Annotated in this window: 97 protein-coding genes, 4 tRNA genes and 1 pseudogene (2 of these 102 only partly in view); 44 read left to right on the top strand and 58 right to left on the bottom strand. The window is 49.8% G+C overall.

Annotated elements, in window-relative coordinates:
• The 6 genes from gudD to syd all read right to left on the bottom strand — a co-directional run.
• Positions 1–405 carry the 5' end (the start) of a glucarate dehydratase gene (gene gudD, locus C3D30_RS03740; protein ID WP_105286482.1) on the bottom strand. 936 nt of this gene lie to the left of the window's left edge, so the window shows 405 of its 1,341 coding nt (coding positions 1–405); its start codon is at positions 403–405; its stop codon lies off the left edge, out of view.
• Between the two features lie 95 nt (positions 406–500).
• Positions 501–1,853 carry a galactarate/glucarate/glycerate transporter GudP gene (gene gudP, locus C3D30_RS03735; protein ID WP_000097075.1) on the bottom strand — a complete coding sequence of 451 codons (1,353 nt, stop codon included), beginning with the start codon at positions 1,851–1,853 and terminating at the stop codon, positions 501–503.
• A gap of 419 nt (positions 1,854–2,272) precedes the next feature.
• Entirely contained in the window at positions 2,273–2,722 is a 450-nt protein-coding gene (locus tag C3D30_RS03730) for a flavodoxin (RefSeq protein WP_000807745.1), read from the bottom strand.
• Between the two features lie 17 nt (positions 2,723–2,739).
• A complete protein-coding gene (truC, locus tag C3D30_RS03725) occupies positions 2,740–3,522 on the bottom strand; it encodes a tRNA pseudouridine(65) synthase TruC (protein ID WP_105286481.1) in 783 nt (260 codons plus the stop codon).
• A complete protein-coding gene (locus C3D30_RS03720; protein ID WP_105285704.1) occupies positions 3,522–3,851 on the bottom strand; it encodes a YqcC family protein in 330 nt (109 codons plus the stop codon). The genes truC and C3D30_RS03720 overlap by 1 nt, the downstream gene beginning before the upstream one ends.
• Positions 3,852–4,474: 623 nt before the next feature.
• A complete protein-coding gene (gene syd, locus C3D30_RS03715; RefSeq protein ID WP_000342444.1) occupies positions 4,475–5,020 on the bottom strand; it encodes a SecY-interacting protein in 546 nt (181 codons plus the stop codon).
• A gap of 67 nt (positions 5,021–5,087) precedes the next feature.
• Between syd and queF the strand changes: the two genes are divergently transcribed.
• The 5 genes from queF to xni all read left to right on the top strand — a co-directional run bounded on the left by queF (position 5,088) and on the right by xni (position 11,550).
• Positions 5,088–5,936 (top strand): NADPH-dependent 7-cyano-7-deazaguanine reductase QueF, encoded by an 849-nt coding sequence (gene queF / locus C3D30_RS03710; protein ID WP_021551300.1) that lies wholly within the window; start codon positions 5,088–5,090, stop codon positions 5,934–5,936.
• Positions 5,937–6,047: 111 nt separating this feature from the next.
• Complete coding sequence (gene ppnN, locus C3D30_RS03705; RefSeq protein WP_000627995.1) at positions 6,048–7,412, top strand: nucleotide 5'-monophosphate nucleosidase PpnN; 1,365 nt, start codon at positions 6,048–6,050, stop codon at positions 7,410–7,412.
• Between the two features lie 556 nt (positions 7,413–7,968).
• Positions 7,969–9,258 carry an HAAAP family serine/threonine permease SdaC gene (gene sdaC, locus C3D30_RS03700; protein WP_000450473.1) on the top strand — a complete coding sequence of 430 codons (1,290 nt, stop codon included), beginning with the start codon at positions 7,969–7,971 and terminating at the stop codon, positions 9,256–9,258.
• A 57-nt stretch (positions 9,259–9,315) separates the two neighbouring features.
• On the top strand, positions 9,316–10,683 hold the full coding sequence (sdaB, locus tag C3D30_RS03695) for an L-serine ammonia-lyase II (protein ID WP_021551301.1): 1,368 nt from the start codon (positions 9,316–9,318) through the stop codon (positions 10,681–10,683).
• Between the two features lie 111 nt (positions 10,684–10,794).
• Positions 10,795–11,550 carry a flap endonuclease Xni gene (gene xni, locus C3D30_RS03690; protein ID WP_105286480.1) on the top strand — a complete coding sequence of 252 codons (756 nt, stop codon included), beginning with the start codon at positions 10,795–10,797 and terminating at the stop codon, positions 11,548–11,550.
• A 104-nt stretch (positions 11,551–11,654) separates the two neighbouring features.
• Here the strand turns inward: xni and C3D30_RS20555 are convergent.
• The 5 genes and pseudogenes from C3D30_RS20555 to C3D30_RS03670 all read right to left on the bottom strand — a co-directional run.
• Positions 11,655–11,729, bottom strand: a pseudogene (locus tag C3D30_RS20555) (hypothetical protein); the annotation flags it as partial.
• A gap of 37 nt (positions 11,730–11,766) precedes the next feature.
• Positions 11,767–12,867 carry a 23S rRNA (cytidine(2498)-2'-O)-methyltransferase RlmM gene (gene rlmM / locus C3D30_RS03685; protein WP_016159631.1) on the bottom strand — a complete coding sequence of 367 codons (1,101 nt, stop codon included), beginning with the start codon at positions 12,865–12,867 and terminating at the stop codon, positions 11,767–11,769.
• Entirely contained in the window at positions 12,860–13,255 is a 396-nt protein-coding gene (locus C3D30_RS03680; RefSeq protein WP_000203904.1) for a DUF423 domain-containing protein, read from the bottom strand. The genes rlmM and C3D30_RS03680 overlap by 8 nt, the downstream gene beginning before the upstream one ends.
• A gap of 18 nt (positions 13,256–13,273) precedes the next feature.
• Positions 13,274–14,191 carry a glycine cleavage system transcriptional regulator GcvA gene (gene gcvA / locus C3D30_RS03675; protein WP_000044401.1) on the bottom strand — a complete coding sequence of 306 codons (918 nt, stop codon included), beginning with the start codon at positions 14,189–14,191 and terminating at the stop codon, positions 13,274–13,276.
• 350 nt (positions 14,192–14,541) lie between these two features.
• Positions 14,542–14,769: a YgdI/YgdR family lipoprotein gene (locus tag C3D30_RS03670; RefSeq protein WP_000750399.1), complete on the bottom strand. Its 228-nt coding sequence runs from the start codon at positions 14,767–14,769 to the stop codon at positions 14,542–14,544.
• A 191-nt stretch (positions 14,770–14,960) separates the two neighbouring features.
• Between C3D30_RS03670 and csdA the strand changes: the two genes are divergently transcribed.
• Both csdA and csdE read left to right on the top strand, forming a co-directional pair.
• On the top strand, positions 14,961–16,166 hold the full coding sequence (gene csdA, locus C3D30_RS03665) for a cysteine desulfurase CsdA (RefSeq protein ID WP_105286479.1): 1,206 nt from the start codon (positions 14,961–14,963) through the stop codon (positions 16,164–16,166).
• Positions 16,166–16,609 (top strand): cysteine desulfurase sulfur acceptor subunit CsdE, encoded by a 444-nt coding sequence (csdE, locus tag C3D30_RS03660; protein WP_000184242.1) that lies wholly within the window; start codon positions 16,166–16,168, stop codon positions 16,607–16,609. The genes csdA and csdE overlap by 1 nt, the downstream gene beginning before the upstream one ends.
• Positions 16,610–16,659: 50 nt before the next feature.
• On the opposite strand, the gene tcdA is transcribed toward csdE, so the two are convergent.
• Positions 16,660–17,466 (bottom strand): tRNA cyclic N6-threonylcarbamoyladenosine(37) synthase TcdA, encoded by an 807-nt coding sequence (gene tcdA / locus C3D30_RS03655; protein ID WP_000117716.1) that lies wholly within the window; start codon positions 17,464–17,466, stop codon positions 16,660–16,662.
• Between the two features lie 238 nt (positions 17,467–17,704).
• Positions 17,705–18,802 carry a murein transglycosylase A gene (mltA, locus tag C3D30_RS03650; protein ID WP_000678631.1) on the bottom strand — a complete coding sequence of 366 codons (1,098 nt, stop codon included), beginning with the start codon at positions 18,800–18,802 and terminating at the stop codon, positions 17,705–17,707.
• Positions 18,803–19,011: 209 nt separating this feature from the next.
• On the opposite strand from mltA, the gene C3D30_RS03640 reads away from it, so the two are divergent.
• The 3 genes from C3D30_RS03640 (at position 19,012) to C3D30_RS03630 (ending at position 19,309) form a co-directional block, all read left to right on the top strand.
• Positions 19,012–19,088: transfer RNA gene (locus C3D30_RS03640), tRNA-Met, on the top strand.
• 33 nt (positions 19,089–19,121) lie between these two features.
• A tRNA-Met gene (locus C3D30_RS03635) sits at positions 19,122–19,198 on the top strand.
• Between the two features lie 34 nt (positions 19,199–19,232).
• A tRNA-Met gene (locus C3D30_RS03630) sits at positions 19,233–19,309 on the top strand.
• Between the two features lie 78 nt (positions 19,310–19,387).
• Here the strand turns inward: C3D30_RS03630 and C3D30_RS03625 are convergent.
• The 6 genes from C3D30_RS03625 to amiC all read right to left on the bottom strand — a co-directional run bounded on the left by C3D30_RS03625 (position 19,388) and on the right by amiC (position 26,131).
• Complete coding sequence (locus C3D30_RS03625) at positions 19,388–20,335, bottom strand: phosphoglycerate dehydrogenase (RefSeq protein WP_105286478.1); 948 nt, start codon at positions 20,333–20,335, stop codon at positions 19,388–19,390.
• Positions 20,336–20,406: 71 nt separating this feature from the next.
• Positions 20,407–21,003, bottom strand: a complete 597-nt coding sequence (locus C3D30_RS03620) for a KpsF/GutQ family sugar-phosphate isomerase (protein WP_105286477.1) — start codon at positions 21,001–21,003, stop codon at positions 20,407–20,409.
• Positions 20,990–22,180, bottom strand: a complete 1,191-nt coding sequence (locus C3D30_RS03615) for a MalY/PatB family protein (protein ID WP_000350908.1) — start codon at positions 22,178–22,180, stop codon at positions 20,990–20,992. Before C3D30_RS03615 ends, C3D30_RS03620 begins: the two co-directional genes overlap by 14 nt.
• Entirely contained in the window at positions 22,180–23,760 is a 1,581-nt protein-coding gene (locus C3D30_RS03610; RefSeq protein WP_000810564.1) for a PTS transporter subunit EIIC, read from the bottom strand. Before C3D30_RS03610 ends, C3D30_RS03615 begins: the two co-directional genes overlap by 1 nt.
• 31 nt (positions 23,761–23,791) lie before the next feature.
• Positions 23,792–24,616: a PRD domain-containing protein gene (locus tag C3D30_RS03605; protein ID WP_016159637.1), complete on the bottom strand. Its 825-nt coding sequence runs from the start codon at positions 24,614–24,616 to the stop codon at positions 23,792–23,794.
• Between the two features lie 261 nt (positions 24,617–24,877).
• Positions 24,878–26,131, bottom strand: a complete 1,254-nt coding sequence (gene amiC, locus C3D30_RS03600) for an N-acetylmuramoyl-L-alanine amidase AmiC (RefSeq protein ID WP_000016908.1) — start codon at positions 26,129–26,131, stop codon at positions 24,878–24,880.
• Positions 26,132–26,360: 229 nt separating this feature from the next.
• On the opposite strand from amiC, the gene argA reads away from it, so the two are divergent.
• A complete protein-coding gene (argA, locus tag C3D30_RS03590) occupies positions 26,361–27,692 on the top strand; it encodes an amino-acid N-acetyltransferase (protein ID WP_000237966.1) in 1,332 nt (443 codons plus the stop codon).
• A gap of 81 nt (positions 27,693–27,773) precedes the next feature.
• Here the strand turns inward: argA and recD are convergent, their stop codons facing one another.
• From recD to C3D30_RS20710, 13 genes are all read right to left on the bottom strand, one after another.
• Entirely contained in the window at positions 27,774–29,600 is a 1,827-nt protein-coding gene (recD, locus tag C3D30_RS03585) for an exodeoxyribonuclease V subunit alpha (RefSeq protein ID WP_105286476.1), read from the bottom strand.
• Complete coding sequence (recB, locus tag C3D30_RS03580) at positions 29,600–33,142, bottom strand: exodeoxyribonuclease V subunit beta (RefSeq protein WP_105286475.1); 3,543 nt, start codon at positions 33,140–33,142, stop codon at positions 29,600–29,602. The genes recD and recB overlap by 1 nt, the downstream gene beginning before the upstream one ends.
• Positions 33,135–36,023 (bottom strand): pitrilysin, encoded by a 2,889-nt coding sequence (ptrA, locus tag C3D30_RS03575; RefSeq protein ID WP_105286474.1) that lies wholly within the window; start codon positions 36,021–36,023, stop codon positions 33,135–33,137. Before ptrA ends, recB begins: the two co-directional genes overlap by 8 nt.
• Before the next feature lie 175 nt (positions 36,024–36,198).
• Positions 36,199–39,567, bottom strand: coding sequence for an exodeoxyribonuclease V subunit gamma (recC, locus tag C3D30_RS03570; protein WP_105286473.1), 3,369 nt, complete (start codon positions 39,565–39,567; stop codon positions 36,199–36,201).
• 12 nt (positions 39,568–39,579) lie between these two features.
• Entirely contained in the window at positions 39,580–39,903 is a 324-nt protein-coding gene (locus C3D30_RS03565) for a prepilin-type N-terminal cleavage/methylation domain-containing protein (RefSeq protein WP_001276468.1), read from the bottom strand.
• On the bottom strand, positions 39,888–40,295 hold the full coding sequence (locus C3D30_RS03560) for a DUF2509 family protein (protein ID WP_105286472.1): 408 nt from the start codon (positions 40,293–40,295) through the stop codon (positions 39,888–39,890). Before C3D30_RS03560 ends, C3D30_RS03565 begins: the two co-directional genes overlap by 16 nt.
• Entirely contained in the window at positions 40,292–40,855 is a 564-nt protein-coding gene (locus C3D30_RS03555; RefSeq protein ID WP_105286471.1) for a prepilin peptidase-dependent protein, read from the bottom strand. The genes C3D30_RS03560 and C3D30_RS03555 overlap by 4 nt, the downstream gene beginning before the upstream one ends.
• On the bottom strand, positions 40,846–41,316 hold the full coding sequence (locus tag C3D30_RS03550) for a prepilin peptidase-dependent protein (RefSeq protein WP_000857048.1): 471 nt from the start codon (positions 41,314–41,316) through the stop codon (positions 40,846–40,848). The genes C3D30_RS03555 and C3D30_RS03550 overlap by 10 nt, the downstream gene beginning before the upstream one ends.
• Before the next feature lie 185 nt (positions 41,317–41,501).
• Entirely contained in the window at positions 41,502–42,296 is a 795-nt protein-coding gene (gene thyA / locus C3D30_RS03545; protein WP_000816226.1) for a thymidylate synthase, read from the bottom strand.
• A gap of 6 nt (positions 42,297–42,302) precedes the next feature.
• On the bottom strand, positions 42,303–43,178 hold the full coding sequence (gene lgt / locus C3D30_RS03540) for a prolipoprotein diacylglyceryl transferase (protein WP_000204651.1): 876 nt from the start codon (positions 43,176–43,178) through the stop codon (positions 42,303–42,305).
• Positions 43,179–43,328: 150 nt separating this feature from the next.
• Complete coding sequence (ptsP, locus tag C3D30_RS03535; RefSeq protein WP_105286470.1) at positions 43,329–45,575, bottom strand: phosphoenolpyruvate--protein phosphotransferase; 2,247 nt, start codon at positions 45,573–45,575, stop codon at positions 43,329–43,331.
• 12 nt (positions 45,576–45,587) lie between these two features.
• On the bottom strand, positions 45,588–46,118 hold the full coding sequence (gene rppH / locus C3D30_RS03530) for an RNA pyrophosphohydrolase (protein ID WP_000564488.1): 531 nt from the start codon (positions 46,116–46,118) through the stop codon (positions 45,588–45,590).
• Positions 46,119–46,470: 352 nt separating this feature from the next.
• Complete coding sequence (locus C3D30_RS20710; protein ID WP_016159643.1) at positions 46,471–46,617, bottom strand: hypothetical protein; 147 nt, start codon at positions 46,615–46,617, stop codon at positions 46,471–46,473.
• A 185-nt stretch (positions 46,618–46,802) separates the two neighbouring features.
• Between C3D30_RS20710 and mutH the strand changes: the two genes are divergently transcribed.
• The 4 genes from mutH to C3D30_RS03510 all read left to right on the top strand — a co-directional run bounded on the left by mutH (position 46,803) and on the right by C3D30_RS03510 (position 49,778).
• Complete coding sequence (gene mutH / locus C3D30_RS03525) at positions 46,803–47,492, top strand: DNA mismatch repair endonuclease MutH (RefSeq protein WP_000082202.1); 690 nt, start codon at positions 46,803–46,805, stop codon at positions 47,490–47,492.
• Between the two features lie 68 nt (positions 47,493–47,560).
• Positions 47,561–48,274, top strand: a complete 714-nt coding sequence (locus tag C3D30_RS03520; protein ID WP_000895630.1) for a TerC family protein — start codon at positions 47,561–47,563, stop codon at positions 48,272–48,274.
• Positions 48,275–48,411: 137 nt separating this feature from the next.
• Complete coding sequence (gene ygdR / locus C3D30_RS03515) at positions 48,412–48,630, top strand: lipoprotein YgdR (protein WP_000758660.1); 219 nt, start codon at positions 48,412–48,414, stop codon at positions 48,628–48,630.
• Between the two features lie 107 nt (positions 48,631–48,737).
• Positions 48,738–49,778, top strand: coding sequence for an NADP(H)-dependent aldo-keto reductase (locus C3D30_RS03510; protein WP_001199282.1), 1,041 nt, complete (start codon positions 48,738–48,740; stop codon positions 49,776–49,778).
• Between the two features lie 32 nt (positions 49,779–49,810).
• Here C3D30_RS03510 and lplT read toward each other — a convergent pair whose 3' ends face one another.
• Both lplT and aas read right to left on the bottom strand, forming a co-directional pair.
• On the bottom strand, positions 49,811–51,004 hold the full coding sequence (gene lplT / locus C3D30_RS03505; protein WP_000004643.1) for a lysophospholipid transporter LplT: 1,194 nt from the start codon (positions 51,002–51,004) through the stop codon (positions 49,811–49,813).
• Positions 50,997–53,156, bottom strand: a complete 2,160-nt coding sequence (aas, locus tag C3D30_RS03500; RefSeq protein ID WP_000899033.1) for a bifunctional acyl-ACP--phospholipid O-acyltransferase/long-chain-fatty-acid--ACP ligase — start codon at positions 53,154–53,156, stop codon at positions 50,997–50,999. Before aas ends, lplT begins: the two co-directional genes overlap by 8 nt.
• Before the next feature lie 586 nt (positions 53,157–53,742).
• Here aas and galR point away from each other — a divergent pair.
• A complete protein-coding gene (galR, locus tag C3D30_RS03495) occupies positions 53,743–54,774 on the top strand; it encodes an HTH-type transcriptional regulator GalR (RefSeq protein WP_105286469.1) in 1,032 nt (343 codons plus the stop codon).
• Between the two features lie 6 nt (positions 54,775–54,780).
• Here the strand turns inward: galR and lysA are convergent, their stop codons facing one another.
• Entirely contained in the window at positions 54,781–56,043 is a 1,263-nt protein-coding gene (lysA, locus tag C3D30_RS03490; RefSeq protein WP_105286468.1) for a diaminopimelate decarboxylase, read from the bottom strand.
• Between the two features lie 254 nt (positions 56,044–56,297).
• Between lysA and lysR the strand changes: the two genes are divergently transcribed.
• On the top strand, positions 56,298–57,215 hold the full coding sequence (gene lysR, locus C3D30_RS03485; protein ID WP_000741843.1) for a DNA-binding transcriptional regulator LysR: 918 nt from the start codon (positions 56,298–56,300) through the stop codon (positions 57,213–57,215).
• A gap of 4 nt (positions 57,216–57,219) precedes the next feature.
• Here the strand turns inward: lysR and ygeA are convergent, their stop codons facing one another.
• From ygeA to C3D30_RS03455, 5 genes are all read right to left on the bottom strand, one after another.
• Complete coding sequence (gene ygeA / locus C3D30_RS03480) at positions 57,220–57,912, bottom strand: amino acid racemase (RefSeq protein WP_000848676.1); 693 nt, start codon at positions 57,910–57,912, stop codon at positions 57,220–57,222.
• Positions 57,913–58,040: 128 nt separating this feature from the next.
• A complete protein-coding gene (araE, locus tag C3D30_RS03475) occupies positions 58,041–59,459 on the bottom strand; it encodes an arabinose-proton symporter AraE (protein WP_000256428.1) in 1,419 nt (472 codons plus the stop codon).
• Positions 59,460–59,774: 315 nt separating this feature from the next.
• A complete protein-coding gene (gene kduD / locus C3D30_RS03470; protein ID WP_000602499.1) occupies positions 59,775–60,536 on the bottom strand; it encodes a 2-dehydro-3-deoxy-D-gluconate 5-dehydrogenase KduD in 762 nt (253 codons plus the stop codon).
• A gap of 29 nt (positions 60,537–60,565) precedes the next feature.
• On the bottom strand, positions 60,566–61,402 hold the full coding sequence (gene kduI / locus C3D30_RS03465) for a 5-dehydro-4-deoxy-D-glucuronate isomerase (RefSeq protein ID WP_000383242.1): 837 nt from the start codon (positions 61,400–61,402) through the stop codon (positions 60,566–60,568).
• A 284-nt stretch (positions 61,403–61,686) separates the two neighbouring features.
• A complete protein-coding gene (locus tag C3D30_RS03455) occupies positions 61,687–62,868 on the bottom strand; it encodes an acetyl-CoA C-acetyltransferase (RefSeq protein ID WP_000656049.1) in 1,182 nt (393 codons plus the stop codon).
• A 256-nt stretch (positions 62,869–63,124) separates the two neighbouring features.
• On the opposite strand from C3D30_RS03455, the gene C3D30_RS03450 reads away from it, so the two are divergent.
• The 5 genes from C3D30_RS03450 to C3D30_RS03430 all read left to right on the top strand — a co-directional run bounded on the left by C3D30_RS03450 (position 63,125) and on the right by C3D30_RS03430 (position 69,113).
• Positions 63,125–64,354: an amino acid permease gene (locus tag C3D30_RS03450; protein WP_000036850.1), complete on the top strand. Its 1,230-nt coding sequence runs from the start codon at positions 63,125–63,127 to the stop codon at positions 64,352–64,354.
• 458 nt (positions 64,355–64,812) lie between these two features.
• The gene (locus C3D30_RS03445; RefSeq protein WP_010354900.1) at positions 64,813–65,445 is read left to right on the top strand and encodes a helix-turn-helix transcriptional regulator; all 633 of its coding nucleotides are present in this window, start codon (positions 64,813–64,815) and stop codon (positions 65,443–65,445) included.
• Between the two features lie 334 nt (positions 65,446–65,779).
• A complete protein-coding gene (locus C3D30_RS03440) occupies positions 65,780–66,595 on the top strand; it encodes a winged helix-turn-helix domain-containing protein (protein WP_105286467.1) in 816 nt (271 codons plus the stop codon).
• Positions 66,582–67,064, top strand: a complete 483-nt coding sequence (locus C3D30_RS03435; protein WP_000199214.1) for a YqeJ family protein — start codon at positions 66,582–66,584, stop codon at positions 67,062–67,064. Before C3D30_RS03440 ends, C3D30_RS03435 begins: the two co-directional genes overlap by 14 nt.
• 642 nt (positions 67,065–67,706) lie before the next feature.
• Positions 67,707–69,113, top strand: coding sequence for a winged helix-turn-helix domain-containing protein (locus tag C3D30_RS03430; RefSeq protein WP_105286466.1), 1,407 nt, complete (start codon positions 67,707–67,709; stop codon positions 69,111–69,113).
• 182 nt (positions 69,114–69,295) lie between these two features.
• Here the strand turns inward: C3D30_RS03430 and C3D30_RS03425 are convergent.
• Both C3D30_RS03425 and actS read right to left on the bottom strand, forming a co-directional pair.
• Positions 69,296–69,369: transfer RNA gene (locus tag C3D30_RS03425), tRNA-Gly, on the bottom strand.
• A 78-nt stretch (positions 69,370–69,447) separates the two neighbouring features.
• The gene (gene actS, locus C3D30_RS03420) at positions 69,448–70,203 is read right to left on the bottom strand and encodes an amidase activator ActS (RefSeq protein WP_016159652.1); all 756 of its coding nucleotides are present in this window, start codon (positions 70,201–70,203) and stop codon (positions 69,448–69,450) included.
• Positions 70,204–70,592: 389 nt separating this feature from the next.
• Between actS and xdhA the strand changes: the two genes are divergently transcribed.
• Genes xdhA through xdhC form a run of 3 tightly spaced genes read left to right on the top strand, consistent with a single transcriptional unit; the run spans position 70,593 to position 74,255 of the window.
• Positions 70,593–72,890: a xanthine dehydrogenase molybdenum-binding subunit XdhA gene (xdhA, locus tag C3D30_RS03415; RefSeq protein WP_105286465.1), complete on the top strand. Its 2,298-nt coding sequence runs from the start codon at positions 70,593–70,595 to the stop codon at positions 72,888–72,890.
• 10 nt (positions 72,891–72,900) lie between these two features.
• Positions 72,901–73,779 carry a xanthine dehydrogenase FAD-binding subunit XdhB gene (gene xdhB / locus C3D30_RS03410; protein WP_105286464.1) on the top strand — a complete coding sequence of 293 codons (879 nt, stop codon included), beginning with the start codon at positions 72,901–72,903 and terminating at the stop codon, positions 73,777–73,779.
• The gene (gene xdhC, locus C3D30_RS03405) at positions 73,776–74,255 is read left to right on the top strand and encodes a xanthine dehydrogenase iron sulfur-binding subunit XdhC (RefSeq protein WP_105286463.1); all 480 of its coding nucleotides are present in this window, start codon (positions 73,776–73,778) and stop codon (positions 74,253–74,255) included. The genes xdhB and xdhC overlap by 4 nt, the downstream gene beginning before the upstream one ends.
• Before the next feature lie 39 nt (positions 74,256–74,294).
• Here the strand turns inward: xdhC and C3D30_RS03400 are convergent, their stop codons facing one another.
• Positions 74,295–76,073, bottom strand: a complete 1,779-nt coding sequence (locus C3D30_RS03400) for a sigma-54 interaction domain-containing protein (protein ID WP_000424616.1) — start codon at positions 76,071–76,073, stop codon at positions 74,295–74,297.
• Between the two features lie 479 nt (positions 76,074–76,552).
• Here C3D30_RS03400 and ygeW point away from each other — a divergent pair, with 479 nt between their 5' ends.
• The 5 genes from ygeW to arcC are packed head-to-tail and all read left to right on the top strand — an operon-like array spanning position 76,553 to position 82,681.
• Positions 76,553–77,740: a knotted carbamoyltransferase YgeW gene (gene ygeW, locus C3D30_RS03395; RefSeq protein ID WP_001360948.1), complete on the top strand. Its 1,188-nt coding sequence runs from the start codon at positions 76,553–76,555 to the stop codon at positions 77,738–77,740.
• A gap of 57 nt (positions 77,741–77,797) precedes the next feature.
• A complete protein-coding gene (gene dpaL / locus C3D30_RS03390; protein WP_000110483.1) occupies positions 77,798–78,994 on the top strand; it encodes a diaminopropionate ammonia-lyase in 1,197 nt (398 codons plus the stop codon).
• A gap of 57 nt (positions 78,995–79,051) precedes the next feature.
• Entirely contained in the window at positions 79,052–80,263 is a 1,212-nt protein-coding gene (locus C3D30_RS03385; protein WP_001107125.1) for a YgeY family selenium metabolism-linked hydrolase, read from the top strand.
• Between the two features lie 52 nt (positions 80,264–80,315).
• A complete protein-coding gene (gene hyuA / locus C3D30_RS03380) occupies positions 80,316–81,701 on the top strand; it encodes a D-phenylhydantoinase (RefSeq protein WP_010349350.1) in 1,386 nt (461 codons plus the stop codon).
• Positions 81,702–81,748: 47 nt separating this feature from the next.
• Complete coding sequence (arcC, locus tag C3D30_RS03375) at positions 81,749–82,681, top strand: carbamate kinase (protein WP_000037980.1); 933 nt, start codon at positions 81,749–81,751, stop codon at positions 82,679–82,681.
• 40 nt (positions 82,682–82,721) lie between these two features.
• On the opposite strand, the gene yqeB is transcribed toward arcC, so the two are convergent.
• Positions 82,722–84,347 carry a selenium-dependent molybdenum cofactor biosynthesis protein YqeB gene (yqeB, locus tag C3D30_RS03370; protein ID WP_001020363.1) on the bottom strand — a complete coding sequence of 542 codons (1,626 nt, stop codon included), beginning with the start codon at positions 84,345–84,347 and terminating at the stop codon, positions 82,722–82,724.
• A 47-nt stretch (positions 84,348–84,394) separates the two neighbouring features.
• Positions 84,395–85,165: a selenium cofactor biosynthesis protein YqeC gene (yqeC, locus tag C3D30_RS03365; protein WP_000835700.1), complete on the bottom strand. Its 771-nt coding sequence runs from the start codon at positions 85,163–85,165 to the stop codon at positions 84,395–84,397.
• Between the two features lie 104 nt (positions 85,166–85,269).
• Between yqeC and mocA the strand changes: the two genes are divergently transcribed.
• The 8 genes from mocA (at position 85,270) to ghxQ (ending at position 98,757) form a co-directional block, all read left to right on the top strand.
• Positions 85,270–85,848, top strand: a complete 579-nt coding sequence (gene mocA / locus C3D30_RS03360) for a molybdenum cofactor cytidylyltransferase (protein WP_001272831.1) — start codon at positions 85,270–85,272, stop codon at positions 85,846–85,848.
• A gap of 322 nt (positions 85,849–86,170) precedes the next feature.
• The gene (ygfK, locus tag C3D30_RS03355) at positions 86,171–89,269 is read left to right on the top strand and encodes a putative selenate reductase subunit YgfK (protein WP_105286462.1); all 3,099 of its coding nucleotides are present in this window, start codon (positions 86,171–86,173) and stop codon (positions 89,267–89,269) included.
• Between the two features lie 2 nt (positions 89,270–89,271).
• Positions 89,272–90,600, top strand: coding sequence for a putative aminohydrolase SsnA (gene ssnA, locus C3D30_RS03350; protein WP_000906288.1), 1,329 nt, complete (start codon positions 89,272–89,274; stop codon positions 90,598–90,600).
• A 50-nt stretch (positions 90,601–90,650) separates the two neighbouring features.
• Positions 90,651–91,430, top strand: a complete 780-nt coding sequence (ygfM, locus tag C3D30_RS03345; RefSeq protein WP_105285500.1) for a molybdopterin-dependent oxidoreductase FAD-binding subunit — start codon at positions 90,651–90,653, stop codon at positions 91,428–91,430.
• Positions 91,427–94,297, top strand: a complete 2,871-nt coding sequence (locus C3D30_RS03340) for a molybdopterin-dependent oxidoreductase Mo/Fe-S-binding subunit (RefSeq protein ID WP_000583584.1) — start codon at positions 91,427–91,429, stop codon at positions 94,295–94,297. Before ygfM ends, C3D30_RS03340 begins: the two co-directional genes overlap by 4 nt.
• Before the next feature lie 332 nt (positions 94,298–94,629).
• Positions 94,630–96,030: a xanthine/proton symporter XanQ gene (gene xanQ, locus C3D30_RS03335; protein ID WP_001280174.1), complete on the top strand. Its 1,401-nt coding sequence runs from the start codon at positions 94,630–94,632 to the stop codon at positions 96,028–96,030.
• Between the two features lie 17 nt (positions 96,031–96,047).
• Positions 96,048–97,364 carry a guanine deaminase gene (guaD, locus tag C3D30_RS03330; protein ID WP_010349348.1) on the top strand — a complete coding sequence of 439 codons (1,317 nt, stop codon included), beginning with the start codon at positions 96,048–96,050 and terminating at the stop codon, positions 97,362–97,364.
• Between the two features lie 25 nt (positions 97,365–97,389).
• Complete coding sequence (ghxQ, locus tag C3D30_RS03325) at positions 97,390–98,757, top strand: guanine/hypoxanthine transporter GhxQ (protein ID WP_105286461.1); 1,368 nt, start codon at positions 97,390–97,392, stop codon at positions 98,755–98,757.
• Between the two features lie 35 nt (positions 98,758–98,792).
• On the opposite strand, the gene C3D30_RS03320 is transcribed toward ghxQ, so the two are convergent.
• Together C3D30_RS03320 and ygfT are read right to left on the bottom strand one after the other, a co-directional pair.
• Positions 98,793–99,281, bottom strand: a complete 489-nt coding sequence (locus C3D30_RS03320) for a 4Fe-4S dicluster domain-containing protein (protein WP_105286460.1) — start codon at positions 99,279–99,281, stop codon at positions 98,793–98,795.
• Complete coding sequence (ygfT, locus tag C3D30_RS03315; protein WP_105286459.1) at positions 99,278–101,200, bottom strand: formate-dependent uric acid utilization protein YgfT; 1,923 nt, start codon at positions 101,198–101,200, stop codon at positions 99,278–99,280. Before ygfT ends, C3D30_RS03320 begins: the two co-directional genes overlap by 4 nt.
• 434 nt (positions 101,201–101,634) lie before the next feature.
• Here ygfT and uacT point away from each other — a divergent pair, with 434 nt between their 5' ends.
• Both uacT and yqfG read left to right on the top strand, forming a co-directional pair.
• Positions 101,635–103,083 (top strand): urate/proton symporter UacT, encoded by a 1,449-nt coding sequence (uacT, locus tag C3D30_RS03305; protein ID WP_010347966.1) that lies wholly within the window; start codon positions 101,635–101,637, stop codon positions 103,081–103,083.
• 1 nt (position 103,084) lies between these two features.
• Positions 103,085–103,210 (top strand): protein YqfG, encoded by a 126-nt coding sequence (gene yqfG / locus C3D30_RS03300; RefSeq protein ID WP_016159664.1) that lies wholly within the window; start codon positions 103,085–103,087, stop codon positions 103,208–103,210.
• Here the strand turns inward: yqfG and C3D30_RS20275 are convergent.
• Positions 103,207–103,278, bottom strand: a complete 72-nt coding sequence (locus tag C3D30_RS20275; RefSeq protein WP_123056740.1) for a hypothetical protein — start codon at positions 103,276–103,278, stop codon at positions 103,207–103,209. The two genes, yqfG and C3D30_RS20275, sit on opposite strands and share 4 nt — an antisense overlap.
• A 54-nt stretch (positions 103,279–103,332) precedes the next feature.
• Between C3D30_RS20275 and idi the strand changes: the two genes are divergently transcribed.
• Complete coding sequence (idi, locus tag C3D30_RS03295; protein ID WP_105286458.1) at positions 103,333–103,881, top strand: isopentenyl-diphosphate Delta-isomerase; 549 nt, start codon at positions 103,333–103,335, stop codon at positions 103,879–103,881.
• A gap of 43 nt (positions 103,882–103,924) precedes the next feature.
• Here idi and lysS read toward each other — a convergent pair whose 3' ends face one another.
• From lysS to xerD, 5 genes are all read right to left on the bottom strand, one after another.
• Complete coding sequence (gene lysS, locus C3D30_RS03290) at positions 103,925–105,442, bottom strand: lysine--tRNA ligase (protein ID WP_000003093.1); 1,518 nt, start codon at positions 105,440–105,442, stop codon at positions 103,925–103,927.
• 9 nt (positions 105,443–105,451) lie between these two features.
• A protein-coding gene (gene prfB / locus C3D30_RS03285; RefSeq protein ID WP_001701073.1) for a peptide chain release factor 2 occupies positions 105,452–106,550 on the bottom strand; the annotation gives its coding sequence in 2 pieces (ribosomal slippage) (positions 105,452–106,474 and positions 106,476–106,550; 1,098 coding nt in all).
• Between the two features lie 90 nt (positions 106,551–106,640).
• Positions 106,641–108,374, bottom strand: coding sequence for a single-stranded-DNA-specific exonuclease RecJ (gene recJ / locus C3D30_RS03280; protein ID WP_105286457.1), 1,734 nt, complete (start codon positions 108,372–108,374; stop codon positions 106,641–106,643).
• A gap of 5 nt (positions 108,375–108,379) precedes the next feature.
• Positions 108,380–109,090: a bifunctional protein-disulfide isomerase/oxidoreductase DsbC gene (dsbC, locus tag C3D30_RS03275; RefSeq protein WP_000715234.1), complete on the bottom strand. Its 711-nt coding sequence runs from the start codon at positions 109,088–109,090 to the stop codon at positions 108,380–108,382.
• Positions 109,091–109,114: 24 nt separating this feature from the next.
• Positions 109,115–110,011 (bottom strand): site-specific tyrosine recombinase XerD, encoded by an 897-nt coding sequence (gene xerD / locus C3D30_RS03270; RefSeq protein ID WP_000806649.1) that lies wholly within the window; start codon positions 110,009–110,011, stop codon positions 109,115–109,117.
• A 111-nt stretch (positions 110,012–110,122) separates the two neighbouring features.
• Between xerD and fldB the strand changes: the two genes are divergently transcribed.
• The gene (gene fldB, locus C3D30_RS03265; protein ID WP_001055874.1) at positions 110,123–110,644 is read left to right on the top strand and encodes a flavodoxin FldB; all 522 of its coding nucleotides are present in this window, start codon (positions 110,123–110,125) and stop codon (positions 110,642–110,644) included.
• A gap of 39 nt (positions 110,645–110,683) precedes the next feature.
• Here the strand turns inward: fldB and C3D30_RS03260 are convergent, their stop codons facing one another.
• Genes C3D30_RS03260 through C3D30_RS20270 form a run of 3 tightly spaced genes read right to left on the bottom strand, consistent with a single transcriptional unit; the run spans position 110,684 to position 111,558 of the window.
• Positions 110,684–111,091 (bottom strand): protein YgfX, encoded by a 408-nt coding sequence (locus tag C3D30_RS03260; protein ID WP_000244787.1) that lies wholly within the window; start codon positions 111,089–111,091, stop codon positions 110,684–110,686.
• Entirely contained in the window at positions 111,072–111,338 is a 267-nt protein-coding gene (sdhE, locus tag C3D30_RS03255) for an FAD assembly factor SdhE (protein WP_000354046.1), read from the bottom strand. Before sdhE ends, C3D30_RS03260 begins: the two co-directional genes overlap by 20 nt.
• Positions 111,328–111,558, bottom strand: a complete 231-nt coding sequence (locus C3D30_RS20270; protein ID WP_123058512.1) for a hypothetical protein — start codon at positions 111,556–111,558, stop codon at positions 111,328–111,330. Before C3D30_RS20270 ends, sdhE begins: the two co-directional genes overlap by 11 nt.
• Before the next feature lie 32 nt (positions 111,559–111,590).
• Here C3D30_RS20270 and ygfZ point away from each other — a divergent pair, with 32 nt between their 5' ends.
• Positions 111,591–112,571 (top strand): tRNA-modifying protein YgfZ, encoded by a 981-nt coding sequence (gene ygfZ, locus C3D30_RS03245; protein WP_000886068.1) that lies wholly within the window; start codon positions 111,591–111,593, stop codon positions 112,569–112,571.
• 195 nt (positions 112,572–112,766) lie between these two features.
• Here the strand turns inward: ygfZ and trhA are convergent, their stop codons facing one another.
• Complete coding sequence (gene trhA / locus C3D30_RS03240) at positions 112,767–113,426, bottom strand: PAQR family membrane homeostasis protein TrhA (protein WP_000250265.1); 660 nt, start codon at positions 113,424–113,426, stop codon at positions 112,767–112,769.
• A 163-nt stretch (positions 113,427–113,589) separates the two neighbouring features.
• On the bottom strand, positions 113,590–113,901 hold the full coding sequence (gene yqfB, locus C3D30_RS03235) for a N(4)-acetylcytidine aminohydrolase (protein WP_001183002.1): 312 nt from the start codon (positions 113,899–113,901) through the stop codon (positions 113,590–113,592).
• Positions 113,902–113,945: 44 nt separating this feature from the next.
• On the opposite strand from yqfB, the gene bglA reads away from it, so the two are divergent.
• On the top strand, positions 113,946–115,343 hold the 5' portion of the coding sequence (gene bglA, locus C3D30_RS03230) for a 6-phospho-beta-glucosidase BglA (protein WP_016159668.1). The gene runs 36 nt beyond the window's last position; the window shows 1,398 of its 1,434 coding nt (coding positions 1–1,398); its start codon is at positions 113,946–113,948; its stop codon lies off the right edge, out of view.

The following is a 115,343-nucleotide window of genomic DNA, read 5'->3' as shown; positions in this document are numbered from 1 at the left end:
CAGCGACGCCACGTTAACCCCCAGATGCTGCCCCAGCAGATCCAGCATTGCTGCTTCAATTCCAGTCACCACATGAATCGTGGTACGCAAATCAAATGTCTGTAAGCCCCGCCCGCCAGCATCACGATCGGCAAACGTGTTACGCACCAGCGTCAGAACGTTTTTGTACTCGCCGACGGTTTTACCCACCACCAGCGGAATCGCATCTTCCAGCGTTTTGCGGATTTTCTCACCGCCGGGAATTTCCCCTACGCCGGTGTGACCGGAGTTATCTTTGATGATCACAATATTACGCGTGAAGAACGGCGCGTGTGCGCCACTCAGGTTCATCAGCATACTGTCGTGACCCGCAACCGGAATTACCTGCATTTCAGTAACAACGGGCGTCGTAAATTGAGAACTCATGTTTATGTCCTTATTCAGAATCAATGACGGCCGAAAACGGGACGTTTACGGTCAGAAATTCAGGAGCCGGGATATTTGAAATCGGGGTTATCATCTTATTTACCCGCGACAGGTTTCAGCTCAATACGCTTGATATCACCCACCAGCACCAGATAACTCAGTACCGCGATTAAGGCATGAACCCCAACGTAAATCAGCGCCCCATTAAAGGAGCCCGTCGTGCCAACGATATAACCAATTGCGATAGGTGTGACGATGCCAGAAATGTTACCGAACATGTTGAACAGGCCACCGGAAAGACCGCTGATCTCTTTTGGCGCGGTATCTGCCATTACAGCCCAACCCAGCGCCCCGATGCCCTTACCGAAGAAGGCCAGCGCCATAAAGCCGATGATCATCCACTCAACGTTGACGTAGTTACAGAACACCATCACCATCGACAGCAACATGCCCATCACGATCGGCGTTTTACGCGCAATGTTCAGCGACCCCGTGCGACGCATCAGCCAGTCGGAAATAATCCCACCCAGCACACCGCCGATAAAACCGCAAACCGCCGGAACAGACGCAACAAACCCCGCTTTCAGAATCGACATCCCGCGCGCCTGCACCAGATAAACCGGAAACCAGGTGATAAAGAAGTAAGTCATAGCGTTGATACAATACTGACCAATATAAACGCCGATCATCATCCGCGAACCTAGCAACTGTTTGATTTGCCCCCACTTCACGCTGAACGGCACTTTAATTTTGGTGTTTTGCTGATCCATATTGATAAGCGCACCGCCCGCAGCAATGTAGTCCAGCTCTTTCTGATTTACGCCCGGATGTTGATTTGGCTCGTGTATGACTTTCAACCAGATAAAGCTGATGACAATGCCCAGACCGCCCATAAAGAAGAAAACGTGTGACCAGCCCACTTCATGAGTCAGCCAGCCCATAATCGGCGCGAAGATAACCGTCGCAAAGTATTGTGCAGAGTTAAAAATCGACACCGCCGTTCCTCTTTCCTGCGCCGGAAACCAGGCCGCTACAATGCGACTGTTGCCGGGGAAAGATGGCGCTTCAGCAAGCCCGACCAGGAAGCGCAGCGTAAACAGGGCAACGATAATGCCAAATCCACTAAAGATATCGACAAAGCCTTGCAGCAAGGTAAACATCGACCAGATAAAGATCGACCAGAAGTAGACGCGTTTTGAACCAAAGCGATCCAGCAACCAGCCGCCAGGGATCTGCCCAATGACATAAGCCCATGAGAAAGCAGAGAACACATAGCCCATTCCCACTGGATCAAGGCCGATATCTTTGGCCATTTCCGAACCGGCGATAGAGAGCGTAGCGCGGTCGCCGTAGTTGAAGGATGTGACGATAAACAACATCACCACTATCCAGTAACGAGCATTAGTGCGTTTTTCCACACTGCTCGCAGCCTGACTTAAAGAACTCATTGTTGCACTCCTGAAAATTCGCGTTAGCCACGCTCACTCTGGACTGCAATACCGCCAGGAAATCAGAGGTGACGTAGGGTGTTTTTTGCCGTTTTTATAGGTCGTTCGCCGAATGCGGCGCGTGTTTATATCTGGCATCAGCAGTATAAAAAGCGCGCCATAGCGGCTCACCGTGCAACAACACAACATTAATGCGTTCAATGAGGCTCGATTTTGGCATTAGCCCTGGACGGTGGAATCAACTTCACGGAAATGAAAACAAGAACAAGAAAGGAAGGGTTATAACGGAGAAATAAAGAAGAGTATGAAATGGATCGCTTGACTCCAGGCAAACGCCAGTAAAAAACCGTCACATTTGCGAGTTTTTACTGGCATTTGCCTGAAAGGATTCGATTCAGTTTGCTTAAAACGGCAATTTGTCAGGACAACAGCGTGCCCCACTGTTCGACCCACGGGTTTGATTCCGTTTCAGGTTCCGGGTGCTCACTGGCGTCAATCAGCAGCATTTCCCCTATCCGCTGCGCACTCTGTTCCTGCAACAACGCATCGAACTGTTTGCCGCCATTGCAGAAATTCACATAACTACTGTCGCCGAGCGCAATCACGCCATAACGCAGATTCGGCTGAAAACCGAGACTATCTTTGATTCCCTGAAAGAGCGGCACAATGCTGTCAGGAAGGTCGCCTTGCCCGGTCGTGGACGTAACCACCAGCACGAACTTGTCCTGATAAGGCAGCCAGTCGCTTAATTCTGGATCTTCAAACACCGTTGCTTTGTGACCCTGCGCGGTCAAAATTGCTTCCGCCTCTTCCGCCACTAACAGCGAGTTTCCGTACATGGTGCCCACAAAAATACCAATTTCCGCCATATCGTTTTCTCCCTGGATTAGGAACTTATCTCACCATCCTGACCTGATGGCGCACTGAACTCAACCCTTTCATTTTCAGGAAGCAGACCATGCCAGCCAAATTGTGATAACGCCAGCATCCAGGTGTCGTCCAGCCCCGCGTGAATAGTCAGCGGTTCGCCAGTGAACGGATGCGTCAATGACAACTGACTGGCATGTAGCATTAACCGCTGGAGGCCAAAATGTTCAGCACCGCTGCGATTCTGGCGTAAATCACCATGTTTGCTGTCGCCAATAATTGGATGACGCAAATGGGCAAGATGGCGGCGGAGCTGGTGTTTGCGTCCGGTTTTCGGCTCCAGTTCCACCAGGCCGTAGCGCGTGGTCGGGTAACGTCCGGTTGCGACTGGCATTTCCACCGTCGCCAGACCGCGATAATGCGTTACCGCTGGCTGCGGGCCTTTATCTTCTCGGGCAAATTTATCGGCGATTTTGTCCAGTTCTTCCACCAGTGGATAATCCAGCTCCGCTTCTTCCATTAGCCAGCCACGAACTATCGCATGGTAACGTTTCTGGATTTGATGCTGTTCAAACTGTTGTGCCAGCAGCCGTCCAGCTTCGCTGGACAGTCCCATCAGCAATACGCCGGAAGTTGGTCTGTCCAGGCGATGCGCGGTAAATACGTGCTGACCAATCTGGTCACGCACGGTTTGCATGACCACCACTTTCTCGTCGCGATCCAGCCAGCTACGGTGGACCAGCCAGCCAGACGGTTTATTTACCGCAACCAGCCATTCATCCTGGTAGAGTATTTCCAGCATCAGTTTGCATCATCCGCAAAAAGAGCATCCAGCTTTTCCAGTTCCGCCAGAATAAGCGTGCGTTGCGGGTGGTCAGTCGCCAGCGCCATTTCATAGTACGGCGCCACGGCAAATGCCCCCGGTAATGGCTGGTTGTTATCTAATAAATCGTGCATCCGTGGAATAAGTACCCACTGCAACCACTCCAGTGGCTCCATGGTGTCCATAAAGAACGGTTGGGTACTGTTGAATTGATGCGGCTGGGGCTCATCGTTTCGCCAGTGCTGATGTTCACGCAGTAACGATTCAAGCACCTGCAACTGGAGACGAACGCGGTCATGAGTGGTCATAAAGCAACCTCAATAAGAAAAAACTGCCGCGAAGGATAGCAGGAATAAAAAAAGGGAGCACTGTATTCACAGTGCTCCCGGTTCGTTTCGCAGCAATCCAGCTACTTTTGTTGCTCCCTGCTCATCCTTGACAACTTTTCCTCTGGTCTTGCGACCAATCGTTCATCCTGAACTATCGCTTCCTGCTCACACCACCCCGATGTGATACTTCATCCTGAAGTGTCCCTGGCCTTCCTGACCCACCGAATCATCCTGACCGGTTCTCATTCTCCATCCTGGAGGTGTCCTTTAACGCGTCCTGCGTTATCCTCTTCGCTTCATCCAGAAGCCTTTCCCTGAAACACCGTCCTGGCGTGTCCTTCAGAAGTGTCATCATCCTAATGTTCACTTCTATTGTCTGACTCCCTGTCGACGAAGATAGAATCGTCTTTTTCGCTGAGTCTTACAAGGAGCTTACAGACAATGCCTTAAGGATAATTTCATATGAAAGTTAAGAATTAACAAGTAATAGATTGATTTTAAATGGAAATATCGATTCTTATCTTTTTAAGTATTCGCTTATTTCCTGGCGATCTCCTACAGGGTCTGTAAGAGATCTCTCACAACCAGACGGGGTATTTGGATTACAGAAGGGGCTTAAGTTGGTTAAGGAATTCCGCAAGATTTGAGGCTAAATGCGTCCGTTTACGCGTTCCCAGCGTCTCTTTGCACACTTCACCAGAGAGATTACACACCGAGATAACCTCTAACTCTTCTTCCAGCGTCGCGATAAATAGCGTGGGCGGCAGTTTTAGCCGTTTCTGAGTCACCAGATGACCAATCAGATTTTCCTGCACCCGACGGAAGTCGTCTTCGCTCCAGGTTTGCAGTAATGTCAGTGAGATATCACCAAACCGGGCATACATGTCCCCGGCAAACTGGGTTGTATAGAAAGTATGAATTGTGGGTTGTATCACAATATCAAACGCCCGTTCAACCGCGTTTACATTTTGTTCACCGGTAAACGGCTGGGGTTGCCAGTATACGGCGTCATCGGTGGTTGAAATAATGCATGGTGAAGGCACACCATACAGCTCCTCACTTAACGGCCAGCTTTTATGCTGCTCATGCCACGCATCGCAGTAGCGCGCAGTAAAATCTCTTAAGGCTTGTGCGGTCAAATCGTCCACTAATTTCTCTCTTCACTTAAACCAGATACACTTGTCGTTTAGTTTATCTGGTTTATGACGGTGAAACATGTCTTCTTATGCAAACCATCAGGCACTTGCGGGCCTGACTCTCGGGAAATCAACCGATTACCGGGATACCTATGACGCCAGTCTGCTGCAAGGCGTTCCGCGTAGTCTGAATCGCGATCCGCTGGGTCTGAAAGCGGATAACCTGCCTTTTCACGGTGCGGATATCTGGACGCTGTATGAGCTTTCCTGGCTGAATGCCAAAGGTTTGCCACAGGTCGCGGTCGGTCATGTTGAACTTGATTACACCAGCGTAAATCTGATTGAGTCGAAGAGTTTTAAGCTCTATCTCAACAGTTTTAACCAGACGCGTTTTAATCACTGGGACGAGGTGCGTCAGACGCTGGAACGAGACTTAAGCACCTGCGCCCAGGGTAAAGTTAGCGTGGCCTTATATCGTCTTGATGAACTGGAAGGCCAGCCGATGGGTCATTTCAATGGCACCTGCATTGATGACCAGGATATCGCTATCGATAACTATGAATTTACCACTGACTATCTTGAGAATGCCGCCAGCGGTGAAAAAGTGGTGGAAGAGACGCTGGTTAGCCACCTGCTGAAGTCAAACTGCCTGATCACCCATCAGCCAGATTGGGGTTCGATCCAAATTCAGTACCGTGGACGCAAAATTGATCGGGAAAAACTGCTGCGTTATCTGGTTTCTTTCCGTCATCACAACGAGTTCCATGAGCAGTGCGTAGAGCGTATTTTCAATGACCTGCTGCGCTTCTGCCAGCCAGAGAAATTAAGCGTCTATGCGCGTTATACCCGTCGTGGCGGCCTGGACATTAACCCGTGGCGTAGCAATAGCGACTTTGTCCCATCGACGACCCGACTGGTACGACAATAAATTTTTTCTCATTTTTGCGTACTGGATTCACGCATAGAGTTGTGAAAGGCCATCAGGCAGGGCTATTGTAATCAAAGGGAATGACGATATTCGTCCCATAAGGAGTTTTTCTTGATTACACATATTAGCCCGCTTGGCTCCATGGATATGTTGTCGCAGCTGGAAGTGGATATGCTTAAACGCACCGCCAGCAGCGACCTCTATCAACTGTTTCGCAACTGTTCACTTGCTGTTCTGAACTCCGGTAGTTTGACCGATAACAGCAAAGAATTGCTGTCTCGTTTTGAAAATTTTGACATTAACGTGCTGCGCCGTGAACGTGGCGTTAAGTTAGAACTGATCAACCCCCCGGAAGAAGCTTTTGTCGATGGGCGCATTATTCGCGCCTTGCAGGCCAACTTGTTCGCTGTTCTGCGCGACATTCTCTTCGTCTATGGGCAAATCCATAACACCGTTCGTTTTCCAAACCTGAATCTCGACAACTCTGTCCACATTACTAATCTGGTCTTTTCTATATTGCGTAATGCTCGCGCACTGCATGTCGGCGAAGCGCCAAATATGGTTGTGTGCTGGGGCGGTCACTCAATCAACGAAAACGAGTATTTGTATGCCCGTCGCGTCGGAAATCAGCTGGGTCTGCGTGAGTTAAATATCTGCACCGGTTGCGGCCCGGGTGCGATGGAAGCACCGATGAAAGGCGCGGCAGTGGGTCACGCTCAGCAGCGTTACAAAGACAGCCGTTTTATTGGTATGACAGAGCCGTCAATTATCGCCGCTGAACCGCCTAACCCGCTGGTCAACGAATTGATAATCATGCCGGATATCGAAAAACGTCTGGAAGCGTTTGTGCGTATCGCTCACGGCATCATTATCTTCCCAGGCGGTGTGGGTACGGCAGAAGAGTTGCTCTATTTGCTGGGAATTTTGATGAATCCGGCAAATAAAGATCAGGTTTTACCGCTGATCCTCACCGGTCCGAAAGAGAGCGCCGATTACTTCCGCGTACTGGACGAGTTTGTCGTGCATACGCTGGGAGAAAACGCCCGCCGCCATTACCGCATCATTATTGATGACGCTGCTGAAGTCGCTCGTCAGATGAAAAAATCGATGCCGCTGGTGAAAGAAAATCGCCGCGACACCGGTGATGCTTACAGCTTTAACTGGTCAATGCGCATTGCGCCAGATCTGCAAATGCCGTTTGAGCCGTCTCACGAGAACATGGCTAATCTGAAACTGTACCCGGATCAGCCTGTAGAAGTTTTGGCCGCTGACCTGCGTCGCGCGTTCTCCGGTATTGTGGCGGGTAACGTGAAAGAGGTCGGTATCCGCGCCATTGAAGAGTTTGGTCCTTACAAAATCAACGGCGATAAAGAGATAATGCGTCGTATGGACGACCTGCTTCAGGGTTTTGTCGCCCAGCACCGTATGAAGTTGCCTGGCTCAGCCTACATCCCTTGCTACGAAATCTGCACGTAATCTCCCCTGCCCCGGTAACGTTTGTTGCCGGGTTTTCTCTTTTTTGGTCACTCACTCACCAATCCATTTCATTTGTTATCTGAATGTTTCAACGCATCATAAGACACTTAATATCACCAATATTAATATGTCATACAATTTATATTGCAACGCAAACGTTTACCTGCTTTCATAAACCGCATTTTATTACTGTGAAAAAGAAATTCTTATCATGATTAACTAAAAGTATTGATTTTTTCAGTTCAACCTACATATATTGCGCGCCCCGGAAGAAACCAGATATCGTTTAGTGGGAAAATATTGCCCTTAAATTCTCTTTTACTTTTGATTTACAGAGTAAAGAGTTGGGATTATCTATCTTCTAAGTAGATTATTGTATTTGAGATCAAGATCACTGATAGATGCATAACTTGTGTGTATCTTTCCGCCCTCAAATTATTAGGGCGGAAAATGATTAAGCCATCGCCGATAGACAGATTTCATTTTTACGGCCAGGCACCTTCCCGGGCTGAACTGGCTAAAAGCTGAATTATTTGCATTCCTCCAGGAGAAATAGATGGAAACGACTCAAACCAGCACGATTGCGTCGAAAGACTCTCGCAGTGCCTGGCGTAAGACAGACACCATGTGGATGCTGGGCCTGTACGGCACGGCAATCGGCGCGGGTGTACTGTTCCTGCCAATCAACGCCGGTGTTGGCGGTATGATCCCGCTGATCATCATGGCCATCCTTGCGTTCCCGATGACGTTTTTTGCTCACCGTGGCCTGACTCGCTTCGTACTGTCTGGTAAAAACCCAGGCGAAGATATCACCGAGGTAGTAGAAGAACACTTTGGTATTGGCGCAGGTAAACTGATTACTCTGCTGTACTTCTTCGCTATCTACCCGATCCTGCTGGTTTATAGCGTGGCAATCACCAACACGGTTGAAAGCTTCATGTCTCACCAGCTGGGTATGACGCCGCCGCCGCGTGCGATTCTGTCGCTGATCCTGATCGTAGGTATGATGACCATCGTTCGCTTCGGTGAGCAGATGATCGTTAAGGCGATGAGTATTCTGGTATTCCCGTTTGTTGGCGTACTGATGCTGCTGGCTCTGTACCTGATCCCGCAGTGGAATGGCGCAGCTCTGGAAACGCTGTCTCTGGATACTGCATCAGCAACCGGAAACGGTCTGTGGATGACCCTGTGGCTGGCAATCCCGGTAATGGTGTTCTCGTTCAACCACTCTCCGATCATCTCTTCTTTCGCCGTTGCGAAGCGTGAAGAGTACGGTGATATGGCAGAACAGAAATGCTCGAAGATCCTGGCATTCGCACACATCATGATGGTGCTGACCGTAATGTTCTTCGTATTCAGCTGCGTACTGAGCCTGACTCCGGCAGACCTGGCTGCAGCAAAAGAGCAGAACATCTCGATTCTGTCTTACCTGGCTAACCACTTTAACGCGCCGATCATCGCGTGGATGGCTCCGATTATCGCGATTATCGCTATCACCAAATCCTTCCTCGGTCACTACCTGGGTGCGCGTGAAGGCTTCAACGGTATGGTGATTAAATCTCTGCGTGGTAAAGGTAAGTCTATCGAAATCAACAAGCTGAACCGTATCACTGCGCTGTTCATGCTGGTAACGACCTGGATTGTTGCTACGCTGAACCCGAGCATCCTGGGGATGATTGAAACCCTGGGCGGCCCAATCATCGCGATGATCCTGTTCCTGATGCCGATGTACGCAATCCAGAAAGTACCGGCAATGCGTAAGTACAGCGGTCACATCAGCAACGTATTCGTTGTCGTGATGGGTCTGATTGCTATCTCCGCAATTTTCTACTCTCTGTTCAGCTAAATCCTTTCGCGCCGCTTTCGGGCGGCGCTTCCTCCGTTTTAACCCGATGAATTTCCTATGATTAGCGTATTCGATATTTTCAAAATCGGCATTGGCCCTTCCAGTTCCCATACCGTTGGACCAATGAAAGCGGGTAAACAATTTACCGATGATCTGATTGCCCGTAACTTGCTAAAAGACGTGACCCGTGTGGTGGTTGATGTCTACGGCTCGCTCTCTCTGACCGGTAAAGGCCACCACACGGATATCGCCATTATTATGGGCCTGGCGGGTAACCTGCCGGATACCGTTGATATCGATTCCATCCCTGGTTTTATTCAGGATGTGAACACCCACGGTCGCCTGATGCTGGCAAACGGTCAGCATGAAGTGGAGTTCCCGGTTGATGAATGCATGAACTTCCATGCCGACAACCTTTCTCTGCATGAAAACGGTATGCGCATCACCGCGCTGGTGGGCGATAAAGTCGTTTACAGCCAGACTTACTACTCCATCGGCGGTGGCTTTATCGTTGATGAAGAACATTTTGGTCAGCAGGATAGCGCACCGGTTGAAGTTCCTTATCCGTACAGCTCAGCAGCCGATCTGCAAAAGCATTGTCAGGAAACCGGGCTGTCACTCTCTGGCCTGATGATGAAAAACGAACTGGCGCTGCACAGCAAAGAAGAGCTGGAACAGCACCTGGCGAACGTCTGGGACGTGATGCGCGGCGGTATTGAGCGCGGTATTTCCACCGAAGGCGTGCTGCCAGGCAAACTGCGCGTTCCACGCCGTGCGGCGGCGCTGCGCCGGATGCTGGTCAGCCAGGACAAAAACACCACTGACCCGATGGCGGTTGTTGACTGGATCAACATGTTCGCGCTGGCAGTGAACGAAGAAAACGCTGCGGGTGGTCGCGTGGTGACTGCACCGACTAACGGCGCGTGCGGGATTATCCCGGCAGTGCTGGCGTACTACGACAAGTTTATCCGTGAAGTGAACGCTAACTCACTGGCTCGTTACCTGCTGGTGGCAAGCGCCATTGGTTCTCTTTATAAGATGAACGCCTCGATTTCTGGTGCCGAAGTCGGCTGCCAGGGTGAAGTTGGCGTGGCGTGCTCAATGGCGGCGGCTGGTCTGGCTGAACTGTTAGGCGCAAGCCCGGCACAGGTATGCATCGCGGCAGAAATCGCAATGGAACATAACCTCGGCCTGACGTGTGACCCGGTCGCCGGACAAGTACAGGTGCCGTGCATCGAGCGTAACGCCATTGCGGCAGTGAAAGCGGTGAACGCCGCGCGTATGGCGCTGCGCCGTACCAGCGAGCCGCGCGTCTGCCTCGACAAAGTTATCGAAACCATGTACGAAACAGGTAAAGATATGAATGCCAAGTACCGCGAAACCTCTCGTGGTGGCCTGGCGATGAAGATTGTTGCCTGCGATTAATCTCTCTCCAGAGGCCTCGTTTTGCGAGGCCTCTTCCTGTTTTCTCATCCAGCCGTAGCCTGTTCCGGTATCGAATGTTACCCTTATCGCCTGATCTTTAAGGGGGTTATCGTGGCTGTTCATTTGCTTATTGTCGATGCACTGAATCTTATTCGTCGCATCCATGCTGTTCAGGGCTCGCCCTGTGTCGAAACCTGTCAGCACGCGCTCGATCAGCTCATTATGCACAGCCAGCCAACCCATGCCGTCGCCGTTTTTGATGATGAAAACCGCAATAGCGGCTGGCGTCATCAACGTTTACCGGATTACAAAGCCGGTCGTCCGCCAATGCCCGAAGAGTTGCACGACGAGATGCCTGCATTACGCGCCGCCTTTGAGCAACGCGGCGTCCCGTGCTGGTCAGCCAGCGGCAACGAAGCCGATGACTTAGCCGCCACGCTGGCGGTCAAAGTGACTCAAGCCGGGCATCAGGCAACTATTGTTTCGACAGATAAAGGCTACTGTCAGTTACTTTCACCTACATTACGTATTCGTGATTACTTCCAGAAACGTTGGCTGGATGCGCCGTTTATCGATAAAGAATTTGGCGTTCAACCGCAGCAGTTGCCCGATTACTGGGGGCTTGCGGGGATCAGCAGTTCAAAGGTACCGGGTGTTGCGGGAATCGGACCAAAAAGCGCCACGCAGCTGCTGGTCGAGTTTCAGAGTCTGGAAGGGATATATGAGAATCTGGATACGGTTGCCGAAAAGTGGCGCCAAAAACTAGAAACCCATAAAGAGATGGCGTTTCTGTGCCGCGATATTGCCCGCTTACAAACCGATTTGCATATCGACGGCAATTTACAGCAATTGCGGTTGGTACGGTAACAGCGTGCCGAATACTACCGATTAACAACTCATTGAATTAAATGCACTTGTAGGCCGGATAAGACGCGGCTAGCGTCGCATCCGGCATCAACACATCTGCGTAATTACCACGCTGTATGGTAAAGCTTTACACTATCCTCAAGCGTTGCTTCACGCGGGTTGCCACTGGTACAAACATCGGATGCCAGACCGGAGTCAATGCCCCTGCCAACTCACTTACCGTTCGTCGCGACGACCACCCACCGCAGCCCAGATACGACGGACATGCACCGTCACTTCTTCACGATCGTGATACAACTGACGCGCCTGAATCTGAGCATTTATGCCATGTTCATCAAGCTGTGCCTGAATGTACGCCAGATTGTGTGACACTTCTTCGTAGCGTTTTTTCATCGGCAGCTTAAGGTTGAAGATAGTTTCACGACACCAGCCATTAACCAACCACTGTGCCATCAGTGCTGCGACTTTCGCCGGTTTCTCCACCATGTCACACACCATCCATGAGATGTTGCTACGTGTTGGACGGAATTTGAAACCATCTTCCCGCAGCCACGTCACCTGCCCGGTATCCATCAGACTTTGCGCCATCGGGCCGTTATCGACGGAGTATACCCACATGTTGCGCTTCACCAGTTGGTAGGTCCAGCCGCCTGGACAAGCGCCCAAATCTACCGCCCACATTCCATTTGCCAGGCGTTCATCCCACTCATCCGCAGGAATAAACACATGAAATGCCTCTTCCAGTTTGAGCGTGGAACGGCTTGGCGCATCCGCCGGAAACTTCAGGCGTGGAATCCCCATATAGAACGGCGAATTATTATTGCTGTAGGAGTAGCCGGTATAGCAGCAGCCTGGTGCAATAAAGAATACATGCACAACCGGACGCTTCGGCGTTTCATAGTTCACCAGCACGCCCGCCTCGCGCAAGGCAGCCCGTAGCGGCACGGTGAATTTACGGCAGAATTTCAGCAGCTCTTTGCTTTCGTTGGTATCGGCAACTTCAACGCGCAACTCTCCGCCCTTCTCTACCACGCCCTGCAACATACCAACAATGGGCGTAATACGATCTTCTGGCGGCAAATGCTGGAGGAGTTCCCCCACCACAAACCACTGGCGGGCAAAAATTAATGAACTGAACGGCAGTTCGCGGATTAACTTATCGCCATCATCCGGTTGATAACATTCATAAATGACATAACCCGCATTGTCTTTAACGCGGGCAAAACCGAAGATTTCCCGCTGACCGGCTTTATCGGTAATTTCTGCAGCACACTCTTTTTCAAAGCCAGGACGGCACAACAATACAACCTTATTCATGATTTACGCCCTTGCGCTTCAAACGGATAGCACCGACTAACATTAACGCCCAGCCCGCGAGGAAGCTCACGCCGCCGACCGGCGTGACAAACGCCCATAAACGCAGATGAGACAGCGCCAGGCAATAAAGGCTACCGCTGAACAGCACCGTACCTAACGCGAGGAAAACGCTACTCCAGTAAAACCAGATACTGATGCGACGCTGCATTGCCACTGCCAGACCTAAAATCGCCAGCGTATGGAACGCCTGGTATTCGAGGCCGGTCTGGATCCAGCCCATCTCAACGGCTCCCATGGTTTTACTTAACACATGCGCGCCAAAAGCGCCCAGAGCCACAAAAATGAAGCCGCTAATGGCGGCGAAAATCAGCATAAAACGGCTGGTCATGGTCGTACCCTACGTAAATTATTGTTCATAACGAAAGCGGAATTTTTCTTGTTCAGCAGCGGCTTTCGCCAGGATCCATTGGCGAAAGGCGGCTATTTTACCCAGTTCTGCCTGGCTGTCATGACATACCAGATAAAAAGCATTTTTACTGACCAGAACATCATTAAACGGGCAGACAAGGCGTCCGGCCTCGATTTCAGATTGCGCCATCACATTATTTGCCAATGCGACTCCCTGCCCGTGGATAGCCGCTTGCAGCACCATGGCGCTGTGACTGAAGATTGGCCCTTGTTGAACGTTGATATGGTTTAACCCCAACTGGCGGGTATATGTCTGCCAGTCACGCCGGGACGCATCGTGTAATAACGTATGTTTAGCCAGATCTTCTGGCGTCTTCAAGGGTTTTTCGCCGGTTAGCAGTAGCGGAGAACACACCGGCAACAGATATTCGGCATAAAGTTTTTCCACCCGCAGTCCCGGCCAGTTGCCACGACCATAAAATATCGCCACATCAACATCATCCGCCAGTTTATCTTCCTGGCGATCGACCGCCTGGATTCGAACGTCGATTCCCGGATAAGCTGAATTAAAGCTGGAAAGTCGCGGCACCAGCCAGTGGATGGCAAAACTGGGGAGTAAACTGACCGTCAACGCCCCCTTGGCGCTACGAGCCTGGAGTTTACGCGTCGCTTCGGTTAATTGCGAAAATATCTCTTTGATATCGAGGAAATAGCTTTGCCCTTCCTCGGTCAGCAGGAGTGAACGATTACGGCGACGGAACAGTTTCAGCCCCAAAAAATCCTCAAGTGACTTGATTTGATGACTTACTGCGGCCTGGGTCACAAAAAGCTCTTCTGCTGCGCGCGTGAAGCTTAAATGGCGTGCGGCGGCATCAAAAACTCGTAAGGCATTTAGCGGTGGTAATCGTTTTGACATGGCTTTTAAACTTTGATGTTAAATGAATTTAACAATTAGATCACACTATGTAACCTATTAGTTTTTTTTATCTGAGCCATTATAAATTGTCCGTTGAGCTTCTACCAGCAAATACCTATAGTGGCGGCACTTCCTGAGCCGGAACGAAAAGTTTTATCGGAATGCGTGTTCTGGTGAACTTTTGGCTTACGGTTGTGATGTTGTGTTGTTGTGTTTGCAATTGGTCTGCGATTCAGACCATGGTAGCTAAGCTACCTTTTTTCACTTCCTGTACATTTACCCTGTCTGTCCATAGTGATTAATGTAGCACCGCCTAATTGCGGTGCTTTTTTTTACCTTGCGATCGCAAATTACTGATCCAGTTCGACCATCTCTTTCACGTCGGTACGGTTGATCTGCTGTTTGTTGCCATTAGCGTCTTTATACGAAATCATACCGGTTTCATTATCAGTCTGTGGTTTACCGTCAGAGACGATAGTACGTCCGTCATTGGTGTGCATCACATAGTTCGAACCGGAACAGGCGCTCAGGGCAAAAGTCAGCATACAGGCAGAAATAATTGCGGCAGTCTTTTTCATCATCTTCTCCTTAAAGCGATTAATAAATCTTAATAGTATTGATTAACAGGCTAAAATTAACGCCTAACACTATTCAGCATATGTTACTGACGCGGCTTCGCCAGGATATCCAGATAATTCCGATGGTTAGCACTCTCCTTGTATCAAAGTGAATTTTGCGTCACGATCGGTGAATCAAGCCGAGGAGTACCATGAACGTTTTTAATCCCGCGCAGTTCCGCGCGCAGTTTCCCGCATTACAGGATGCGGGCGTCTATCTCGACAGTGCCGCAACCGCGCTCAAACCCGAAGCCGTGGTTGAGGCTACCCGACAGTTCTATAGCCTTAGCGCCGGAAACGTCCATCGCAGCCAGTTTGCCGAAGCCCAACGTCTGACCGCGCGTTATGAGGCTGCGCGGGAGAAAGTAGCGCAATTACTCAATGCACCAGATGACAAAACTATTGTCTGGACGCGCGGCACCACCGAATCCATCAACATGGTGGCGCAATGCTATGCGCGTCCGCATCTGCAACCGGGCGATGAAATTATTGTCAGCGTGGCAGAGCACCACGCCAACCTCGTCCCCTGGCTGATGGTCGCCCAACAAACCGGAGCCAAAGTGGTGAAGTTGCCGCTTAATGCGCAGCGTCTGCCAGATATTGATTTGTTACCGGAACTGATTACTCCCCGTAGCCGGATTCTGGCGTTGGGCCAGATGTCGAACGTCACTGGCGGTTGCCCGGATCTGGCGCGAGCGATTACCTTTGCCCATTCAGCCGGGATGGTGGTGATGGTTGATGGTGCTCAGGGCGCGGTGCATTTCCCTGCAGATGTTCAGCAACTGGATATCGATTTCTACGCTTTTTCAGGTCACAAACTTTACGGCCCGACGGGTATCGGCGTGCTGTATGGCAAACCAGAACTGCTGGAAGCAATGTCGCCCTGGCTCGGCGGTGGCAAAATGATTCACGAAGTCAGTTTTGACGGCTTCACCACACAATCTGCCCCATGGAAACTGGAAGCCGGAACGCCCAACGTCGCAGGCGTCATTGGGTTAAGTGCGGCGCTGGAATGGCTGGCAGATTATGATATCAACCAGGCAGAAAGTTGGAGTCGTAGCCTGGCGACGCTTACAGAAGATGCGCTGGCAAAACGTCCAGGCTTTCGTTCATTCCGCTGCCAGGATTCCAGCCTGCTGGCCTTTGATTTCGCGGGTGTTCATCACAGCGATATGGTAACGCTGCTGGCAGAGTACGGAATTGCCCTGCGCGCCGGGCAGCATTGCGCTCAGCCGCTACTGGCAGAATTAGGCGTAACCGGCACACTGCGCGCCTCTTTTGCGCCATATAATACAAAGAGTGATGTAGATGCGCTGGTGAACGCCGTTGACCGCGCGCTGGAATTATTGGTGGATTAATGACAAACCCGCAATTCGCCGGACATCCGTTCGGCACAACCGTTACCGCAGAGACGTTACGCGATACTTTCGCGCCGTTGACGCAGTGGGAAGATAAATATCGCCAGTTGATCATGCTGGGGAAACAGCTTCCTGCTTTACCTGATGAATTAAAAGCGCAGGCCAAAGAGATTGCCGGATGCGAAAACCGCGTCTGGCTGGGGTATACCGTGGCTGAAAACGGCAAGATGCATTTCTTTGGCGACAGCGAAGGACGCATTGTGCGCGGTCTGCTGGCAGTGTTGTTGACCGCCGTGGAGGGCAAAACCGCCGCCGAGTTACAAACGCAGTCGCCGCTGGCGTTGTTTGATGAGCTGGGATTACGTGCGCAGCTTAGCGCCTCACGCAGTCAGGGGCTGAATGCATTAAGCGAGGCGATTATCGCAGCGGCGAAACAGGTTTAAGCACAGATCCAGGTCGGATAAGACGCTCACGTCGCATCCGACATAATTGTTTATCCCTGGCGCGCTGCTTTCGCCATCATCTTCTTCAGCGCATGAGAAACCGCAACAAAACCAAAGGTGGCGGTCACCATCGTTGCCGCACCAAATCCTGATGCGCAATCCATTCGCTTTGGCCCTTCCGCCGTGGCTTTCATCGCACAGACCGTACCGTCTGACTGCGGGTATACCAGTGCTTCGGTAGAGAACACACAATCCACACCGAGCTTACCTTTACTGTTTTTCACCACGCCGAAATCGCTTTTCAGGCGCTCACGCAGCTTCGCCGCCAGCGGATCCTGAATGGTCTTCGCCAGATCGGTAACCTGAATCTGCGTCGGATCAATCTGCCCGCCTGCACCACCCGTCGTTACCAGTGGGATTTTATTGCGACGGCAATATGCGATTAGTGCCGCTTTGGGTCGCACACTGTCAATGGCATCAATAACGTATGAATAACCGGCATTCATATATTGCGCTACGTTATCCGGCGTCACGAAATCGTCCACCACTGTCACCCGACACTCCGGGTTAATCTGGCGAATACGCTCCGCCATCACTTCCGCTTTTGCCAGCCCGACGTTATCACGCAGCGCGTGAATTTGCCGATTGGTATTGGTGACACACACGTCATCCATATCAATAAGCGTTATTGCACCAATCCCTGTGCGCGCCAGAGCTTCCGCCGCCCAGGAACCGACACCACCGATGCCGACCACACAGATATGTGCATCGGCAAATAGTTGCAAGGCTTTCTCACCATACAGACGCGCAGTGCCGCCAAAACGCTGACGCCAGGCATCACTAATTACCACAGACATAGCACCTCAGAATTAAAAAGGGTGAGGTTATCCCTCACCCTAAACGCATAAATGCCTGATGCGCTACGCTTATCAGGCCTACATAACCCCTGCAATATATTGAATTTGCATGGTTTGTAGGTCGGATAAGGCGTTCACGCCGCATCCGGCATGAACAACGCGCACTTAGTCAACAATCAGAAGGGGAGGTTATCCCTCACCCTGTCTTATCCGTAAAAACGGTGTACAGAATAACACATCAGCCGCTAAAGACGTTACCTGCACCCGGTGCCGTTTTCAGCACCCAGACACGCCCATAGTGGTTGTACCAACCTGCGCGGTGTCCGGCTTCCGGCCCGATCCCTTGATAGATATCGAAATGTTGGCCTTTGATTGCGCCGCCGACATCCAGCGCCACCATCAGACGCAGTTCATACTGACCGTTAAATTTACCGTTATTATCCAACAACGGTACTTCTGCCAGCAAGGTAGTACCTGGCGGGATGAGCGAGCGATCGGAGGCAACAGAAGCACGTCCAACCAGCGGCACAGCACTTGCACCTTTCACCGGCGCAAAAGATTGCGGCTTAAAGAAGACGAAAGACGGGTTCTGTTCCAGCAGTTCGCGAACTTCGGCTTCACTGTGCGTTTCCCCCCAGTGGCGAATCGCCTGCATCGACATATCTTCTTTTTTCACTTCGCCACGATCGATCAACACCTTACCAATACTGCGATAGGCATGACCGTTCTTTCCGGCATAGCTGAAGAAGTTAAGCGGACTGCCATCGCCAAAGTCGATATACCCGCTACCCTGTACATCCATAATGAAGTTATCCATCAGGGAGTTGCTGTAAGCGAGGATATATTTATCGCTCAGTGCCCCCGCATAGATCTCCGCACGAGACGGCAGACGACCTCGTTTTGGTGGCATACGGTAAATAGGATACTGGAACTCGCCCTGGCGGGTATGGCGCGCCTGAATTACCGGCGTGTAATAGCCCGTAAACTGCACGTTGCCATAGTTGTCCGCGCCTTCCATCTGCCAGGCATCGATACCGAACTGGCGCATATTGCGGGTATCACCGCCTGCACGCAGCCACTCTTGCACCGCGTTATAAACATTACTCTGGTTACCATAAAGACGCGGTGACGAATTACGAATATGGTTAATTTGCTCGGCAAAATCACCGGCGTTGATTGGCGCGCCAACGGCATCTGGCTGGTTCACCAGAGAGAAAGGCTGGGTAAATTTCCCGTCTTTATATTGCTGTCCGCGATCGGTTGGTTTGGAGGAGCAGGCGGCAAGCATCGCCACAACAGCGCCCATAAGAAGGTACTTTACCCAACGTCCTTTCATTGTTCTCTTCTTCAGGTTAAAAAAATAAGGCACAACGAAGATAACAAACCGTCGCGTTTAATGAAATGAGCAGACTCTCCCTGACGCAAATTTTGCACAAAAAATAGGCGATAGTGTTTTGTTTTTGTTCAAAATCATGCCAAATCCGTGATCCGGGTAAAAAAAAGGTTGCATGAAAACGCGAGCGGAGTATAGTGCGCATCCACGGACGCGGGGTGGAGCAGCCTGGTAGCTCGTCGGGCTCATAACCCGAAGGTCGTCGGTTCAAATCCGGCCCCCGCAACCAATTAAAATTTGATGAAGTAAAGCAGTACGGTGACGCGGGGTGGAGCAGCCTGGTAGCTCGTCGGGCTCATAACCCGAAGGTCGTCGGTTCAAATCCGGCCCCCGCAACCAATCAAAATTTGACGAAGTAAAAGCAGTACGGTGACGCGGGGTGGAGCAGCCTGGTAGCTCGTCGGGCTCATAACCCGAAGGTCGTCGGTTCAAATCCGGCCCCCGCAACCAATACTTAGAATGCTGATAAACCGCAACGTGTTTCACGGATTGCGGTTTTTTTGTATCTAAAATCTTCGATCGCTAAACTCACTGCACGTTTTTTATCTCCCTCCCCGCAAAGAAATCAATTATCGACTGGGCAACGTGTATCCCGGTTTGCTGGTATGACTCAACGGTGGCGGCTGCAATATGCGGCGTTGTAATGATATTTTTGGTATGCAGCAATGGGCTAAATTGCACCAGCGGTTCAGAGCTAAAAACATCCAGCGCCGCAAAAACATTTCGTTCTTCAATCACCTGAAGTAAAGCCCCCTCATCCAGCAACTTTCCTCTTGCGGCATTGATGATCAGAGCGCCATTGCGCATCATCGACAAATATTTATGGCTGATGAAGTTCTCCAGGTCAGGAGAAAAAGGCAAAAGAACAATGATGACATGCGACAGCATGAAGATATCTTCAATTGATACGAACTGAACTCCGGTTTTACCTGCAACCTGATAATCGGGTTGTTTGTCAAAAGCTAAAAGCTCAACATCAAAACCAGACAACCTTTTCGCCAGGGTTTTACCTATATTGCCGTAGCCAAGCAGGCCAATCCGTTTACCTTGTAACTCGCAGCCATGCGACTCTCCCCAGTAACCATTTTGCATCGCATGATAGCTGCCTGGGATATTTCTCATGCTCGCGAAGATAAGACCAATGATAAATTCCGCAACCGCATTTGAATTAATCCCAACCGTATTATTGACCACAATCCCTGATTGTCGTGCCGCGTGAAGATCAACATTATCAATCCCTGTCCCAAATCTCGATATTATTTTCACACCAGGCAGTAGTGATAGCGTGTCCGCCTGATAACAATCTTTTCCGGCAATGGCCGCACAAATAGATTCTCGTAATGCAGTGGATTCTGATTTAAGCAGATGCTCCACATTATTCTTAATAATAAGGTTAAAATTATTCTCTCTTAGCAACTTGCTGGCGGAAACACAGCGCGCAGAAAAGCTGGGAACGGTGACCAGAACGTTTTTCATAGCTGACACTCACTTCAATGAACGCCACCCCAAAAGATGGCGTGACCGGTTACTGTTTTTATATTCTGAAACTATGAGTTTGCTTTAATACCGAGCGCACCTCCTGGATGATATAAGCCGAAATCAGCACGAGTAAATTTTTTCAATTCGGAGAGAGCAAGCGCCACCGCATCACCCACAACCAGAACGACTGTAGATGAACATGACGGCGCTAAACCTAAATTATCCGCCTCGCTTTTGACGGGAATTTCAACGGATAAATCACAACTTATCGCAAGCGATGAACGATGACTGCGAGTAAAGGAGACCAAATAATTACCCATTTTTTTTAGGCTGGGCAACGTTGCCAGAATTTCTGCCGTCTCACCGCTGTTTGAAATAAGAATAACAATATCGTTTTTCGCCACCATACCAAGATCGCCGTGTACCGCTTCCGTACCGTGAACAAAAAACGAGGGAGTTCCGGTGCTGGCAAATGTTGCTGCGAGTTTTCTGGCAATAATGCCGGACTTCCCTACGCCAATAAAAACAACTTTACCCTGACAAGATTGTAATATTTTAATTAAAGCAGCAACTTCCGAAAGGGGAGAATCGATAATCTCTTCAACTGCTTTATGTTCGTTGCGCATAAAATGTTTAATAAGATAGATAAGATCAGTGTTGTTCATTTTCTTTTTCCTGATTAATATTTCTGATTACACCTGCAATGCGCGTAAGCCCCATATATAACTTTTCTCGACTGCAAGCCAAATTCAGACGAAGATAGCCCTCCCCTTCGGTTCCATAGACATGCCCCGCCATAATACCTACTTTACCTTCATAAATTAATCGGCTGTAAAATTTATCAAAGGGATAACCAATGGCAGAGCAATTAATCCACGAAAAATAGCAACCATCAGCCGGCTTCACGATTAATCCCGGAATATTTTCATTTATATACCACTGGGTAAATTGAATATTTGAAGCAAGATGCTCCTTTAATGACGTTAACCATTCCTCACATTCGTTATAGGCAACAATAGTCGCAATTACATTCAGTACTGATGGGGAGTTTACAAAATCGCGATACCTCGATATCGTTCTGAATTGGTGATTGAAATTTTCATCAGGTGAAATCATATACGAACCCGTTAGCGCAGGAACGTTAAATGTTTTCGATATTGAATTAAACGCCACCACCTTTTCATTTATTATTTTAAGCGCAGACGTGAAGCAACGATTAAATACAAAATCACTATGGATTTCATCTGAACACAACCAAACATCGTGTCTTGCACAGCTTGCAGCGATTTTATGCAGACAATCTTCAGGCCAGACGGTTCCTGTCGGGTTATGAGGATTGCATAATAACACCATCTTCGCTTTTTTAATTTTTAGATCAAAATCTTGCCAGTCGATAACGTAATCTCCCTCGTTATCTTTACTCAAAGAAGTTTCCAGCGTATTTCGCCCACTATTTTTAATAACATCAAAAAATGCGTTATAGACAGGTGTAAAAATGAGAATGTTATCGCCACTCGATGTCAGTAACTCTATTGCTTTAGCAATGGAATACATCACACTTGGGCTATAGGTTATCCATTCTGGTTTAATATCTGTTTTATACTGTTTATAATACCAATTAACTATCGCATTCAGATATTCATCATGTTGCCAACGGCTGTACCCTAAAATCGGGTGTTCCAGGCGTTTTTTTAATGCTCTGGTGATAGCTTCTGGTATCGGAAGATCCATATCTGAAATAGAGAATGGCAATACATCTTTTACACCAAATCTGTCCTCACAAAAGTCCCACTGGGTACAATATGTTCCTTTACGGGAAATTGTGGTATTAAAAATATCCATTAGCGTATCCCCATGTAATTATCCATATCCCGACGCAGGGCGATGACTTTAGTGCCGATAATGACTTGTAGGGTATTTTGATCAAGTTTAACAACCGCAATCCCTCCGGCTCTTTTTATCGCAACCTCATCAATTAATCCCATATCTGCGATAGTTAAACGTAAACGAGTTACACAATTATCCAGAGATTTAATATTCTCTCTACCGCCAAGTGCCTGAACCATCTGCGCCGCTGCCTGCAACTCTGATTTATCATGAGTTGGGATATCCGCTATAGCAGTATCTTCGTGGGCGTTTATCGCGATGGGGCTGGACTCTTCACGTCCTACGGTCATCAGGTTAAATTTAAGAATGGTCCAACGGAACACAAAGTAATAAATAAAGAAATAGGCCACTTCTACACAAACCGCTATCGGCCAGCCCGTTCTTGTGCCACGTAAGACACCAAAGCTAATAAACTGAATCAGATCGCCAGTAAACCCCATCTTCACGCCCATATATGGCAGAACCATGTTAGCGAATCCATTCATAAAAGCATGGAAGACAAACAGCAACGGACTGACAAACAAGAAGAGAAATTCAATCGGTTCGCTAACGCCACCAATAATGACCGTCAGCACACCGGAAATAAGCAATGCTTTGATAGCCTTTCTGTTCTGAGCATGAGCGGTGCGATACATCGCCAGCGCGGCACCAGCCAGACCATACTGGATCATCAGTTTGCCCTGTTCCATTTTCCCCGCCAAATCCAGCGGAATAACAGTATTCTCTTTGACGTACGCCATAAACATATTCAGAGTGCCGTAATATTCTTCACCACCAATTACTGCCGAACCGCCGATTGGGGTAAATCGGAAAACTGATGTCACCAGATGGTTTAGGCCAAAAGGTATCGTCACGCGTTCAGCAACTGCATAGAAGAAATAACCGACAGGACCGGAAGTTGAAATCCAGTGACCAATGAGCATGAAAAGATTGAAAAATGGCGGCCAGATAAAAGGAATAATCAGGCCAAACCCACTCATCACAATTAGTGTAATGATAGGCACCAGGCGCGGACCACTATAAAAACCTAATGACTCAGGAATGCGTAAGTTAACGATCTTTTTATACATGCTGGCGACTAATAAACCTGAAACAATCCCTCCCAGCACACTGGTATTATAGGACTGGATCCCCAAAATGATAGTTTGTCCATGTGTCGACATTTGGTCAGCTGCGACCAATAAATCGTGTTGTTTAAGGTAAAAATTTGTTCCCAAATGCATCGCCATAAAACCAATTAAGCCAGAAAATGCACCATAGGCTTTATCATCTTTCTCTTTTAATAATCCTAAGGGAATCGCTATCGCAAATAGTACAGGTAAATTAACAAAAGCAAACAAACCAAGGCTAACAATGAAATCAAGTATGGTTTTAATTATTGGAATAGCCAGAAATGGAATTAACTTTGCCATATCATCACTGGCTAAACCACTTCCTAGTCCTAGCATCATGCCACATACACTTAGCAGAGCGATGGGATACATAAATGCTTTTCCCAGGCTCTGAAAAAAACTCCAGGCTTTCTTTTGTTTCATGCTGGTTATCTCATAAAAATATTATATGTAGTTAGTCCATTAATACTTTGGTGCGAATAGAGAGATATAGCTTTTCTTCTAAAATCAATTCATATTTAAACGTGCTGTACAGATACCTTTCTATTTCATGAATAGCGCGTTGCAATTGAATGTCTTTTTCAAGAAACTGTTCATAGATATCGCCAATATCTTTCTGTTTTATTTTTTCATTGCATAATACTCGACAAGAAAAATACTTAAGATGCATCATAAATCTTGAATAGTTAAATGAACTCCTGTCCACCCTTCTGTTATAAATTCCCTCAATAATCTCCGTAATTTTTTGAGACAACTCAATAATTCGTACAGATTCATAATCAATTGAGTTTTCATAGTTATTTAAAATATGTAATGCAATAAAACCAATCTCGTCATCCGGAAGCTGAAAGCTAAATTGATCATTGATGATTGTTAATGCATCCCGACTTATCGCATATTCTGCTTTATACAACGCTTTGATTTCCTCAAGGAAAACATTATTAATTTGTATTCCGGAGGCGACTCGGGATATTGCATTCGAAATGTGATCGGCAAGAATGAGCAGTAGCGATGGATTTAGCTTTTTTTCAAGATTGATCTCCGCATATTGCACTATTTTTTCAGCCACAAATACATACTCAATATCCACATGCTCAATCAGTTTGTAGAGTTTATTTTTTTGCTCATTCCTGACATAAAAAATTCGGTTAGCCGGATGTTCGGGTACAGGCATACCATATTTTTTGTTGTAACCGACGCCAGGTCCAGAAATGATAACCTCCTGTCCATTCATCGATGCCTGCACACAATTATTGTTCATGACTTTTTCGATGATCATTTCATGGCTCCAAAAAAAAAGGCAAGGCACGTCAGAAGTAATAATTACTTCAAACATTGCCTTGCCTGATTTAACAGTTACAAGATGATTAACTAATGCCTATACCTTACACGGGATTGCCTTTAATAAAAGAGACGCCAGGCTTATTTTTCAAGCTAACTTTCAAATATTCGACAGCAGTCACAAAATCATCGTTTAACATTCATATAAATAATATCCATTCAATTAAATATAAATTAATTGAATGGATAAATTAAAACATCATCCCCTTCTCGCCAGCGTCGCTCCATCGGCAAAATACGCTTTAATTCCCGCAAGAATGGACTCTGCAACTTCCTGCTGGAAAGTCGCCGTTTTCAGTTTGCGCTCTTCCTCAACGTTACTGATAAACGCCGTTTCGACCAGAATAGAGGGAATATCAGGCGCTTTCAGCACGGCAAACCCGGCCTGCTCGACCTGATTTTTATGCAGCTTGTTGATTTTACCAAGTTTATTTAGTACTGCCCTACCAAACTTCAGGCTGTCGGCAATGGTCAGCGACTGCACCATATCAAACATGGTGTGGTCGACATAGCGGTCGCCGCTTTTGCTCACACCACCAATTAAGTCCGAGGCGTTCTGGGTTTGCGCCAGATATTTTGCCGCAGTACTGGTTGCGCCTTTGGTCGAAAGCGCAAACACCGAGGAACCGCTCGGCTGGCGGCTGGTAAAGGCATCTGCATGGATAGAGACAAACAGGTCAGCACGTTGTTTCTGTGCTTTTGCTACGCGCACTTGCAATGGAATGAAGATGTCTTCATTACGCGTCATGTACACCTTCATATTGCCCTCTTTCTCGATCAGAGAGCGCAGACGGCGGGCAATTTGTAATACCACGTCTTTTTCACGCGTTTTGTATTTCCCCACTGCGCCGGAGTCTTCGCCACCGTGGCCAGGGTCAAGCATGATGACAATCGGGCGATCGCGCCCTGCCTTACCTGGCTGCGGACCACTTTGCGCAGGCGGCACCTGTTTTTCGAGATCGCCTTTGTTGTAATCCTCCAGCAGAGCCAGCAGCGGGTCTTGCATATCCTGCGCATTGACCGGATAGAGATCCATCACCAGACGCTCTTTAAATCCGGCAACCGGCGCGAGGGCAAACATCTGTGGTTTTACGTTTTGCTTTAATTCAAAAACCATCCGCACGGTTTGCGGATCAAATTGCCCGACGCGAGCTGACTTGATGAACGGGTCGTCAGCACGAATTTGTGCCGCCATCCCCTTGAGCACCGAGTTCAGGTTTACATCTTCAATATCCACCACCACGCGCTCAGGATTACTCAACGCGAACTGCTTATATTTCAGCTGACGATTTGATTCAACCGTCACACGGGTATAGCTGGACGCAGGCCAGACGCGCACCGCCACGACCTGGCTGACCGCAGCCAGGCTGACCTGACTTACGCTCAATAGCCACATGGCACCCGCGCCTTGCAGTAAACGACGACGGCTGATTGCAGTATTGGATCCTGACATGCCTCTCCCGAGCAAAAAATCTAAGCTGTGTAACAAGTAAACGACCAATTTGACCGGAAACTTTAGCGAAAGACGCATAATCTGTCATCTATAAAACGGTAAACATTCTTTTTATATTCACGGCATTACTGATAAAAAAGTTGCTCATGCGTAAAATTTGCACTTGCACACGGCGAAAAAACAGAATAAAAATACATTAATTTCGAATAATCATGCAAAGAGGTGTGCCGTGGTGAAGGAACGTAAAACCGAGCTGGTCGAGGGATTCCGCCATTCGGTTCCCTATATCAACACTCATCGGGGAAAAACGTTTGTCATCATGCTCGGCGGCGAAGCCATTGAGCATGAGAATTTCTCCAGTATCGTTAATGATATTGGGCTATTGCACAGCCTCGGCATACGTCTGGTCGTCGTCTATGGCGCGCGTCCACAGATCGACGCGAATCTGGCGGCGCATCATCACGAACCGCTGTACCACAAGAATATACGCGTGACTGACGGCAAAACGCTGGAGCTGGTGAAGCAGGCTGCGGGGACATTGCAACTAGACATCACAGCACGCCTGTCGATGAGCCTCAACAACACACCGTTGCAGGGCGCTCATATCAACGTCGTCAGTGGCAATTTTATTATTGCCCAGCCGCTGGGCGTCGATGACGGCGTGGATTACTGCCATAGCGGGCGTATCCGGCGGATTGACGAAGAAGCGATTCATCGCCAACTGGACAGCGGTGCGATTGTGCTGATGGGCCCGGTGGCGGTTTCGGTCACTGGCGAGAGCTTTAACCTGACCTCGGAAGAGATTGCCACACAACTGGCCATCAAACTGAAAGCTGAGAAGATGATTGGTTTTTGCTCTTCACAGGGCGTCACCAATGACGATGGCGATATTGTCTCCGAACTTTTCCCTAACGAGGCGCAAGCGCGAGTAGAAGCCCAGGAAGAGAAAGGCGATTACAACTCTGGTACGGTGCGCTTTTTGCGTGGCGCGGTGAAAGCCTGTCGCAGCGGTGTTCGTCGCTGTCATTTAATCAGTTATCAGGAAGATGGCGCGCTGTTGCAAGAGCTGTTCTCACGTGACGGTATCGGTACGCAAATTGTGATGGAAAGCGCGGAGCAGATTCGTCGCGCAACAATCAACGATATTGGCGGTATTCTGGAGTTGATTCGCCCGCTGGAGCAGCAAGGCATTCTGGTACGTCGTTCTCGCGAACAACTGGAGATGGAAATCGACAAATTCACTATTATTCAGCGCGATAACACGACTATTGCCTGCGCCGCGCTCTATCCGTTCCCGGAAGAGAAGATTGGCGAAATGGCCTGTGTGGCGGTACACCCGGATTACCGTAGTTCATCACGGGGCGAGGTTTTACTGGAACGCATTGCCGCTCAGGCGAAGCAGAGCGGGTTAAGCAAATTGTTTGTGCTGACCACGCGCAGTATTCACTGGTTCCAGGAGCGCGGATTTACCCCGGTGGATATTGACTCACTGCCGGAGAGCAAAAAGCAGATGTACAACTACCAGCGTAAATCAAAGGTGTTGATGGCGGATTTAGGGTAAGCGATGGATATAGCCGGATGCGGCATACGCAATACCTCCAGGCATGATAAGACGCCCATGCGTCGCATCAGGCAATCACGTTTATTCCCGCGAACTAAACAACGCTGCCAGCCCGCTACGCCGCTCGGTGCGCGTGGCGATTGCCGCACTCAATATGCGCTCATCGGCATATAGCGACAAACGGCGACGCGCACGGGTTACCGCAGTGTAAACCAGCTCTCGTGTTACCACCGGTGTACGCTGGCTCGGTAAAATCAACGCCGCATGGTCGAACTCCGATCCCTGCGATTTATGTACCGTCATCGCCCACGTAGTTTCGTGCTCCGGCAGGCGGCTCGGTTGCACTGACTTGATATTGCCATCTGGCATCGCAAACCAGACGCGCGTTCCCTGCCCGCGATCCAGCGCAATCCCGATATCACCATTGAACAACCCAAGCGCGCTGTCATTGCGGGCAATCATTACCGGCCTGCCTTCGTACCAGCGCGAGTGCGGATGACGATGAATTTTGCGCTTCTGTTGCATAAACTGTTCAATTCGCTCATTCAGTCCAGCGACGCCAAATGGCCCTTCCCGCAGGGCGCACAATAGCTGGTATTCATTGAACGCTTGAATGATTAAATCCGGCTCGGCACGTGCTTGTAGCAGATCCAGATAACGTCCGTAACCCGCAAGAGCTTCTTCAAGCATCGCAATATAGTCTTCGCCGTTCTGCAAAAGCCGTTTTTCGATGTCAGTAAAATCCTGCTGAAAAACCGTTTTCACTGCCGTTTTATCACCACGGTTGATCGCCGCAGCTAACTGACCAATGCCAGAATCGCTGCCGAAACGGTAGCTTTTTTGCAGCAGGCAGAGGCTATCGCGCAAAGATGCCGCTTCTGTGCCACTTCCCGCTGGAACGTGACTTCCTGTCAGACGACTTAATTGCCCGGCACGCTCTGCGGTAAACCCTGCGTTGGCATAAGCGCAGATATCGCCCAGCACAGCCCCAGCCTCAACGGAAGCCAGTTGATCGCGATCGCCAAGAAAGATCACTCTGGCATGATCGGGCAAGGCGTCGATCAGTCTCGACATCATAGGCAGATCGATCATTGATGCTTCATCTACCACCAGCACATCAAGATGCAGTGGGTTACCTGCATGATGACGTAAACGCTGACTGCCCGGCTGCGCGCCCAGCAAGCGGTGCAAGGTGCTGGCGTCTTCCGGTATGCGTTTCTTTTGTTCATCGGTCAGCGGTAACTGGCGCAAAGCCTTGCCAAGCGATTCAGTTAAGCGCGCAGCAGCTTTCCCCGTTGGCGCAGCCAGGCGGATACGGCAGCGTTCGCCGTCTGCCATCTGAATTAACGCAGCCAGCAACTTCGCTACGGTGGTCGTTTTACCGGTGCCAGGGCCGCCGGAAATCACCGAGATCCGCCGCGTCAGCGCCACTGCCGCTGCAACTTTTTGCCAGTTAACTTCATCGCTTACTGGAAAAAGTTTGTCCAGGGTTTGCGCCAGTAGAGCTTCATCAACCTCAATGGCATGATTCACTTCGTTGAAAAAGCGTGCCACTGTGCGCTCGTTACACCACATGCGATTCAGGTAAAGGCGATCGCCACAGAGGATCATTGGCGTTGGTTCATCTCCCCGGCTGACCGCTTGTGAAGCCAGCAAGCACTCTTCCCAATTTTGTAGCTCACCGATTTCACTGACACAGGTCGCCAGCAGCGGATGTGACGCCTCGTTATTTTCCAGTCGTGAAAGCGGCAAACAGACGTGCCCTTCCCCGGCGTCGTGGCTTAACAGTGCCGCCGCAAGGGTGACGGCGGGATGTTCATCACCCGCCACGGTCAGGGCGAACTGCACATCCAGCGGGCGTAGCTGTTTGTGCTCCACAGCTTCCAGTAATTGCTTTTGCAATTTCATTACGCCTCCTCCAGGCTCATACCGGCAAACATCTCATCCATCAGCGCAATCAACCCGGCATCGGGGCGGGTTGCGTAAATTCCTTGTTGCGGATGTTCTTTATCAACACCGCGCAGGAACAGATAGATAACGCCGCCAAAGTGGCGCTCATAGTCGTAATCAGCAATTCGATGGCGCAGATAACGATGTAACGCCAGGGTATAAAGCTGATATTGCAGATCATAGCGGTGTGCCTGCATCGCCGCTGCCATAGCCTGTTGGGTGTAAGCCGAACTGTCTTCACCCAGCCAGTTGGATTTATAGTCGAGCAGGTAATAACGCCCTTCATGGCGAAATACCAGGTCGATAAAACCTTTTAACATGCCGCGCACCTGCATGAACTCCAGCGGCGGGCAGCCAGCGGATAGCGAGTCAAACTGGCGGATTAGCGCATCAAGCTGGCTGGCAATAAGCGGCTCGCTAATCGGCAGGTAAAACTCCATCTCCACCTGTTTATCGCGGGCGGAAAGGTGACTCAGCGTGACGCCAGTTTCATTGAGCGGCGCCTGAAGAATAGCGGTGATCCACTCAGTCAACACCGGTTCCCACTGCGGTTCAAAGCCGCCAAGTTCCAGTTTTTCCCGCACCCAGTTCGGGTCAACCGGCTGGGTAAAATCCAGATCCTCAAACAAACTGTGCAAGAACGTCCCCGGTGAGGCGCCGCGCGGAAACTGATGCGGTGTTAACGTAGGTTCTTCAACAACACTAACCACGCCTGCGGCGTCAACATCCAGCCGTGGCATCAGATCCTGAGCGATACCGTGACCACGCTGCTGCAAACCAGAATAACTGGTGACGCGCCAGTTATCGCCGGGCAAACGTTGTAGCGTCTTCGCATTCAGTTCTGCTGTAGAAACATCATTAACCTGCCAGGGTTGGTTATCACCCGTTTGTGCCGTTTGCCAGGCGATATCATCATCGCACAGAGCCTCAATACAGGCGCGAAGCCCTGCCGCATCTTGTGGTTCCCCTTTTTGCAGCAAGCGCCCGAGCGCACTTTGATGGACGTCGGTGTCACCTTTTTTATCGCCACGACGGCGCACCAGCGGCGCAACGCCGAGACTGCAATGCCAGACCGAACGCGTCAGCGCCACGTAAAGCAAACGCAGATCTTCCGCCAGACGTTCGGCCTCGGCGAGATCGACGCTTTCTGGCGCAGCGTTAAGATCAAGTACAGGCTCAAATGAATGACGATCGTGATAGAACGCCTGATCCTGGACGCGGAAATTGGTAATAAACGGCAACCAGACCAGCGGATATTCCAGTCCTTTCGATTTATGGATCGTGACGATCTGCACCAGATGTTTGTCACTTTCGAGGCGCATTTGCTGGCTGGAGGCGTTACTGTCGGGTTCGAGGATATGTTGCGATAACCAGCGTACCAGTGCATGTTCACTTTCCAGCTGCGTTCCGGCTTCTTGTAGCAGTTCGCTGATATGCAAGATATCGGTAAGACGACGCTCGCCACCTGCCGTGGCCAGCAGGTTTTCTGCAATGTTGCGCGCCGACATCAGCGCCCGCAGCATCGGCATAACGCCGCGTTTGCGCCAGATTTGTCGATACCTATCAAACTCTTCGACGACTGCATCCCACGCATTTTCGTTATCATTCAACGTTTCGATATCCAGGGCGTTCAACCCCATCATCGACGTTGCTAACGCACTGCGCAGAGTGTTCTCACGTTCAGGCGTCATTACAGCCTGCAACAGCCAAAGCATCTCCTGCGCTTCCAGTGTTTCAAAAACACTGTCGCGGTTCGAAAGGTAAACGGAAGGGATTTCCAGCAACGTTAAGGCATCGCGCACCTGGGCGGCCTCCTGGCGGCTGCGTACCAGCACACTGATGTCCGAGGCGCGAACAGGACGCGCGGTGTCACCATTCATCAGCAATGCTTCGCCCCGCTGCCCGGCCTGTAGCCAGTCGCGGATTTGCGCAGCACATACCTGCGCCATGGTACTTTGATAATCGCCAACACCGCAGCTTTCGCCTTCCATCAACCACATTTTCATCGCCGGCTGCGTTTCACCTTTAAATACAAAACGCAGTGCCTGATTTTTCCCGGCTGATTTCACTGGAATAAACGGAATTTCGCGGAACATGAAAGCGTCATCCGCCTGGCTGAAAAGTTTGTTCACACTGTTCACCATTCCCGGCGCAGAACGCCAGTTGGTGTCTAAAGTGTAGTGGGCGTGAACTTCGCTACGCGCCTTCATGTAGGTGAAGATATCTGCACCACGGAATGCGTAAATGGCCTGTTTCGGGTCACCAATCAGCAATAACGCCGTTTCCGGCTGATGGTGCCAAATACGGCGGAAAATCCGGTACTGCTGAGGGTCGGTATCCTGAAATTCGTCGATCATTGCCACCGGAAAGCGCGTACGGATCGCCGTCGCCAGCGCCTCTCCGCTTTCGCTACGCAGCGCGGAATCCAGCCGACTTAGCATGTCGTCAAAGCCCAGTTCGCCACGGCGACGTTTTTCGCGCGCTACTGTTTCGCGGATCTCAGCTAACGCGCGGGTGATCACCAGATCGCGGATCGATAATGGTTCGGCAAGCAATTGATCGATCGCTTCAAATAACGGGTGGCGCGGCGTCTCGCCCCCTGCTTTTGTGCGATCTTCTAAGAAACGCTGAGAAAATTTTTCCAGCGACTCAGGCAACTGGTAGCTGTTGGTCTCTTCTTCTGCCCAGGCACTGATCTTGTCTATCCATTTAGCCTGATTGCTACGGTTAAACTTGCGGCGATCAATACCGGAAGATTCGATCAGCGCATCCAGTTCACCTACTGCGTCACGCCACTGCTGTTTTACCACATCAATACGCGCCACAATTTGCGCGTGGCGGGAAGCCAGCGTTTCATCATCGGGCGGTGGTGCTTTGATAACCGGCGCTTCGCCTTGCAGATAACGATTAATATCGCGCAGCAACGCCTGCGGCCCTTTCCAGGTTTCAAAGACGACCTGGGCAATTTCACGCGGTAACGGATAGCAGTGGCGACGCCAGAAATCGGCGCAGGCCTGGTAGCGCAGTAGAGACTCGTCTTCAATCAGCTGCTGCTCAAACAACATGCCGGATTCAAAGGCATTCAGGTTGAGCATTCGCTGGCAAAAACCGTGGATGGTAAAGACTGCTGCTTCATCCATCTGTCGCTCAGCTAACAGCAACCACTGCGCGGCTTGCGCTTTATCGTCGATCTCTTCCAGCAGGCGTGCATACAGCGGATTGTCGGTGGTTTCACGCAGACAGGCGATGCGTAATTCATGAATATTGCTACGGATACGGCCACGCAATTCTGCAGTGGCAGCCTCGGTAAAGGTGACCACCAGCAGTTCTTCAACGGTCAATGGGCGGGGAAAGGCGGAGGAACCGCCTAGTCCAAGTAACAGGCGCAAATAGAGCGCCGCAATCGTAAAGGTTTTGCCTGTGCCGGCAGAGGCTTCAATCAGGCGCTCGCCCTGTAAGGGCAAGCGCAAAGGATCTAGTGTCTCGGCGACATCACTCATTCTTTTCACTCATCAGGGGCATTGTTTGCTGCAACGCGCTGACGTTCTCCCACACTTTCCAGCCTTCAGGATGTACATATTCGGCTTTCCCGTTCTGGCTGCCGGAAATCTGCGACAGGATAGCCATGCCTTGCGGCTCGACCACCGCCTGATGGAAGAAATCGGCCAGTTTTTGCGGCGTCAGCAGTTTTATCTGTGCCACAATTTTATCACGCGAATCGAAGCGCATATTGCCACGATCGAAATCTTTACTTAACTTCGATGCTTCTTCGCCGAGCGTTTGCGGAGCCTGCAGCATCTGGGTAATGACCGCCTGCTGAATTTGCGCGAACTCTTCTGGCTTCATCGCCCGCAATTTTGCCTCTGCGGTTGGGAAAAACGCCTTGTAACGCTCCCACAAGAATGAAGGCTGTTTATCATTGCTTTGCAGCAAGAAGCCCATGCCCCACTGGCGGCCCACACTCATAGGAAACGCGAACACGGCATAACCCAACTGTTCTTCGGTACGCAACTGATTGTAGAACCACGGCTGTACAATCTGCGCCAGCAGAGAACTGTAGGCTGAACTGGTGTATTCATCGTAGCCAGTCGGTACGAAAACCGCTGCCAGGGCAGAGTCGGTACTGTTACCGGCTTTTTCAAAGATGACGGACTGTTTTTTCTCAACCAGCACATCTTTGTTACGACACCACTCAGTGCCATCAGCGCCCAACTGTTTTTGCACATCGCGCGCCAGCGTTGTTGCCTGTGATTCGGTCATGTTGCCGATAACCATAAACTCTGGTCGTGCCCCCGTTTTTAAGGCGTCGCGGTAGGCCAGCACCTCTTTCAGAGTGATGGAGGGCAAAATTTTACGTCGCTCATCTCGCGAGAAGTACGGCACCTGCGAGAGCATCTGCGCGGGCATAATCGCCTGCTCGAACGCTTTGCCCTTTTCTGCCGAATCCATCATCTGGTTATACCAGGACTTCGCCTGCTCAAGCTGATCTTCCGTGGCGGTATAGCTAAAGTAGCCCTCCAGCAGAGCCTGGAACAGCTGCGGCAGGCGCTGGGTGTAACCATTGGCATTAACCATAAGGCCGTTGTTAGCATTGGTGGAAAAACTTATGCCACCAACCGACGCCTGGTTGCTTAACTGATCAAGCGCCAGCCCTGCGAGATAATCATTGAGCGCAAACATCACCTGATTGCGGGCGCTGTCCATGGCTTTCGGATTACGCAAAATCAGGCTGACATCAGCTTTGGGCTCGCTGGCAAAATAACGGCTTGGCGCATACACCACACGCAGATTCGACTCATCAACAATCAGCTCTGGATGGTCGTATTTCTTCTCTGACTTAATCAGCGAGAAATCGTCAGGAATATAGGGGTTAAGCTCCGGCAAGGAGAGCGCAATGTCGGCGGCTTTTTTCTGCCAGTCAGCGAAGGTTTGTTCGCTGATTTTATCGACCTGATACGGCGCATCGACAAAGTAAGCCGTTTTATTGTGCGGCTCTTTCGGGCTGATATACCAGATACGCGCGTTCTGCGGCGTCATCATCGCCAGACGTTCTTTTACTGCTTTAGCATCATACCGATCGGCAATATTTACCGCGTCCAGCGTATGCTCAACAGGAACGCGAATCATGGTATCCGCCAGCCATTCGACGTAATCCATATCACGGGTGATTGACGGATAACGGAAGTCGATATCCAGCACATTCGCCAGCTCATCGAAATACTGTTTATCAATCCCTTTTTCGCGTAACAGATTGAGGTAGCTGAAAATGGCCGCCACAACCTGATCGCGATTCGCCAGACCTTTATCGGTTAAGGACGCAGAGATCGCTAATACGCCGCTGTTGCCGTTGACGATAGGATCGGAGTTGGCGCTAATGCCCTCAACTAATCCCTGCTTTTGCAGCCAGTCAGAAAGTGTACCTGGGCTGCGATTACCAATCAGATAGGTAATCAACTCATCCGTTTTACTACGGAACTTCTCCGAGTTGTTATCGATGCGAAACTCGACGCGCAGAACTTTACGCGGCAGTGCCGGGACGTAATGAATGATAATTCCCTTTTGCGCGTCGGTGACTACCGGTACGGTAATTTCCGGTTTCTGGCTCTCTTTGTTAGGCACGCGACCGAAGGTGTCCGCCGCCATTTTTGCCAGTTCCGGCAATGGTTTATTGCTATAGATAACCGCCTTCATCAGATTGGCAGAGTAATATTTCTCATGGAAATCTTTCAGCGCCTGCTGCACAGGATTACCGGGTTTGTCGCTTAAGGTTTCCAGGTTACCGCCAGAAAACTTTGAACCTGGGTGCGCCGGGTTAATGGTTTCTGCGCTGACCTGCGCCATGCGCATCCCGTCACGCGTGCGCGCCATGGTTAATTCTGCGTTCACTGCATTACGTTCACGTTCAGCATATTTCTTGTCGAGCAAGGGTTCAGCGATGGCATCGGCCAGGCGGTCTACTGCACCAGGCAAGGCATCGTTTTCCACTTCCAGATAGAAAGCGGTGCGATATGGTGCCGTACTGGCATTGTGACTGCCGCCGTGCATTTTGAGATATTCAGCGAGGCTATCTGCTTGAGGGTACTTTTTCGACCCCATCAGACTCATATGTTCAAGGTAATGCGCCAGCCCCTGATACGCCTCAGGATCTTCCAGCGACCCAACGGGCACTACCAGCGCCGAAAGCGATTTAACCGCCTGCGGATCAGAAACCAGCAAGACCACCATACCGTTATCCAGACGTATAGCCTGATACTGGCGGTTATCTTTATCACTTTTACGGATGGTTTCCTGAATCGGCTGCCATCCCGTTTCTGCCTGACTTAAGGGTGCCCAAAGGGCAACAAACAACAGTAATGCTTTGAACCAGGTGCTGCGGGGCATTCACGAACCTCATTATCAACTTTATTTTTCAACCAGATTCAATAGCTTAAAGAAAATCATCCGGCAGAATATAATCTTGTGCTGAACGAGCCAGCCAGTGTCTATATAACCATCAGTCCGTGACTGGTGCGCATCATAAAGTAAGCAGATGGATTGCGCAATTTTTATACAGAACTCATGACTGATTAAAACGAAACAGCGGTAACAGGAAACGTTGCGACTGATCAACGATGGCCTCCATTGTCTCTGGTGTTAATTGCCGCCAGAGCCGTTGATACCAGATATCATCACCTTCGCCACGCACCATCATGTTGCCTTCGTAAGCCTGAAGGAATTTCGTACGGGCTTTTTGCAACGTGGAATCGTCATCCAGCATGGCATCGTTTTGCGCGTCATAACAGGTTTTTAGCCACGCGCCGCCACTTTCAGGTAACACCAGCAATGGCGCGGACATTCCTTCACGATACCCCTCAATCAGTTGTGAGAGGTAATGCAAAGCCTGTTCGGCTGCAAGCGGCGGAAAACGCCACTCGCCGTCTTTGCGTAGAAAAAGGCGACTTTCGCCATTACCACCGCTGGCACAGTAGACAAGGTGTTCCAGCCAAAGTTGCATTCCCTGCGCCACACTTAATAAAGAGGGACGCCAGCGCAACAGGCCATCCGGCTGCACCTGCGGCAACCAGCCAGTTATCTGCACACCGTTGCAGGCGAGATCAATTTCCATACTCTGCCCCGGCTGGCGACAGGCAATGACTCTGTCGGCAAGCAGCTGCATCTCCTGGCACTGTGTTTCCCAGAAAATTTCACCAAAAGCGCCATACGGTAAATCCCCTGCCGCCCGGAAGCGGCGGAACAAACGTTCGGCATCATCCTGCTCAACCAGTGCATTCAATAACTGCTGATTGATTTGATAACGGCTAAGCCCTTCCAGAATAAATGGCTCGGTGTCGGGGATTTCGCTGTCTTCGGTACGGAAGTTCACCTGCAAACGCATCTGGAAAAATGCCCGCACCGGATGTGCCCAGAATCGTTGTAGCGTTTCCAGCGGCACGGTTTCCGGTAAGGTAAACGGCAGCGGCTGAACAAATTCAGAATGTGCTTTACCAGCCTGGCTGGCTGCCGGTAGCCATTCACGAGCATAACTTTGTCGTTCGCCAGGCTGGTAGTTTTGCGGATCAAACGGCATCCGGGTATGGAGGCAAGTAAGATGCTCTTTTACCCGTACCTCGCTTTCATCACAGTTAAGCTCTTCATCACCCGGCAGATAATGACTTTGTCCAATGTAGTCGATCAGTTCTTGCACTAGCACCGACGGGAAACGTTCACTGTTATCCTGAATGGAACGCCCGATATAGCTGATATAGAGTTTTTGCTGCGCGGAAATTAACGCTTCCAGGAATAGATAGCGGTCGTCATCGCGACGGCTACGGTCGCCACGTTTCGGTTTCTGACTCATTAAATCAAAGCCCAATGGCGCAAGCTGGCGCGGATAAACACCATCGTTCATTCCCAGCAGGCAAACCACTTTGAACGGGATTGAACGCATTGGCATCAACGTACAAATGTTAACCGGACCTGCAAGAAAACGCTGGCTGATACGTTCTTGATCGAGGCGTTGTGCCAGTTCATCACGTAACAGCGACAGCGGCACCGCGTCGCCATACTGCGCACCTAAACCTTCGGCGATAATCGCTTGCCATTGTTGTTCGATAAGCGTCATCGCCGCTTCAGTTTCCGCATCCGGCAGGAAGAAGGCGTTTAGCATATCGCGACAAACCGGCAGCCACTCCTCAAGCGGGCGCTCCTGCGCTAACCCGCGACGCCAGATATTCAGTTGCATTAGCAGTGACGCCAGATGCCCTACCAGTTCCGCAATTAAGCCGCTCGATTCATCATAAGGCAGAACCGATTGCCACTCGCCCTGGGCGCTCTCCATTGCATAGCCCAGCAACATGCGCGTCAGGCCAAATCGCCAGGTGTGTTGCCCGGTGGCGGGGAGTTCCAGCTCGCGAACGTTGTCGTCATCAATCCCCCAGCGAATGCCGGATTCATTAACCCACAAACGTAAATAACGTAGCCCTTCTTCGGTGATATCAAACCGCGCCGCCAGTACCGGCACGTCCAGCAGCGCCAGCACATCCTCCGACACAAAGCGGCTGTCAGGCAGTGATAACAGGCTAATAAATGCTTCCAGTACTGGATGTGACTGCCGCGCCCGACGGTCGGAAATGGCATAAGGCAGGTAACGATCCGCAGGCGCGCTACCAAATACAGCCTGAATAAACGGACTATAGTTGTCGATGTCGGCCACCATCACGATGATGTCGCGTGGAGTAAGTGTCGGATCTTCTTCCAGCATCGCCAGCAGGCGATCGTGCAAAACTTCCACTTCGCGCTGCGGGCTGTGGCATACGTGGAAGGTGACGCTGTTATCTTGTGGATCAAGCAGACGTTTGTTATCGCTACGGGAAAACTCTGCCAGATTCACGCCCGCAACGGCACGATTTTCCAGTTCGAGAATGTCGGACTGGATGTTATGCAACAGGCTGTCTGGCGTAACATCAACGAATGCGTCCAGCTCCTGACTGCTCTGGAGATCGGCAAGCAGATAGATGTAGTCGCGCCCCAGCTTGCCCCATGAGGCCAGTAGCGGGTTACCAACATCCTGTTCGCCGTCGCTGTTAAACAACTGTCCGGCGTTTTCGCTATCGCGGAATAGCGGCAATTCGCGATCTTCAAAACTGTGTCGGCGCTGGCGAGTCAGCAGTTTCGCCAGATAAGCCGGATCTTTAATATCGCCCCAGTAATAACGGCAGGGATTGGTAAACAGAAGATGGATTTCAATATGTTTACCCAGCGCCTGTAGCGCCTGTAGATAAACAGGCGGTAACGCGGAAATACCGCATATAAAGACGCGCGAAGGTAACCCCGGCGGGCAGGTCGTCGCGGACTCCAGCGTTTCGATAAAGCGTTGATAGAGATTGGCACGGTGCCAGCGCGGTTGCCCCAGTTCATGGGTATATTCCACCAGCGCCTTCCACAAGGGAGCTTGCCAGGCCTGCGCTTCTCCCAACCCTTCAACCAGATGTCCCGCTTCCCACTGTGTCAGCCAGTCCGGGCGATAGACCAGATACTGGTCAAACAGGTCCGCCGCTTTTGAGGAAAGCTGAAACAGCTTGCGCTTGTCGCTATCGTCAGTCAGGTAATGACGCAACAGGGTAAAATCTTCGCGATCCAGCAATTGCGGCAGCAGAGTCATCAGTTTCCAGCTCATGCTTTGCTTGTTGAAGGCGCTCTCTTTAGGGATCTCCGGCAATACGCGGACGAACATATCCCAGATAAAGCTCGCCGGCAGCGGAAAATCAATGTTTGCCGCAATGCCAAACTTCTGCGACAGCGTCATTTGCAGCCACTGCGCCATACCGGTACTTTGCACCAGAATCATTTCTGGTTCGAAAGGATCGTCCAGCCGTTCGCGTTCGACGATAAACTCCATCAACGCTTCCAGCACGTCCAGACGATTGGAATGGTAGACCCTTAGCATAGCGGCTCCTGACTACTGACGATTCGGGCAATGCAGGCGGGTCATCTCGCCTTCTCTGCCCCCGGGTGAAACTAACGTAACGCTGATGCTGACACATCCCGCCTGCGATGTCTGCATTCGGTTAACCTGCCAGTTGGCAGGTGGCGAAATCGCGCGCAGTTGAGTTTGCTGCCAGCCATGCCGCCAGAGTTGCAGATACTGGTTTCTGCTGGCAAGACTGTTCATTAATGTTCTCTGATACCCCGATAACGCAGTGACAATCATCACCATCAGCACCATCGCCAACATCACTTCCGGCAGGCTAAAGCCTTGTTGATTCTTCAGGGAAGCTGACATAACGCCCCCTCTTTCTGCGGACAAAAATCACTCCAGCCGCATGGCGAAAAAACAATGTTTCCATCGATGACTTCGCCTGTTCGCCATAATGAAACGCCTTCATAACCGGCAATCAGCAAGGTTTGATTATCTGCCAGTAAACGCAGACAAACTCGGGCACCGGTTGCAGCGTACTGTGAGCACTGAACTGCGGGCTGTGTCTGCCAGGAGTGCATTTTGCCCCATTCCAGCGCCGACTGTACGATAGCCTGACGGCGCAATGACTGGCTTTCCATAGTCACCCGAGAGGCAAAACTGCGATCCTGTTGGCTCATTCCCTGTAGCAGCAAGCTGCCCAAAACCAGCAACATTAGAACCAGTGCCAGCGATGAAACTCCCCGTTCACGATTCACAGGTTGAATCCTGTTACGCTATAGCTGGCATCCACCACGGTTTGTGGTTCAGCCTTACTGGCGCCCCGCATATTAACCGTCAACACCGGCGAGAAACCACTGACATCCTGACGCACGACCTGAAAAGTATCGATAATGATGGCATCCGGATTAGTGACTTTATCCCAGCCCTTACCTTCACAAGATGTCGCACCGCGTAGCGTTTCCAGCACATGCTCCTTCAGACGAAATCCAATCTGGTCGGACTCTTTTACCGGTTCGCTCTCCCAGATACCGTTACTGTTCGCATCCCACTGCACAATGATACAGTCCCCCTGCCCGACAATGACCAGCCCCTCGCCAGTGCAGCTCCCATGACAATAACCTGCTCTCTGGAGATGCTTCGCGACTGTAAATATCCGCAGCCAGATTTCATCTTCCAGCGCCAGCTTACGGGTGCTCGTCAAACTTTCACGCTGTAATGCAGGCAGAAATTGTGCAGCCCCCAGCAACAGTACGCTACTGATCGCCATAGCAATCAAAACTTCCAACAGAGAAAATCCTTGCTCTTTTACAGGCATCCTTCTGTTTCTCCTTTCTGGCAAAGCCGGAGCCTTCCCCACGGCGAAACCACCAGCCACCACTCTCCCGCTGAATTTTTGAAGCGAATATGCCCGGCCCATGCGGTATTGCGCAGGCCAAAGAAAGTGAGCGAAGGCGTCAGGTCGTTCATTTCTACGTCGGGCCAGCGTGGCACAAAGACCAACGGTGAACTGCCATGACAGGCATTCGCCCCTGCGGCAGAACTCACAAGACACCATAACTTCCCCTCCCTGATGACGCTGATACTGTGGTCGCGGTTATGCCAGTTGGCATCCTCACGTAAATAGAGCAAATAGTCCCGCGCCTGGCTGGCGGTTTGCCAGAGCCGTTGCGACTGCTGCCAGTATTGCCAGCCATAGAGTCCACTTGCGCTTAGCATGACCAAAATCAGCATCGCAACCAGCGTTTCAATCAGCGTATAACCACGTTGTGTTTTCATGCCGGCAGTATGGAGCGAGGAGAAAAAAAGACGAGGGCCAGTTTCTCATTCTTCGGCGCGTCTTCCGGACTATTTACGCTGTTGCAGGGCGTTGCAAAATTTCGGGAAGGCGTCTCGAAGAATTTAGTGAAGGATAAAAAAAACCGACGCACACTGGCGTCGGCTCTGGCAGGATGTTGCGTAATTTAGATAGCAACCGGCGCTTTAATTCCCGGATGCGGATCGTAGCCTTCAATCTCAAAGTCTTCGAAACGGTAGTCGAAGATGGATTCAGGTTTACGTTTGATAATCAGCTTCGGCAGCGGACGCGGTTCACGACTTAATTGCAGATGGGTTTGATCCATATGATTGCTGTACAGGTGCGTATCGCCACCGGTCCAGACAAAATCACCCACTTCCAGATCGCACTGCTGCGCCATCATATGCACCAGTAACGCATAGCTGGCAATGTTAAACGGCAGGCCGAGGAAGACGTCGCAGGAACGCTGATAAAGCTGGCAAGAGAGTTTGCCGTCTGCCACATAGAACTGGAAGAACGCATGGCATGGAGCCAGCGCCATTTTATCCAGTTCGCCTACGTTCCATGCCGAAACAATAATGCGGCGGGAATCCGGGTCGTTTTTCAGCTGGTTCAGTACCGTAGTGATCTGGTCAATATGACGACCATCCGGCGTTGGCCAGGCGCGCCACTGTTTACCATAAACCGGACCAAGATCGCCGTTTTCATCGGCCCATTCGTCCCAGATGGTGACATTGTTTTCGTGCAGATAAGCAATGTTAGTGTCGCCCTTCAGGAACCACAGCAGCTCGTGGATAATGGAACGCAGGTGGCAACGTTTGGTTGTCACTAACGGGAATCCATCCTGGAGGTTAAAACGCATCTGATGACCAAAAATGGAAAGCGTTCCGGTTCCGGTACGGTCGTTTTTCTGTGTGCCTTCGTCGAGCACTTTTTGCATCAGTTCTAAATACTGTTTCATGGTTCCTCAGGAAACGTGTTGCTGTGGGCTGCGACGATATGCCCAGACCATCATGAAAACACCCGCGACAATCATCGGGATGGAAAGAATTTGCCCCATGCTGATGTACTGCACCCATGCGCCGGTGAACTGCGCATCGGGCTGGCGGAAAAACTCAACAATGATGCGAAACGCGCCATAGCCAATCAGGAACAAGCCCGAGACAGCCCCCATCGGGCGCGGTTTACGGATATACAGGTTGAGGATAATAAACAGCACCACACCTTCCAGCAGCATCTCGTAAAGTTGCGACGGGTGACGCGGTAGTACGCCGTAGGTGTCGAAAATAGATTGCCACTGAGGGTTGTTTTGCAGCAGCAGAATGTCTTCAGTACGGGAGCCTGGGAACAGCATGGCAAACGGGAAGTTCGGATCAACGCGCCCCCACAATTCACCGTTAATAAAGTTGCCCAGACGCCCGGCTCCAAGGCCAAATGGAATGAGCGGTGCTATAAAATCAGACACCTGGAAGAAGGAACGTTTGGTGCGGCGGGCGAAGATAATCATCACCACAATCACGCCAATCAGACCGCCGTGGAAAGACATGCCGCCGTCCCAGACACGGAACAGATACAGCGGATCGGCCATAAACTGCGGGAAGTTGTAGAACAGAACATAACCAATACGTCCGCCAAGGAAGACGCCGAGGAAGCCCGCATAGAGTAAGTTTTCAACTTCATTTTTGGTCCAGCCACTGCCCGGACGGCTAGCCCGACGCCCAGCCAGCCACATCGCAAAAATGAAACCCACCAGATACATCAGGCCGTACCAGTGAAGCGCAACGGGTCCTATTGAGAAAATGACCGGATCAAATTCCGGAAAATGCAGATAGCTACTGGTCATCTGTCACCACAAGTTCTTGTTATTTCGCTGAAAGAGAACAGCGATTGAAATGCGCGCCACAGGTTTCAGGCGCTCCAAAGGTGCGAATAATAGCACAAGGGAACCTGGCTGGTTGCCGGATACCGTTAAAAGATATGTATATGATCCGCGCTATAACCCTCCGCGAATCAGCCCGCCCATGCCGCGACGCTCCATAAAGGCTGCAACCTGATGGCGAACTTCGGTCGCCAGTTGCGCTTCCAGACTACGCTGCGCAAGATTTTCTGCTTCGGCATAATCAATGCGCCGCAGCAGGTATTTTACCCGCGCTACAGAACGTCCGTTCATAGACAGATGGCGATACCCCAGCCCAATGAGGATTGCCACGCACATGGGATCGCCCGCCATTTCACCGCATAAACGCAGATCGATTCCCTGCGTTTCCGCCTCACGGGCGATCATCGCCAGAGCACGTAACATTGCAGGATGAAGGCTGTCATAAATGTTCGCGACCCGGGTGTTGTTGCGATCAACGGCCAGGATGTATTGAGTCAGATCGTTGGTGCCAACAGAGATAAAATCAACCCGATTTGCCAGATGCGGCAGCATAAATACCATTGAAGGTACTTCCAGCATGATACCGATGCGTGGTTTGGGAATTGCGTAACCGATCATCTCCTCAACTTCACGTCCGGCACGTTCAATCAGGCGACGCGCTTCGTCAACTTCATCGAGGCTTGTGACCATTGGCAACAGAATGTGCAGGTTGCCCGTTGCAGCATTGGCGCGCAACATCGCCCGCACCTGGATCAAAAAGATCTCCGGCTGATCGAGCGTAATGCGAATCCCACGCCATCCCAGGCATGGATTCTCTTCGCTGATCGGCATGTAAGGCAGTTGTTTGTCAGCACCGACATCCAGCGTACGCAGGGTGACGGGTTTATCATTGAACATTTGCAGCATCCCCTGATACTGCGCCACCTGTTCTTCTTCCGACGGGAAACCACTTTGCAGCATGAAAGGGATTTCGGTGCGATAAAGACCGATACCATCAATGCGACTGCCCAGTTTTTCTTCATGTTCCGGGCTTAATCCCGCATTGAGCATAACTTTTATGCGCTCGCCGCTTTTTAACTGCGCAGGTAAATTGACGTCATCTTCCGCCAGACGACTAAGCTCAATCTCTTCGCTAATCAGCCGCTGATATTCTTGCAGCAGCACCGGCTCCGGGTCGACCAGCAATTCACCACGATAACCGTCAACGATCAGTGTGCGACGATGCAGCACCGAAGGCTGAATGTCCGCGCCCATCACGGTAGGGATCCCCAGCGCACGTACCATAATCGCAGCATGGGAGTTGGCTGCGCCATCGCGCACGACAACGCCGACTAAGCGATCCTGAGGCAGCTCTGCAAGGGTTGTCGCTGACAGTTCATCTGCCACCAGAATGAAACGTTCCGGCCAGGCGTTCGCCCCCTGGTTGGCATCATCAAGGTGAAACAACAATCGTTGGCCCAGCGCACGTAAATCACCGGCTCGCTCTTTGAGATAGCTATCACTTAGCGCAGCAAACTGTTCGGCGAATTTTTCAATGACCGTTTTCACCGCCCACTCTGCAACTGAGCCTTTATCCACCTCGTCAAATAATTCGCGACGCAGACGCGTGTCAGAAAGCAGGTGTGAGTAAAGATCGAAAATAGCCGCCGTTTCTTTTTGTGCACCGGCGGCAAAGCGTTTGCTGTAGCGACGAAACTCGTTAGCCGCTTCTTCCAGCGCCCCGGTCAGTCGCTCGCGTTCCAGAGCCGGATCCAGCGTTGATGCCTGATACACCTGTTCCATTAAGGGTAACGTGGCATCCTGCCAGCCTTCGGCAATCGCTACGCCGGGCGCTGCCGGTAATGCGCGAATTCGCGTCTGGCGATATTGCCCAAACAAGGCAGTCAACTGCGACTGAGAAAGAATAGCTGCCATCTGGGTGGCAAGCGTCACCAGGAAAGATTCTTCACTTTCGTTGTACTGCCGCAACTCTCGTTGCTGTACCACCAGTACACCAAGTAACTGGCGACGTTGAATAATTGGCACGCCTAAAAACGCGCGGAAACGTTCTTCTTTTACGGAGGGGATATATTTGAAGCTGGGGTGTTTTTGCGCATCCGCAAGGTTTATCGGTTCCGCCAGCCTGCCAACCAGGCCGACGATCCCTTCATCAAACGCGAGCGTTACGGTGCGACCACGTGGCTTTTTTAATCCCCGGGTCGCCATCAGGTAGTAACAACGTCGGTCGTGATCGGCCAGGTAGACCGAACAGACCTCGGTATCCATCGCAAGACAGATGTCGGTAACCAGAATATTTAACGCCTCATTCAGGCGTGGTGCGCTGGCTACCTTTTCGACTATTTCGCGCAGGCGAGTGAGCATAATGGGCGTGACTTAACCTCTTTTACGTCGATAAGCAGATACGTTTTGTGGTTTAGGCGTATTTTCTTGCAGCGCCATCACAACACTTGCGAACTCTTTCATTACCCTACGGTAGACATCACGTTTAAATGACACCACCTGTCTGACCGGATACCAGTAACTTACCCATCGCCAGCCGTCAAACTCTGGTGTACTGCTGGTTTGCATATTGATTTCCGCATCGCCGCTCACCAGCTGCAAGAGAAACCATTTTTGTTTTTGGCCGATACACACCGGCTTCGTGTCCCAACGCACCAAACGTTTCGGTAATTTGTAGCGCAACCAGTTACGCGTTGAAGCAAGGATTCGAACGTCTTTACGGCTTAATCCTACTTCTTCAAACAATTCACGGTACATCGCCTGTTCTGCGGATTCTCCGGGATTAATTCCGCCTTGCGGAAATTGCCAGGAGTGCTGACCAAATCGCCGGGCCCACATTACTTGCCCCTGACGATTACAAATCACGATACCTACGTTTGGGCGGTAGCCATCGTCATCAATCACCGGACTACCTCAAAATAAAGCTTTATATACGAATGATTGTTTCATACTCCAGGAAGACGGTAAACCACTCTCTGCAGGGCATTACACACTAATAACAATTGAATAACTCACAGTTAAGTGCAGAGTTATAAACAGAGGAAGGGGTGGATAGCCGTTTTTATTCACCTTTTCTGTGGATAGAGTTGTGAAGAACTACGGAATTACCACGGGAAAACCCAGAGCATTCTGAATCAGCCGCTAAAATACACTTTAAAATATTCGTTATTAATCAATATATTAAATACATAAATATTGATAAAACAGAGAAATTCGTGACCCATGTCACACCACTCATTTACGCGTTGGCGAAAGATCAACCAACGTCGTATTTATCCACAGAATGTGCCACTAAGTTAAGCACCGAACCACTAAAAATTAGAGTTTCGTCGCACGTCAAGGCTGTAAATGGAAACAGTAGTGAGGGTTTTTCACAGTTATCCCAGCTTTCTGTGGATAACATGGTGTAAGATCCTGTTTATTTTCAGTGACCAGAATTGGAAAACCCACCATGACGTTGCGCAACACCGTCACCTGTGAATTAAAAAACAAGATAAATCATAGAATTGAATAACGCTTGTGGAAAAAGTTACACTCTGAATATTCGGTACAAAATAGCTGCTTGTTTTTTAATCAAGGTGTAATGCCATGTCTCAACCTCGCCCATTGCCCTCTCCCCCCGAAACTGAAGCGCAGTTATTAGCGCAAGCACAGCAACTTTCTGGTTACACCCTTGGAGAACTGGCAGCACTTGCCGGATTGGTTACGCCGGAGAATTTAAAACGCGATAAAGGTTGGATCGGTGTGTTACTGGAGATCTGGCTTGGCGCCAGCGCAGGAAGTAAACCTGAACAAGATTTTGCCGCTTTAGGCGTGGAACTCAAAACTATACCTGTAGATACTCTTGGTCGCCCGCTGGAAACGACATTCGTTTGTGTTGCACCGTTAACTGGCAATAGCGGTGTGACTTGGGAAACCAGCCACGTGCGCCACAAACTCAAACGGGTGTTATGGATACCGGTTGAAGGCGAGCGCAGCATCCCACTGGCGCAGCGTCGCGTAGGAGCACCGTTGCTGTGGAGTCCGAACGAAGAGGAAGACCGCCAGCTACGCGAAGACTGGGAAGAATTAATGGATATGATTGTCCTCGGTCAGGTTGAGCGAATCACCGCTCGTCACGGGGAATATTTGCAAATACGACCGAAAGCGGCGAATGCGAAAGCTCTCACCGAAGCCATTGGCGCCGAGGGTGAACGAATTCTGACATTGCCGCGCGGATTTTATCTGAAAAAGAATTTCACCAGCGCACTGCTGGCGCGTCATTTTTTGATCCAGTAGCCATCGCTTTGACCTGCTGCATTCCGGGCATATAATTACCGCTTCATTTTTTTGGCAGGGCTTTTTAGATGTTATTTGCATGGATAACCGATCCTAACGCCTGGCTTGCGCTCGGTACGCTGACGCTGCTGGAGATCGTTCTTGGGATCGATAATATTATTTTCCTTTCTCTGGTGGTCGCAAAGTTGCCCACCGCACAGCGTGGTCACGCGCGGCGTCTGGGACTGGCAGGAGCCATGGTTATGCGTCTGGCGCTGCTGGCGTCGATTGCCTGGGTTACGCGCCTGACGAATCCGCTTTTTACCATTTTCAATCAGGAAATTTCCGCTCGTGATTTGATTCTGCTGCTGGGTGGTCTGTTCCTTATCTGGAAAGCCAGTAAGGAGATCCACGAGTCTATCGAAGGCGAAGAAGAAGGGCTGAAAACACGTGTTTCATCATTCCTCGGCGCTATCGTGCAGATTATGCTGCTGGATATTATTTTCAGCCTCGATTCGGTGATTACCGCCGTGGGTCTGTCGGATCACCTGTTTATTATGATGGCGGCCGTAGTCATTGCCGTAGGCGTGATGATGTTCGCCGCACGTTCGATTGGTGATTTTGTTGAACGCCATCCATCAGTGAAAATGTTGGCGCTCTCTTTCCTGATTCTGGTGGGCTTTACCCTGATCCTGGAAAGTTTCGATATCCACGTACCGAAAGGTTACATCTACTTCGCGATGTTCTTCTCCATTGCAGTAGAAAGCCTCAACCTGATTCGCAATAAAAAGAATCCGCTCTGATATTCCGTTCGCTCTCCTGTGGGAGAGCGAACGTCTTCCCTTTATTCTCACAGTTTAAGACTTTCCTGCTTTCAAGATGTATAACGTCAGATTATAAACAGACTATTATCATTGATGGGCTTAATGAGGATAACCGGATGAAAAAATGGGCAGTATTAATTTCCGCAGTCGGACTGGCATTTGCTGTTTCCGGTTGTAGCAGCGATTATGTGATGGCAACTAAAGATGGTCGAATGATCCTGACTGATGGAAAACCGGAAATTGACGATGATACCGGGCTTGTGAGTTATCACGATCAACAAGGTAACGCGATGCAAATTAACCGCGATGATGTCTCGCAAATTATTGAACGTTAAAAAATAAGGTCAGCATCCGGCTGGCCTTAAGATTTTTCGCTTTCCCTTTTCCCTTCCCTCTGCCATTTTTATATTCCTTATGTCGTGATTATAAAAAGGAAACGGCTATGCAATATCACCGTATACCCCACAGCTCGCTGGAAGTCAGCACGCTGGGGCTTGGCACGATGACGTTTGGTGAACAGAACAGCGAAGCCGACGCCCACGCACAACTCGACTATGCCGTTGCTCAGGGCATTAATCTTATCGACGTTGCCGAGATGTACCCTGTACCGCCGCGCCCCGAAACTCAGGGTCTGACCGAAACCTATGTCGGTAACTGGCTGGCAAAACATGGCAACCGCGAAAAATTAATTATCGCCTCTAAAGTGAGCGGACCGTCGCGCAACAATGACAAGGGTATTCGCCCGGATCAGGCGCTGGACAGGAAGAATATCCGCGAAGCTCTGCATGACAGCCTCAAGCGTCTACAGACTGATTACCTCGATCTTTATCAGGTACACTGGCCGCAGCGCCCGACCAACTGCTTCGGCAAACTCGGTTATAGCTGGACGGATTCCGCGCCTGCGGTTTCGCTGCTGGATACGCTGGATGCACTGGCAGAATACCAACGCGCAGGGAAAATTCGTTATATCGGCGTGTCGAATGAAACCGCATTTGGCGTAATGCGTTATCTACATCTGGCGGACAAACACGATCTGCCGCGCATCGTCACTATTCAGAACCCCTATAGTCTGTTAAACCGCAGCTTTGAAGTGGGTCTGGCGGAAGTCAGCCAGTATGAAGGCGTCGAGTTACTGGCCTATTCGTGCCTGGGTTTCGGCACGCTGACCGGTAAATATCTCAATGGTGCAAAACCGGCTGGTGCGCGTAATACGCTCTTTAGTCGCTTCACCCGTTATAGTGGTGAGCAAACGCAAAAAGCTGTCGCGGCATATGTTGATATTGCCAGACGTCATGGTCTCGATCCTGCTCAGATGGCGCTCGCTTTTGTACGCCGCCAACCGTTTGTTGCCAGCACGCTGCTGGGCGCAACGACGATGGAACAGTTGAAAACTAACATCGAAAGTTTACATCTGGAGTTGAGCGAAGACGTATTAACTGAAATTGAAGCGGTGCATCAGGTTTATACTTATCCGGCACCTTAAGCATTAACGCCGGGGTTACCCGGCGTTAAATATTAATGACGGCGTTGCCAGACCCACAGCGCCGTTATTGCCAGCGCAAACAGCGCACCGAAGCCAATGCCAATGGGCACGACCGGAATCCCCACCATTACCGCCAGTGAATAAATCCCCAACATCAGCAACATGGCACTGTTTTCGCCCAGGTTCTGTACTGCAATCGCATTCCCCGCCCCGACGCTTTTTTTACCTCGTTCCTGGAGTAACGCATTCAATGGAACGACAAAAAAGCCGCCCAGCACGCCAATCAACATCAGCAAGGCATAGGCTGGCAGCAGCTCATGTTGCAGGGAGAAAATCAGCACCACCACGCCAATTAAAATCCCGGCGGGCATACAGCGTGAAACGGTTTCCAGCGTGACCAGCTTCGCTGCCGCGCCGGCACCAACCACGATGCCAATCGCCACCATGGCGTTGAGATAGGTCGGCGTAGCGTTATCGGTAATGCCCAGCGCCACTGGCACCCAAAGTACTAACAGGAAACGCAGCGTGACGCCTGCTCCCCAGAACAAACTGGTGCCTACCAGCGAAAAACGCGTTTCTCCATTGCGCCATAACGAGGTGCAGGCATTCAGGAAACTGCGGGTCATGTTGATGAGATTCCACGACTGCCCCGGACGCGCCGCCGCCAGTTTTGGAATGTAGATATTGGCGACGACCGCACCACCATAGGCCAGCGCACATGCTGCCAGAGCAACCAGGACATGCCAGTCAGCCAGTACACCACCGGCTACGGAACCGAGCAAAATCGCTGCAATGGTGGAGGCTTCCATTAAACCGTTAGCTTTCACTAACTTGCTGCCAGTGGTCAATTCACCAAGAATGCCGTATTTCGCCGGTGAATACGCCGCTGCTCCCACGCCGACCAGCGTATAGCCGAGAAAGGGATTTATGCCAAAGCAGATACTGGCAGCACCCAGCAGCTTAAGACCGTTGGCAAACATCATCACCCGACCTTTGGCAAAGCTATCGGCCACCTGCCCGACAAACGGCGCAAAAAGAATGTAAGCACCTACAAACACCATTTGCAGGACGGGCTGACTCCACTCCGGATAGAACTGTGCTTTCAGTAACGCCAGAGTGGCAAACAGCAGCGCGTTATCGCCAAACGCAGAGAGAAACTGCGCGACGATAACCGCTTTCATCCCCTTCGACCACAGCGAAGTGTTAGTGTGCACTGACTCACTCATCGTGTTGTTCCGCTTCGTCTACCCAGCTTTTCAACGTGACAAAGTCAGGTTTACCACTGCCCAGTAATGGCATCTGTTTCAGATAGCGAATGTCGCGCGGTACGGCAAGTTCCGGCACGCCGTGCTCGCGGGCATACTGTTGCAGTTTATCGCGCGCCAGTTCACTGTCCGTGGTGAAAAGCACCAGCGCCTCACCTTTGCTGGCATCGCTCTTAATCGCAGTGGCATGCATCTTGTCTGGTGAAACACCAATGGCCAGTTGTTCCACCATTTCCAGCGACACCATTTCGCCTGCAATTTTGGCAAAGCGTTTCGCGCGTCCCTGAATCTGCACAAAGCCCTGCTCGTCGAAACGCACGATATCGCCCGTGTCATACCAGCCGCGCTCCATCTCGCCGCGAACATTCTCGGCGGTGGGCACTTCCAGCACGCCCGGCTTCTCTACCCGCAGGTAGCCGTTCATAATGTTCGGCCCTTTCAGTTGCAGGCGACCACCGTCTTCGATACCCGGAACCGCCAGCAGTCGCGCATCCATACCAGGCAAAATACGCCCTACCGTACCTGGTTTCGCCGCCATCGGTACGTTGATGGACACCACGGGCGCGCATTCCGTCACACCGTAACCTTCAAGAATGCGCAGGCCAAATTTATCCTGCCAAAGCTGTTTGGTGCTTTCTTGCAGTTTCTCTGCGCCTGCCACCACATAGCGTAGACGATAGAAATCATACGGGTTGGCAAAGCGCGCGTAGTGACCGAGGAAGGTCGAGGTGCCAAAGAGCACGGTACAACTGCGGTCGTACACCAGTTCCGGCACAATGCGGTAATGCAGCGGGCTTGGATAAAGGAATACTTCCGCCCCCGTCAGCAGTGGCGTAAACAGACCAACAGTCAGACCAAAAGAGTGGAACAGTGGCAATGCCGACATAAAGCGATCGTTGGTGGTGAAGTCGGCAATGGTTTTAATCTGCTCGACGTTCGCCAGAATGCTTTTATGGCTATGGACAACACCTTTCGGATGACCTTCAGAACCGGAGGTAAAGAGGATCAGCGCCTCTTCTTCTGGCTGCTGTTTTACCTGTGCGAGGCGCGGCACCAGCAGATGCGCGAAGATCCACACTTTGTCGGCAGTGGTGACATCCGCTTTTAAATCTTCCAGATAGACCCAACGTACCTGAGTTAGCTGTTCCGGCAGATGCCAGAGTTTGCCTTTATCGAGAAACTGGCGGGAAGTGAAGATGGTTTTGATTTCAGCCGCCGTAATGGCGCTGGTCAGCCCTTTTACCCCGGCGGTGTAGTTCATCATTGCTGGAATGCGACGACGTGCGATGGCTCCGAAAATCACTGCCGCACTGATGCCCGCATTGGGCAGCATTAAGCCGATGCGTTCCCCTTCAACACTGTATTTTTCAAGAATGCGCCCGACAAACAGCGTTTTGGTAAGTAATTTACGATAGGTGTCAGGGGTAAAATTGATATCTTCGACACACTTTTTACCCGCACCGAAACGGTACATCGCACTCAAAAAGGATTCGTACAACGTTTCACGCGGGCGCACTGCCATACGCGCTTCCATCATAATTTGATGCAGCATTTCGCCAGCGATTTTGCGACGGTCACGGGCACGCGGCGCATCCGGCATCTGTACCTGCGTTGGTGGCAAAATATGCAGATGAATTTGCGGGAACAAGCGACGTTTAACCAGACCTTTCAGGCGGCTGAAGTGCGTAAGTTCCGCCCCTTCAATACGCACTGGAATGACTGTCGCACCTGACTTCGCAGCGACAAAACCCGCGCCATCGTAGATTTTCATCAGCGAGCCGGTTGTCGTGATTCGTCCTTCAGGGAAAATCACCACCGGTCGCCCCTGTTCCACCAGACGTACCAGATGTTTAATTGCCATAGGTTGCGTCGGGTCGAGGGGAACGAAGTCGATAAATGATTTCAGCCAACGCATATACCACTGCTGGCTGATGGAGGTGTAAACGGCAAAAACAGGGCGAACGGGTAAAAACAGTGCCAGCAATATGCCATCAATAAATGAGACGTGATTGGGCGTGATAAGAACGCGCTCGCCCTTCAGTGCCTGCGTGTCGCCTGTCACGCGAACACGGTACAGGACACGGCACAAATTACGAAAAAAGCTAAAAAGCATTCCAACTCCCTTTGCTCATTCTTCAGTAAAAGCGAATGGTGCGAGATTACACCAGAAGGAGAACGCGAGCGACAGTAAAATGGGTGCGAAAAAAAACCTGCGCATCCGCGCAGGCTGGTGCAAGAGACAGGGTACGAAGAGCGTACCGAATAATCTCACCAATCAATACCTCTGGGATCTTGATTGTGGTCTGCACACAGACTGTTCGCCAGCGAGAAAACGCAAAGGAGTGAAGGGAAATGCAACCAGGTGTGTAAATTATCGGTTACTGTTACAGATTGATGACAGACAAAAAAAACCTGCGCATCTGCGCAGGTTGGTGTAATTCATGTGATCAACCCGAAGTTGACTTCACCTATCAATACCTCTGGGATCACCACTTTATCAATCTGAAGCCAAACGCCACCAGCGGTCAATCGCAACAGCGTTTCGCAAAGTGTAACCAAAGGTTTGCAATCTCTTTTTTTGTCTTACTTATTTGCGTTTCGCTCACATTCCCCGCGCTGAAAGTACCACACCCCTTGAACCAACGGACGTTTTCCGTAACACTGACAGAATGTAAGCGTTTACCCACAAAGGTATTTTCATGGCGACCATAAAGGATGTAGCCCGACTGGCAGGCGTTTCAGTCGCCACAGTTTCCCGCGTCATTAATAATTCTCCCAAAGCCAGCGAAGCTTCCCGGCTGGCTGTACATAGTGCAATGGAGTCTCTTAGCTATCACCCGAACGCCAACGCCCGGGCGCTGGCACAACAGGCCACCGAAACCGTTGGTTTGATTGTTGGCGATGTCTCCGATCCTTTTTTCGGCGCAATGGTGAAAGCGGTTGAACAGGTGGCTTATCACACGGGTAATTTTTTATTGATTGGTAATGGTTACCACAACGAGCAAAAAGAACGTCAGGCCATTGAGCAGTTGATCCGCCATCGCTGCGCCGCACTGGTCGTTCATGCCAAAATGATTCCCGATGCCGATTTGACAGCGTTGATGAAACAAATGCCCGGCATGGTGCTGATCAACCGGATCCTTCCGGGGTTTGAGAATCGTTGCATCGCACTGGACGATCGTTATGGCGCCTGGCTGGCGACGCGTCATTTGATTCAACAAGGCCATACTCGCATTGGTTATCTCTGCTCTAACCACTCTATTTCTGACGCCGAAGATCGTCTGCAGGGTTATTACGATGCCCTTACCGAAAGCGGTATTCCGGCCAATGATCGGCTGGTAACTTTTGGCGAACCGGATGAAAGCGGCGGCGAACAGGCAATGACTGAGCTGCTGGGAAGGGGGCGAAATTTCACTGCCGTGGCCTGTTATAACGATTCAATGGCGGCAGGCGCGATGGGTGTACTCAATGATAATGGTATTGATGTACCGGGTGAGATTTCATTGATTGGCTTTGATGATGTGCTGGTATCGCGCTATGTACGTCCGCGTTTGACGACAGTACGCTATCCAATTGTAACGATGGCGACTCAGGCTGCCGAACTGGCTTTGGCACTGGCGAACAATCACCCGCTTCCTGAAATTACCAACGTCTTTAGTCCAACGCTGGTACGTCGCCATTCAGTTTCAACACCGTCGCTGGAGGCAAGTCATAACGCCTCCAGCAACTAGCCGCAATTAAAGCAGCTCAAGCGCCAGTAATTCTTCAATGGTCTGGCGACGGCGAATCAACCGCGCCTGACCATTATCAAACAGAACTTCTGGCAGCAGTGGGCGACTATTGTAGTTTGATGACATTGACGCGCCATATGCGCCAGTATCATGCAGTACCAGATAATCCCCCGCCTTCACTTCCGGCAAAGCACGAGTTTCGACATTCCCCCCCTCCTGCTGGGTAAAAACATCCCCCGATTCACATAGCGGCCCGGCGACAACGGTTTCCACCGTTGGTGCGTGCTCAAGGGAATGACCATCAGCCGCCAGTGCGCTAATGTGATGGTAACTGCCGTACATTGCCGGGCGCATCAGATCGTTAAACCCGGCGTCAACCAGCACAAAGTGGCGGCTCCCCATCTGTTTGACGCTTCGCACCTGGGTAATCAATACACCAGACTGCGCCACCAGGAAGCGACCCGGTTCAATTTCCAGTTTCACAGGGTGACCCAGATGATGTGCGATCTGCTCACGTGCCGCATTCCACAGGCCATAATAATGCTCGGTATCAACCGCTTCTTCTCCATGCTGATAAGGAACTGAAAGCCCACCGCCAGCAGAAATCGCCTGTAAATCCTGATCAAAGTCGATAACCTGCCGCACCATCGCACCACACACCTGTTCCAGATGCGCATAGTCAACACCGGAACCAATGTGCATGTGAATGCCGACCAGCTGCAATTGATGCCGCTGTATTACTTCTAGTGCGGCGGGAAGATCGGTATACCAGATACCGTGCTTGCTGTTTTCGCCGCCGGTATTGGTTTTTTGGCTATGTCCGTGACCAAACCCCGGGTTAACGCGCAGCCATACCCGATGCCCTGGCGAAACCTGGCCTAGTTGGTCGAGCATATCGACAGAACCCGCATTCACCGGAATTTGCAATTCACTGACACGCTCGAGCGTAGCCTGGTCGATAACATCAGCGGTAAAAACAATATCATCGGGATGCGTTTGTGGATTGTATCCCGCCGCCAGCGCGCGCTCGATTTCGCCCAACGAGACGGAATCTACTTTCACGCCCTGCTCTCGCATTAAGCGCAAAATATGGATATTGGAGCAGGCTTTCTGCGCAAAGCGCACCACATCAAACTGCTTCAGAGCCGTAATCTGCCGACGAATGATTTGTGCATCGTAGACCCAAACCGGGCAACCGAATTCTGCGGGCAAGCGCAGCAGATTTTCAGCGGTGAGATCGGTATCGGTGCTGAACAGTGAATGTGGCATAACAAACTCCGAATAAGTGAGGCTGACGGCGAATAAAACATTGCCTGATGCACTTCGTTTATCAGGCCTACATGGCTCCTGCAATATATTGAATTTGCATGATCTTGTAGGCGCATCAACAAAGCGCACATTGTCAACAATCTGAATAAGTGCTTTTTTATGATTACGCCACATCATAAAAAGAATAAAAAATATCGATTTATGCCAGGTCTATGCAAAAATGATATGGATTACCGAAGAATGAGATTAAGCAGATGGCCGCCGTTAACTTACGTCATATTGAAATTTTTCATGCGGTGATGACCGCCGGAAGCCTGACTGAAGCGGCACAACTGCTACATACTTCACAACCCACTGTCAGCCGCGAACTGGCGCGCTTTGAAAAAGTGATTGGGCTGAAATTGTTTGAGCGCGTACGTGGACGATTACATCCTACCGTGCAAGGGCTGCGGCTGTTCGAAGAGGTGCAGCGATCCTGGTACGGATTGGATCGCATTGTCAGTGCCGCAGAAAGTTTGCGCGAGTTTCGCCAGGGCGAACTGTCTATTGCCTGCCTGCCGGTCTTTTCGCAGTCTTTTTTGCCGCCACTGATGCAACCGTTTCTGGCTCGCTATCCTGAAGTCAGCTTAAACATAGTGCCGCAGGAATCGCCGCTACTTGAAGAGTGGCTCTCGGCCCAGCGCCATGATTTAGGCCTCACCGAGACGCTGCATACACCTGCGGGTACGGAACGTACTGAATTACTGTCTTTAGATGAAGTCTGTGTTTTACCGCAGGGGCATCCGCTGGCAGCAAAAGAGGTATTAACGCCGGAAGATTTTCAGGGTGAGAATTACATCAGCCTTTCCCGTACTGACAGCTATCGCCAGTTATTGGATCAACTATTTAATGAACATCAGGTTAAACGCCGCATGATTGTGGAGACCCACAGCGCCGCGTCAGTCTGCGCGATGGTACGGGCGGGGGCGGGAGTTTCCGTGGTTAACCCGCTCACCGCACTGGATTATGCGGCAAGCGGTTTAGTGGTGCGGCGATTTAGCATTGCAGTTCCGTTTACCGTTAGCCTGATTCGCCCCCTTCACCGCCCGTCATCAGCACTGGTGCAGGCATTTAGTGAGCACTTACAGGCAGGTTTACCGAATCTGGTTGCCTCACTTAACGCTATTTTGTAGCGAGTTACGACAGCATAAAGGCGACGGCATCCTCGGCATGAAGAGCGGTGGTATCGAACACGGGCAGGACACTGCGCTCCTCTGGCACCAGTAAACCAATTTCAGTACAACCGAAAATCACGCCCTGCGCCCCCTGTTCTGCGAGACGAGTAATGACTTGTGCATAATAAGCGCGTGACGTTTCGGTAAATTGCCCCAGACACAGCTCTTCAAAAATAATCTGATTAATTTTCGCCCGCTCATCCGCTTCAGGCACCAGACAATCGATAGAAAATTGCTCTGCCAGCCGTCCACGATAAAAATCCTGTTCCATGGTGTAGCGCGTTCCCAGCAGCGCCACGCGCGTCATTCCAGCACGGGTGATGGCACGCCCGGTGGCATCCGCAATATGTAAGAAAGGCAGTGAGCAACGAGACTCGATGACATCTGCTACTTTGTGCATCGTATTGGTACATAACACAATGCCTTCTGCTCCTGCCCGTTGTAATCCAAGCGCCGCACTGGCAAGAATCTCTCCTGTTTTGTCCCACTCACCGCGACGTTGGCACTCTTCTATTTCATGAAAATCGACGCTATGTAGCAGCACTTGCGCAGAGTGAAGCCCGCCAAGTCGCTGTTTAATGCCTTCATTTATCAGGCGATAGTAAGGAATAGTGGATTCCCAGCTCATTCCTCCCAGCAAACCAATTGTTTTCATTCCTCTCTCCTGGTGTGAGTTACCGCAACAGGGCTGATTAAGGAACGAGACAAACGCCTCAACGGCCTGGTGCCAGATCTCTATTAGCGAAAAAAAGGCCGGATGTACAGCACATCCGGCCTGTGAAATCAGACACCGATATTTCTCAATTTCTCACCAGCCATCAGTCTACGTTCGATATGTTCCAGCGTGACATTCTTGGTTTCCGGAATAAGCCAGAAGGTGATGCCAACAAACGCAATGTTCAGCGCAGTGTAGAGCCAGAACGTACCTGCCGCACCAATGCTATCGAGCAGAGTCAGGAAGGTCGCGCCAATAATCATGTTCGACACCCAGTTTGTGGTGGTCGAGCAGGTAATACCAAAATCGCGGCATTTCAGTGGCTGAATTTCGGAGCACAGGATCCACACCACTGGCGCGGCGCTCATCGCATAACCGGCAATGCACATCATTGTCATGCCAACAGAGAGCCAGGACAAACCACTGGAAGCCGTACCATTATCAAACTGCATCAGGCAATAGCCCAACACCAAAGTTCCCAATGCCATCACGCTAAAACCAATTTTCAGTGCCGGTTTACGCCCCGCTTTATCTACTGTAAAGACAGCAATAAAGGTGGCGAACATAAATGTCAGCCCCACGACCAGAGTCGCAATCATCTGTTGTTCTGTGGTCGTAAAGCCCGCCATTTTGAAGATGCGAGGCGCGTAGTACATGATGATGTTCATACCGGTAAATTGCTGCATCGCCTGCAACAACATACCGAGAAACACTGCTCGACGGACATTACGGTTGATCTTAAACAGCGCCCAACCGCCCTGTTTTAATTTCAGGCTTTCACGAATTTCGTTGAGTTCGTCTCGCGCTTTTTCCGACGTATCGCGCAGCATACGCAGCACTTCTTCCGCCTCAATATGACGCCCTTTCTCCGCCAGCCAGCGCGGGCTATTCGGCAGGAAGACCACCAGAATAATCAACACAACTGCCGGTAAGGCAAGAACACCTAACATTGCGCGCCAGTTACCGCTATAGCTGAATGCTGTGTCGGATAAAAACGCCAGAACGATGCCAAGCGTGACCATTAACTGGTACATACTGATCATCTTGCCACGTACTTTTTCACTCGCCATTTCAGAGAGATACAGTGGCGCAGTGTAAGAGGCAATCCCCACCGCAATCCCCAGAACCACACGGGCCGCGATTAACATTTCGACACTGGTGGCAAACGCTGATCCTATTGAGCCCAGTACGAACAGCACAGCACCAGCCATCAGGCTGTATTTACGTCCCAGACGGAATGACAGCCAGCCGTTAAACAGCGCACCGATTGCTGCGCCAAGCATCATGCTACTGACGACCCATTCCTGCAAACGACTGGTCAGCACAAAGTGATCGGTGATAAACGGTAATGCACCTGCGATAACCCCGATATCAAGACCGAATAACAATCCCGCGACCGCAGCAGCTACCGAAACAAACATATTCATACGCCGCGTATCACGCAGAGGGCGCGGCGTTAAAGCAGATTCCGTATTGATAGTAACCATTTTTTCCTGCCAGCACAGAGTAAGACATAGTGAAAAAATACGTGAACAATTAACTCAGGTGTCAGGTCGGAAATAGCATAAATATGGATTAAATTGCTGCCACATGCAGTTATGTGATGGACATTACACTTTTAAAATTAAGTGAAATTAATGACATTATTATTAAGCAACTAATTTTAAAGCAGATAAAACCAACAAAACTTATCAATTGATAATTAATATGGATTATTTAATAGCCATGATATGGATTATGTTGATTATCGGAAATAAAAAACCCTGCCAATGTGACAGGGTCATAAATGTAAGCAAAATGAATTAACGTGCTAACCAGCCACCATCCACGGCAATGGTGTAGCCATTAACATAGTCAGAAGCACTGGACGCCAGAAACACCACCGGCCCCATCAGATCGCTCGGCAACCCCCAACGCCCCGCTGGAATACGATCCAGAATTTCCGCACTACGCTGTTCATCAGCCCGCAGTTGCTGAGTATTGTTGGTCGCCATGTAACCCGGAGCAATCGCGTTAACGTTAATGTTGTGTTTTGCCCATTCGTTCGCCATCAGGCGCGTCACACCCATTACGCCGCTTTTTGATGCGGTATATGAGGGCACGCGGATCCCGCCCTGGAATGAAAGCATTGACGCGATATTAATAATCTTGCCGCCATTGCCCTGCGCGATAAAGTGCTTCGCCGCCGCCTGGGACATGAAAAACACGCTCTTGATGTTCAGATTCATCACATCGTCCCAGTCTTTTTCGCTGAAATCGAGAGCATCTTCGCGGCGAATCAAACCGGCGTTATTCACCAGGATATCAATATGACCAAATTCTGCCACTGCACGATCCAGCAGTGCTGGAATACCATCAATCTTACGCAGATCGGCGGTCAGGCTTAAAAAACGACGCCCCAGCGCAGTGACCTGTTCAATGGTCTCTGTTGGCTCAACAATGTTGATGCCAACAATGTCACAGCCCGCTTGCGCCAGACCCAACGCCATTCCCTGCCCCAGCCCAGTGTCACAACCGGTGACAACTGCAACTTTACCTTCAAGAGAAAATGCATTTAAAATCATGAGAATACCTTATTCATATATATCCGCGACTAGCGCAGATCTTTAATGGCAACGTGGTCCATATCATCAAAGACCTGGTTTTCACCGACCATGCCCCAGATAAAGGTATAAGCCCTGGTTCCTACACCTGAATGGATAGACCAGCTTGGGGAAATCACCGCCTGTTCGTTATGCATCACAATGTGACGCGTTTCTTGCGGTTGCCCCATCATGTGGAAAACGCAGGCGTCATCGTCCATGTTGAAATAGAAGTAAACTTCCATCCGGCGCTCGTGGGTGTGGCACGGCATGGTATTCCACAGGTTTCCCGGTGCCAGTTCCGTTAGCCCCATACTCAACTGGCAGGTTTCCAGCACATCCGGCACAAAGTATTTGTTAATCGTGCGGCGGTTACTGGTGAGATTATCGCCCAGCGTAACCGGAGACACTTCAGACGGCGTGACTTTTTTGGTGGGATACGTCGTGTGAGCAGGTGCGCAGTTGTAATAAAACTTCGCCGGAGTGGCGCTATCAATGCTGGCAAAAACAACTTCTTTTGCACCTTTACCAACATAGAGGGCGTCGCGGTGACCGATTTCATAACATTGGCCATCGACGGTAATCGTACCGGTTCCGCCAATATTGATAACGCCCAGCTCACGACGCTCAAGAAAGTAGCTCACGCCCAGTTGTTTTCCTACTTCCCCGCCAACGGAAACCGTTTTTGCTACCGGCATAATGCCGCCAACAATAATACGGTCAATGTGGCTGTAAACCATGGTGTACTCATCCGCGACGAATACCTTTTCAACCAAAAATTCATTGCGCAGCCCTTGGGTATCCAGCGTTTTCGCGTGCGCACTGTGGATGCTCTGTCTTACGTCCACATCAACCTCCGATAATCATTGAAGTGTGAAATTAGAACGATTATGAAACATCGTTTCGTTTTTCTATTGAAGGATGATAAGCCCGTGATGTGCTCTTTTCAATTAAAAATAAAACATTGTTTCATTTTTAAGAAGGCGATTGTGAAAAGTGTAGTGTCGATCACGAATAAGCCGGGGAAAGGAAAAAGTCAGGTTCTATATGGGATATGCATAGACGTGCCAGCCATCATTATAAAGCAGCTTGATGGCGGTAGAGGTTTAACTGATAAGGAAGAAATACAGATCTAATCGTCACGCTCAATAGTTAACGCCACCCCCTGACCACCACCAATACAGAGTGTAGCCAATCCTTTACGAGCGTTGCGTTTCACCATTTCATGAACCAAAGAAACCAAAATGCGGCAACCAGAGGCGCCAATCGGATGACCCAATGCAATCGCGCCGCCATTGACATTGACCCGGCGTTCATCCCATTCAAGCATCTTGCCAACAGAAAGCGCCTGCGCGGCAAATGCTTCATTAGCCTCAATAAGATCAACATCAGCCAGCTGCCAGCCTACACGCTCCAGGCAACGGCGAGTCGCATACACAGGAGCAATACCCATCAGTGCAGGATCAACACCAACGCTGGCAAAGGCGCGAATACGTGCCAGCACGGGTAAATTCAACGCATGTGCTTTGGCTTCGCTCATCATCATTACCGCAGCTGCGCCATCATTGATGGATGAGGCATTTCCTGCGGTAACAGAACCGTGACTATCAAATGACGGATTTAAACTAGCCAGCCCTTCGGCACTGGCATCAGTACGCGGCTGCTCATCGGTATCAACAATCAGTAACTGCCCGTTACTTTGCGTTCTGACCGGGACGATCTCATCTTTGAATCGTCCGGCATCAATGGCCGCTCGCGCTTTCTGTTGTGAGCTAAGTGCGTAGGCATCTTGTAACTGACGACTGATACCATATTCGCGCGCCAGATTTTCGGCAGTGACACCAATATGGTAATCATTGAATGCATCCCACAAGCCATCATGCACCAGGCTATCAACCAATTGGCTATCGCCAAGCTGTGCTCCGGTGCGGCTATCAGTCAAAACATGTGGCGCACGACTCATATTTTCCTGACCACCGGCAATAACAATATCAGCCTCGCCACACTGGATCGCCTGAGTAGCAAGATGCAAAGCTTTTAGCCCGGAACCACAAACATCATTAATGGTTATTGCCGAAACGCTGTTGGGAAGACCACCTTTAATGGCAGATTGCCGTGCTGGATTCTGCCCTGCCCCGGCAGTCAGAACCTGTCCAAGAATCACTTCATCCACCGCATGTGCAGCAACGCCGGTGCGCTCTAATAATGCTTTCACGACCAGACTGCCTAATTCTACCGCAGAATGACCAGCCAACGCGCCACGAAAGCAGCCGATAGGTGTTCGTAACGCACCGACAATCACAACATCTTTCATCACAACCTCGCACCAATTAACAGCGCAATAGTAAATGATTGTTAATTTCAATTATCCAAAATGTTTAAAAAAAGTGATTTTTATCACAAAGGAAATTTACCGTAAGAAGGGGCGATGATATCTGACTGGCACGCAAGGTTTGCATCTACTAACACACCAATCCAGAGGTTGATATAGCGTTAATCTCCCATGTCCGGCCTGGTTTATGGTAAATTGCCCTCCATTTTGTTTAATTTGTAGATGATACGTTCAAATAATGTCTAAAATTTGGTCAAAAGAAGAAACTCTCTGGAGCTTCGCACTCTACGGCACAGCCGTTGGCGCAGGCACGCTCTTCCTTCCTATTCAATTAGGTTCAGCAGGAGCGGTGGTCCTGTTTATTACTGCACTGGTCGCCTGGCCTTTAACATATTGGCCACATAAGGCCTTGTGCCAGTTCATCCTTTCTTCAAAAACATCGGCAGGCGAAGGGATCACTGGCGCGGTAACTCACTACTATGGCAAGAAGATCGGTAATCTGATTACCACTCTGTACTTCATTGCCTTTTTTGTCGTTGTACTGATATACGCAGTGGCAATCACCAACTCACTCACTGAACAGCTGGCGAAGCATATGGTCATTGATCTACGCATCCGTATGCTGGTGAGTCTTGGCGTTGTGTTAATCCTGAATCTTATTTTTCTGATGGGGCGTCATGCCACAATTCGGGTAATGGGATTTTTGGTTTTCCCGCTGATTGCTTACTTCTTATTTCTTTCCATCTACCTGGTCGGTAGCTGGCAGCCTTCTTTATTAACAACCCAGGTAGAGTTCAATCAGAATACCCTTCACCAGATATGGATATCGATTCCCGTGATGGTTTTCGCCTTTAGCCATACTCCGATTATTTCTACGTTTGCCATCGACAGACGAGAAAAATACGGCGAACACGCTATGGATAAATGCAAAAAAATTATGAAGGTCGCTTATCTCATCATCTGTGTGAGCGTGCTGTTCTTCGTGTTTAGCTGCCTGTTATCAATTCCACCTTCATATATTGAGGCAGCCAAAGAGGAAGGCGTCACCATTTTATCGGCACTGTCTATGCTGCCAAATTCCCCTGCATGGTTGTCAATTTCCGGGATTATAGTCGCGGTAGTTGCAATGTCTAAATCATTTTTAGGCACCTACTTTGGCGTTATTGAAGGTGCGACGGAATTAGTCAAAACCACGTTACAGCAGGCGGGCGTTAAAAAAAGCCGTGCATTTAACCGCGCGCTGTCAATTATGTTGGTATCGTTGATTACTTTCATCGTTTGCTGCATCAACCCTAACGCAATTTCGATGATTTACGCGATCAGTGGTCCGCTCATTGCCATGATTCTTTTTATCATGCCAACACTGTCTACGTATCTCATTCCAGCCCTTAAACCCTGGCGCTCCATCGGAAATCTAATTACGTTGATCGTGGGTATCCTGTGCGTGTCGGTAATGTTCTTTAGTTAATCGCTGATGAGAATGGTTCAAAATAGTCATTATTTTGAACCATTCCAGTTCTTACAATGCCTCTCCACCATTAATCACCCTCCTGACTATCTATAGCATAAACAAACAATATCAAGCTGTTATCCTCAGTAAAAATCTGAACATCTTAAATAAGACTATTTAAGATGCGTCACTTAGATTTACACGATATCGTCTGGTTATTCGAAAACAATTTGCAGTATAGATATTCCTAATGCATTAAGCATTTATCTGATTTGCGATAAGCCAAACATGGTTAAATGAGTGAAATCAAGCCATATTTAAAACTTAATGATGTATTCTTAAATATCTTATTGAGAATAATATCAAATACAGATTAAACGCAAATTCCAATTAAAAGCTTATTAAATCAGAGTGTATTGACATCATCAATAACCAATGAAATTATGCGATTATCTATGAATAGGGAGGTTATTAACATGAGACTTTGTAGTAGATATAAAAGTCTTACATGCAATAGTTGCTCAATGCATTGCCAAATAATGCCAGAAAAGTCACCTCGCCTGCAGTATTGTGCAAACGCCTGTTTTTGTATGTGGCCCGAAGATAGTTCGTATTTTAATCGTGGCGTGGTTGAAGGCATATTAAGTAAAAATCACAATGCTCGATTAAGCGGATACATTTTTGTGGATTTTTCAGTAAGTTTTTTACGTCTTTTCCTGGATAAAGACTGGATTGAGTATCTTGCAAGTACGGAAATGGGAATTGTGTTGATAAGCGACAGGAATATGCAATCTCTTGCTAATTACTGGAGAAAACACAACCCCGCAATATCAGCCATTATATATAATGATGATGGACTGGATGTTGCTAACGAGAAGATCAGGCAGTTGTTTATTGGTCGTTACCTGTCATTTACCAGAGGCAATACGTTGACTCAAATGGAGTTCACCATAATGGGGCATATGGTCTCTGGCTATAATCCATATCAGATTGCAGACACTCTCGACATGGATATCCGTAGCATCTACGCCTACAAGCAAAGAATTGAAAAAAGGATGGGTGGTAAAATAAACGAATTATTTATACGTTCAAACTCAGTTCAGCATTGAAACGTAACTATCCACAAAAATAATTATTGTATATACGGGCATTTATAATAATGCCCGTGTTTTATACGATGAGCTTCAAGTCCGCTTGTTAATTTTTAGTTTAATCATGTGAATTTTGTGTGCTATTTCAAAAATTCATGAGAGAAAAAACCATAAAAGTAGACGTTATAACCGTTAAATTTGTTAACACACATGGTTATTTAAGTTGCATTAATATATTGCAATTATAATTGTCATAATGAATATAAAATTAATATATATTTATTAGATGAATACTAATATACTTACCAAACTATCTCATTTGAATTTTCTTGATGCTGTGTTTTATTGACCTATGTACTGGATTATTAACAATAATATTGAGTTCTGGCCGGAACACAAGAAATTAATTTCGGTACATGACGCCGAGTTGAACGTTGTTCTGACAACGCCCGCAAGCAGGTGTTTATCGTTGCTACTCGAAGCTTTTCCAGATGTGGTCGCCCAGCAGGACTTTTTCTCCAGAGTCTGGGAAGAAGAAGGTATGCGTGTACCGGTCAACACGTTATACCAAAACATATCGATTATCAGGCGTGGGTTTCGCGCGGTTGGTGATACGACTCATTCGCTTATTGCAACCGTGCCGAGAAAAGGGTTCAAGCTCAATAACGATATCAACATAGAAAATCATACCCCCCTCTCTGCAATAGATGTCCAAAAGCACAACTCTCCCCTCAGTTTGAACGTTACAGATGGGGTTAAAGAGATAAATTCTGCTCCAGATAATCATGTCAGGAACATACTCCGGCACTCTAAATTTTATTTACTCATGTTAAGTGCATTTGGTGTGGGTTTGCTTACCGCATTTTTACTATGGAATAATAATCAACCCAAACCATTCTTTAGAGATTACAGGACTGTTGCAGAAATAAATGGTTGTCATTTTAATATAACAGAAGATAGCATTAATGGCCTGAAAGATTTTGATAAATATAAAAAGCATATATTAGCGTCAGGAATTGACTGCAAGAAATATCCATGGCTATATTTCCCTCTGGCCAGATCGTTTCCGGGCTTGATTGTTATGGCCTGCAAAAAAAGCTATAGAAATAACGAAGTTGCAGGTTGTTTAACTTTGTCTTATCGTGGGATTAATCGTGACTCGTTATAAAAAAGCCCTGATACTTATTTTATGTTTTATTAGCGGATTTGTTCTTTTTATTACCTATCATTATTCTAAACAGCAAATCGCATACAATGAAAAATGTACAGCTAACTGGGTTATTTTTAATGACCAGGGACAAGCCAATCTTACTCTTGACTTTATGTATAATAAAAACAAAAAGACAGGTATAGTTGCACTCAGCGGTACATGGAAACAAAACACAAAGGCTTATAAAGCAATTCGACGTGATATTGAATATACATGGACTGAAAATTATAATACGTTGCATCTCACCTCCAACAAAATAAATAAGTTCGATATTATTGATCAAGTTGAAGATAATAAACTCGCACTACTCCTTCCTGACTTCTATGTCTTTTCAGGAAAAATGATAAGCTATAATATACAAACACAGGGTAATCGCGGTTTTCTTTTTAACATTAGTAACAGAGCGATTATGTACTGTGCAAGGTAACCCTGACACGGTCGAAATAAAAATATTAAAAATAACACATGCAATATTTCTATAATTTTTTATAACCATACATATCTATATAGCAACCTTCCACTCCCTAAAAACATTAGCAATATATTCCCCTTCTCTCAGTATGACACTCAATCTTCAAATTAACGCCTTGCCGATATTAATTTGAAGGAAATATCACCAGTGAGAATACTCCATTGTAAAATGGTGATATATATGATGGTGAAAAAAACAAACAAATATTTTTCATATCTAGCATATCAAAAACAATAATAAATTGCCAGAGAAAGATATCGTTACTATAACGTTCACAAACAAGGTTAGAACTCGATATATAGCTGTTACCTGACTATGTTTTCTTATCTTAAATCAAAATCAGCACTCAGTTAAGGAATGATAGCCGCGTCAGTTTATCATTGCCTTTCAATTAGTTACGTAGAAACATGATTAAAAAGCATTAATTAAGGACATTTCAGGTTACATTCGAAAAAATCCTCTATAAATTAATGCAAACAGTCATGGAATTTTATATATACAAAATCATATACAGTTTAATAAAACATATATGAATATCAGTTATATCTATTACTCATTCAGGACGTAAATAACTATAAACTTTACAGGGGTTAGCTAATGGATTTAGAAATTAAGTTTTCATATCATTTTCCTGATGGAATAATTCTTACAGAAGATGGTATTCTTACAAAAGGGAATGAGCAATCTTACATACCTCCGAAAGAGCTTGGCGTATTATTTGTATTGCTTGAATCATCTGGCAATGTTGTATCAAAAGATATGATCATTGAGTCCGTGTGGAAAAATGTGATTGTAAGTGACGAGTCCCTTACACGGTGTATATATTCATTAAGATGTATTTTTGAACGCATCGGTTATACCCGCTGTATAGAAACCATATACAGGAAAGGCTATCGATTCAGTGGGCAAGTTTTCAAAATAAAAGGGAACCAAAATAATGAAGAAGGAAGTACGGTTGCTTTATTTCCATTTACAACGTCTCACAGTCATCATGATCCATTAACACTAAATCAGAATCTTGTACAACTTATCTCAAACCAAAAAAATGATGACCTTTATATATACCCACTGGCAGCAACCCAATATTGTATAGATAATAAATCTCAAACAGCTTTTCTGGCCAGATTCAAACCAGATTATTTTATAACCGGAAGAATCAGCCAACATGGAACATCAAATAGTTTATATGTTGAGGTGATCGATGCAAAAAGTTTTTATCTTGTTGCCAGCACACATCTGCAAGCGGATGATATACAAAAAGTATCACAATTTATAATAAGTAACTTGTATCTGGCTATGAAGAAGCCTAAAGCTGCACAGGGCTTGATTAATCAACGCGATTCTTTTAATGACCATATTTTATCAAAAGAAATGTCTAACGGAAAAAACGCGCTAAATGAGTTCACGCCTGAAAGTATTGTCAAAGCAATAACGATATTTGAACACCTGAAAAAAAAACACAATATTCCGTCTCTAATAAATGAGTGTCATTGCCTGTTGGCTGAATGCTATATATCCCTGGCTCTTCATGGTATGAATGAGCACAAAGATGCAACTCAAAAAGCATTAGCATTTATAGATAAGGTGTCAGATAAAACTATTTGTGATGGAAAGATTTCAGGAATCATGGGATTGATAACTGGTCTTTCCGGACAAGCAACGACATCACGTATTTTTTTTGAACATGCGCAGACACAAATATTAGATATCGCCGCCTTATACTATTATCGTGCACTGGTAAATATATATAACGATAAAATTGAGGATGCAATTGCTTGTATAGACCAGGCACTGTTACTTGAACCTGATATGCATAAAGCTGTGGTAATAAAAAAATGCATTAATGCATATATTTCTGCAACACAGAATAAAAAATGCACACACGTTTATCAAGGAACAGAGAAAGAATGCTATTTAGTTATTATTAATAACATCCAAAAATTAAAGCAATTATCAAAAACTAATAATAATATCGATTTTAATAGTCAATGTGCAGTAGCGTGAGTCGTGATAATCCTCGACTGGTATAACGAATGCAAACTCGTTTATGACTGCTAATGTCGAGGAGCACACAAGCTCTACTTATTTTTGATTGTTGTTATTTGATTCAGCCATACTTGATGTAAGCACATTAAAAGAATGGAAAGTTTCGATAAAAAAAGAAAAATAAATGAGGATATAAAAACTGGAGCGGGCGAAGGGAATCGAACCCTCGTATAGAGCTTGGGAAGCTCTCGTTCTACCATTGAACTACGCCCGCTTTAAAATGCGTAAGGCATTATAAACCTTACGCTCTTCTTAGCAAGTGCCTTGCTACTGACTGCTGATTAATTCACCATCAGCACTTTGGTTTACTGCCCTGTGGCGGCAAGTAGCGCAAAGGATCAATCGCCGTAGCACGGTAACGAATCTGGAAATGTAACCGCACAGATTCAGCATCCGTACTGCCCATCGTCGCTATCTTTTGCCCAGCCTTAACATTTTGCCCATTGTTTACCAGCATCGTGTCGTTATGAGCGTAAGCAGTGATGTAATCTTCACTGTGTTTAATCATGATGAGATTACCGTAGCCACGTAATTGGTTACCGACATACACCACCTTACCGGCGCCGGCTGCATATATTGGCGTCCCGCGCGCTGCAGCAATATCAATCCCTTTATTGCCGCCATCTGCCATTGAGTAAGGCATGATAACTTTTCCACTCGTTGGCCATAACCAGCAACGTTGTCCGACGGGCGGCCATGAAGATTTCGGAACCACTGGTGGTGGAGTGACTGACGCTGTTTTCGTCGTTGATTTGGCTGTATTTTTTCTCGAGCTGCGGTTACTTTTTGCCCCACCAAGCTTCAACTTTTGACCAACTTCGATGGTATAGGGTGGAGAAATGCCGTTGAGTCGGGCAAGTTCTTTTACGCTTGTTCCCGTGGTGCGTGAAATACGATAAAGCGTATCCCCCCGTTTCACGGTGTAAACGGAGCCGGAATACGTTCCTGTGTCTGATGATTTGCTACCAGAACAGCCCGCCAGAAGCAGCCCTGCCGATAACAGCATCACGATACCCAGCGTTTTTTTATTCGGGCGTCCTGCGCTCAAAATCTTTCCTCGCTCAAAAAACAAGACGCTATATCATAGCAGCCACCTGTCAGATACCCAATCCATTGCTCGGAAAATGGATGTACAAATCAAGAATTGTTAATGAATCCATTAGGATAGCGATCCCCCATTTGCACATCATCATAACGCAAAAGAAGGCATCCTGACTGTCGCCTAATATTCATTTATCACAATGATTTTTATCACACTCATATTGATACACAGCCCTCTCTTTCTTTGCTGATAAAAACGCATCATCCCTGGCGTTTTATTAACAACATCACACTTCCCTCCTCCCCCCATGCTTATAGTCGTTTCTGGCGTAATTCTTGCCTGCAAAGACTAAATCATTGCCATAAGAACCAAATGTTCAAATCAAGGGGATTTCTATGGAAGCGCGGGAAGCAACCGCTACAGGTGAATCATGTATGCGCGTAGATGCCATTGCTAAGGTTACCGGGCGGGCACGATATACTGATGATTATGTTATGGCGGGCATGTGTTACGCAAAATATGTACGTAGCCCTATCGCACATGGTTATGCCGTAAATATTGACGATGAAAAGGCCAGAAGCCTGCCGGGCGTACTGGCGATTTTTACCTGGGAGGATGTACCGGATATCCCATTCGCTACGGCAGGACATGCCTGGACACTTGACGAAAATAAACGCGATACCGCCGATCGCGCACTGTTAACCCGCCATGTTCGTCATCATGGTGATGCCGTTGCCATTGTCGTGGCTCGCGATGAGCTCACGGCAGAAAAAGCGGCGCAACTAGTCAGCATTGAGTGGCAAGAATTACCCGTTATCACCACACCAGAAGCGGCACTGGCAGAAGACGCAGCACCAATCCATAACGGCGGCAATTTACTTAAACAAAGCATGATGTCGACGGGCAATGTCCAGCAAACAATCGATGCGGCAGATTACAAGATCGAGGGGCATTATCAAACACCGGTCATTCAGCATTGCCATATGGAAAGTGTGACCTCACTGGCATGGATGGAGGATGACTCGCGAATTACCATCGTCTCCAGTACGCAGATCCCACATATTGTTCGCCGCGTTGTCGGTCAGGCGCTGGATATTCCCTGGTCATGTGTTCGAGTCATCAAACCGTTTGTCGGCGGCGGTTTTGGTAATAAACAGGATGTGCTGGAAGAGCCTATGGCGGCCTTCCTGACCAGCAAGCTCGGGGGCATTCCGGTGAAAGTTTCCCTTAGCCGTGAAGAGTGTTTTCTCGCAACCCGAACCCGCCACGCCTTTACCATTGATGGGCAAATGGGCGTGAACCGTGATGGTACGTTGAAAGGTTATAGTCTGGATGTTCTGTCCAACACCGGCGCTTATGCCTCCCACGGTCACTCCATCGCTTCCGCAGGCGGTAACAAAGTCGCTTACCTTTATCCTCGTTGTGCTTATGCCTACAGTTCAAAGACCTGCTATACCAATCTGCCCTCGGCAGGCGCGATGCGTGGTTATGGCGCACCGCAAGTCGTTTTTGCTGTCGAATCAATGCTGGATGACGCCGCTACCGCGTTAGAACTAGACCCAGTAGAAATCCGTTTACGTAATGCTGCTCGAGAAGGCGATGCAAATCCGCTCACGGGCAAACGTATTTACAGCGCAGGATTACCAGAGTGTCTTGAAAAAGGGCAGAAAATCTTTGAATGGGAAAAACGCCGTGCAGAGTGCCGGAACCAGCAAGGCAATTTGCGGCGAGGCGTTGGCGTTGCCTGTTTTAGCTACACCTCTAACACCTGGCCTGTCGGGGTGGAAATCGCGGGCGCACGCCTGTTGATGAATCAGGATGGAACCATCAACGTGCAAAGCGGCGCTACAGAAATCGGTCAGGGTGCCGACACCGTGTTCTCACAAATGGTGGCAGAAACCGTGGGTGTCCCGGTCAGCGATGTCCGCGTAATTTCGACACAAGACACCGATATTACACCATTCGACCCCGGCGCGTTTGCATCACGTCAGAGCTACGTTGCCGCGCCAGCGTTGCGCAGTGCGGCGCTGCTGCTGAAAGAGAAAATCATCGCTCACGCCGCAGTCATGCTACATCAGTCAGCGATGAATCTGACCCTGATAAAAGGCCAAATCGTGCTGGTTGAAAGACCAGAAGAGCCGTTGCTGTCATTAAAAGATCTGGCAATGGATGCGTTTTATCATCCCGAGCGTGGCGGACAGCTTTCTGCAGAAAGTTCTATCAAAACTACCACTAACCCACCGGCGTTTGGCTGCACCTTTGTTGACCTTACAGTCGATATTGCGCTGTGCAAAGTCACTATCAACCGCATCCTCAACGTTCATGATTCGGGGCATATTCTTAATCCGCTACTGGCAGAAGGCCAGGTACACGGCGGGATGGGAATGGGCATTGGCTGGGCGCTATTTGAAGAGATGATCATCGACGCGAAAAGCGGCGTGGTACGTAACCCAAATCTGCTGGATTACAAAATGCCGACCATGCCGGATCTGCCACAACTGGAAAGTGCGTTTGTCGAAATCAATGAACCGCAATCCGCATACGGACATAAGTCACTGGGTGAGCCACCAATCATTCCTGTTGCCGCTGCTATTCGTAACGCGGTGAAGATGGCTACCGGTGTTGCAATCAATACACTGCCACTGACGCCAAAACGGTTATACGAAGAGTTCCATCTGGCAGGATTGATTTGAGGATAACATCATGTTTGATTTTGCTTCTTACCATCGCGCGACCACCATTGCCGATGCCATCAACCTGCTGACCCACAATCCGCAGGCAAAACTGCTCGCCGGTGGCACTGACGTACTGATTCAGCTCCATCATCACAATGACCGTTATCGCCATATTGTTGATATTCACAATCTGGCGGAGCTTCGGGGAATTACGCAGGAGGAAAATGGCGCGCTACGAATCGGCTCCGCGACGACATTTACTCAGCTCATTGAAGATCCGTTAACCCAGCATCATCTTCCGGCGTTATGTGCTGCGGCTTCGTCAATTGCCGGACCGCAGATCCGTAATGTCGCTACCTACGGTGGAAATATTTGCAACGGTGCCACCAGCGCAGACTCCGCCACACCAACGCTGATTTATGACGCGAAGCTGGAGATCCACTCACCGCGTGGAGTTCGTTTCGTCCCGATTAATGGCTTTCACATAGGGCCAGGCAAAGTCTCTCTTGAGCATGACGAAATTCTTGTCGCCTTTCATTTTCCACCACAACCGAAAGAACATGCTGGTAGCGCGCATTTTAAATATGCCATGCGCGACGCAATGGATATTTCAACGATTGGCTGCGCCGCGTATTGTCGGCTGGATAATGGAGGTTTCAGTGAATTACGCCTGGCATTTGGTGTTGCCGCTCCAACGCCGATTCGCTGCCAACACGCCGAACAGGCTGCACAAAACGCGCCACTGAACCTGCAAACGCTGGAAGCCATCAGCGAGTCTGTCCTGCAAGACGTCGCCCCGCGTTCCTCATGGCGTGCGAGTAAAGAGTTTCGTCTGCATCTTATCCAGACGATGACCCAAAAAGTCATTAGCGAAGCCGTCGCTGCGGCAGGGGGAAAACTGCAATGAACCACAGCGAAACAATTACCATTGAATGCGTCATTAACGGTATGCCTTTTCAGCTCCGCGCCGCGCCGGGTATGCCGCTTTCAGAGCTACTCCGTGAACAAGGATTACTTAGCGTCAAACAAGGATGCTGCGTTGGAGAATGCGGCACGTGTACTGTGCTGGTTGATGGCACCGCGATAGATAGCTGCTTATACCTTGCCTCCTGGGCTGAAGGAAAAGAGATACGCACGCTGGAAGGCGAAGCAAAAGGCGGCAAACTTTCTCATGTACAACAGGCTTATGCGAAATCAGGCGCGGTACAGTGTGGCTTTTGTACGCCCGGGTTGATTATGGCCACCACGGCAATGCTGGCAAAACCACGCGAGAAACCATTAACTATTACGGAAATTCGTCGCGGCCTGGCGGGAAATCTTTGTCGCTGCACCGGTTATCAGATGATTGTGAATACAGTGCTGGACTGCGAGGAAACGAAGTAAAACGAAATCCGGCCTGAATGCAGGCCGGATTTACTGCGGTTACGCACTTAACAATTCATATTTTTTAATCTTACGATAGAGCGTAGCAATGCCGATTCCCAGTTCATCAGCAACTTGCTTCTTGCTGTTATGACGTGAAAGCGCCTCGCGGATCATCTGTTTTTCCATCTCCTCCAGCGCCGTACCACCAGCATCATCAAGTGCCAAATGTGCTTCGCTGGCTTCTGGGCTCTCACTTTGCTCTGTCACGCCGTTATTTACCAGATTGGGCGGCAGGAGTGTGCTGTCAATGACTTCACCTGAAGGAACAACGTTGACCAGATATTCCATCAAATTGCTTAGCTCTCGCAGGTTTCCAGGCCAATAATGCTTACGCAGCAACTCAACAACATCAGGAGCAATGCCAGGATAAACCGACCCCAGACGACGGGTATGCAGATGTAAAAAGTAATGCACCAACAGTTCAATATCTTCCTGACGTTCACGCAAAGGCGGCAACGTTAACGGAATAACATTCAGGCGATAGAAGAGATCCTCACGAAACTTACCTTCAGCAATAAACTGAGCCAAATTCTGGTTAGTTGCAGAAATGATGCGGATGTCGACCTGTATTGGGCTGCTGGCACCAATCGGCAGAATTTCACGCGCCTCAATAGCTCGTAACAATTTTGCCTGCAACATTAATGGCATATCGCCAATTTCATCGAGAAACAGCGTGCCCGTATTCGCCGCCTGAATCAGCCCTGTTTTGCCGTTGGCAGAAGCACCCGTAAAAGCGCCTTTGACATAACCGAACAGCTCACTTTCCAGAAGCTGCTCCGGGATCGCGGCACAGTTGATAGCAATAAAGGGTTTATTCCGTCTTCCACTCAACTTATGAATTGCACGAGCGACAACTTCTTTACCGGTGCCACTTTCCCCGACCACCATTACGCTGGATGGGCTGGGCGCGATACGGCTAATGAGTCGTTTTAATTGCCGCATAACCCGGCATTCACCCACTAATTGTTCAATATGCGGTTCATCAGAAACGTTCGCCACAGAAAAACTGGTATGTGACTGGTGAAACGCCATCAAAAATAACTGTCGCCCCTGGATGTTATGCAACTGACCAATTATTAATTCACTTTTATCATCCCACGAAACGATATGTTGCATATGTCCATGAGTAAAATTACTCTCAAATGTTAATGGTCTGAAACGAATAGGTTTCCCAACCATATTATTTTGAGCAACACCAAGAGTTTTTAATGCAGTCTGGTTAACAAACTGAATACGATTGTCTTCATCGATAACTAACACTCCCTGATCCATATTATCGATCATGGTAGCGAATATTTTACTTATATTATCTCCTGGCCCCTGATCTTCCAGAAGTTTCGAGACAAAAATAGTAGATATATGGCGAACGTAATCTGAAAATTCGCGTAAATTATCACTGATATGTTCTTGTTGCTCATGAGTAACAGCAATCAAACTTATTACTCCGACACAACGATCTTGCAGAATAACGGGCGTGCCCAGGAATGCCTTTTCACGACAATTTTCTTTACTGTCACAACCTTCACAAAGGGGATCGAAGCGAGACTGTGTCACAACCTTTTCGGTTTTGGTTTCCAGGACATAGCGGAGCAAACGTGAATTGCCACTTAGCTGGCGCCCAAGAAACTTCCCATATGCGCCAGTTCCAGCGACGCGACACAAGTTTTCATCAACGATCTCAACCTCAAGCTGCAAAACGCTGGCTAGCATTCTGGCAAAACGCTGAATTGTTGGTTGAATTTGCATCAATACTGACTGCGTAGTAACAAGCTCCATAGCTTTACCTTCCAGAATCACTTAAAAGTCGATCATTGAAGACGTTGATGGTTCACAGGTCATGACGATATTAACTCAGACAAATATAGCTTTGCTAAAAACATAGGATTTTTATCACTTTCTAATGAAATTATGGAAGTGATATCACATTTCTATATCAATATGAGAATTACGGGACTGCATTTATCAAACTGACGACGATTCTCCTCTCCCTTATATCTTATTTACGATACTTAGCAGCAAATAAATAACGGCAGAAAAAAAGCCAATCGTTTCCGTATATTTTTATGCTCCATAGTGCAATGTTAATTTGTGATCAACCCCACACATTACCTGTCAAATTACTCTTTCGCAGCCGCGTAGATAATTCTGGCACACTTATTGTTAGTCCCTGGTATAGCTGTGAAAACACCAATCACTTTGGCAAGTCACAGTGAAATAAACCACTTTGCCTGTCATTCCACTATCGGGACTTTATGATGAAAACTGTTAATGAGCTGATTAAGGATATCAATTCGCTGACCTCTCACCTTCACGAGAAAGATTTTTTGTTAACGTGGGAACAGACGCCAGATGAACTGAAACAAGTACTGGACGTTGCCGCAGCGTTAAAAGCACTGCGTGCTGAAAACATCTCGACCAAAGTCTTTAATAGTGGATTAGGTATTTCCGTATTCCGCGACAACTCCACCCGTACCCGTTTTTCTTATGCTTCCGCGCTTAACCTGCTCGGTCTGGCACAGCAAGATCTTGATGAAGGTAAATCACAAATCGCTCACGGCGAAACCGTTCGTGAAACCGCTAATATGATCTCCTTCTGCGCCGACGCTATCGGTATTCGTGACGATATGTATCTGGGTGCGGGTAACGCCTATATGCGTGAAGTTGGCGCGGCACTCGACGACGGCTACAAACAGGGCGTGCTGCCGCAGCGCCCGGCTTTAGTTAACCTGCAATGTGATATCGACCACCCGACGCAGTCGATGGCTGACCTGGCATGGTTGCGTGAACACTTTGGTTCGCTGGAAAACCTGAAAGGTAAAAAAATCGCCATGACCTGGGCCTATTCACCAAGCTACGGCAAACCGCTTTCTGTTCCGCAAGGCATCATCGGCCTGATGACCCGCTTCGGTATGGATGTCACCCTGGCCCACCCGGAAGGTTACGACCTGATCCCGGATGTGGTTGAAGTGGCGAAAAACAATGCTAAAGCGTCCGGCGGCAGCTTCCGTCAGGTCACCAGCATGGAAGAAGCGTTCAAAGATGCAGACATCGTTTATCCGAAGTCATGGGCACCTTACAAAGTGATGGAAGAACGTACTGAACTGCTGCGCGCTAACGATCACGAAGGCTTAAAAGCACTGGAAAAACAGTGTCTGGCGCAGAACGCACAGCACAAAGACTGGCATTGTACTGAAGAGATGATGGAGCTGACCCGTGATGGCGAAGCCCTGTATATGCACTGCCTGCCAGCCGATATCAGCGGCGTATCCTGCAAAGAAGGTGAAGTCACTGAGGGCGTATTCGAAAAATACCGTATCGCGACCTACAAAGAAGCTAGCTGGAAGCCTTATATCATCGCCGCGATGATCCTGTCCCGTAAATACTCCAAACCGGGTGCACTGCTCGAACAACTGCTGAAAGAAGCGCAAGAACGCGTGAAATAACCCCTCGGGCCGATCGACAGATCGGCTCTCTATTTACAGAGGCCAAAAGGATAGGATATGTCCGTTTTCTCATTGAAGATTGATATCGCCGATAACAAATTTTTCAACGGCGAAACATCACCGCTCTTTTCGCAAAGCCAGGCAAAACTGGCGCGCCAGTTCCATCAGAAGATTGCTGGCTATCGCCCAACACCGCTTTGTGCGCTGGACGACCTCGCGAACCTTTTTGGTGTGAAGAAAATTCTCGTTAAGGACGAATCAAAACGATTCGGTCTGAACGCCTTCAAGATGCTCGGCGGTGCGTATGCCATCGCTCAGTTACTGTGCGAAAAATATCATCTTGATATCGAAACACTGTCATTTGAACACCTGAAAAAGGCTATCGGCGAAAAAATGACCTTCGCCACCACCACCGACGGCAACCACGGGCGCGGTGTGGCATGGGCAGCGCAGCAACTCGGACAGAATGCGGTGATTTACATGCCGAAAGGCTCCGCTCAGGAACGCGTTGACGCCATTCTGAATCTCGGTGCCGAGTGCATCGTCACCGATATGAACTATGACGACACCGTTCGCCTGACCATGCAACACGCGCAGCAGCACGGCTGGGAAGTGGTACAAGACACAGCCTGGGAAGGCTACACCAAAATCCCAACCTGGATCATGCAGGGCTATGCCACGCTGGCAGATGAAGCTGTCGAGCAAATGCGTGAAATGGGCGTAACCCCGACGCACGTTCTGCTGCAAGCCGGTGTCGGTGCTATGGCCGGTGGTGTGTTGGGTTATCTGGTCGATGTCTATAGCCCGCAAAATCTGCACAGCATTATTGTTGAACCTGACAAAGCTGACTGTATTTATCGCTCTGGCGTCAAAGGCGATATCGTCAACGTTGGCGGCGATATGGCCACTATTATGGCGGGCCTGGCCTGCGGCGAACCTAACCCGCTGGGCTGGGAAATCCTACGTAACTGCGCCACCCAATTCATCTCCTGCCAGGACAGCGTTGCCGCATTAGGTATGCGCGTGCTGGGTAATCCGTATGGCAACGATCCACGCATCATCTCCGGTGAATCTGGCGCTGTCGGTTTGGGCGTTCTCGCGGCGGTTCATTATCACCCGCAACGTCAAAGCCTGATGGAAAAACTGGCGCTGAACAAAGATGCCGTGGTGCTGGTTATCAGCACTGAAGGCGACACCGACGTGAAGCACTACCGCGAAGTTGTCTGGGAAGGCAAACACTCTGTAGCACCTTAATCACCCTATTGGAACTGCTCCCTGCAAAACGGGGAGTAAAAAAACTGGAGAAAAATAATGGCTAAGAATATTCCATTCAAACTGATTCTTGAAAAAGCAAAGGATTACCAGGCAGACATGACTCGCTTCCTGCGCGACATGGTTGCGATTCCCAGCGAAAGCTGCGACGAAAAACGCGTAGTGCATCGTATTAAAGAAGAGATGGAAAAAGTCGGCTTCGATAAAGTTGAAATCGACCCGATGGGTAACGTTCTCGGTTATATCGGCCACGGCCCGCGTCTGGTGGCAATGGACGCTCATATCGATACCGTCGGCATTGGCAACATCAAAAACTGGGACTTCGATCCGTACGAAGGCATGGAAACTGATGAGCTGATTGGTGGTCGCGGCACTTCCGACCAGGAAGGCGGCATGGCATCTATGGTTTATGCCGGTAAAATCATTAAAGACCTTGGTCTGGAAGATGAATACACCCTGCTGGTCACCGGTACGGTGCAGGAAGAAGACTGCGACGGTCTGTGCTGGCAGTACATTATTGAACAATCCGGCATTCGCCCGGAATTTGTGGTCAGTACTGAACCGACTGATTGCCAGGTATACCGTGGTCAGCGCGGACGTATGGAAATTCGTATAGATGTTCAGGGAGTTAGCTGCCACGGTTCTGCGCCAGAACGCGGTGATAACGCCATTTTCAAAATGGGACCGATTCTTGGCGAATTACAAGAACTCTCCCAGCGTCTGGGCTATGACGAATTCCTCGGCAAAGGCACCCTCACCGTTTCTGAAATTTTCTTTACCTCCCCAAGCCGTTGCGCTGTAGCAGACAGCTGCGCAGTTTCTATTGACCGTCGTCTGACCTGGGGTGAAACCTGGGAAGGCGCGTTGGACGAAATCCGCGCCCTGCCTGCGGTACAGAAAGCCAACGCGGTTGTTTCTATGTACAACTACGACCGTCCTTCCTGGACTGGCCTGGTTTACCCAACCGAATGCTACTTCCCGACCTGGAAAGTGGAAGAAGATCACTTCACTGTTAAAGCCCTGGTGAATGCCTACGAAGGTCTGTTTGGCAAAGCGCCGGTCGTTGATAAGTGGACCTTCTCAACTAACGGCGTATCCATCATGGGTCGTCACGGCATTCCGGTGATCGGCTTTGGCCCAGGTAAAGAACCTGAAGCGCACGCGCCAAACGAAAAAACCTGGAAATCACACCTAGTGACCTGTGCCGCTATGTACGCTGCAATCCCGTTAAGCTGGCTGGCAACCGAATAATTATTCTTAACTTATTCCCCTCCGGTTCGCCGGAGGGTTTTTGGAGTTTGCTATGCGCGTATTGATCAAAAACGGCACTGTCGTTAACGCAGATGGACAAGCCAAACAGGATTTGTTGATTGAAAGCGGGATTGTTCGCCAGTTGGGCACCGATATTTCGCCGCAGCTCCCTTATGAAGAAATTGATGCCACTGGCTGTTACGTTTTCCCTGGCGGCGTCGATGTCCATACACATTTCAATATTGATGTCGGCATTGCGCGCAGTTGTGATGATTTTTTTACCGGTACTCGCGCAGCCGCGTGTGGCGGTACAACAACCATTATTGACCATATGGGATTTGGCCCAAACGGCTGCCGGTTACGCCATCAACTGGAAGTTTATCGTGGCTATGCCGCCCATAAAGCGGTCATCGACTACAGCTTTCACGGTGTAATTCAGCATATTAATCACGCCATCCTCGACGAAATTCCGATGATGGTCGAGGAAGGGCTGAGCAGTTTTAAACTCTATTTAACCTATCAATATAAACTCAACGATGACGAAGTGTTGCAAGCATTACGCCGCTTGCATGAGTCCGGCGCCCTGACCACTGTGCACCCGGAAAATGACGCAGCTATCGCCAGTAAGCGGGCGGAGTTCATCGCCGCCGGGCTAACCGCTCCGCGCTATCACGCATTGAGTCGACCTCTGGAATGCGAAGCAGAAGCTATCGCCCGCATGATTAACCTGGCGCAACTTGCCGGCAACGCCCCACTCTATATCGTCCATCTGTCTAACGGCTTAGGTCTGGATTATCTGCGTCTTGCCCGTGCGAATCACCAGCCAGTCTGGGTTGAAACCTGCCCACAATATCTTCTGCTGGACGAACGCAGTTACGATACAGAAGACGGAATGAAATTTATCCTTAGCCCGCCGCTGCGCAACGTTCGTGAGCAGGACAAGCTGTGGTGCGGCATCAGCGATGGTGCGATTGACGTGGTAGCGACCGATCATTGCACCTTCTCGATGGCTCAACGCCAGCAAATTTCTAAAGGCGATTTCAGTCGCTGCCCAAATGGCTTACCCGGTGTGGAAAATCGTATGCAATTGCTGTTTTCCAGCGGCGTAATGACCGGACGTATCACCCCGGAACGTTTTGTTGAGTTAACCAGTGCGATGCCCGCCAGGCTGTTTGGCCTGTGGCCACAAAAAGGATTGTTAGCGCCCGGTTCCGATGGCGACGTGGTGATTATCGATCCACGCCAGAGCCAACACATTCAACATCGCCATCTCCACGACAATGCCGACTATTCTCCCTGGGAGGGCTTTACCTGTCAGGGCGCGATTGTCAGAACCTTATCCCGTGGTGAAACGATTTTCTGCGACGGAGCCTTTACAGGCAAAGCCGGACGTGGTCGTTTCCTGCGACGCAAACCGTTTGTCCCTCCCGTGCTCTAACCACTGCCAGGGATCTATACACAATCAAGAATGATGAGTGAGGAAAAATGAGTAAGAAAATTGTTCTCGCCCTCGGCGGGAATGCGCTGGGCGACGATCTGGCCGGACAAATGAAAGCGGTAAAAATTACGTCTCAGGCAATTGTTGATTTAATTGCCCAGGGACATGAAGTTATCGTCACTCATGGTAATGGACCGCAGGTAGGCATGATTAACCAGGCATTCGAAGCTGCCGCAAAAACTGAAGCGCACTCGCCGATGCTGCCGATGTCTGTCTGTGTTGCGTTAAGTCAGGGATATATTGGTTACGATCTGCAAAATGCCTTAAGGGAAGAGCTGCTTTCTCGTGGTATTAATAAACCTGTAGCAACGCTGGTTACTCAGGTCGAAGTCGACGCTAACGATCCGGCATTCCTCCACCCGACCAAACCGATCGGATCGTTCTTTACCGAGCAGGAAGCCGAGCAACTGACAAAACAGGGTTACACCCTGAAAGAAGACGCGGGTCGTGGCTATCGTCGTGTAGTAGCCTCACCGAAGCCTGTTGATATTATTGAAAAAGAAACGGTTAAAGCTCTGGTAGATGCAGGCCAGGTGGTGATCACCGTTGGCGGTGGCGGTATTCCTGTGATTCGTGAAGGCAATCATCTGCGCGGTGCCAGCGCGGTTATCGATAAAGACTGGGCCAGCGCCCGTCTGGCAGAAATGATCGATGCCGATATGCTGATCATTCTGACTGCGGTAGAAAAAGTGGCCATTAACTTCGGTAAAGAGAATGAGCAGTGGCTCGACCGCCTGTCATTGGCCGATGCAGAACGCTTTATCGAAGAAGGTCATTTTGCGAAAGGTTCTATGCTGCCGAAAGTGGAAGCTGCCGCCTCGTTTGCTCGCTCTCGCGCAGGTCGCGAAGCACTGATTACCGTGTTGAGCAAAGCGAAAGAAGGGATTGAAGGCAAAACCGGAACGGTGATTTGTCAGTAAGTTAAAGGCCGGATGGGTAATACCATCCGGCCGTTTTCATTTAAGCCACTTCCAGCACTTCTTCTGTCGCTTTAACGCCCTGATGCATCAACATCATTAACGCCTCAAGTACGCCGCCGCCAATCGCCCTGGCTTTATCTGAAACACTGGTAAAATCAGCCGTTTCACCACGAGGGTCAATATCACCAATTTTAAAACCACCGACCACAGCCAGTCCGTCGTTCAACAAGCCACGTACCATCCCCGTCAACGGCGCTTTAATTTCATGCTCGCCAATCCAGGCAATCACATCACCTTCTTCCACCAGATCGCCTAATTTCACCTTGGATCGCATGATGCCCGCCGCCGGAGCACGAATAACTCGTCGGGTGGTGTGCCCCATGATATTACCGGGAACACCTGTATTTTCCTGTGCGCAGCCGGAGTAAATCACCTGACCGAGCCAGTGCCCACGATTCGTTTCAATCACCGCATGACAATCTTTACCTGCGGTAAAGCCCGGTCCAAGCGCGATCGTCACTGGCGCCATATCTGCACGCGTACCCAAATTCTGTTTCGCAAGAATAGCGTCCACAACGCAAAGCGGTTTCAGTTCATCAAGCAGTGAACAGGCAGGATCTACCATCACCGGGATGAATCCGCGTTCGGTAAGTTTCATCGCCTCCGCAGAGCTGGTTGCCAGGCAGGCAGTGACGCCTTCGACCGTCATTTCGCCGTCGAACACGGCTTGGGCAAACGCCACGGTACAACGAATCACCGTTGGCTTTTCCACTTCCAGCATGATCACTTTGAACCCCGCATGATACAGACGCAGCGCCACACCACTGGCGATATCCCCCGCACCGCGAATCACCACCAGTTGGTGTCCGGAAGGATGCGTAGGTTTCATCATCAGCCCACCCGGCGCGTTATTTTTCACCTGTAATATTTCTGCCAGCACGCTGATGGCTATCTCCTGCGGCGTTTCCGCACCAATGTTGTAACCAACCGGCGCATGTAAACGGGCAATATGTTCTTCAGCCACGCCTTTCTCGCGCAACTGACGCAGGAAAAGCTGCACCTTGCGGCGACTTGCCAGCAAACCCAGCCATGCAATAGGCTGCTCAATGAGTTTATCGAGGGCTTCACGATCCTGATTATTCGTGGCAATCAGGACAAAATTATCAGGGCGAATCTCCAGTGCTTCTACTGCCGCGCCAAACGAATCGGCATGGAGAAGCGTAGTTGACGGCGGAAAAAGTTCAGGATTGAGGCTTTCGCGATAAATATCGGCAACGGCGATATCAAACCCTAATAACGCGGCACTCTGGGCTATCGCCCGGTTGACATGCCCCGCGCCGATCAACACCAGACGTGGTCGCATACCATGTACGCTGATAAACACTGACATTGCGCCTCCGCAATCTGACCCGACGGCATCCGCGCCGTTACGAGCCATGCGCCCGTGGAATAATCGCGGCTTACGTTCCTGCAATGCCTGAAGCGACTCTTCAATCACCTTCCGCTCAACCATTCCGCCGCCAATTGTGCCGACGATAGAACCATCGGCACGCACTAACATTTGTGCAGAATGACGGGGTGTAGAACCTCGGCTATCAACAATTTGCGCCATCGCAAACGGACAATTTTGCTCTTCGAGTTTTGCAGCCTCTGTGAAAATATTCATACCAACCTCAATGGATATCCTTTCAGTAACCCGGAATGCCCGAGCTGCTAATTCACAAATCTGCGCGCGATTGCAGGATGTTCTTGTATATCGCCCAGCCAGATTGCCTCTACGTCATGTTGTTGCAGCGGTTTGAGTAGCTCGCTTTGCGCAATCGCATTCTCACATTGAGAAAAACGGTTAATGAACCAGACTCGCCGACAGCCTTGCGGTACGTTTTTAAACGCGCCCTGCGGATGGCGAACCAGCGCAACGAGATCGCTCAGTTGCAAGGTTGCATCTGGTGTTAACCCAGTAATATCAGCAAACTGCGACCAGCGATGGATATTTTCGGTGCCAACTTTAGCGCCCAAAATATGCCCTCCCATCACAGCAATCACGCAGCAACTGCTTTTTGGTATGCAAGGTTCGTGCTCATCCGGCGCTTTTAACGGCATTCCACGCGAGCCATCTGCCTCAATGAGAATTACGTCACATTCTGGTCGTTGCGCCAGTACATCAATGGTATCTGGCGTAAATCCCTGCGCTTTTCCCTGTTTCGCTTTGAAGCGGTGAAAACAAAATGCAATGGGGGATGTGAGAGACGCATGAGGAAGCATGGCGGGATCGCGACAGAAAACCACGGGCCAGTGAGACGTTGGTATAAACATATGTGTCGTCGTCGTGATTAACACGCGCCTGCCACTAGACTGAAGTAACTCTGCCAGCCAAAAAAGCAGACTGGTTTTCCCCCCTGCACCAACAACAGAAATGACTGCCGGAGCGTTCTGCACGCCTAAATCAATGAATAATGCTGATGGGTCAATTATACTTTTCACGAGTCTTCATAGACCTCTCTGGGATAAATTAACCCACAAATTCATTAACCAGGAAGTAACGCAATTTTCAGGCGTTATTAACCGATATAAATAATGGAATCACTATGTCAGCCATCGACTGTATAATTACCGCTGCTGGATTATCATCAAGAATGGGACAATGGAAAATGATGTTACCCTGGCAACAGGAAACAATTCTTGATGCAAGTATCAAAAACGCGTTGCAGTTTTGTAGTCGAATTATTTTAGTTACGGGTTTTCGCGCTAATGAACTGCATCATCGCTACGAGAACACTGACAATATTACTCTTATTTATAATCCAGATTATGAGCAGGGCTTACTGACCTCGGTGAAGGCTGCTGCTCCTGAAGTGCAAACCGAACATTGCTTTATTACTCATGGCGACATGCCGAGCATTAATGCAAATATTTTCAATAAAATCTGGCAGTTACGCAATGACGGCGCAATACTTCCACTCCACAATGGCATTCCTGGTCATCCCATTTTAATCTCAAAGTCGAGTCTGATGCAGGCTATCCAACGCCCCAACGTGACCAATATGCGTCAGGCATTGCAAATGGGTGAGCATTATTCCGTCGAAATAGAAGATGAAGAAATAATTTTAGATATTGATACCCCCGAGGACTTTATTTATGCGCAAAAGCGGCATACTAAATTTTAGAAAATCAGGTTAAACGATTGCGTTCAAATATTCATTCCACTCAGCGCGTTTTTATCATAATGATAAGGAGTCACTGATTTTGAGAAATGAGAAAAAATGATAAAAGCCCTGACAATAATAACTATCAGTAGTGATTTTAATTCTCATTTAGCACCTGTGAGATCATTCACAAAAAACCATTAAGTTTCGAGGCGCCTCACATTTTTTTATATTTCAGGACCAACCTGGCAATAGTGGTGCGATTGTTGCTCTGTCTCCTTAAACCACCGGATTTATCAATACCGGTTACTCAATGATATCTGTATAAGCTAAGGAGAGGGTTATGGGGGATATTATGCGTCCCATTCCGTTTGAGGAACTTTTGACGCGCATATTTGATGAATACCAACAACAACGCTCAATCTTTGGTATTCCTGAGCAACAGTTTTACTCACCCGTAAAAGGTAAATCTGTCGGCGTCTTCGGTGAAACCTGTGCCACCCCCGTCGGCCCTGCCGCTGGTCCGCACACGCAACTCGCGCAAAACATCGTCACCTCCTGGCTGACTGGCGGACGCTTCATCGAACTAAAAACCGTCCAGATTCTTGATCGTCTGGAGCTGGAAAAGCCTTGTATCGACGCCGAAGATGAGTGCTTTAACACCGAATGGTCCACCGAATTTACCCTGCTTAAAGCCTGGGATGAATACCTCAAAGCCTGGTTTGCCCTGCATCTTCTCGAAGCGATGTTCCAGCCTTCTGACTCCGGTAAATCGTTTATTTTTAATATGAGCGTCGGTTACAACCTCGAAGGCATTAAGCAGCCGCCGATGCAGCAGTTCATCGACAATATGATGGACGCATCTGACCATCCGAGATTCGCTCAATACCACGATACGCTGAATAAACTCCTCCACGATGACGCATTTTTAGCCCGCCACGGATTGCAGGAAAAACGTGAAAGCTTGCAGGCCTTGCCAGCCCGTATCCCCACCAGCATGGTACAAGGCGTTACCCTCTCCACCATGCACGGCTGCCCTCCGCATGAAATCGAAGCCATTTGCCGCTACATGCTGGAAGAAAAAGAGCTGAACACCTTTGTGAAACTCAACCCGACCTTACTTGGGTACGCGCGTGTTCGTGAGATTCTTGATGGATGTGGATTCGATTACATCGGCTTAAAAGAAGAGTCATTTGATCACGACCTCAAGCTGACGCAGGCGCTGGAAATGCTGGAACGCCTGATGGCGCTGGCAAAAGAAAAATCACTCGGCTTTGGCGTCAAACTGACTAACACTCTCGGCACCATCAATAACAAAGGCGCACTGCCCGGTGAAGAGATGTATATGTCCGGCCGTGCGCTGTTCCCGCTCTCTATCAATGTCGCAGCAGTTCTGTCCCGCGCCTTTGACGGCAAACTGCCAATTTCTTATTCCGGTGGTGCCAGCCAGCTGACTATCCGCGATATTTTCGATACTGGCATTCGCCCAATCACCATGGCAACCGATTTGCTGAAACCAGGCGGCTATCTGCGTTTAAGTGCCTGTATGCGCGAGCTGGAAGGCTCCGACGCCTGGGAACTTGACCACGTTGACGTGGAACGACTGAGCAAGCTGGCCGCAGATGCGCTGACCATGGAATACACCCAGAAACACTGGAAGCCAGAAGAGCGGATAGAAGTGGCAGAAGACCTGCCGCTGACCGACTGCTACGTTGCCCCCTGTGTCACTGCCTGCGCCATCAAACAGGATATTCCGGAATACATTCGACTGTTGGGCGAACATCGTTATGCCGACGCGCTGGAACTCATCTACCAACGTAATGCCCTGCCCGCCATTACTGGTCACATTTGCGATCACCAGTGCCAGTACAACTGTACCCGCCTGGATTACGACAGTGCGCTGAATATCCGCGAACTGAAAAAAGTCGCCCTGGAAAAAGGCTGGGATGAATACAAACAACGCTGGCACAAACCAGCGGGTTCCGGTTCTCGCCATCCGGTTGCCGTTATTGGCGCGGGTCCTGCGGGTCTGGCTGCAGGTTACTTCCTTGCCAGAGCGGGGCATCCGGTCACACTGTTTGAACGCGAAGCTAACGCCGGCGGCGTGGTGAAAAATATCATTCCCCAATTCCGTATTCCTGCTGAGTTGATTCAGCACGATATCAATTTTGTTGCCGATCACGGCGTGAAATTTGAGTATGACTGCTCACCGGATCTGACCGTCGAACAGTTAAAAAATCAGGGTTTCCACTATGTTCTGATTGCCACCGGCACCGATAAAAACAGCGGTGTGAAACTGGCTGGCGACAACCAGAATGTCTGGAAATCCCTCCCCTTCCTGCGTGAGTACAACAAAGGAACGGCGCTCAAGCTGGGCAAACATGTGGTGATTGTCGGTGCGGGTAACACCGCAATGGACTGCGCCCGCGCGGCATTACGCGTGCCGGGCGTAGAAAAAGCGACTGTCGTTTACCGTCGTTCACTGCAAGAGATGCCAGCATGGCGCGAAGAGTATGAAGAAGCACTACACGATGGCGTAGAGTTCCGTTTCCTCAATAACCCAGAACGTTTTGATGCGGATGGCACCTTAACGTTGCGCGTCATGTCGCTTGGCGAACCTGATGAGAAAGGTCGCCGCCGTCCGGTTGAAACCAGCGAAACGGTAACGCTGCACGTAGACAGCCTGATCACCGCCATTGGCGAACAGCAGGATACTGAAGCCCTGAATGCGATGGGCGTGCCGCTGGACAAAAACGGCTGGCCTGATGTCGACCATAACGGTGAGACCCGCCTGACTGACGTCTTTATGATCGGTGACGTACAGCGCGGACCGTCCTCTATCGTTGCCGCAGTTGGCACCGCTCGTCGGGCTACCGATGCCATCCTTAGTCGGGAAAATATTCGCTCCCACCAGAACGATAAACACTGGAACAACGTCAACCCGGCGGAAATCTACCAACGTAAAGGTGATATCTCTGTCACCCTGGTGAACAGCGACGATCGCGACGCGTTTGTCGCCCAGGAAGCCGCTCGCTGCCTTGAATGTAACTACGTTTGCAGCAAGTGTGTAGATGTCTGCCCGAACCGCGCCAACGTCTCAATTGCCGTCCCTGGCTTCCAGAACCGTTTCCAGACGCTGCACCTTGACGCTTACTGCAACGAATGCGGCAACTGCGCCCAGTTCTGCCCGTGGAACGGTAAACCGTACAAAGACAAAATCACCGTCTTTAGTCTGTCGCAAGACTTTGATAACAGCAGCAATCCAGGCTTCCTGGTGGAAGATGAGCGTGTACGTGTCCGTCTGAATAACCAGAGTTGGGTGTTGAACATCAATAGCGAAGGTCAGTTCGACAACGTACCGCCAGAGCTGAACGACATGTGCCGCATTATCAGCCATGTCCACCAGCATCATCATTATCTGCTGGGCCGCGTGGAGGTGTAATCATGTTGATTCTGAAGAATGTCACCGCAGTGCAGTTACACCCGGCAAAAGTGCAGGAAGGCGTCGATATCGCCATCGAAAATGATGTGATTGTCGCGATCGGCGATGCTCTGACGCAGCGTTATCCTGACGCCAGCTACAAAGAGATGCATGGCCGGATTGTGATGCCTGGGATTGTCTGCTCGCACAACCATTTTTACTCGGGACTTTCGCGCGGAATTATGGCGAACATCGCCCCCTGCCCGGATTTCATCTCAACGCTGAAAAACCTGTGGTGGCGGCTCGATCGTGCCCTTGATGAAGAGTCGCTCTATTACAGCGGGCTGATTTGTTCACTCGAAGCAATCAAGAGCGGATGCACGTCGGTTATCGATCACCATGCTTCCCCGGCTTATATCGGCGGGTCACTCTCGACGCTGCGCAACGCATTTTTAAAAGTTGGCCTGCGTGCGATGACCTGTTTTGAAACCACTGACCGTAACAACGGCATCAAAGAATTGCAGGAAGGGGTAGAAGAAAACATCCGCTTCGCCCGTCAGATTGACGACGCGAAGAAAGCGGCTACCGAGCCATATCTGGTCGAAGCGCATATTGGTGCTCACGCGCCGTTTACTGTGCCGGATGCCGGTCTGGAAATGCTGCGCGAAGCCGTAAAAGCCACCGGGCGTGGTTTACACATTCACGCTGCTGAAGATCTTTACGACGTTTCTCACAGTCACCACTGGTACGGCAAAGATCTGCTGGCACGGCTGGCGCAATTCGATCTTATCGATAGCAAAACGCTGGTCGCCCACGGCCTGTATCTGTCGAAAGAGGATATCGCCCTGCTTAATCAGCGTGACGCGTTCCTGGTACATAACGCCCGCTCCAACATGAATAACCATGTTGGTTACAACCATCATCTTAGCGATATCCGCAATCTGGCGCTGGGAACCGACGGCATCGGTTCAGACATGTTTGAAGAGATGAAATTCGCCTTCTTTAAACATCGTGACGCTGGTGGTCCGCTGTGGCCTGACAGTTTTGCCAAAGCCCTGACTAACGGCAACGAACTAATGAGTCGCAACTTTGGTGCGAAATTCGGCCTGCTGGAAGCCGGTTATAAAGCCGATTTAACCATTTGCGATTACAACTCGCCAACGCCGTTGCTGGCGGACAATATCGCCGGTCATATCGCTTTCGGCATGGGTTCAGGCAGCGTTCACAGCGTGATGGTCAACGGTGTGATGGTCTATGAAGACCGTCAGTTTAACTTCGATTGCGATTCCATTTATGCGCAAGCCAGAAAAGCCGCTGCCAGTATGTGGCGTCGGATGGATGCGCTGGCATAAATGACAAATACCCTCTTCCCGTAGGGAAGAGGGTTAAATAAGGAAAGAAGATGATTGAACAATTTTTCAGGCCCGACTCTGTCGAACAGGCGCTGGAACTGAAGCGCCGCTACCAGGATGAAGCCGTCTGGTTCGCCGGGGGCAGCAAACTCAACGCCACACCAACCCGTACCGATAAAAAGATTGCCATTTCCTTACAGGATCTGGAACTGGACTGGGTTGACTGGGATAACGGTGCACTGCGGATTGGCGCAATGTCTCGCTTGCAGCCACTGCGTGATGCGCGATTTATTCCTGCAGCACTGCGTGAAGCCCTCGGTTTTGTTTACTCACGCCATGTTCGTAATCAGTCGACCATTGGTGGTGAAATCGCCGCCCGGCAGGAAGAGTCGGTGCTGCTTCCCGTCCTGCTGGCACTGGATGCTGAACTGGTTTTTGGCAACGGCGAAACGCTGTCAATCGAGGACTACCTGGCCTGTCCATGCGATCGTCTGCTGACGGAAATCATCATTAAAGATCCGTATCGCACCTGCGCGACTCGCAAAATTAGCCGTTCCCAGGCTGGGTTAACGGTGGTGACTGCGGCCGTTGCGTTAACCGACCACGACGGTATGCGAATTGCGCTGGATGGCGTCGCCAGTAAAGCCCTGCGTCTGCACGATGTTGAAAAACAAAATCTGGAAGGCAATGCACTTGAACAGGCTGTCGCCAACGCCATTTTCCCGCAGGAAGATTTGCGGGGCAGCGTGGCCTATAAACGCTATATCACGGGAGTTCTGGTAGCCGACCTGTATGCCGACTGCCAACAGGCTGGGGAGGAAGCCGTATGATTATCCACTTTACTTTAAATGGCGCGCCCCAGGCGCTAACCGTTAATCCTGGCGAAAACGTGCAAAAGCTGTTGTTTCACATGGGAATGCACTCTGTACGCAACAGTGATGATGGTTTCGGTTTTGCCGGTTCTGACGCAATTATCTTTAACGGTAATATCGTCAACGCATCCCTGCTTATTGCCGCACAGTTAGAAAAAGCAGACATTCGTACCGCAGAATCACTGGGCAAATGGAACGAGTTAAGTCTGGTTCAGCAGGCAATGGTTGATGTCGGCGTGGTGCAGTCCGGTTATAACGATCCGGCTGCGGCTCTGATTATTACCGATCTTCTTGATCGCATCGCTGCACCTACCCGCGAAGAGATCGACGACGCGCTTTCTGGTCTGTTCAGCCGCGATGCTGGCTGGCAGCAATACTACCAGGTCGTTGAACTGGCGGTTGCGCGTAAAAATAACCCACAAGCCACGATTGATATCGCCCCGACTTTCCGCGACGACCTTGAAGTCATTGGTAAGCACTATCCTAAAACTGATGCCGCGAAAATGGTGCAGGCGAAACCCTGCTATGTTGAAGACCGCGTAACGGCTGACGCCTGCGTCATTAAAATGTTACGTAGCCCACACGCTCACGCACTGATTACCCATCTGGATGTCAGCAAAGCCGAAGCATTACCGGGCGTCGTTCACGTTATTACTCACCTGAATTGCCCGGACATCTATTACACCCCTGGTGGTCAGAGCGCGCCGGAACCGTCACCACTTGACCGCCGCATGTTCGGCAAGAAAATGCGTCACGTCGGCGATCGCGTTGCTGCGGTCGTTGCTGAAAGTGAAGAAATTGCGCTCGAAGCACTGAAGCTCATTGACGTTGAATATGAAGTGCTTAAACCGGTAATGTCGATCGACGAAGCAATGGCGGAGGATGCACCTGTCGTGCACGATGAACCGGTGGTGTATGTCGCTGGTGCGCCAGATACTCTGGAAGATGACAACAGTCATGCAGCCCAGCGCGGCGAGCATATGATCATTAACTTCCCTATCGGTTCTCGCCCACGCAAAAATATCGCCGCCAGTATTCATGGACATATTGGCGATATGGATAAAGGCTTCGCCGATGCCGATGTGATCATTGAGCGAACCTATAACTCAACTCAGGCGCAGCAATGCCCGACTGAAACACATATCTGCTTTACCCGGATGGATGGCGATCGGCTGGTTATTCACGCCTCCACTCAAGTACCGTGGCACTTACGCCGCCAGGTTGCGCGCCTTGTAGGTATGAAACAACATAAAGTTCATGTCATTAAAGAACGCGTAGGTGGCGGTTTCGGCTCTAAACAAGACATTCTGCTGGAAGAAGTGTGCGCCTGGGCAACCTGCGTGACCGGGCGCCCGGTGCTGTTTCGCTACACCCGTGAAGAAGAGTTTATTGCCAACACCTCTCGTCACGTCGCGAAAGTCACTGTCAAACTGGGGGCGAAAAAAGATGGTCGCCTGACGGCAGTGAAGATGGATTTCCGTGCTAACACGGGGCCTTACGGCAACCATTCACTCACCGTACCCTGTAACGGACCGGCGCTGTCGCTGCCGTTATATCCGTGCGATAACGTCGATTTCCAGGTCACCACCTACTACAGCAACATTTGTCCAAATGGTGCTTATCAGGGTTATGGCGCACCGAAAGGTAACTTCGCGATCACCATGGCATTAGCGGAACTGGCTGAACAGTTGCAGATCGACCAACTGGAAATTATCGAACGAAACCGGGTACACGAAGGACAAGAGCTGAAAATCCTCGGTGCAATCGGTGAAGGTAAAGCACCGACATCCGTTCCATCTGCCGCCAGCTGCGCGCTGGAAGAGATCCTGCGTCAGGGTCGCGAGATGATTCAATGGTCTTCACCGAAACCGCAAAATGGTGACTGGCGCATCGGTCGTGGCGTTGCCATTATCATGCAGAAATCGGGGATCCCGGATATCGATCAAGCTAACTGCATGATCAAACTGGAATCGGACGGTACCTTTATCGTTCATTCTGGCGGTGCGGATATTGGTACTGGTCTGGATACTGTGGTGACCAAACTGGCAGCAGAAGTGCTGCACTGCCCACCGCAGGACGTGCATGTTATCTCCGGTGATACCGATCATGCCTTGTTTGATAAAGGCGCATATGCCTCGTCCGGTACTTGCTTCTCGGGCAACGCGGCGCGTTTAGCAGCGGAAAATCTGCGGGAGAAAATTCTGTTCCACGGCGCGCAAATGTTGGGTGAGCCACTGGAAGATGTTCAACTGGCAACGCCGGGCGTCGTGCGCGGTAAGAAAGGCGAAGTGAGTTTCGGGGATATTGCCCATAAAGGCGAAACCGGTACTGGCTTTGGTTCACTGGTGGGAACAGCCAGTTATATCACGCCTGATTTCGCCTTCCCGTATGGTGCAAACTTTGCTGAAGTTGCCGTCAACACGCGTACCGGTGAAATCCGCCTGGACAAATTCTACGCCCTGCTGGATTGCGGTACGCCGGTCAATCCGGAGTTAGCGTTGGGACAAATCTACGGCGCTACCCTGCGTGCTATCGGACACAGTATGAGCGAAGAAATCATTTATGACACCGAAGGTCACCCGTTAACCCGCGATTTACGCAGTTACGGCGCACCGAAAATTGGTGACATCCCACGTGATTTCCGTGCCGTACTGGTGCCGAGCGACGATAAAGTCGGCCCGTTCGGGGCGAAGTCCATCTCGGAAATTGGCGTAAATGGCGCAGCACCAGCAATAGCTACCGCAATTCACGATGCCTGCGGCATCTGGTTACGCGAATGGCATTTCACTCCGGAGAAAATACTCACCGCGCTGGAAAAAATATAAGTAATAAATGGCCGCTTCGGCGGCCTGGATTGCTGACAAACGCGAAATGGCCTGATGCGCTGCGCTTATCAGACCTACATGTCGACTGCAATATATTGAGTTAGCATGATTTGGCAGGCGGATAAGGCGTTCACGCCGCTTCCGGCATGAACAAAGCGCGATTTATCAACAATCTGTTACCGCTTCTGCGGCCTGTTTCTCTGTTTGAACGATGACTAAATAGTAACTGCGAAAATGAGATAAGCCGTTCTCAAGGCGTCCTGCGCCCCAAATTCGTGGGTATTTATTTTACTGATTCAGATGATCAAATTTACTTTAAAAGGAGTGAAGGGATGTCTGATATAAACCATGCAGGTTCCGACCTTATATTTGAACTGGAGGATCGCCCTCCCTTTCATCAGGCTATTGTTGGCGCAATTACCCATCTGTTGGCAATTTTCGTTCCGATGGTGACTCCCGCATTAATTGTGGGTGCGGCCTTACAACTTTCCGCAGAAACGACCGCCTATCTGGTTTCAATGGCGATGATCGCCTCCGGCATTGGAACATGGTTACAGGTAAACCGTTATGGCATCGTGGGTTCCGGTTTACTCTCCATTCAGTCAGTCAATTTTTCATTTGTTACCGTCATGATTGCGCTGGGCAGCAGCATGAAAAGCGATGGTTTCCACGAAGAATTAATCATGTCGTCGCTGCTTGGCGTTTCCTTCGTCGGCGCATTTCTGGTTGTCGGTTCTTCTTTTATCCTGCCTTATCTACGTCGGGTTATCACCCCCACCGTCAGCGGCATTGTGGTGCTGATGATCGGCTTAAGCCTGATTAAAGTCGGCATTATCGATTTTGGCGGTGGATTTGCAGCCAAAAGCAGCGGTACGTTCGGCAATTACGAACATCTCGGCGTTGGTTTATTGGTTTTGATTGTGGTGATCGGCTTTAACTGCTGCCGTAGTCCGTTGCTACGCATGGGCGGGATCGCCATCGGGCTTTGCGTCGGCTATATCGCGTCGTTATGTCTTGGCATGGTGGATTTCAGCAGTATGCGCAACCTGCCGTTAATCACTATCCCACATCCGTTCAAATACGGGTTTAGTTTCAGCTTTCATCAGTTCCTGGTGGTTGGCACTATTTATCTGCTTAGCGTACTGGAGGCAGTAGGCGATATCACCGCCACGGCAATGGTTTCCCGCCGTCCTATTCAGGGTGATGAATATCAGTCCCGACTGAAAGGTGGCGTGCTGGCAGATGGTCTGGTCTCTGTTATCGCCTCCGCTGTCGGTTCATTACCGCTAACCACGTTTGCGCAAAATAATGGGGTTATTCAGATGACTGGCGTCGCTTCACGTTATGTCGGGCGAACCATCGCGGTTATGTTGGTTATCCTCGGGTTATTTCCGATGATCGGCGGCTTCTTCACCACTATCCCCTCGGCAGTTCTGGGGGGCGCAATGACGTTAATGTTTTCCATGATTGCCATTGCCGGTATCCGCATCATTATCACCAATGGCTTAAAACGCCGTGAAACACTTATCGTCGCCACCTCATTAGGTTTAGGTCTTGGTGTTTCCTACGATCCCGAAATTTTTAAAATATTGCCTGCCTCTATTTATGTATTAGTTGAAAACCCTATTTGTGCAGGCGGGTTAACTGCGATTTTATTAAATATTATTCTCCCTGGTGGCTACCGACAGGAAAACGTTCTGCCTGGTATTACCTCAGCGGAAGAGATGGATTAAAAGTAAAGGAGTCAATGATGTCAGGAGAACACACGTTAAAAGCAGTACGAGGCAGTTTTATTGATGTCACCCGTACAGTCGATAACCCGGAAGAGATCGCCTCTGCGCTGCGGTTTATTGAGGATGGTTTACTACTCATTAAACAAGGGAAAGTGGAGTGGTTTGGCAAATGGGAGGACGGAAAGCATCAAATTCCTGACACCATTCGCGTTCGCGACTATCGCGGCAAACTGATAGTTCCGGGCTTTGTCGATACACATATCCATTATCCGCAAAGTGAAATGGTCGGTGCCTATGGCGAGCAGTTGCTGGAATGGCTGAATAAACACACCTTCCCCACAGAGCGTCGTTATGAAGATTTAGAATATGCCCGCGAAATGTCTGCATTTTTCATCAAACAGTTATTGCGCAACGGCACAACCACGGCGCTAGTGTTTGGGACTGTTCATCCGCAATCCGTTGATGCGCTGTTTGAAGCCGCCAGTCATATCAATATGCGCATGATTGCCGGCAAGGTGATGATGGATCGCAATGCGCCGGATTATCTGCTCGATACCGCAGAAAGCAGCTATCACCAAAGCAAAGAACTGATCAAACGCTGGCACAAAAATGGACGTCTGTTATACGCCATTACGCCGCGCTTCGCACCGACTTCATCTCCCGAACAGATGGCAATGGCGCAACGCCTGAAAGAAGAGTTTCCCGATACGTGGATACATACCCATCTGTGTGAAAACAAAGATGAAATTGCCTGGGTGAAAGAGCTTTATCCTGAACATGATGGTTATCTGGATGTTTATCACCAGTATGGCCTGACAGGTAAAAACTGCGTCTTTGCTCACTGCGTCCATCTGGAAGAAAAAGAGTGGGATCGTCTCAGCGAGACTAAATCCAGCATCGCGTTTTGTCCAACCTCCAACCTTTATCTCGGCAGCGGCTTATTCAACCTGAAAAAAGCATGGAATAAGAAAGTCAAAGTTGGCATGGGGACTGACATTGGCGCAGGAACCACCTTCAACATGCTGCAAACACTGAACGAAGCCTACAAAGTATTGCAGCTACAGGGCTATCGTCTCTCAGCATATGAAGCATTTTATCTTGCCACGCTCGGTGGCGCGAAATCTCTGGGGCTTGACGATCTGATCGGCAACTTTATACCAGGCAAAGAGGCTGATTTCGTGGTGATGGAACCTACCGCCACACCGCTGCAGCAACTGCGCTATGACAACTCTGTTTCTTTAGTCGACAAATTGTTCGTGATGATGACATTGGGCGATGACCGTTCTATCTACCGCACCTACGTTGATGGTCGTCTGGTGTACGAACGTAACTAATAATAAACCTCGTGAGGACATCATTATGTCTGGAGACATCCTACAAACACCGGACGCACCAAAGCCACAGGGCGCGCTGGATAATTATTTTAAAATTACCGCTCGTGGCAGCAGCGTTCGCCAGGAGGTACTGGCGGGTCTGACCACATTCCTCGCTATGGTTTACTCCGTTATCGTAGTGCCGGGAATGCTGGGTAAAGCAGGTTTTCCTCCCGCAGCGGTCTTCGTTGCCACCTGTCTGGTCGCAGGCTTCGGCTCTCTGCTGATGGGGTTATGGGCTAACCTGCCAATGGCGATTGGTTGCGCCATTTCCTTGACAGCATTTACTGCATTCAGCCTGGTACTTGGGCAACAAATTAGCGTTCCGGTAGCACTAGGGGCGGTCTTTCTGATGGGGCTGATATTTACCGCTATCTCCGTAACTGGCGTGCGAACCTGGATCTTACGCAATTTACCAATGGGTATTGCGCACGGTACAGGTATCGGTATTGGTCTGTTCCTGCTACTGATTGCCGCTAACGGCGTAGGTATGGTCATCAAAAACCCGATTGAAGGCTTACCAGTTGCGCTTGGGGCGTTTACCTCTTTCCCGGTGCTGATGAGCTTGCTGGGATTAGCGGTGATTTTCGGCCTGGAGAAGTGCCGCGTACCTGGTGGGATCTTGTTGGTCATTATCGCCATCTCGATCATCGGCTTAATTTTTGATCCGGCGGTGAAATACCACGGTCTGGTGGCAATGCCGAGTCTGACTGGCGAAGATGGAAAATCTCTGATTTTCAGCCTGGATATTATGGGCGCGCTCCAGCCAACCGTACTTCCGAGTGTACTGGCATTAGTGATGACTGCTGTGTTTGACGCCACCGGCACCATCCGTGCAGTAGCCGGTCAGGCGAATCTGCTGGATAAAGACAACCAGATAATCAACGGTGGCAAAGCCCTGACCAGTGACTCGGTTAGCTCAATATTCTCCGGTTTAGTGGGTGCGGCACCTGCGGCAGTTTATATCGAATCAGCGGCAGGAACCGCCGCCGGAGGCAAAACCGGTTTAACCGCAACGGTAGTTGGCGCGTTATTCCTGCTGATTCTGTTCTTATCTCCGCTGTCGTTTCTGATCCCTGGGTATGCCACAGCCCCTGCACTGATGTACGTTGGTCTACTGATGTTAAGCAACGTTTCGAAGCTGGATTTCAACGACTTTATTGATGCAATGGCCGGACTGGTGTGTGCCGTGTTCATCGTCCTGACCTGCAATATCGTTACCGGTATTATGCTGGGCTTTGTGACGCTGGTTGTAGGTCGCGTCTTTGCTCGCGAATCGCAAAAACTGAATATTGGTACGGTTATCATTACCGTCGCCCTGGTCGCGTTTTACGCCGGTGGTTGGGCTATTTAAGAGATTCTCCGCGCCTTTCAGCGCGGAGATTTCTATCAGAGATGATTCTCGCCGCTGGCAGCAATACGCTGCTGGCGGATTTGCCTGAGTTCTCTCTCAGTCATCAACTGCAACGCCTGCGTTGGGCAAGATTCAACGCAGGCTGGCCCCTCTTCCCGCTGTTCACAGAGATCGCATTTCACGATGAGTTGGCGAGTATGTCCGGGCAAAGACTGAACAGTGATCATCCCAAACGGGCACGCACTGACACAACTCTGACAGCCAATACAGCGGGCAGAATTTGCCTGTACCACCTGTTCGCCCATCGTCAGCGCCTGCACGGGGCAAGCGCCAACACAAGGGGCGTTTTCGCACTGATGGCACATCACTGGCGCACTAATGTTGTTCAGACGCTGCACTTTTAAACGTGGGAGAAAGAAACTCGCATTCAACTCCTGTTTTAACGGATGGGCGACCACGCAAGCCACTTCGCAAGTACGGCAGCCAATACAGTCAGCTGGATTAACGATAATTAACGATTTCATCGCGATGCCTTCGTATTAAACATAGCTAACATATCGTGTGCCGCCTGTCTTCCTGCTGCCATTGCGGTGACGACCAGATCCGCACCATGAACGGCATCACCACCGGCAAAAACCTTTTTCAGATGCGTCTGGGTGGATAAATGCCCTGCATCGCCAGTTTTTATCAGCCCCCATTTATCAAGTTTAATGCCGCTGCCCTGCAACCACGGCATGGCATGTGCCTGGAAGCCAAAGGCCATAATCAGCACATCGGCGGGCAGTTCAAACTCAGATCCCGCCACCGGATGTGGACGACGGCGACCATCAGGCCCCGGCTCACCCATTGCGGTACGAATCAAGCCCACCGCCTTTAAGCGCCCGTTATCATCAAGAGCGATATATTGCGGCTGAACATTGAACAGAAACTCAACGCCTTCCTCACGCGCATTAACCACCTCTTTTCGCGAGCCGGGCATACTGACTTCATCACGCCGATAAGCACAGGTCACACTGGCGGCCTTCAGGCGAATGGATGTGCGCAGGCAATCCATTGTTGTATCGCCGCCCCCCAATACGACAACTCGCTTACCTTCTACATCCGTCAGCGGATACTCTGCAGACTCTGGCAGCCCCATCAACTGGCGAGTATGCGCGGTCAGAAACGGTAGCGCCTGAATCACACCGGGCGCATCTTCATGCGGCAGATCCGCTCGCATCATCCCGTAAGTCCCCACGCCAAGAAAAACAGCGTCATATTCTGTCGTTAAGTCGTTGAAAGAGATATCACGACCAATTTCACAGTTGAGATGAAAGTCGATCCCCATCGCGGTGAATATCTCCCGCCGCTGGCTTAACACCGCTTTATCGAGCTTGAAAGGAGGAATACCAAAGGTGAGCATACCGCCGATTTCCGGATGGCGATCAAAGACATCAACATGAACGCCGGCGCGCGCCAGGATATCGGCACACCCCAGTCCTGCTGGCCCGGCACCAATCACAGCTACCCGTTCCATACGCGGAACGACCTGGCTGACATCGGGACGCCAGCCCATCGCCAGCGCAGTATCAGTAATATAGCGTTCCAGATTGCCGATAGAGACTGCGCCAGAGTGATCTTTCAAAGTACATGCGCCCTCACAAAGCCGATCCTGCGGACATACCCTGCCGCAGATTTCTGGTAAGGAGCTGGTCTGGTGGCAGAGTTCTGCCGCTTCAATAATCTTCCCTTCCTGTACCAGATGGATGTAATCCGGAATGGCGTTATGCAACGGACAATGCCAGTTACAGTTGGCTTTTTTGGCACAATAAACACAGCGGTCACTCTCATAAGTTGCTTGTTGCGGATCCAGTCCACAATAGATTTCGCCAAAGTGAGTCTTCCGCTCGCTCGCTGTAATTTTCTCTGCGCCTTTGCGCGGGTTAACGGGGAGCAACGCTGCACGGCGAGATGGCTGAGCATCTGATGACGCCTTTCCTTCTGCCGTTTTGCGCTGGCGGGTCATCTTTATCTGCTGTAACCCTTTATCGTCCATCAGCCTTAACGCCTGTGTTGGGCAGACCTCAATACAGGTTTGCGCGCCGGAACTGCGCTGGTTACAAAGGTCGCATTTCTGCGCAATAGAACCGACCATCTCGATTACGCCAAAGGGGCAAGCGATTGCGCATCTTTTACAGCCAATACACTTTTGCTCGTCCAGTTGTACGCTATCAGGCTGGAAAGTCAGAGCATTTACCGGGCAAACCGTAACGCAGGGGGCATTGTTGCAATGATGACAGGCCACCGGATTCGCGTGCAGGCCTTTCCCAACAATGTGAATACGGGGTCTAAAGTCACTGTAGCTCTGCGGCCAGTTTTCTTGATTGTGTGCCGCCGCACAGGCAATTTCACAGGCATGACAGCCTATACATTCCGCAGCTTCAGCAGCGATAAACTTATTCATTTGCATCCCTTTCATTTGATGAGTTATGTCTTCTCAAATGTCGCGATGCAATAAACGGGCATATATTATAAAACGTGTCCGCTTTAATGATATTTTGCGACTGAGGTCAAATTATTACCCCTCAATTTGTGCCGCTTTCATTAATTAAGCGCCGTCGCTGAAAACAGAGTAATCCAACTCAAAAGCATTAAATGCGAGAGTGCGACATGCCAGAATGATTAAAGACATATCAATATGAGAAAATTAAAGATAATTCCATTGTCTTATTCTTTTCTCATTTTCTCGGTTTAACCAGGATTATGTGATTGCCTCCGCATTTCCATTCTATAACTTCCCTTCCTCGTTAAAACTGGCATCCCACGAGCATGTCATTAAACAGTTTTATTAACGTAAACGGTTGCATTTCACTCTGGCGAGCGAAAGGAGAATGACTGATGAGCGCCATAGATTCCCAACTTCCCTCATCTTCAGGGCAAGACCGCCCCACCGATGAGGTTGACCGCATATTATCACCAGGAAAGTTGATCATACTCGGTCTGCAACACGTACTTGTGATGTATGCAGGCGCAGTCGCTGTACCACTGATGATTGGTGACAGACTCGGCCTTACCAAAGAGGCGATAGCGATGCTTATTAGCTCCGACCTCTTTTGCTGCGGTATCGTCACACTTTTGCAATGCATTGGCATCGGTCGTTTTATGGGGATTCGCCTGCCCGTTATTATGTCAGTGACCTTTGCAGCTGTAACGCCAATGATAGCTATCGGGATGAACCCGGATATCGGGCTGCTGGGGATTTTTGGCGCAACCATCGCAGCCGGATTTATCACCACATTATTAGCGCCGCTTATTGGTCGCTTAATGCCTTTGTTCCCACCGCTGGTTACCGGTGTGGTTATTACCTCTATCGGGCTGAGTATTATTCAGGTGGGCATTGATTGGGCTGCGGGAGGTAAAGGAAATCCGCAATATGGTAATCCCGTTTATTTAGGAATCTCCTTCGCAGTCTTAATTTTCATCTTGCTTATTACTCGCTATGCAAAAGGATTTATGTCCAATGTTGCCGTATTACTGGGGATTGTATTTGGCTTTTTACTTTCGTGGATGATGAATGAAGTCAATTTATCCGGGCTGCATGATGCTTCGTGGTTTGCGATTGTTACGCCGATGTCGTTTGGTATGCCGATTTTCGACCCTGTTTCTATTTTGACCATGACCGCAGTTCTCATCATCGTATTTATTGAGTCGATGGGGATGTTCCTGGCACTGGGTGAAATAGTCGGTCGTAAGCTCTCTTCGCACGACATTATTCGCGGGCTGCGCGTGGATGGCGTAGGAACCATGATCGGCGGAACGTTTAACAGTTTTCCGCATACATCTTTTTCACAAAACGTCGGTCTGGTCAGCGTGACGCGCGTTCATAGCCGCTGGGTGTGTATTTCTTCGGGGATTATTTTAATTCTGTTCGGCATGGTGCCTAAAATGGCGGTGCTGGTGGCTTCCATTCCGCAATTTGTGCTGGGCGGCGCGGGGCTGGTGATGTTCGGCATGGTGCTGGCAACAGGGATTCGGATTCTGTCGCGCTGTAACTACACCACCAACCGTTACAACCTTTATATTGTGGCAATCAGTCTCGGCGTTGGCATGACCCCGACGCTTTCTCACGATTTTTTTTCTAAATTACCGGCCGTACTGCAACCGTTGCTGCATAGCGGCATTATGCTCGCAACCCTTAGCGCCGTTGTGCTGAACGTCTTCTTTAATGGCTATCAGCATCATGCTGACCTGGTGAAGGAATCCGTCTCTGATAAAGATCTAAAAGTCAGGACAGTACGTATGTGGCTTCTGATGCGCAAGCTGAAGAAAAATGAGCATGGAGAATAATATGAATCTTTTAATGCGCGCTATATTCAGTCTGTTATTACTCTTAATGATCTCCATTCCTGTCATTTCTGACTGCGTTGCAATGGCTATTGAAAGCCGCTTCAAATATATGATGTTGCTTTTTTAAATGGTCTTTCTCTGTCGGCATCCGCTCAAAACGGGCGGTTGTCGATAAACGCTCACTTGGTTAATCATTTAACACTTCTGTTATCTATAATGACGAGTGATTAGAATTACATGTGAGAAATTATGCAAACGGAACACGTCATTTTACTGAATGCACAGGGAGTCCCTTCGGGTACACTGGAAAAATATGCTGCACACACGGCAAATACCCCCTTACATCTCGCGTTCTCCAGTTGGCTGTTTAATGCCAAAGGGCAATTATTAGTTACCCGCCGCGCACTGAGCAAAAAAGCATGGCCGGGTGTGTGGACAAACTCGGTTTGTGGGCATCCACAACTGGGAGAAAGCAACGAAGACGCAGTGATCCGCCGTTGCCGCTTTGAACTGGGTGTGGAAATAACATCACCAGAACCGGTTTATCCCGGCTTTCACTACCGCGCCACCGATCCGAGTGGCATTGTCGAAAATGAAGTGTGCCCGGTATTTGCCGCTCGCGTAATCAGCGAGTTACAGCCCAACAATGATGAAGTGATGGATTATCAATGGTGTGATTTAGCAGATGTATTACACGGTATTGATGCTACGCCGTGGGCGTTCAGCCCGTGGATGGTGATGCAGGTAGCCAATAGCGAAGCCAGAAAACAATTGTCTGCATTTACACAGCTTAAATAAAAAACCCCGACGGTTGCCGGGGTTATGTGCTTACGCGTAATACTTATTTTACCGGACGCATCGCCGGGAACAGAATAACGTCGCGGATAGTATGGCTGTTGGTGAAAAGCATAACCATACGGTCGATACCAATTCCCAGACCTGCTGTCGGCGGCAGACCATGTTCCAGCGCAGTAACGTAATCTTCATCGTAGAACATTGCTTCATCGTCGCCTGCGTCTTTCGCCGCAACCTGATCCAGGAAACGCTGCGCCTGATCTTCTGCATCGTTCAGTTCGCTAAAGCCGTTACCAATCTCACGACCGCCAATAAAGAATTCAAAGCGATCGGTGATTTCCGGGTTGACGTCGTTACGACGCGCCAGCGGAGAAACTTCAGCCGGGTATTCAGTAATGAAGGTCGGCTGAATCAGATTCGCTTCTGCCACTTCGTCAAAGATCTCGGTCACAATACGACCCAGCCCCCAGCTCTTCTCAACGTGAATGCCGAGAGATTCAGCAATCGCTTTCGCAGAGTCGAAGTTATCCAGATCTGCCATGTCGGTTTCCGGGCGATATTTCTTAATCGCTTCACGCATGGTCAGTTTTTCGAACGGCTTACCGAAGTCCAGTACCACATCACCGTAGGTTACTTCGGTCTTACCGAGAATATCCTGCGCCAGAGTGCGGAACAGCGATTCGGTCAGTTCGATCAGATCTTTGTAATCCGCGTAAGCCATATAGAGTTCCATCATGGTGAACTCTGGGTTATGGCGTACGGAGATACCTTCGTTACGGAAGTTACGGTTGATTTCGAACACTCGTTCAAAGCCGCCAACCACCAGACGCTTAAGGTACAGTTCCGGCGCAATACGCAGGTACATGTCGAGATCCAGCGCGTTATGATGGGTGATAAACGGACGCGCAGCCGCACCGCCAGGGATCACCTGCATCATCGGGGTTTCAACTTCCATAAAGCCGCGATTCACCATGAACTGGCGAATGCCAGAGAGGATCTGTGAACGCACTTTAAAGGTGTTGCGGGAATCATCGTTAGAGATAAGATCCAGATAACGCTGACGATAACGCGCTTCCTGATCTTGCAAGCCGTGGAATTTGTCTGGCAGCGGGCGCAGTGCTTTGGTCAGCAGACGCAGCTCGGTGCAGTGGATCGACAGTTCGCCGGTTTTGGTTTTAAACAGCTTACCTTTTGCGCCGATAATATCGCCAAGATCCCATTTCTTAAATTGATCGTTATAAACGCCTTCCGGCAGATCATCACGAGCTACATACAGCTGAATGCGACCACCGACATCCTGCAGGGTAACGAAAGAAGCTTTACCCATGATTCGGCGAGTCATCATGCGACCAGCTACAGCGACTTCGATGTTCAACTCTTCCAGCTCTTCGTTCTCTTTACCGTCGAAGTCTGTATGCAGTTGGTCAGAAGTATGGTCGCGACGGAAATCATTCGGAAAGGCAATCCCCTGCTCGCGCAGGTTCGCCAGCTTTTCGCGACGTGTTTTCAGTTCATTGTTAAGATCGGTTACCGCGTCAGTGCCTTGTACGTGTTGTTCAGACATGTTGGTTCCTTATAACCCAGCTTTCAAACTTGCTTCGATAAATTGATCCAGGCTGCCATCCAGCACTGCCTGCGTGTTGCGGGTTTCAACCCCGGTACGCAGATCTTTAATGCGGGAGTCATCAAGGACATAAGAACGAATCTGGCTGCCCCAGCCGATGTCAGATTTATTGTCTTCCATCGCCTGTTTCTCAGCATTCTTCTTCTGCATCTCCAGCTCATAAAGCTTCGCTTTCATCTGCTTCATGGCCTGGTCTTTGTTCTTGTGCTGGGAACGGTCATTCTGGCACTGGGTCACAATCCCGGTCGGGATGTGAGTAATACGCACCGCAGATTCGGTACGGTTAACGTGCTGACCGCCTGCACCGGACGCGCGATATACATCAATGCGCAGATCCGCTGGGTTGATTTCGATATCAATATCGTCATCCACTTCTGGGTAAACAAACGCGGAACTAAACGACGTGTGACGACGACCGCCGGAGTCAAACGGGCTCTTACGCACCAGACGGTGAACGCCGGTTTCTGTGCGCAGCCAACCATAAGCGTAATCGCCGGAGATCTTGATAGTCACGGATTTGATACCCGCCACTTCACCTTCTGACTCTTCGATAATTTCAGTTTTGAAACCGCGCGATTCTGCCCAGCGCAGATACATACGCTCAAGCATACTTGCCCAGTCCTGTGCTTCCGTACCGCCGGAACCTGCCTGGATATCAAGGTAGCAGTCGGCGCTGTCATATTCGCCGGAGAACATGCGGCGGAACTCAAGCTGCGCCAGTTTTTCTTCCAGGGCGTCGAGTTCAGCAACGGCTTCGTTAAAGGTTTCTTCGTCGTCAGCTTCTACAGCCAGTTCCAGCAGACCGGAAACATCTTCCAGCCCTTGTTTCATTTGGTCGAGGGTATCGACAACAGCCTCGAGAGAGGAACGCTCTTTACCCAGCGCCTGCGCACGTTCGGGTTCGTTCCAGACATCCGGCTGTTCCAGCTCGGCGTTTACTTCTTCCAGACGCTCTTTCTTGGCGTCGTAGTCAAAGATACCCCCTAAGAACGTCGGAGCGTTCCGTGAGGTCCTGAATGCGATTATTTACCGGATTAATTTCAAACATGGTCTGATTTCTTTTATTGAGCTAGTCAAAATGCGGTGATAAGAGCGGGATTGTACCCAATCCACACTCTTTTTTATAGAGAAGACGACGCTAAAGTGGCCAGATATTATCGATGATAATCTGTAGACTGCGGTTGCCACGAAACTCGTTGATATCCAGCTTGTAGGCCAGTTGTACTTCACGAACGCCGTTATCCGGCCAAAGGGCGGTATCGACATTAAAAGCAATACCATCCAGCAGCGGGCCGCCGCCGACCGGTTCAACCATGACCTTCAGATGGCGCTCCCCCACCAGCCGCTGTTGCAGCAGGCGGAAATGACCGTCAAACAGCGGTTCCGGGAACATCTGCCCCCACGGACCGGCATCACGCAGCAGTTGCGCAACTTCCATGGTCATCTCCGCTGCACTTAACGGGCCGTCGGAAACCACTTCACCCTGTAATAATGCCGGATCCAGCCACTCGGTAACCAGTTCGCCAAAGCGTTGCTGAAAGAGTTCGAATTTGTCCTCTTCCAGTGACAATCCTGCCGCCATCGCATGACCGCCAAACTTGAGCATCATGCCAGGGTAGAGCGTGTCTAACCGCTCCAGCGCGTCGCGCATATGCAGTCCCTGAATGGAGCGCCCAGAACCTTTCAACGTACCGTCGCCCGCAGGCGCAAAGGCGATAACCGGACGATGAAAACGCTCTTTGATGCGCGAAGCCAGAATACCAACGACGCCCTGATGCCATTCAGGGTGATACATTGCCAGCCCGCCAGGCAGCGTATCGCGGCTACGCTCCAGTTGCTCGCACAAGGTCAGTGCTTCGACCTGCATTCCCTGTTCAATCTCTTTTCGCGTCTGGTTTAGTGCATCAAGCTCATTAGCCAGAACGCGCGCTTCGCCGAAGTTGTCGCAAAGTAACAGTGCCACGCCAACGGACATATCATCCAGTCGTCCGGCGGCATTGAGACGCGGCCCCAGCGCAAAACCTAAATCGCTGGCAGCGAGTTTTTGTGCATCGCGGTTTGCCACTTCCAGCAGAGCTTTAATCCCCGGACGGCACTTCCCGGCACGGATGCGACTCATCCCCTGCCAGGTCAGAATACGATTATTGGCGTCCAGCGGCACTACATCCGCCACCGTACCCAGCGCCACCAGATCCAGCAATTCCGCCAGATTCGGTATTGCGATACCACGTTCATCGAACCAACCCCGATCGCGCAAAAAGGTGCGTAACGCCAGCATCAGATAAAACGCTACGCCAACGCCTGCCAGCGATTTCGACGGAAACTCGCAGTCACGCAGATTGGGATTAATAATGGCTTCCGCCGCAGGTAAAGTTTCGCCAGGCAAATGATGATCGGTAACAATAACCGGAATGCCCAACGATCGAGCATGTTCAACACCTGCGTGGGAAGAAATGCCGTTATCAACCGTTACAATCAACTGCGCGCCACGCGCATGAGCCTGATCGACCACTTCCGGACTTAAGCCGTAACCGTCTTCGAAACGGTTCGGTACAAGGTAGTCGATGTTGTCACAGCCGAGAGAACGCATCGCCAGCACGCTAAGAGCTGTGCTGGTGGCACCGTCGGCGTCGAAATCACCGACCACAATAATCCGTGTTCCTTCGCGAAAAGCGTTGTAAAGGATCTCAACGGCCTTTTCGACACCGCTCAGTTGCTGCCAGGGCAGCATACCTTTAACGCTACGCTCCAGTTCCTGCGCGCTGCGCACGCCCCGGCTGGCGTATAAACGCCGCAGCAAGGGGGGCAGGTCAGCGGGCAGGTCTGCCGTTTCGTCGACTTCACGACGACGAAGTTGTATCTGTTGTTTCACGCGAATTATTTACCGCTGGTCATTTTTTGATGTTCGTCGAGGAATTCTTTCATCTCTTTCGGCGGCTGATAACCCGGAACCAGTGTGCCATTGCTCAGCACAACTGCCGGAGTTCCGCTAACGCCAAGCTGTACGCCAAGTGCGTAATGGTCGGCAATATCGATATCGCAACTTGCCGGGGTAACGGCTTTGCCTGCCATTACGTCATCAAAGGCTTTATTTTTATCTTTTGCACACCAGATGGCTTTCATTTGTTGCTCCGCCTGGCTTTCCAGCCCCTGACGCGGGAACGCGAGATAACGCACGGTGATCCCCAGCGCGTTGTAGTCAGCCATCTGCTCATGCATTTTGTGGCAGTAGCCGCAGGTAATGTCGGTAAACACGGTGATGACGTGCTTTTCTTGCGGCGCTTTGTAGATAATCATCTCTTTTTCCAGCGCATTCAGTTGCTTTAACAGCATCTGGTTGGTGACGTTGATTGGTGCCGCGCCGCTAACGTCATACATTGGCCCCTGAATGATGTGTTTACCGTCATCGGTGATGTACAACACACCGCTGTTAGTCAGAACTGTCTTCATGCCTGCCACGGGTGCTGGCTGAATATCGCTGCTTTTGATGCCCATTTTGGCTAACGTTTGTTGTATTGCCGCGTCATCCGCCTGAACAAAGCCAGAAAACGCCGTCAACAAAGTAAACAACATAAAACCTTTCTTCATAAATCATCCCGTTCTTTTCAGCTATCACGCCCGAGGGTGATGCTGTTGATGAAGTTGCCGCAGACGCTCAGTAGCGACATGCGTATAAATTTGAGTCGTCGAGAGATCGCTATGACCCAGCAACATCTGCACAACGCGTAAGTCCGCACCATGATTTAACAAATGGGTGGCAAAGGCGTGACGCAACACATGCGGCGACAGCTTTTCGCTGTCGATCCCCGCCAGCACGGCATAATGTTTAATGCGATGCCAGAAAGTTTGTCTCGTCATCTGCTGCGCACGCTGGCTGGGAAACAGTACATCAATTGACACACCGTTTAGCAACCACGGTCGCCCGTGTTCCAGATAGGTTTCCAGCCAGTAAACTGCCTCTTCACCTAACGGCACCAGGCGTTCTTTGTTGCCTTTACCAATTACCCGCACCACCCCCTGACGCAAGCTGATATCGCTCATCGTCAGCCCTACAAGTTCAGAGACACGCAATCCGGTAGCATACAGCACTTCGAGCATCGCTTTGTCGCGTAGCTCCAGAGGCTGATCAACCAGCGGCGCCTGCAATAACCTTTCGACTTGCGCTTCACTTAAATCTTTCGGTAGACGCTGGGGTAATTTTGGCGAAGCAAGATGCGCACTGGGATCGTCTTCACGAAACTTTTCGCGATAAAGATACTGGAACAATCGGCGCACCGCACTCAGCAAACGAGCGGAACTGGTGGCTTTATACCCGCCTTCCAGCCGTTCTGCCAGTAATGCCTGTAAGTCGCCGCTTTGCGCCGTTGCCAGCGTCAATCCACGATGATGCAACCACTCCACCATCATTGACAGATCGCGACGATATGCGTTCAACGTATTTTCTGCCAGATTTTTTTCCAACCACAGGGCATCAAGAAACTGCTCGATGCGTGCCAGATCCTGTTTCACTTGCGCCCCTTATCGTTACTCGTTTGATCCATTATGCCTTATTGTGCCGTGACTAAAGCGATTCTGATACACTAGCCGCAAAAGCCACAGCAGAATCGAGAAGCTTACGTTATGAATATGGGTCTTTTTTACGGTTCCAGCACCTGTTATACCGAGATGGCAGCGGAAAAAATCCGCGATATTATCGGCCCAGAACTGGTGACCTTACATAACCTCAAGGACGACTCCCCTAAATTAATGGAGCAGTACGATGTGCTCATCCTGGGAATCCCGACCTGGGATTTTGGTGAAATCCAGGAGGATTGGGAAGCCGTCTGGGATCAGCTCGACGACCTGAACCTTGAAGGTAAAATTGTTGCGCTGTATGGGCTAGGCGATCAACTGGGATATGGTGAGTGGTTCCTCGATGCACTCGGTATGCTGCATGACAAACTCTCGACCAAAGGCGTGAAGTTCGTCGGCTACTGGCCAACGGAAGGGTATGAGTTCACCAGTCCGAAACCGGTGATTGCTGACGGGCAACTGTTCGTAGGTCTGGCGCTGGATGAAACTAACCAGTATGACCTCAGCGACGAGCGTATTCAGAGCTGGTGCGAGCAAATCCTCAACGAAATGGCTGAGCATTACGCCTGAGATTACTGACGGCATAGCGCACTCGCTTTGCCGTCGCCATTATTTTTGCGTCTCCTGCTGTAACAAAATCCGCCGCAAATCTCGCCATTCGGCTTCATCCATGCTGTCTGCTGCCAGCCACAGATGCTGACGTTTGCCGCTATCAGAACGTAAACGCAACATCATGCCGCTTTTAATCATCCACGGCGCTTTAACGATGCTCCACTCCTGCCCCTGCCAGCGCAAACGCCCATCCATCAGCAGACGAATCTCGCCCTGACGAGCATTAATGCGCCGCTGGCTGCGAACGCAATCAAACACCACTAGCGAAAGCAACACCAACCATAACGGGGTGTAACTAAGCGGCCAGGGCATGAGTAAAATAACAGCGGCAACCAGCCCATGAATCAGCAAGGAAAGCCACTGCGCGCGCCAGGAGACGCGCAGTTCAGATTGCCACAGGACCACGTTCCCGGTTCCGTGTCTGGATGAGTCGGACCATCATTTCCAGTTCTGCATCGGCCGGTTTACCGTGATTCATCAGCCAGTTGAACAGATCGGGATCGTCACATTCCAGCAGACGAATAAAGATGCGTTTTTCGTCATCGCTTAAGCTGTCGTACTCATGTTCGAAAAACGGCATGATCGAAATATCAAGTTCGCGCATACCACGGCGGCATGCCCAATGAATGCGGGCTTTGTTGTTAATGTCCATCTTCTTCCTGTCTCACGAAAATCCAGTACCTGGCTATTGTAACGTGTTTTTCGACTTCTTTTGCGGGAATATCGGAAAACACAATCACAATCGCGAAATTAATCCACAACAATTCAATGGCTTCATTTTTTTGGAAGTCACCTCGCAAAGCCTGGTTGAAGGCACAGATCGCGTAGTGAAAGCACTTGCAATGCCCCATAGCTCTTTTACCATTAGTCATTAATTACGCCGTTTGTAAAACAGGACTCCATTATGGCTTTTACACCTTTTCCTCCCCGTCAGCCTACGGCTTCTGCCCGTTTACCGTTGACGCTGATGACGCTTGATGACTGGGCGCTGGCCACCATTACTGGCGCGGACAGCGAAAAATATATGCAGGGTCAGGTGACAGCAGATGTCAGCCAGATGACAGAAGATCAGCACCTGCTCGCCGCACATTGCGATGCTAAAGGTAAAATGTGGAGCAATTTGCGTCTGTTCCACGATGGCGACGGTTTCGCATGGATTGAACGGCGCAGCGTGCGCGAGTCGCAGCTTACTGAACTGAAAAAATATGCGGTATTTTCTAAAGTGACCATCGCGCCAGACGACGAGCGTGTGCTGCTTGGTGTTGCCGGTTTTCAGGCGCGCGCCGCGCTGGCCAATCTCTTTAGTGAACTGCCTTCGAAAGAAAAACAGGTAGTCAAAGAAGGCGCGACTACTCTGCTTTGGTTTGAACATCCGGCAGAACGTTTCCTGATCGTAACCGATGAAGCTACTGCCAATATGCTGACCGATAAACTGCGCGGTGAAGCGGAACTGAACAATAGCCAACAGTGGCTGGCATTAAACATTGAAGCGGGTTTCCCGGTGATTGATGCCGCCAACAGCGGGCAGTTTATCCCCCAGGCGACCAACCTCCAGGCGCTGGGCGGCATTAGCTTTAAAAAAGGCTGCTATACCGGACAAGAGATGGTGGCGCGAGCTAAATTCCGTGGTGCCAACAAACGCGCGCTCTGGTTGCTGGCAGGTAGCGCCAGCCGACTGCCGGAAGCAGGTGAAGACATCGAGCTGAAAATGGGCGAAAACTGGCGTCGTACCGGAACCGTGCTGGCGGCGGTCAAACTGGAAGATGGGCAGGTCGTGGTTCAGGTAGTCATGAATAACGACATGGAACCGGACAGCGTTTTCCGCGTTCGTGACGATGCGAATACATTGCATATCGAGCCGCTGCCGTATTCGCTGGAAGAGTAAATTTCTGTATCGCTTCGGGCATCTATTGCCTGATGCGACGCTGACGCGTCTTATCAGGCCTGGGATTTGGTGCCTTTATCACAACAGGGACGCAGCCCGTAGGCCGGATAAGGCGCTCGCGCCGCATCCGGCAGTTGCGCTCTGATGCCTGATGCGACGCTGGTGTATCTTTTCATTCCTACAAAGGCATACCAATTACGCCTGCCCAATATACAAATAAATCGCCAGGAAATGGCACACGCTGCCGCCGAGCACAAAGCCGTGCCAGATGGCGTGGTTGTAGGGAATGCGTTTGCAGACGTAGAAAATTACCCCGAGCGAGTAAACTACACCGCCTACGGCCAGTAAGGTAACGCTGCCCGCCGCGAGCTTAACTGCCATTTCATAAATCACCACCAACGACAGCCAGCCCATAGCCAGATAAGTCACCAGAGATAAGATTTTAAATCGGTGCGCGATGGTCAGTTTGAACAGAATCCCCAGCAATGCCAGGCTCCAGATAACAACCATCAACCCGCGCGCTAACGGAGAATCCAGCCCCACCAGCAAAAACGGCGTGTAGGTTCCGGCAATCAACAGATAAATGGCGCAGTGGTCAAATTTCTTCAGCCACATTTTTGCCCGTTGATGAGGAATGGCGTGATAAAGCGTCGAAGCGAGGAACAGCAGGATCATACTGCCACCATAGAGGCTATAACTGGTTATCGCCGTGGCGCTGGCATTGAGAGCCACCGCCTGAACCAGTAGCAATACCAACCCGACGATACCAAACACCAGTCCAATACCGTGACTGACGCTGTTGGCAATTTCCTCTGCCAGCGAATATCCCTGCTTAATGAGAGGCTTCTGAACCATAACTTACTCCGGAGAAACGTACACGCACGTGTATACCTCTCCAGCGTAACTGAGAATAGTTCCAGTGAACACCTGTTAGCTAAAATAAATTCTGATTTGAGACTAATCTCCGAAAAATCATGAAATTAAATGCGAAATTTCAACTAACAGGCGTGAGTTCAATTTAAAGACATTTAAATTCAATTAAATAAAACTGTGTCTGACCGGGATAGATATCGGCAATGACCTTTTTCAATTCAGCCAGGGTCATATTTTCCTGTTGCGCGTGTTTTTCTGTGAGAGTATCCAGCGTCACCGTTGAGGTTGCAGTGACTTCAATAGTGCAAAAATAGCCGTCATCTTCAAAGCGCCCGACACGAAGCACATCGCCAGCTTTAAAGTGCGATTCAGACTCGTCACGGATAGTGATGGTTTTACGCCCAGCCAGAATATCATCCTGGAATCGTTGAAAAAAAGTGATGTTGTTTGGCTGCATGGTACTATTTCCTGTAAGAATTGACTCATCTGGAGCCTATGATAGTGAAAAAACTCACCTTACCGAAAGATTTCTTATGGGGCGGCGCAGTTGCCGCTCATCAGGTCGAAGGCGGCTGGAACAAAGGCGGCAAAGGGCCGAGTATTTGTGACGTACTGACCGGCGGTGCACACGGCGTGCCGCGCGAAATCACCAAAGAAGTCTTGCCGGGCAAATACTATCCGAACCATGAAGCGGTAGATTTTTACGGTCACTACAAGGAAGACATCAAGCTCTTCGCAGAAATGGGCTTCAAATGTTTTCGTACTTCCATCGCCTGGACGCGCATTTTCCCCAAAGGCGATGAAGCTCAGCCAAACGAAGAAGGGCTGAAGTTTTACGACGATATGTTCGATGAACTGCTGAAATACAACATCGAACCGGTGATCACCCTCTCCCACTTTGAAATGCCGCTACATCTGGTGCAGCAATACGGTAGCTGGACCAACCGTAAAGTGGTTGATTTCTTTGTCCGTTTCGCGGAAGTGGTCTTTGAACGCTATAAGCACAAAGTCAAATACTGGATGACCTTCAACGAAATTAACAACCAGCGTAACTGGCGCGCGCCGCTGTTCGGTTACTGCTGCTCCGGCGTGGTTTATACCGAGCATGAAAATCCTGAAGAGACCATGTACCAGGTGCTGCATCACCAGTTTGTCGCCAGCGCCCTGGCGGTGAAAGCCGCGCGTCGCATTAACCCGGAGATGAAAGTCGGCTGTATGCTGGCGATGGTGCCGCTCTATCCCTACTCCTGTAACCCGGACGATGTGATGTTTGCCCAGGAGTCGATGCGCGAACGTTACGTCTTTACCGATGTCCAGCTACGCGGCTATTACCCTTCTTATGTGCTGAACGAGTGGGAACGTCGCGGATTTAACATCAAAATGGAAGACGGCGATCTGGATGTGCTGCGCGAAGGCACTTGCGCTTATCTTGGCTTCAGCTATTACATGACCAACGCGGTGAAGGCCGAAGGCGGCACCGGCGATGCGATTTCTGGTTTCGAAGGCAGCGTACCGAACCCGTATGTTAAAGCGTCTGACTGGGGCTGGCAGATTGATCCGGTGGGTCTGCGTTATGCGCTTTGCGAACTGTATGAGCGTTACCAGAAGCCGCTGTTTATTGTCGAAAACGGTTTTGGCGCTTACGACAAAGTGGAAGAAGATGGCAGCATCAACGACGACTACCGCATTGACTATCTGCGCGCCCATATTGAAGAGATGAAAAAAGCGGTAACTTACGATGGTGTGGATCTGATGGGCTACACGCCGTGGGGCTGCATCGACTGTGTATCGTTTACCACCGGGCAGTACAGCAAACGCTACGGCTTTATCTATGTGAATAAGCACGACGACGGTACTGGTGATATGTCGCGTTCACGTAAGAAGAGTTTCAACTGGTAC

The sequence above is a fragment of the Escherichia sp. MOD1-EC5433 genome (assembly GCF_002966005.1).
Classification (GTDB): Bacteria; Pseudomonadota; Gammaproteobacteria; order Enterobacterales; family Enterobacteriaceae; genus Escherichia; species Escherichia ruysiae.
Note: the sequence above shows the minus strand (reverse complement) of the source record. Positions and strands in the feature narration are given on the sequence as shown.

Excerpts from the sequence above, each read along its gene's own strand:
- C3D30_RS03670 (WP_000750399.1), bottom strand. The coding sequence starts at position 14,769 with ATGAAAAAGACTGCCGCAATTATTTCTGCCTGTATGCTGACTTTTGCC.
- C3D30_RS20710 (WP_016159643.1), bottom strand. The coding sequence starts at position 46,617 with ATGTTATCCACAGAAAGCTGGGATAACTGTGAAAAACCCTCACTACTG.
- C3D30_RS03455 (WP_000656049.1), bottom strand. The coding sequence starts at position 62,868 with ATGAAAGATGTTGTGATTGTCGGTGCGTTACGAACACCTATCGGCTGC.
- C3D30_RS03320 (WP_105286460.1), bottom strand. The coding sequence starts at position 99,281 with ATGAAATCGTTAATTATCGTTAATCCAGCTGACTGTATTGGCTGCCGT.
- gudP (WP_000097075.1), bottom strand. The coding sequence starts at position 1,853 with ATGAGTTCTTTAAGTCAGGCTGCGAGCAGTGTGGAAAAACGCACTAAT.
- mutH (WP_000082202.1), top strand. The coding sequence starts at position 46,803 with ATGTCTCAACCTCGCCCATTGCCCTCTCCCCCCGAAACTGAAGCGCAG.
- lplT (WP_000004643.1), bottom strand. The coding sequence starts at position 51,004 with ATGAGTGAGTCAGTGCACACTAACACTTCGCTGTGGTCGAAGGGGATG.
- aas (WP_000899033.1), bottom strand. The coding sequence starts at position 53,156 with ATGCTTTTTAGCTTTTTTCGTAATTTGTGCCGTGTCCTGTACCGTGTT.
- sdaC (WP_000450473.1), top strand. The coding sequence starts at position 7,969 with ATGGAAACGACTCAAACCAGCACGATTGCGTCGAAAGACTCTCGCAGT.
- C3D30_RS03555 (WP_105286471.1), bottom strand. The coding sequence starts at position 40,855 with ATGCCTGTAAAAGAGCAAGGATTTTCTCTGTTGGAAGTTTTGATTGCT.
- xdhB (WP_105286464.1), top strand. The coding sequence starts at position 72,901 with ATGTTTGATTTTGCTTCTTACCATCGCGCGACCACCATTGCCGATGCC.
- ygeW (WP_001360948.1), top strand. The coding sequence starts at position 76,553 with ATGAAAACTGTTAATGAGCTGATTAAGGATATCAATTCGCTGACCTCT.
- kduD (WP_000602499.1), bottom strand. The coding sequence starts at position 60,536 with ATGATTTTAAATGCATTTTCTCTTGAAGGTAAAGTTGCAGTTGTCACC.
- C3D30_RS03450 (WP_000036850.1), top strand. The coding sequence starts at position 63,125 with ATGTCTAAAATTTGGTCAAAAGAAGAAACTCTCTGGAGCTTCGCACTC.
- ygdR (WP_000758660.1), top strand. The coding sequence starts at position 48,412 with ATGAAAAAATGGGCAGTATTAATTTCCGCAGTCGGACTGGCATTTGCT.
- xanQ (WP_001280174.1), top strand. The coding sequence starts at position 94,630 with ATGTCTGATATAAACCATGCAGGTTCCGACCTTATATTTGAACTGGAG.
- C3D30_RS03400 (WP_000424616.1), bottom strand. The coding sequence starts at position 76,073 with ATGGAGCTTGTTACTACGCAGTCAGTATTGATGCAAATTCAACCAACA.
- C3D30_RS03625 (WP_105286478.1), bottom strand. The coding sequence starts at position 20,335 with ATGAAAAACGTTCTGGTCACCGTTCCCAGCTTTTCTGCGCGCTGTGTT.
- trhA (WP_000250265.1), bottom strand. The coding sequence starts at position 113,426 with ATGGTTCAGAAGCCTCTCATTAAGCAGGGATATTCGCTGGCAGAGGAA.
- C3D30_RS03340 (WP_000583584.1), top strand. The coding sequence starts at position 91,427 with ATGATTATCCACTTTACTTTAAATGGCGCGCCCCAGGCGCTAACCGTT.
- queF (WP_021551300.1), top strand. The coding sequence starts at position 5,088 with ATGTCTTCTTATGCAAACCATCAGGCACTTGCGGGCCTGACTCTCGGG.
- ygeA (WP_000848676.1), bottom strand. The coding sequence starts at position 57,912 with ATGAAAACAATTGGTTTGCTGGGAGGAATGAGCTGGGAATCCACTATT.
- ghxQ (WP_105286461.1), top strand. The coding sequence starts at position 97,390 with ATGTCTGGAGACATCCTACAAACACCGGACGCACCAAAGCCACAGGGC.
- C3D30_RS03615 (WP_000350908.1), bottom strand. The coding sequence starts at position 22,180 with ATGGATATTTTTAATACCACAATTTCCCGTAAAGGAACATATTGTACC.
- thyA (WP_000816226.1), bottom strand. The coding sequence starts at position 42,296 with ATGAAACAGTATTTAGAACTGATGCAAAAAGTGCTCGACGAAGGCACA.
- C3D30_RS03680 (WP_000203904.1), bottom strand. The coding sequence starts at position 13,255 with ATGACCAGCCGTTTTATGCTGATTTTCGCCGCCATTAGCGGCTTCATT.
- csdE (WP_000184242.1), top strand. The coding sequence starts at position 16,166 with ATGACAAACCCGCAATTCGCCGGACATCCGTTCGGCACAACCGTTACC.
- C3D30_RS03565 (WP_001276468.1), bottom strand. The coding sequence starts at position 39,903 with ATGTCAGCTTCCCTGAAGAATCAACAAGGCTTTAGCCTGCCGGAAGTG.
- recD (WP_105286476.1), bottom strand. The coding sequence starts at position 29,600 with ATGAAATTGCAAAAGCAATTACTGGAAGCTGTGGAGCACAAACAGCTA.
- ygfM (WP_105285500.1), top strand. The coding sequence starts at position 90,651 with ATGATTGAACAATTTTTCAGGCCCGACTCTGTCGAACAGGCGCTGGAA.
- C3D30_RS03510 (WP_001199282.1), top strand. The coding sequence starts at position 48,738 with ATGCAATATCACCGTATACCCCACAGCTCGCTGGAAGTCAGCACGCTG.
- dsbC (WP_000715234.1), bottom strand. The coding sequence starts at position 109,090 with ATGAAGAAAGGTTTTATGTTGTTTACTTTGTTGACGGCGTTTTCTGGC.
- C3D30_RS03440 (WP_105286467.1), top strand. The coding sequence starts at position 65,780 with ATGTACTGGATTATTAACAATAATATTGAGTTCTGGCCGGAACACAAG.
- lysA (WP_105286468.1), bottom strand. The coding sequence starts at position 56,043 with ATGCCACATTCACTGTTCAGCACCGATACCGATCTCACCGCTGAAAAT.
- gcvA (WP_000044401.1), bottom strand. The coding sequence starts at position 14,191 with ATGTCAAAACGATTACCACCGCTAAATGCCTTACGAGTTTTTGATGCC.
- rlmM (WP_016159631.1), bottom strand. The coding sequence starts at position 12,867 with ATGAATAAGGTTGTATTGTTGTGCCGTCCTGGCTTTGAAAAAGAGTGT.
- yqfG (WP_016159664.1), top strand. The coding sequence starts at position 103,085 with ATGAATCTTTTAATGCGCGCTATATTCAGTCTGTTATTACTCTTAATG.
- amiC (WP_000016908.1), bottom strand. The coding sequence starts at position 26,131 with ATGTCAGGATCCAATACTGCAATCAGCCGTCGTCGTTTACTGCAAGGC.
- xdhC (WP_105286463.1), top strand. The coding sequence starts at position 73,776 with ATGAACCACAGCGAAACAATTACCATTGAATGCGTCATTAACGGTATG.
- ygfK (WP_105286462.1), top strand. The coding sequence starts at position 86,171 with ATGGGGGATATTATGCGTCCCATTCCGTTTGAGGAACTTTTGACGCGC.
- C3D30_RS03520 (WP_000895630.1), top strand. The coding sequence starts at position 47,561 with ATGTTATTTGCATGGATAACCGATCCTAACGCCTGGCTTGCGCTCGGT.
- idi (WP_105286458.1), top strand. The coding sequence starts at position 103,333 with ATGCAAACGGAACACGTCATTTTACTGAATGCACAGGGAGTCCCTTCG.
- ygfT (WP_105286459.1), bottom strand. The coding sequence starts at position 101,200 with ATGAATAAGTTTATCGCTGCTGAAGCTGCGGAATGTATAGGCTGTCAT.
- ptsP (WP_105286470.1), bottom strand. The coding sequence starts at position 45,575 with ATGCTCACTCGCCTGCGCGAAATAGTCGAAAAGGTAGCCAGCGCACCA.
- arcC (WP_000037980.1), top strand. The coding sequence starts at position 81,749 with ATGAGTAAGAAAATTGTTCTCGCCCTCGGCGGGAATGCGCTGGGCGAC.
- hyuA (WP_010349350.1), top strand. The coding sequence starts at position 80,316 with ATGCGCGTATTGATCAAAAACGGCACTGTCGTTAACGCAGATGGACAA.
- yqeB (WP_001020363.1), bottom strand. The coding sequence starts at position 84,347 with ATGAATATTTTCACAGAGGCTGCAAAACTCGAAGAGCAAAATTGTCCG.
- mltA (WP_000678631.1), bottom strand. The coding sequence starts at position 18,802 with ATGAAAGGACGTTGGGTAAAGTACCTTCTTATGGGCGCTGTTGTGGCG.
- dpaL (WP_000110483.1), top strand. The coding sequence starts at position 77,798 with ATGTCCGTTTTCTCATTGAAGATTGATATCGCCGATAACAAATTTTTC.
- C3D30_RS03430 (WP_105286466.1), top strand. The coding sequence starts at position 67,707 with ATGGATTTAGAAATTAAGTTTTCATATCATTTTCCTGATGGAATAATT.
- yqfB (WP_001183002.1), bottom strand. The coding sequence starts at position 113,901 with ATGCAGCCAAACAACATCACTTTTTTTCAACGATTCCAGGATGATATT.
- mocA (WP_001272831.1), top strand. The coding sequence starts at position 85,270 with ATGTCAGCCATCGACTGTATAATTACCGCTGCTGGATTATCATCAAGA.
- C3D30_RS03610 (WP_000810564.1), bottom strand. The coding sequence starts at position 23,760 with ATGAAACAAAAGAAAGCCTGGAGTTTTTTTCAGAGCCTGGGAAAAGCA.
- uacT (WP_010347966.1), top strand. The coding sequence starts at position 101,635 with ATGAGCGCCATAGATTCCCAACTTCCCTCATCTTCAGGGCAAGACCGC.
- guaD (WP_010349348.1), top strand. The coding sequence starts at position 96,048 with ATGTCAGGAGAACACACGTTAAAAGCAGTACGAGGCAGTTTTATTGAT.
- recC (WP_105286473.1), bottom strand. The coding sequence starts at position 39,567 with ATGCTAAGGGTCTACCATTCCAATCGTCTGGACGTGCTGGAAGCGTTG.
- C3D30_RS03605 (WP_016159637.1), bottom strand. The coding sequence starts at position 24,616 with ATGATCATCGAAAAAGTCATGAACAATAATTGTGTGCAGGCATCGATG.
- sdhE (WP_000354046.1), bottom strand. The coding sequence starts at position 111,338 with ATGGACATTAACAACAAAGCCCGCATTCATTGGGCATGCCGCCGTGGT.
- xdhA (WP_105286465.1), top strand. The coding sequence starts at position 70,593 with ATGGAAGCGCGGGAAGCAACCGCTACAGGTGAATCATGTATGCGCGTA.
- ptrA (WP_105286474.1), bottom strand. The coding sequence starts at position 36,023 with ATGCCCCGCAGCACCTGGTTCAAAGCATTACTGTTGTTTGTTGCCCTT.
- lgt (WP_000204651.1), bottom strand. The coding sequence starts at position 43,178 with ATGACCAGTAGCTATCTGCATTTTCCGGAATTTGATCCGGTCATTTTC.
- lysR (WP_000741843.1), top strand. The coding sequence starts at position 56,298 with ATGGCCGCCGTTAACTTACGTCATATTGAAATTTTTCATGCGGTGATG.
- tcdA (WP_000117716.1), bottom strand. The coding sequence starts at position 17,466 with ATGTCTGTGGTAATTAGTGATGCCTGGCGTCAGCGTTTTGGCGGCACT.
- galR (WP_105286469.1), top strand. The coding sequence starts at position 53,743 with ATGGCGACCATAAAGGATGTAGCCCGACTGGCAGGCGTTTCAGTCGCC.
- truC (WP_105286481.1), bottom strand. The coding sequence starts at position 3,522 with ATGCTGGAAATACTCTACCAGGATGAATGGCTGGTTGCGGTAAATAAA.
- recB (WP_105286475.1), bottom strand. The coding sequence starts at position 33,142 with ATGAGTGATGTCGCCGAGACACTAGATCCTTTGCGCTTGCCCTTACAG.
- araE (WP_000256428.1), bottom strand. The coding sequence starts at position 59,459 with ATGGTTACTATCAATACGGAATCTGCTTTAACGCCGCGCCCTCTGCGT.
- C3D30_RS03730 (WP_000807745.1), bottom strand. The coding sequence starts at position 2,722 with ATGGCGGAAATTGGTATTTTTGTGGGCACCATGTACGGAAACTCGCTG.
- C3D30_RS03550 (WP_000857048.1), bottom strand. The coding sequence starts at position 41,316 with ATGAAAACACAACGTGGTTATACGCTGATTGAAACGCTGGTTGCGATG.
- ssnA (WP_000906288.1), top strand. The coding sequence starts at position 89,272 with ATGTTGATTCTGAAGAATGTCACCGCAGTGCAGTTACACCCGGCAAAA.
- C3D30_RS03385 (WP_001107125.1), top strand. The coding sequence starts at position 79,052 with ATGGCTAAGAATATTCCATTCAAACTGATTCTTGAAAAAGCAAAGGAT.
- C3D30_RS03720 (WP_105285704.1), bottom strand. The coding sequence starts at position 3,851 with ATGACCACTCATGACCGCGTTCGTCTCCAGTTGCAGGTGCTTGAATCG.
- C3D30_RS03620 (WP_105286477.1), bottom strand. The coding sequence starts at position 21,003 with ATGAACAACACTGATCTTATCTATCTTATTAAACATTTTATGCGCAAC.
- ygfZ (WP_000886068.1), top strand. The coding sequence starts at position 111,591 with ATGGCTTTTACACCTTTTCCTCCCCGTCAGCCTACGGCTTCTGCCCGT.
- csdA (WP_105286479.1), top strand. The coding sequence starts at position 14,961 with ATGAACGTTTTTAATCCCGCGCAGTTCCGCGCGCAGTTTCCCGCATTA.
- C3D30_RS20270 (WP_123058512.1), bottom strand. The coding sequence starts at position 111,558 with ATGACTAATGGTAAAAGAGCTATGGGGCATTGCAAGTGCTTTCACTAC.
- lysS (WP_000003093.1), bottom strand. The coding sequence starts at position 105,442 with ATGTCTGAACAACACGTACAAGGCACTGACGCGGTAACCGATCTTAAC.
- fldB (WP_001055874.1), top strand. The coding sequence starts at position 110,123 with ATGAATATGGGTCTTTTTTACGGTTCCAGCACCTGTTATACCGAGATG.
- C3D30_RS03445 (WP_010354900.1), top strand. The coding sequence starts at position 64,813 with ATGAGACTTTGTAGTAGATATAAAAGTCTTACATGCAATAGTTGCTCA.
- sdaB (WP_021551301.1), top strand. The coding sequence starts at position 9,316 with ATGATTAGCGTATTCGATATTTTCAAAATCGGCATTGGCCCTTCCAGT.